This window comes from Paenibacillus jamilae, from assembly GCF_050482105.1.
Lineage (GTDB): Bacteria > Bacillota > Bacilli > Paenibacillales > Paenibacillaceae > Paenibacillus > Paenibacillus jamilae_B.
In genome coordinates, this window is record NZ_JBCNHI010000018.1 from 402678 (window position 1) to 518020 (window position 115343).

Annotated in this window: 105 protein-coding genes, 1 rRNA gene, 6 pseudogenes and 1 riboswitch (1 of these 113 only partly in view); of the genes and pseudogenes, 82 read left to right on the forward strand and 30 right to left on the reverse strand. The window is 43.9% G+C overall.

Annotation, left to right across the window (positions count from 1 at the left end; genetic code table 11):
• The first annotated feature begins 156 nt into the window (after positions 1-156).
• From ABEW32_RS17060 to ABEW32_RS17175, 24 genes are all read left to right on the forward strand, one after another.
• Positions 157-3006, forward strand: a complete 2850-nt coding sequence (locus tag ABEW32_RS17060) for an alpha-amylase family glycosyl hydrolase (protein ID WP_430189646.1) — start codon at positions 157-159, stop codon at positions 3004-3006.
• A 385-nt stretch (positions 3007-3391) separates the two neighbouring features.
• Positions 3392-4816: a 3-isopropylmalate dehydratase large subunit gene (gene leuC / locus ABEW32_RS17065; protein WP_430189649.1), complete on the forward strand. Its 1425-nt coding sequence runs from the start codon at positions 3392-3394 to the stop codon at positions 4814-4816.
• Between the two features lie 21 nt (positions 4817-4837).
• The gene (gene leuD / locus ABEW32_RS17070; protein ID WP_430189651.1) at positions 4838-5440 is read left to right on the forward strand and encodes a 3-isopropylmalate dehydratase small subunit; all 603 of its coding nucleotides are present in this window, start codon (positions 4838-4840) and stop codon (positions 5438-5440) included.
• 230 nt (positions 5441-5670) lie between these two features.
• Positions 5671-7245, forward strand: coding sequence for an N-acetylmuramoyl-L-alanine amidase family protein (locus tag ABEW32_RS17075; RefSeq protein ID WP_430189654.1), 1575 nt, complete (start codon positions 5671-5673; stop codon positions 7243-7245).
• Positions 7246-7541: 296 nt separating this feature from the next.
• A complete protein-coding gene (locus ABEW32_RS17080; protein WP_430189656.1) occupies positions 7542-9041 on the forward strand; it encodes an N-acetylmuramoyl-L-alanine amidase family protein in 1500 nt (499 codons plus the stop codon).
• A 49-nt stretch (positions 9042-9090) separates the two neighbouring features.
• A complete protein-coding gene (locus ABEW32_RS17085; protein WP_430189659.1) occupies positions 9091-9741 on the forward strand; it encodes a GerMN domain-containing protein in 651 nt (216 codons plus the stop codon).
• Between the two features lie 213 nt (positions 9742-9954).
• Entirely contained in the window at positions 9955-10629 is a 675-nt protein-coding gene (gene nth / locus ABEW32_RS17090) for an endonuclease III (RefSeq protein ID WP_025365090.1), read from the forward strand.
• Positions 10630-10695: 66 nt separating this feature from the next.
• Positions 10696-10968 (forward strand): NAD/NADP transhydrogenase alpha subunit, encoded by a 273-nt coding sequence (locus ABEW32_RS17095; protein WP_430189662.1) that lies wholly within the window; start codon positions 10696-10698, stop codon positions 10966-10968.
• Positions 10969-11144: 176 nt separating this feature from the next.
• Complete coding sequence (locus tag ABEW32_RS17100; RefSeq protein WP_430189664.1) at positions 11145-11690, forward strand: glutathione peroxidase; 546 nt, start codon at positions 11145-11147, stop codon at positions 11688-11690.
• Between the two features lie 185 nt (positions 11691-11875).
• On the forward strand, positions 11876-15544 hold the full coding sequence (locus tag ABEW32_RS17105; protein WP_430189666.1) for a dynamin family protein: 3669 nt from the start codon (positions 11876-11878) through the stop codon (positions 15542-15544).
• Between the two features lie 256 nt (positions 15545-15800).
• The gene (locus ABEW32_RS17110; protein ID WP_430189667.1) at positions 15801-17576 is read left to right on the forward strand and encodes an ABC transporter ATP-binding protein; all 1776 of its coding nucleotides are present in this window, start codon (positions 15801-15803) and stop codon (positions 17574-17576) included.
• Complete coding sequence (locus ABEW32_RS17115) at positions 17573-19411, forward strand: ABC transporter ATP-binding protein (protein WP_430189670.1); 1839 nt, start codon at positions 17573-17575, stop codon at positions 19409-19411. Before ABEW32_RS17110 ends, ABEW32_RS17115 begins: the two co-directional genes overlap by 4 nt.
• A 129-nt stretch (positions 19412-19540) precedes the next feature.
• On the forward strand, positions 19541-20725 hold the full coding sequence (purT, locus tag ABEW32_RS17120; RefSeq protein WP_430189672.1) for a formate-dependent phosphoribosylglycinamide formyltransferase: 1185 nt from the start codon (positions 19541-19543) through the stop codon (positions 20723-20725).
• Positions 20718-21179 (forward strand): GNAT family N-acetyltransferase, encoded by a 462-nt coding sequence (locus ABEW32_RS17125; RefSeq protein ID WP_430189674.1) that lies wholly within the window; start codon positions 20718-20720, stop codon positions 21177-21179. Before purT ends, ABEW32_RS17125 begins: the two co-directional genes overlap by 8 nt.
• Positions 21180-21381: 202 nt before the next feature.
• Complete coding sequence (locus ABEW32_RS17130) at positions 21382-22113, forward strand: CAP domain-containing protein (protein WP_430189677.1); 732 nt, start codon at positions 21382-21384, stop codon at positions 22111-22113.
• A gap of 238 nt (positions 22114-22351) precedes the next feature.
• Complete coding sequence (locus ABEW32_RS17135) at positions 22352-23032, forward strand: TIGR00266 family protein (RefSeq protein WP_016822128.1); 681 nt, start codon at positions 22352-22354, stop codon at positions 23030-23032.
• 174 nt (positions 23033-23206) lie between these two features.
• Positions 23207-24154 carry a GDSL-type esterase/lipase family protein gene (locus ABEW32_RS17140; protein ID WP_430189680.1) on the forward strand — a complete coding sequence of 316 codons (948 nt, stop codon included), beginning with the start codon at positions 23207-23209 and terminating at the stop codon, positions 24152-24154.
• A complete protein-coding gene (locus ABEW32_RS17145) occupies positions 24154-25233 on the forward strand; it encodes an ABC transporter ATP-binding protein (protein WP_430189683.1) in 1080 nt (359 codons plus the stop codon). Before ABEW32_RS17140 ends, ABEW32_RS17145 begins: the two co-directional genes overlap by 1 nt.
• Positions 25226-26215 carry an ABC transporter permease gene (locus ABEW32_RS17150; RefSeq protein ID WP_430189686.1) on the forward strand — a complete coding sequence of 330 codons (990 nt, stop codon included), beginning with the start codon at positions 25226-25228 and terminating at the stop codon, positions 26213-26215. The genes ABEW32_RS17145 and ABEW32_RS17150 overlap by 8 nt, the downstream gene beginning before the upstream one ends.
• A gap of 98 nt (positions 26216-26313) precedes the next feature.
• Entirely contained in the window at positions 26314-28293 is a 1980-nt protein-coding gene (gene parE, locus ABEW32_RS17155) for a DNA topoisomerase IV subunit B (protein WP_430189689.1), read from the forward strand.
• A 22-nt stretch (positions 28294-28315) separates the two neighbouring features.
• Positions 28316-30778, forward strand: a complete 2463-nt coding sequence (gene gyrA / locus ABEW32_RS17160; RefSeq protein ID WP_430189692.1) for a DNA gyrase subunit A — start codon at positions 28316-28318, stop codon at positions 30776-30778.
• Positions 30779-31052: 274 nt separating this feature from the next.
• Positions 31053-31523 (forward strand): MarR family winged helix-turn-helix transcriptional regulator, encoded by a 471-nt coding sequence (locus ABEW32_RS17165; protein WP_430189694.1) that lies wholly within the window; start codon positions 31053-31055, stop codon positions 31521-31523.
• A 258-nt stretch (positions 31524-31781) separates the two neighbouring features.
• Positions 31782-32267 (forward strand): MarR family winged helix-turn-helix transcriptional regulator, encoded by a 486-nt coding sequence (locus ABEW32_RS17170; protein ID WP_430189697.1) that lies wholly within the window; start codon positions 31782-31784, stop codon positions 32265-32267.
• Entirely contained in the window at positions 32251-33753 is a 1503-nt protein-coding gene (locus tag ABEW32_RS17175) for a DHA2 family efflux MFS transporter permease subunit (protein WP_430189700.1), read from the forward strand. Before ABEW32_RS17170 ends, ABEW32_RS17175 begins: the two co-directional genes overlap by 17 nt.
• A 94-nt stretch (positions 33754-33847) precedes the next feature.
• On the opposite strand, the gene ABEW32_RS17180 is transcribed toward ABEW32_RS17175, so the two are convergent.
• Positions 33848-34594 carry an RluA family pseudouridine synthase gene (locus ABEW32_RS17180; protein WP_430189702.1) on the reverse strand — a complete coding sequence of 249 codons (747 nt, stop codon included), beginning with the start codon at positions 34592-34594 and terminating at the stop codon, positions 33848-33850.
• An 8-nt stretch (positions 34595-34602) separates the two neighbouring features.
• Positions 34603-35466 carry a class I SAM-dependent methyltransferase gene (locus tag ABEW32_RS17185; RefSeq protein ID WP_430189704.1) on the reverse strand — a complete coding sequence of 288 codons (864 nt, stop codon included), beginning with the start codon at positions 35464-35466 and terminating at the stop codon, positions 34603-34605.
• Between the two features lie 461 nt (positions 35467-35927).
• Between ABEW32_RS17185 and ABEW32_RS17190 the strand changes: the two genes are divergently transcribed.
• The 10 genes from ABEW32_RS17190 to ABEW32_RS17235 all read left to right on the forward strand — a co-directional run bounded on the left by ABEW32_RS17190 (position 35928) and on the right by ABEW32_RS17235 (position 46897).
• Positions 35928-36386 carry a flavodoxin gene (locus tag ABEW32_RS17190; protein WP_016822119.1) on the forward strand — a complete coding sequence of 153 codons (459 nt, stop codon included), beginning with the start codon at positions 35928-35930 and terminating at the stop codon, positions 36384-36386.
• 20 nt (positions 36387-36406) lie between these two features.
• On the forward strand, positions 36407-37219 hold the full coding sequence (locus ABEW32_RS17195; RefSeq protein ID WP_430189706.1) for a hypothetical protein: 813 nt from the start codon (positions 36407-36409) through the stop codon (positions 37217-37219).
• Between the two features lie 358 nt (positions 37220-37577).
• Positions 37578-38231, forward strand: coding sequence for an HlyD family secretion protein (locus ABEW32_RS17200; RefSeq protein ID WP_013371571.1), 654 nt, complete (start codon positions 37578-37580; stop codon positions 38229-38231).
• 15 nt (positions 38232-38246) lie between these two features.
• Positions 38247-39764 (forward strand): DHA2 family efflux MFS transporter permease subunit, encoded by a 1518-nt coding sequence (locus ABEW32_RS17205; RefSeq protein WP_430189708.1) that lies wholly within the window; start codon positions 38247-38249, stop codon positions 39762-39764.
• Between the two features lie 70 nt (positions 39765-39834).
• Positions 39835-41301, forward strand: coding sequence for an efflux RND transporter periplasmic adaptor subunit (locus ABEW32_RS17210; protein ID WP_430189710.1), 1467 nt, complete (start codon positions 39835-39837; stop codon positions 41299-41301).
• Positions 41302-41524: 223 nt separating this feature from the next.
• Positions 41525-42367 (forward strand): STM4015 family protein, encoded by an 843-nt coding sequence (locus ABEW32_RS17215; RefSeq protein ID WP_430189712.1) that lies wholly within the window; start codon positions 41525-41527, stop codon positions 42365-42367.
• A 67-nt stretch (positions 42368-42434) separates the two neighbouring features.
• Entirely contained in the window at positions 42435-43769 is a 1335-nt protein-coding gene (locus ABEW32_RS17220) for an STM4014 family protein (protein WP_430189714.1), read from the forward strand.
• Positions 43769-44551: an STM4013/SEN3800 family hydrolase gene (locus ABEW32_RS17225; protein ID WP_430190423.1), complete on the forward strand. Its 783-nt coding sequence runs from the start codon at positions 43769-43771 to the stop codon at positions 44549-44551. The genes ABEW32_RS17220 and ABEW32_RS17225 overlap by 1 nt, the downstream gene beginning before the upstream one ends.
• A 67-nt stretch (positions 44552-44618) precedes the next feature.
• Complete coding sequence (locus ABEW32_RS17230; protein ID WP_430189717.1) at positions 44619-46046, forward strand: STM4012 family radical SAM protein; 1428 nt, start codon at positions 44619-44621, stop codon at positions 46044-46046.
• Positions 46043-46897, forward strand: coding sequence for an STM4011 family radical SAM protein (locus ABEW32_RS17235; RefSeq protein WP_430189719.1), 855 nt, complete (start codon positions 46043-46045; stop codon positions 46895-46897). Before ABEW32_RS17230 ends, ABEW32_RS17235 begins: the two co-directional genes overlap by 4 nt.
• A gap of 284 nt (positions 46898-47181) precedes the next feature.
• On the opposite strand, the gene ABEW32_RS17240 is transcribed toward ABEW32_RS17235, so the two are convergent.
• The 4 genes from ABEW32_RS17240 to ABEW32_RS17255 form a co-directional block, all read right to left on the reverse strand.
• A complete protein-coding gene (locus ABEW32_RS17240) occupies positions 47182-47460 on the reverse strand; it encodes a YxcD family protein (protein WP_430189722.1) in 279 nt (92 codons plus the stop codon).
• Between the two features lie 3 nt (positions 47461-47463).
• The gene (locus ABEW32_RS17245; protein ID WP_430189724.1) at positions 47464-47919 is read right to left on the reverse strand and encodes a hypothetical protein; all 456 of its coding nucleotides are present in this window, start codon (positions 47917-47919) and stop codon (positions 47464-47466) included.
• Between the two features lie 160 nt (positions 47920-48079).
• Positions 48080-48646, reverse strand: coding sequence for a PadR family transcriptional regulator (locus tag ABEW32_RS17250; protein WP_430189726.1), 567 nt, complete (start codon positions 48644-48646; stop codon positions 48080-48082).
• A 249-nt stretch (positions 48647-48895) separates the two neighbouring features.
• Complete coding sequence (locus ABEW32_RS17255; protein ID WP_430189729.1) at positions 48896-49459, reverse strand: beta-class carbonic anhydrase; 564 nt, start codon at positions 49457-49459, stop codon at positions 48896-48898.
• A gap of 176 nt (positions 49460-49635) precedes the next feature.
• Between ABEW32_RS17255 and ABEW32_RS17260 the strand changes: the two genes are divergently transcribed.
• The 5 genes from ABEW32_RS17260 (at position 49636) to ABEW32_RS17280 (ending at position 55107) form a co-directional block, all read left to right on the forward strand.
• Positions 49636-51153 carry a carboxypeptidase M32 gene (locus tag ABEW32_RS17260; RefSeq protein WP_430189732.1) on the forward strand — a complete coding sequence of 506 codons (1518 nt, stop codon included), beginning with the start codon at positions 49636-49638 and terminating at the stop codon, positions 51151-51153.
• A gap of 140 nt (positions 51154-51293) precedes the next feature.
• Positions 51294-52382, forward strand: coding sequence for an ABC transporter substrate-binding protein (locus tag ABEW32_RS17265; RefSeq protein ID WP_430189734.1), 1089 nt, complete (start codon positions 51294-51296; stop codon positions 52380-52382).
• Positions 52379-53191, forward strand: coding sequence for an ABC transporter ATP-binding protein (locus ABEW32_RS17270; RefSeq protein ID WP_430189737.1), 813 nt, complete (start codon positions 52379-52381; stop codon positions 53189-53191). The genes ABEW32_RS17265 and ABEW32_RS17270 overlap by 4 nt, the downstream gene beginning before the upstream one ends.
• Before the next feature lie 8 nt (positions 53192-53199).
• A complete protein-coding gene (locus ABEW32_RS17275) occupies positions 53200-54033 on the forward strand; it encodes an ABC transporter permease (protein ID WP_430189740.1) in 834 nt (277 codons plus the stop codon).
• 117 nt (positions 54034-54150) lie between these two features.
• Positions 54151-55107: an aromatic acid exporter family protein gene (locus ABEW32_RS17280; protein WP_430189743.1), complete on the forward strand. Its 957-nt coding sequence runs from the start codon at positions 54151-54153 to the stop codon at positions 55105-55107.
• A 21-nt stretch (positions 55108-55128) separates the two neighbouring features.
• Here the strand turns inward: ABEW32_RS17280 and ABEW32_RS17285 are convergent, their stop codons facing one another.
• Complete coding sequence (locus ABEW32_RS17285) at positions 55129-56445, reverse strand: amino acid permease (RefSeq protein ID WP_430189746.1); 1317 nt, start codon at positions 56443-56445, stop codon at positions 55129-55131.
• A 115-nt stretch (positions 56446-56560) separates the two neighbouring features.
• On the opposite strand from ABEW32_RS17285, the gene ABEW32_RS17290 reads away from it, so the two are divergent.
• The 18 genes from ABEW32_RS17290 (at position 56561) to ABEW32_RS17375 (ending at position 77801) form a co-directional block, all read left to right on the forward strand.
• Positions 56561-57457, forward strand: coding sequence for a LysR family transcriptional regulator (locus ABEW32_RS17290; RefSeq protein ID WP_430190426.1), 897 nt, complete (start codon positions 56561-56563; stop codon positions 57455-57457).
• Between the two features lie 126 nt (positions 57458-57583).
• Complete coding sequence (locus ABEW32_RS17295) at positions 57584-58141, forward strand: outer spore coat protein CotE (protein ID WP_430189749.1); 558 nt, start codon at positions 57584-57586, stop codon at positions 58139-58141.
• 129 nt (positions 58142-58270) lie between these two features.
• Positions 58271-59503, forward strand: a complete 1233-nt coding sequence (locus ABEW32_RS17300) for a putative amidoligase domain-containing protein (protein WP_430189752.1) — start codon at positions 58271-58273, stop codon at positions 59501-59503.
• A gap of 110 nt (positions 59504-59613) precedes the next feature.
• A complete protein-coding gene (mutS, locus tag ABEW32_RS17305; protein WP_430189755.1) occupies positions 59614-62433 on the forward strand; it encodes a DNA mismatch repair protein MutS in 2820 nt (939 codons plus the stop codon).
• Positions 62434-62497: 64 nt separating this feature from the next.
• A complete protein-coding gene (gene mutL / locus ABEW32_RS17310; protein WP_430189758.1) occupies positions 62498-64675 on the forward strand; it encodes a DNA mismatch repair endonuclease MutL in 2178 nt (725 codons plus the stop codon).
• A gap of 12 nt (positions 64676-64687) precedes the next feature.
• On the forward strand, positions 64688-65539 hold the full coding sequence (locus tag ABEW32_RS17315) for a class I SAM-dependent methyltransferase (protein ID WP_430189761.1): 852 nt from the start codon (positions 64688-64690) through the stop codon (positions 65537-65539).
• Positions 65523-66503 carry a tRNA (adenosine(37)-N6)-dimethylallyltransferase MiaA gene (miaA, locus tag ABEW32_RS17320; protein WP_430189763.1) on the forward strand — a complete coding sequence of 327 codons (981 nt, stop codon included), beginning with the start codon at positions 65523-65525 and terminating at the stop codon, positions 66501-66503. The genes ABEW32_RS17315 and miaA overlap by 17 nt, the downstream gene beginning before the upstream one ends.
• 20 nt (positions 66504-66523) lie before the next feature.
• Positions 66524-66766 carry an RNA chaperone Hfq gene (gene hfq / locus ABEW32_RS17325; RefSeq protein ID WP_013371546.1) on the forward strand — a complete coding sequence of 81 codons (243 nt, stop codon included), beginning with the start codon at positions 66524-66526 and terminating at the stop codon, positions 66764-66766.
• Between the two features lie 190 nt (positions 66767-66956).
• On the forward strand, positions 66957-69617 hold the full coding sequence (locus ABEW32_RS17330) for a PBP1A family penicillin-binding protein (RefSeq protein WP_430189766.1): 2661 nt from the start codon (positions 66957-66959) through the stop codon (positions 69615-69617).
• A gap of 165 nt (positions 69618-69782) precedes the next feature.
• Positions 69783-70340: a ribonuclease FAU-1 family protein gene (locus ABEW32_RS17335; RefSeq protein WP_013371544.1), complete on the forward strand. Its 558-nt coding sequence runs from the start codon at positions 69783-69785 to the stop codon at positions 70338-70340.
• Positions 70337-71032 carry a YdcF family protein gene (locus ABEW32_RS17340; RefSeq protein ID WP_430189769.1) on the forward strand — a complete coding sequence of 232 codons (696 nt, stop codon included), beginning with the start codon at positions 70337-70339 and terminating at the stop codon, positions 71030-71032. The genes ABEW32_RS17335 and ABEW32_RS17340 overlap by 4 nt, the downstream gene beginning before the upstream one ends.
• Positions 71033-71146: 114 nt before the next feature.
• Positions 71147-72130 carry an AAA family ATPase gene (locus ABEW32_RS17345; protein ID WP_430189771.1) on the forward strand — a complete coding sequence of 328 codons (984 nt, stop codon included), beginning with the start codon at positions 71147-71149 and terminating at the stop codon, positions 72128-72130.
• A gap of 112 nt (positions 72131-72242) precedes the next feature.
• On the forward strand, positions 72243-73529 hold the full coding sequence (gene hflX / locus ABEW32_RS17350) for a GTPase HflX (protein ID WP_430189772.1): 1287 nt from the start codon (positions 72243-72245) through the stop codon (positions 73527-73529).
• Between the two features lie 111 nt (positions 73530-73640).
• Positions 73641-74894, forward strand: coding sequence for a methionine gamma-lyase family protein (locus ABEW32_RS17355; protein WP_430189775.1), 1254 nt, complete (start codon positions 73641-73643; stop codon positions 74892-74894).
• An 83-nt stretch (positions 74895-74977) separates the two neighbouring features.
• Positions 74978-75391 carry a MerR family transcriptional regulator gene (locus ABEW32_RS17360; RefSeq protein ID WP_016822092.1) on the forward strand — a complete coding sequence of 138 codons (414 nt, stop codon included), beginning with the start codon at positions 74978-74980 and terminating at the stop codon, positions 75389-75391.
• Positions 75392-75508: 117 nt separating this feature from the next.
• On the forward strand, positions 75509-76837 hold the full coding sequence (gene glnA / locus ABEW32_RS17365) for a type I glutamate--ammonia ligase (RefSeq protein ID WP_430189778.1): 1329 nt from the start codon (positions 75509-75511) through the stop codon (positions 76835-76837).
• Positions 76838-76978: 141 nt separating this feature from the next.
• Positions 76979-77248, forward strand: a complete 270-nt coding sequence (locus tag ABEW32_RS17370; RefSeq protein WP_430190429.1) for a copper amine oxidase N-terminal domain-containing protein — start codon at positions 76979-76981, stop codon at positions 77246-77248.
• A gap of 109 nt (positions 77249-77357) precedes the next feature.
• The gene (locus ABEW32_RS17375) at positions 77358-77801 is read left to right on the forward strand and encodes a phage holin, LLH family (RefSeq protein ID WP_430189781.1); all 444 of its coding nucleotides are present in this window, start codon (positions 77358-77360) and stop codon (positions 77799-77801) included.
• 470 nt (positions 77802-78271) lie between these two features.
• Here ABEW32_RS17375 and ABEW32_RS17380 read toward each other — a convergent pair whose 3' ends face one another.
• Positions 78272-78736, reverse strand: coding sequence for a hypothetical protein (locus ABEW32_RS17380; protein WP_430189784.1), 465 nt, complete (start codon positions 78734-78736; stop codon positions 78272-78274).
• Between the two features lie 363 nt (positions 78737-79099).
• Between ABEW32_RS17380 and ABEW32_RS17385 the strand changes: the two are divergent.
• Positions 79100-79323, forward strand: a pseudogene (locus ABEW32_RS17385) (NucA/NucB deoxyribonuclease domain-containing protein); the annotation flags it as partial.
• Positions 79324-79443: 120 nt separating this feature from the next.
• Here ABEW32_RS17385 and ABEW32_RS17390 read toward each other — a convergent pair.
• Positions 79444-79896: a hypothetical protein gene (locus ABEW32_RS17390; RefSeq protein ID WP_430189787.1), complete on the reverse strand. Its 453-nt coding sequence runs from the start codon at positions 79894-79896 to the stop codon at positions 79444-79446.
• A gap of 242 nt (positions 79897-80138) precedes the next feature.
• Here ABEW32_RS17390 and ABEW32_RS17395 point away from each other — a divergent pair.
• Both ABEW32_RS17395 and ABEW32_RS17400 read left to right on the forward strand, forming a co-directional pair.
• Positions 80139-80291 (forward strand): annotated as a pseudogene (locus tag ABEW32_RS17395) (helix-turn-helix domain-containing protein); the annotation flags it as partial.
• A 200-nt stretch (positions 80292-80491) separates the two neighbouring features.
• Positions 80492-80722: a hypothetical protein gene (locus ABEW32_RS17400; RefSeq protein WP_430189789.1), complete on the forward strand. Its 231-nt coding sequence runs from the start codon at positions 80492-80494 to the stop codon at positions 80720-80722.
• Between the two features lie 115 nt (positions 80723-80837).
• On the opposite strand, the gene ABEW32_RS17405 is transcribed toward ABEW32_RS17400, so the two are convergent.
• Positions 80838-81272 carry a hypothetical protein gene (locus tag ABEW32_RS17405; protein WP_430189792.1) on the reverse strand — a complete coding sequence of 145 codons (435 nt, stop codon included), beginning with the start codon at positions 81270-81272 and terminating at the stop codon, positions 80838-80840.
• 662 nt (positions 81273-81934) lie between these two features.
• Between ABEW32_RS17405 and ABEW32_RS17410 the strand changes: the two genes are divergently transcribed.
• Positions 81935-83032, forward strand: coding sequence for a Ger(x)C family spore germination protein (locus ABEW32_RS17410; RefSeq protein WP_430189795.1), 1098 nt, complete (start codon positions 81935-81937; stop codon positions 83030-83032).
• Between the two features lie 230 nt (positions 83033-83262).
• On the opposite strand, the gene ABEW32_RS17415 is transcribed toward ABEW32_RS17410, so the two are convergent.
• Positions 83263-83433, reverse strand: a complete 171-nt coding sequence (locus ABEW32_RS17415) for a hypothetical protein (protein ID WP_430189798.1) — start codon at positions 83431-83433, stop codon at positions 83263-83265.
• Positions 83434-84055: 622 nt separating this feature from the next.
• Between ABEW32_RS17415 and rrf the strand changes: the two genes are divergently transcribed.
• Together rrf and ABEW32_RS17425 are read left to right on the forward strand one after the other, a co-directional pair.
• Positions 84056-84172: ribosomal RNA gene (rrf, locus tag ABEW32_RS17420) — 5S ribosomal RNA — on the forward strand.
• A gap of 190 nt (positions 84173-84362) precedes the next feature.
• Positions 84363-84573: pseudogene (locus tag ABEW32_RS17425) on the forward strand (NucA/NucB deoxyribonuclease domain-containing protein); the annotation flags it as partial.
• 54 nt (positions 84574-84627) lie between these two features.
• Here ABEW32_RS17425 and ABEW32_RS17430 read toward each other — a convergent pair.
• Positions 84628-84936 carry a hypothetical protein gene (locus ABEW32_RS17430; protein WP_430189801.1) on the reverse strand — a complete coding sequence of 103 codons (309 nt, stop codon included), beginning with the start codon at positions 84934-84936 and terminating at the stop codon, positions 84628-84630.
• An 87-nt stretch (positions 84937-85023) separates the two neighbouring features.
• On the opposite strand from ABEW32_RS17430, the gene ABEW32_RS17435 reads away from it, so the two are divergent.
• Positions 85024-85335 carry a hypothetical protein gene (locus tag ABEW32_RS17435; protein ID WP_430189804.1) on the forward strand — a complete coding sequence of 104 codons (312 nt, stop codon included), beginning with the start codon at positions 85024-85026 and terminating at the stop codon, positions 85333-85335.
• A pseudogene (locus ABEW32_RS17440) lies at positions 85323-85421 on the forward strand (hypothetical protein); the annotation flags it as partial. The gene ABEW32_RS17435 and the pseudogene ABEW32_RS17440, both read left to right, overlap by 13 nt.
• Before the next feature lie 158 nt (positions 85422-85579).
• On the opposite strand, the gene ABEW32_RS17445 reads toward ABEW32_RS17440, so the two are convergent.
• Both ABEW32_RS17445 and ABEW32_RS17450 read right to left on the reverse strand, forming a co-directional pair.
• Positions 85580-85801: a DUF6199 family natural product biosynthesis protein gene (locus ABEW32_RS17445; protein ID WP_430189807.1), complete on the reverse strand. Its 222-nt coding sequence runs from the start codon at positions 85799-85801 to the stop codon at positions 85580-85582.
• A 360-nt stretch (positions 85802-86161) separates the two neighbouring features.
• A complete protein-coding gene (locus ABEW32_RS17450; protein WP_430189810.1) occupies positions 86162-86485 on the reverse strand; it encodes a hypothetical protein in 324 nt (107 codons plus the stop codon).
• A 368-nt stretch (positions 86486-86853) separates the two neighbouring features.
• On the opposite strand from ABEW32_RS17450, the gene ABEW32_RS17455 reads away from it, so the two are divergent.
• Positions 86854-87672: an alpha/beta fold hydrolase gene (locus ABEW32_RS17455; RefSeq protein ID WP_430189813.1), complete on the forward strand. Its 819-nt coding sequence runs from the start codon at positions 86854-86856 to the stop codon at positions 87670-87672.
• A gap of 480 nt (positions 87673-88152) precedes the next feature.
• Here the strand turns inward: ABEW32_RS17455 and ABEW32_RS17460 are convergent, their stop codons facing one another.
• The gene (locus tag ABEW32_RS17460; protein WP_430189816.1) at positions 88153-88725 is read right to left on the reverse strand and encodes a TetR/AcrR family transcriptional regulator; all 573 of its coding nucleotides are present in this window, start codon (positions 88723-88725) and stop codon (positions 88153-88155) included.
• Between the two features lie 144 nt (positions 88726-88869).
• Between ABEW32_RS17460 and ABEW32_RS17465 the strand changes: the two genes are divergently transcribed.
• A complete protein-coding gene (locus tag ABEW32_RS17465; RefSeq protein ID WP_430189819.1) occupies positions 88870-89550 on the forward strand; it encodes an SDR family NAD(P)-dependent oxidoreductase in 681 nt (226 codons plus the stop codon).
• 177 nt (positions 89551-89727) lie between these two features.
• Here the strand turns inward: ABEW32_RS17465 and abc-f are convergent, their stop codons facing one another.
• Positions 89728-91215 carry a ribosomal protection-like ABC-F family protein gene (abc-f, locus tag ABEW32_RS17470; protein WP_430189822.1) on the reverse strand — a complete coding sequence of 496 codons (1488 nt, stop codon included), beginning with the start codon at positions 91213-91215 and terminating at the stop codon, positions 89728-89730.
• 724 nt (positions 91216-91939) lie between these two features.
• Here abc-f and ABEW32_RS17475 point away from each other — a divergent pair.
• Both ABEW32_RS17475 and ABEW32_RS17480 read left to right on the forward strand, forming a co-directional pair.
• The gene (locus tag ABEW32_RS17475) at positions 91940-92014 is read left to right on the forward strand and encodes a YjcZ family sporulation protein (protein WP_430190432.1); all 75 of its coding nucleotides are present in this window, start codon (positions 91940-91942) and stop codon (positions 92012-92014) included.
• Between the two features lie 368 nt (positions 92015-92382).
• Positions 92383-92623: pseudogene (locus ABEW32_RS17480) on the forward strand (hypothetical protein).
• Positions 92624-92647: 24 nt separating this feature from the next.
• On the opposite strand, the gene ABEW32_RS17485 reads toward ABEW32_RS17480, so the two are convergent.
• On the reverse strand, positions 92648-93460 hold the full coding sequence (locus ABEW32_RS17485) for a discoidin domain-containing protein (RefSeq protein WP_430189823.1): 813 nt from the start codon (positions 93458-93460) through the stop codon (positions 92648-92650).
• A gap of 460 nt (positions 93461-93920) precedes the next feature.
• On the opposite strand from ABEW32_RS17485, the gene ABEW32_RS17490 reads away from it, so the two are divergent.
• From ABEW32_RS17490 to ABEW32_RS17500, 3 genes and pseudogenes are all read left to right on the forward strand, one after another.
• Positions 93921-95150, forward strand: a complete 1230-nt coding sequence (locus tag ABEW32_RS17490; RefSeq protein WP_430189826.1) for a Kelch repeat-containing protein — start codon at positions 93921-93923, stop codon at positions 95148-95150.
• A gap of 496 nt (positions 95151-95646) precedes the next feature.
• Positions 95647-97062 (forward strand): annotated as a pseudogene (locus ABEW32_RS17495) (transcriptional regulator).
• 272 nt (positions 97063-97334) lie between these two features.
• Positions 97335-97766, forward strand: coding sequence for a hypothetical protein (locus ABEW32_RS17500; protein ID WP_430189829.1), 432 nt, complete (start codon positions 97335-97337; stop codon positions 97764-97766).
• A 194-nt stretch (positions 97767-97960) separates the two neighbouring features.
• On the opposite strand, the gene ABEW32_RS17505 is transcribed toward ABEW32_RS17500, so the two are convergent.
• From ABEW32_RS17505 to ABEW32_RS17535, 7 genes are all read right to left on the reverse strand, one after another.
• Positions 97961-98275 (reverse strand): DMT family transporter, encoded by a 315-nt coding sequence (locus ABEW32_RS17505; RefSeq protein ID WP_430189831.1) that lies wholly within the window; start codon positions 98273-98275, stop codon positions 97961-97963.
• A complete protein-coding gene (locus ABEW32_RS17510; RefSeq protein WP_430189834.1) occupies positions 98272-98610 on the reverse strand; it encodes a DMT family transporter in 339 nt (112 codons plus the stop codon). The genes ABEW32_RS17505 and ABEW32_RS17510 overlap by 4 nt, the downstream gene beginning before the upstream one ends.
• 87 nt (positions 98611-98697) lie before the next feature.
• Positions 98698-98798: riboswitch (guanidine-I (ykkC/yxkD leader) on the reverse strand.
• A gap of 65 nt (positions 98799-98863) precedes the next feature.
• Entirely contained in the window at positions 98864-100375 is a 1512-nt protein-coding gene (locus tag ABEW32_RS17515; RefSeq protein WP_430189837.1) for an oligosaccharide flippase family protein, read from the reverse strand.
• 56 nt (positions 100376-100431) lie between these two features.
• Positions 100432-101556 (reverse strand): amidase domain-containing protein, encoded by a 1125-nt coding sequence (locus ABEW32_RS17520; RefSeq protein ID WP_430190435.1) that lies wholly within the window; start codon positions 101554-101556, stop codon positions 100432-100434.
• 44 nt (positions 101557-101600) lie between these two features.
• Positions 101601-102257, reverse strand: a complete 657-nt coding sequence (locus tag ABEW32_RS17525) for a class F sortase (protein WP_430189840.1) — start codon at positions 102255-102257, stop codon at positions 101601-101603.
• A gap of 47 nt (positions 102258-102304) precedes the next feature.
• Complete coding sequence (locus ABEW32_RS17530) at positions 102305-102616, reverse strand: hypothetical protein (RefSeq protein WP_430189843.1); 312 nt, start codon at positions 102614-102616, stop codon at positions 102305-102307.
• Between the two features lie 119 nt (positions 102617-102735).
• Positions 102736-103527, reverse strand: a complete 792-nt coding sequence (locus ABEW32_RS17535; protein WP_430189845.1) for a polysaccharide deacetylase family protein — start codon at positions 103525-103527, stop codon at positions 102736-102738.
• A 206-nt stretch (positions 103528-103733) separates the two neighbouring features.
• Here ABEW32_RS17535 and ABEW32_RS17540 point away from each other — a divergent pair, with 206 nt between their 5' ends.
• Entirely contained in the window at positions 103734-103844 is a 111-nt protein-coding gene (locus ABEW32_RS17540) for a YjcZ family sporulation protein (protein WP_430189848.1), read from the forward strand.
• Between the two features lie 112 nt (positions 103845-103956).
• Positions 103957-104064 (forward strand): YjcZ family sporulation protein, encoded by a 108-nt coding sequence (locus tag ABEW32_RS17545; protein ID WP_430189850.1) that lies wholly within the window; start codon positions 103957-103959, stop codon positions 104062-104064.
• A gap of 129 nt (positions 104065-104193) precedes the next feature.
• Here the strand turns inward: ABEW32_RS17545 and ABEW32_RS17550 are convergent, their stop codons facing one another.
• Positions 104194-105660, reverse strand: a complete 1467-nt coding sequence (locus ABEW32_RS17550) for an FAD-binding protein (protein WP_430189853.1) — start codon at positions 105658-105660, stop codon at positions 104194-104196.
• 481 nt (positions 105661-106141) lie between these two features.
• On the opposite strand from ABEW32_RS17550, the gene ABEW32_RS17555 reads away from it, so the two are divergent.
• The gene (locus ABEW32_RS17555) at positions 106142-107023 is read left to right on the forward strand and encodes a glycosyltransferase family 2 protein (protein ID WP_430189856.1); all 882 of its coding nucleotides are present in this window, start codon (positions 106142-106144) and stop codon (positions 107021-107023) included.
• A 4-nt stretch (positions 107024-107027) separates the two neighbouring features.
• On the opposite strand, the gene ABEW32_RS17560 is transcribed toward ABEW32_RS17555, so the two are convergent.
• Positions 107028-107906 (reverse strand): SDR family NAD(P)-dependent oxidoreductase, encoded by an 879-nt coding sequence (locus ABEW32_RS17560; protein WP_430189858.1) that lies wholly within the window; start codon positions 107904-107906, stop codon positions 107028-107030.
• A gap of 151 nt (positions 107907-108057) precedes the next feature.
• On the opposite strand from ABEW32_RS17560, the gene ABEW32_RS17565 reads away from it, so the two are divergent.
• Together ABEW32_RS17565 and ABEW32_RS17570 are read left to right on the forward strand one after the other, a co-directional pair.
• On the forward strand, positions 108058-108513 hold the full coding sequence (locus ABEW32_RS17565; protein ID WP_430189861.1) for a MarR family winged helix-turn-helix transcriptional regulator: 456 nt from the start codon (positions 108058-108060) through the stop codon (positions 108511-108513).
• 465 nt (positions 108514-108978) lie between these two features.
• Positions 108979-109479 (forward strand): DUF2798 domain-containing protein, encoded by a 501-nt coding sequence (locus ABEW32_RS17570; protein ID WP_430189864.1) that lies wholly within the window; start codon positions 108979-108981, stop codon positions 109477-109479.
• A gap of 62 nt (positions 109480-109541) precedes the next feature.
• On the opposite strand, the gene ABEW32_RS17575 is transcribed toward ABEW32_RS17570, so the two are convergent.
• The 3 genes from ABEW32_RS17575 to lexA form a co-directional block, all read right to left on the reverse strand.
• Positions 109542-109682: a hypothetical protein gene (locus ABEW32_RS17575; protein ID WP_430189867.1), complete on the reverse strand. Its 141-nt coding sequence runs from the start codon at positions 109680-109682 to the stop codon at positions 109542-109544.
• Between the two features lie 40 nt (positions 109683-109722).
• Positions 109723-109887 (reverse strand): hypothetical protein, encoded by a 165-nt coding sequence (locus tag ABEW32_RS17580; protein ID WP_430189870.1) that lies wholly within the window; start codon positions 109885-109887, stop codon positions 109723-109725.
• Between the two features lie 428 nt (positions 109888-110315).
• A complete protein-coding gene (lexA, locus tag ABEW32_RS17585; RefSeq protein ID WP_013310545.1) occupies positions 110316-110942 on the reverse strand; it encodes a transcriptional repressor LexA in 627 nt (208 codons plus the stop codon).
• Positions 110943-111131: 189 nt separating this feature from the next.
• On the opposite strand from lexA, the gene ABEW32_RS17590 reads away from it, so the two are divergent.
• The 4 genes from ABEW32_RS17590 (at position 111132) to ABEW32_RS17605 (ending at position 113387) form a co-directional block, all read left to right on the forward strand.
• Positions 111132-111500, forward strand: coding sequence for a LysM peptidoglycan-binding domain-containing protein (locus tag ABEW32_RS17590; protein ID WP_430189873.1), 369 nt, complete (start codon positions 111132-111134; stop codon positions 111498-111500).
• A 106-nt stretch (positions 111501-111606) separates the two neighbouring features.
• Positions 111607-111813 (forward strand): DUF896 domain-containing protein, encoded by a 207-nt coding sequence (locus tag ABEW32_RS17595; RefSeq protein ID WP_016821948.1) that lies wholly within the window; start codon positions 111607-111609, stop codon positions 111811-111813.
• Between the two features lie 116 nt (positions 111814-111929).
• Positions 111930-112439 (forward strand): hypothetical protein, encoded by a 510-nt coding sequence (locus ABEW32_RS17600; protein WP_430189876.1) that lies wholly within the window; start codon positions 111930-111932, stop codon positions 112437-112439.
• A gap of 153 nt (positions 112440-112592) precedes the next feature.
• Positions 112593-113387, forward strand: coding sequence for an HAD family hydrolase (locus ABEW32_RS17605; protein WP_430189879.1), 795 nt, complete (start codon positions 112593-112595; stop codon positions 113385-113387).
• 97 nt (positions 113388-113484) lie between these two features.
• Here the strand turns inward: ABEW32_RS17605 and ABEW32_RS17610 are convergent, their stop codons facing one another.
• On the reverse strand, positions 113485-114027 hold the full coding sequence (locus ABEW32_RS17610) for a 1,2-dihydroxy-3-keto-5-methylthiopentene dioxygenase (protein WP_430189881.1): 543 nt from the start codon (positions 114025-114027) through the stop codon (positions 113485-113487).
• A gap of 282 nt (positions 114028-114309) precedes the next feature.
• Here ABEW32_RS17610 and metH point away from each other — a divergent pair, with 282 nt between their 5' ends.
• Positions 114310-115343, forward strand: the start of a protein-coding gene (gene metH / locus ABEW32_RS17615) for a methionine synthase (RefSeq protein ID WP_430189884.1). It continues 2407 nt past the right edge of the window; 1034 of the gene's 3441 nt are visible here — the first part of the coding sequence; its start codon is at positions 114310-114312; its stop codon lies beyond the right edge, outside the window.

Consider the following 115343-nt stretch of genomic DNA (forward strand, 5'->3'; position numbering starts at 1 on the left):
GTTTTGTAAGCGCGTACAATGATTATTTTCCGTACATATCACAGAGGGGGCGATCCATGGATTCATTTTATCAAAATAAATGTCTTTCTTTTTTTTTATTTTCAATGCAACCGGTTGCATGATCTACCCACTAAATTTTATCAGGAGGGTGTTAACTTGCTAAGAAAAAAAACAGGGAGTTTTATTTCTTGGTTGATTATATTGTCGCTTTGTTTAAACTTCTTCGGTTTACCTGGTGGTGCTTCGGCCAGTAACACCGATTATACAGCCGCCTATACGAATTCGACAGTGAATGCTCTTCCATCGCCAACCGCGTCGGCTACGTCTACCGTTACTGCAACGTATGCCCCTACCGCAACACCTGCATCAACTCAGATTGGATTAACGGTTCATTTCAAGAAGCCATCAAGCTGGAATTCAGCAATTCGAATCCATTACTGGAATTTGAATCCGGCCACCGTCCCGATTAGTGGGGCATGGCCAGGAATTCTGATGAAGTCGGACGGAAACGACTGGTATAGCTATACCATTGCTGATGCCACAGGCTCAAGTCTCATCTTTAATGACGGTCATGGCAAACAGACGGCTGACTTGTCGCGCAGTGTGAAAGAGGGCTGGTATTACACGGATAACACATGGTATGATGCCAACCCGGAAATGCCTAAAAATCCGGTGGTTTCCATCTCTCCCGTGCCGAAAACCTATGATTCGGCTCAAACGGTGACGCTCTCCAGCACCAACAAAGACGATAAGATTTATTATACGATAGACGGTTCGACACCTACGACCTCCTCGACCTTGTATACCGCTCCTTTCCAGGTTGCTTCCTCTTTGACTATCAAGGCTATCGCCGTTAATTCAATCGGTCAAACTGGAAATGCATCCTCTTTCGAGTATGTAATTGACCTGAATGCTGATCTGCAAGCTCCGACTATTACAGCGAATTTGCCTGCTGGACACTCCAATTCCTCAGTGACTGTATCCTTCAACCTGAAAGATAACAAGGCGGCAACGACCAAAGCATATTACACGGAGGATGGTACGGAACCGACCACAAACTCAAAAGTCTATATTATCGGTAACGCATTGGCCGGATTGACCGGACCGTCCATCCTTATCTCCAAGACCACGACACTAAAGTTTCTTGTTGTAGACGGCGCTGGCAATCAAACCAAACAGAGCTTTGTTTATAATATTGGAGATAAGAGTGATTTTCGGGAAGACACTATTTATTTCGTGATTACTTCCCGGTTCTATGACGGAGATTCAAGCAACAACGTGCACGCATGGGATGATGCCAAGGCGCGAAATCCAGATTCGGACCCGGCTTGGAGAGGAGACTTTAAGGGGCTGATTCAAAAGCTCGATTATATCAAAGCCCTCGGATTCAGTGCCATCTGGATTACACCTGTTGTGCAGAATGCGAGCGGCTATGATTATCATGGTTACCATGCCATAAATTTTGCCAAAGTAGACCCAAGATATGAATCTGCGGGGGCTTCTTATCAGGATTTAATCAATGCGGCCCATGCCAAAGGGCTGAAGGTTATTCAGGACATCGTTGTCAATCATACGGGTAATTTCGGGGAAGAAAATTTGTATCCCATGTTCAAGAAAGATCCGACTAAAGCGGATACTGCTAACAACTTGGTGAAGACAACGGATAAGCTACCGTCAAACTATGATTCCATGACCCCCGATCAGCAGTACCAGGCAAGACTCGCTTTAATGAAGAACACGGAAACGAATAATAACGTTTATCATACAGAGAAAAGTCTTTCCTGGGAGTCCTATACTGTTCAGACTGGACAGATAGCGGGAGATTGCGTGGATTTGAACACGGAAAATCCTGCAGTAAACCAATATTTAATTGATACCTACAATCACTATATTGACATGGGGGTTGACGCTTTTCGTGTCGATACTGTGAAGCATGTAAGCCGGTATATTTTTAATAAATACTATATCCCTGCCTGGAAGGCAAGAGGCGGCTCGGATTTCTATATTTTTGGAGAAGTAGCCACCCGGTACAGAGATGTTTGGAATAGCGGAATTCCAGCAATCTCAACGCCATTCTATACTTGGAAGGCTTCGAAGTCGTATCCGGGTGATGGGAAAAATGACTATGCCTCCAATAAAGTGTCGGTTGAACAAGAATGGGCGGATAACTCTACTACAGCAGGACAGCCAACCTCGAACAATGCTTTCTTAATCGGCAATACCTATCATACGCCTGACTATTCAAAGAAATCGGGCATGGATGTGATTGATTTTCCAATGCATTGGGCATTCAAGTCTGCGCATGAAGCATTCAATATGAGAAGTGGGGACCAATACTATAATGATGCTACCTGGAATGTAACCTATGTCGACTCACATGACTATGCACCCGACCAAGCTCCGGAAAATCAAAGATTTGCAGGCACACAAGACACTTGGGCCGAGAATCTCGATCTGATGTTTACATTCCGCGGAATACCCGCCATCTTCTATGGCTCCGAAATCGAATTTCAAAAGGGGGCAGTCATTGATCCGGGTCCCAACGCACCGCTGAGCAAAACGGGACGAGCTTATTACGGCGATCACATAGAGGGCAGTGTTGTGGTACAAGATTACGGTAAATATACCAATGCTACTGGGACGCTTGCGGAATCACTCAACCATCCTCTTGCAAAACATATCAGACAGCTAAATTTAATTAGAAGAGCTGTTCCTGCCTTGCAAAAAGGTCAGTATTCTACAGAGAATGTAACGGGCAATCTTGCGTTTAAGAGAAGATATACCGACAGCGCCAAAGGCATTGACAGCTTTGCCTTGGTCACGATATCTGGAAACGCCTCGTTCTCCGGAATTCCGAACGGAGTCTATGTGGATGCGGTGACCGGTGACTCCAAAACCGTTACTGATGGAAAAATCACCCTGACTTGCTCTGGCAAAGGAAATGCAAGAGTATATGTTCTGAATGGCAAAGGCGGAATTGGTGAAACGGGAACTTATCTGAAATAAAAATAGTGTAACACCAAAGGCCGAGCACAAAATAGTCTTCGGCCTTTGGTATTGTAATCTCTTGTTAAGGGCTATTATATAAACGTCCCGATCCTATTTTTGGATGACTCGGTGATTTTTATCTCCGGGTTATTCGTTTTGGGATTCATTTTTTTCGGCAATCACTAATAGCGTGTCATTATCAGTAAAGCGACATGTAATTCGAGAAGTTGTTTACTCCGATCCGCAAGGGGGTCTTCTTAACTATGCTTATAGGTCAAGACTATTACTTTTATAGATATCATATCTTAGACCAATCAGACACGCCGTGGTATATTGTTGACATCCAAGAGAGATCCGTACAGCTTCTCTCCACTAGGTTCGAAAAACACAGGGGTGAATATTGATGAGTAAAAAGACCATGTTCGAGAAAATTTGGGATAACCATGTCATCTATCAGGAAGTGGGCAAGCCGAGTATTTTGTACATTGATCTTCACCTTGTACATGAGGTAACTTCGCCGCAGGCGTTTGAGGGACTACGTCTTAGCGGGCGCAAGGTACGCCGTCCAGAGCTCACGTTTGCCACAATGGATCATAACGTACCGACAAAAGATCGTTACAACATTACGGACCCGATTTCCAAGCAGCAGATTGATACATTAACTCAAAATTGCCGCGATTTCGGTGTCACACTATATGATCTGGATACGGTGGATCAAGGTGTCGTTCACGTTATGGGGCCTGAACTGGGTCTAACTCATCCGGGAAAAACGATTGTTTGTGGTGATAGCCACACCTCCACACACGGGGCGTTCGGAGCACTCGCTTTTGGTATCGGAACCAGTGAGGTAGAGCACGTATTGGCAACGCAATGTCTCCAGCAAGCAAAAGCAAAAACGATGGAAGTTCGTTTTGTAGGGCGTCGCAAACCTGGTGTGACGGCCAAGGACATGATTTTGGGTGTCATCGCCAAATACGGTACAGATTTTGCTACAGGATATGTTATTGAGTACACGGGTGAGTCCATCCGCGAGTTGAGCATGGAAGAGCGCATGACAGTGTGTAACATGTCCATTGAAGGCGGAGCCAGAGCAGGTATGATTGCACCGGACGAAACGACTTTCAACTACTTGCGTGGACGTCAACATGTAGCCCAAGGTGATGCTTTCGAGCAAGCAGTTGCTGAATGGAAAGAGCTTGTCACCGATGAAGGCGCTGAGTTTGATGTTGTGCTGGAGTTTGACGTAGATGCTTTGATACCGCAAGTAACCTGGGGCACCAGTCCGGGGATGGGAACAGATATTTCCTCAACTGTACCGATTCCGGCAGAATTGCCGACAGAAAACGAACGTAAAGCAGCTGAAAAAGCGCTTGAATATATGGATTTGAAGCCAGGTACACCGATCACGGATATTGCGATTGACTATGTGTTTATCGGCTCCTGTACCAACGGTCGGATTGAAGATTTGCGCGCTGCGGCCGAAGTAGCCAAGGGCTACAAGGTCTCTGACAAAGTGACGGCAATCGTCGTACCAGGTTCGGGTCGTGTGAAAATTCAGGCTGAAGAAGAAGGACTGGACGTCATTTTTCAAGAAGCAGGATTTGAGTGGCGCGAAGCGGGTTGCAGTATGTGTCTTGCGATGAATCCAGATGTACTTCAACCGGGACAGCGTTGTGCGTCAACTTCTAATCGCAACTTTGAAGGTCGTCAGGGACGCGGAGGACGTACTCACCTTGTATCTCCGGCAATGGCAGCCGCTGCGGCGATTCATGGACATTTTGTTGACGTACGGGATTGGAAATTCAAGCAGGAAGAAGTAGTCCGCTAGGATACGGGGGAGGAATTTACGATGGAAGCTTTCACAACTTTAAAAGGAATTGTAGCGCCTGTAGATCGGGTGAACGTGGATACGGACGCTATTATTCCTAAGCAATTTTTGAAACGAATCGAGCGTACAGGCTTTGGACAGTTTTTGTTCTACGAGTGGCGGTTTGATGAGGCGGGTAATATTAATCCTGAGTTTGAACCGAACAAGCCTCGTTATGCAGGGGCGTCTGTGCTGATTTCTCGCGCTAACTTTGGCTGTGGCTCCTCCCGTGAGCATGCGCCGTGGGCAATTATGGACTACGGGTACCGTTGTGTAATTGCACCTTCTTTTGCGGATATCTTCTATAATAACTGTTTTAAGAACGGTATTTTGCCGATCAAGCTGTCTGAAGAGCAAGTAGAGGAATTGTTCCAGCGCACAGCGAAGTATGAGAATTACCAATTAAACGTAGACCTGAATGAAAAAACGATCACTGACGATTACGGTCTGCGTATTGAATTTGATCTGGATGAACATCGTCGTCAATTCCTGCTGCAAGGCTTGGATGATATTGGCTTGACACTCCAGCATGAGTCTGAAATTCTGGCTTATGAACAAAAACGTGCTGCGAAACAAGGCGCATAATGTTCATTTCCAGCCCAATTTTAATTTGATGAATGATATTGAATTTATTGGATAGACAGATAGCCCGTACTGGCAGCTCTTTTGCCTGCGGGCTTTTATATGTTTAGAAAATAAATTGGTAAATAAGGGGTTGACGGTTCGACTCAGCATGGTATTGTAAATGTAAAATGGTTGAAGCAATATGTCGGTGAGTAGCATAAAAAATACATATATAAGTTAGGGGAATGAGGATGAAGAAATATGGTTGGGTGATACTAGCGGCTATTATGATTTGGTTGTGGCCGTCCTCCCCCCATGCAAATGCGGCTGGAGCAGAATTGTTTTTGGATGGCAAAAGGGTGGAAGCGCCTGCAGATGCCAAGCCTGAAATGGTCAATGGTAAAGTTATGGTACCGCTCAGGGTGGTTGGCGAGCAGCTTGGATATCAGTTTAAGTGGGAACCACAAGCCTATAAAATTTCAATTCAAAAAAATAGTACCGATATGTCTATGTATGTAGGCCGTACATCGGCTGATGTGAACGGAAAAACCGTTAGTTTGGATGCACCACCGGTACTGCGGGGCAGTTCGACCATGGTTCCATTGCGTTTTGTCGGGGAGCAAATGGGGTTAAAAGTAGATTGGAATAATCAAAATAAATCTGTAAATCTAATTCAAAAGGCTACAACTCAACAAGCGGATAAACAGCCTCAGTCCCAACAATCGTCGCAAACGCCAACACAGAGTACAAAAAGCACACATAAAACGTCTACAGCCACAGCGGCGACAATAACTCCAGTTGAAGCAGACAAGCATACGGAAGCTGCATCCCCAACATCCAAGGAGCAGAATGCAGAACAAACTACGACAAATGCGTTGCTTGTACAAAACATTGCTTTTGAGGGTGAAACGCTAAAGATTTCTCTGAACAAAGACATAACTCCTAAAGTAACCAAAATGACGGGACCTGACCGGATAGTTGTTGATTTACCGGAGGCTACACTGTCAACTGATCTTCTTCTGTCCTTCCCAGTTCGCAAGGATGGCACACGAGCATTGACGAATAGCGACAGTGGGGATGTACAGGAAATCAGATTTGCTCCTGCGGATGGAACAAAGGGGGGCGCACGTATCGTTATTGCCTTGAATCAGGTGCGTGATTACGATCTTTCTACAAACGGGATAGGCGATATCACCCTTCAGTTGCGTGAACGGAGTGCGAATCCGGAGATGGTAGCACCAACGAATGTCGATGGCCGGCGAATCGTCGTAATTGATCCAGGACATGGTGGTAAGGACCCTGGAGCAGGCAGTGTGACTGGACGACATGAGAAGGAATTTACATTGGCGGTAGCGTTAAAGGTTCAGCAGCTTGCCCAAAATGATCCTGATATTCAAATTGTTTTGACTCGCAATGGAGATACGTATCCCACGCTAGATGAACGACCACAGCTCGCTAACAATCAGCAGGCTAGCGTGTTTGTTTCTATTCATGGTAACAGCATGCCTACTTCCAATAACGGAAAAGCAAATGGGTCGGAAACCTATTATGCACGTCAGGAAAGTTTGAGCCTGGCCACGATTATGCACAAGCATCTTGTAGCAGCAACCGAGTTTAAGGATAACGGTATTAAGGTGGCAAACCATGTGGTGACAAGAAAATCACAAATGCCCGCTGTATTACTGGAATGCGGCTACCTTAGTAATCCTTCCAACGAAGCAGCCATGTTCACAGAAGAAACACAGCAGAAGATTGCCGAAGGTATTGTCGATGGCCTGAAGGAGTACCTTGGAACAGGCACAGGAATAACTGAATCGCTCAACTAAAAATGCTTACAATAGAAAAGCTACTTTTTCACCTTTTGATGAAAATTCATGGGGGTGAAAAGTAGCTTTTTTTTAATTTTGGCAGTGACTTTTGACGGAAAGCGAATGGTCTATATTTTTAGTCAAAATTCGACAAAAATAGTTCTTAGGCACGTATATTTCTGTTATGATGGAATATATTCGCAACTTTTGGTGTGAGATAACGTCTATAAGGTTGTCTGATATTACATAAGCGCGTATATCAGGTCGCCGCACCGGAGCATGTGGCAAAAAAATTATGAATGGAAGGGTGACGAATGAAGAAATTTGGTTTTTTGTTGTTATTATTTGTCTTCATGTGGGCGGTTCCGGGTTATGGACATGCGGCTTCGAGTGGGACACCAATCTATCTCGACGATCAACAATTAAGTGTCCCTAGTGGGGCTAAGACACAAGTCATTGGCGGAAGCACTATGGTTCCGCTACGCGTAATTTCTGAAAATTTGGGATATGACGTGACATGGAAGCAGCAGGCGCGAACCATAACGATTGAGAAGGACAGTACCTCGATCCGAATGATAATCGGAAGTAAGACGGCGACTGTCAATGGAAGCGATATTAGTCTGGATGCTTCGCCTCTGCTGCGTTCTGATTATGCCCTTGTACCGCTTCGCTTTATCGGCGAGCAAATGGGACTGGACGTAAAATGGGACAGTAGCTCCAAGTCCGTAAAATTATATACCCGCAGTAGCGGGTCTGGAAACGGGGAATTTACACCTCCCAAGTCCGGAAATAGCAGTACAGGTACAGGCAGTGTAACTGCGCCAACCAATAATGCGAGTTCAGGTGTGACGGAGGTGCAGGGAGTTAGTTTCAGTCAAAACCGCTTAACCATCACAACAGCAAGTGCCGTCAAGCCGAAAGCGTTTACGATGACAGGCCCCGATCGGGTAGTGGTGGATTTGCCAGCGACTGCGTTTGCTGATAATTTTGGAGACCAGCAAAAGCTGGATAGCAACTTAAACGGCTCGTTGGACATTGAAAATGAAGCGGATGTGTCCGGGATCCGTTATGCTTTATTTCAAAAAGAACCATCAACGGTGCGTGTTGTTATTGATTTGAAACATGCCATGAATTTTACCGCGTATAATGATGGATCAAATCGTGTTATCGTCGATCTGGCTTCCAAGGATTCGGTGAATACAACGCCAGATGCAACGTTACCGGATGGTTCACAGCCGGATGATACGCAGACATCTCCAGTGAACAGCAATGGTAAAAAGATCGTTGTTATTGATGCTGGACATGGAGCAAAAGATTCCGGAGCAGTTGGTGCTTCGAGAAAAAATTATGAAAAGACTTTCAACTTGGCGATGGCTCTGAAAGTAGAAAGCATATTAAAGCAGAACCCGAATATTGAGGTTGTGTTGACACGTAGCGATGATACATTTTTAGAGCTTAAACAGCGTGTAAAAGTGGCTGAAAATCTCAAAGCTAACGTATTTGTATCCATTCATGCTAACAGCAGCGGCAGCTCAGCTTCCAACGGTACAGAGACGTATTACCAGCGTAGTGCAAGCAAAGCGTTCGCCGACGTTATGCATAAGTACTTTGCTCCTGCGACAGGTCTGACGGACCGAGGCATTCGTTATGGCAATTTCCATGTGATTCGGGAAACGACCATGCCGGCTGTTTTGCTTGAAGTAGGGTATCTGAGTAATGCCAAAGAGGAAGCAACACTGTTTGATGAAGATTTTCAAAACCGGGTAGCTCAAGGGATTGCAGATGGAATCACAGCGTATCTCGGGGTAAAATAAATCTTCAACAAATCGCTTGCCAACGTCAAGCAAGGAGGGGGACAGACATATGAACAAGAAAATTGTAATTGCAGGTCTGCTGGCGCTGTTTGCCATTGCAGGTGCAGGGTGTGCCTCTAAGCAAACATCGGCTCCTGCGACTCCATCTCAGGAAACACAAACTTCAGCTGCACAAAATAGTACACCTGACCAGACGACCCCTGATCCATCAGCTCAGTCTGCTGAAAATAACGGAGCGAGTCAAACACCTGCTTCTCCGTCGACGGAGCCTACAAAGACCAAGACGGAGACGGAAAAATCAGGAGATCAACAAACACAGCAGATCACAGTATACTACACGGATACACAAGAGAACGGCTTGAAAGAACAGAAAAGGGAAATTACTTACCCAAGCGAGCTGGAAAAATTCCAAAAAGCGTTTGAAGCTCTACAAAAAAGTGGTAATTCTGCTCTCATTCCATTGTGGTCCGAGAAAATTAATGTGCATAAGATCAAATTGGATAACGGTGCATTGACTTTTGATATTTCCCTGCCGGATGAGGCTCGATTGGGAGCTGGCGGCGAAGAATTGGCTATCGATGCCTTGAAGCAAACCATGTTCCAATTCAAGGAAGTCAAAACGTTGGATTTGCTTGTAGATGGTCAATCTCTGGAGTCCTTAATGGGCCATGTAGATTTGGAGCATCCAATGAGCCGCTAACCGATCAGGCTGTATGAAAATTTCTTGGGAATTTACACACTTTTCACGTGCAATCTGTGACAGATAATGATAATATAGGAGTGTATTTCTCGCCTATGCAGGCAGTCATGCACAAATAGTATTCGTTTCTTTCCGGATGATTATTTAGAGTGACCGTCTTGATGCGGGCTATCCCGTATCAAGACGTTTTTTTTGCTAGGAGGTAGGATTTCCGTGAATGCAGCAACCGCACGTCATATATTGGACACCATCGGTACGATGTTTCCGGATGCCCATTGCGAGCTGAACCATGACAATGCTTTTGAATTAACGATTGCCGTGTTATTGTCTGCTCAATGCTCCGATCAGATGGTCAATAAAGTAACGGCAGACCTGTTTCAAAAATACAAGTCACCTGAAGATTATCTGGCAGTTCCTCTTGAGGAACTAGAGCAGGATATTCGTAGAATCGGCTTGTATCGAAACAAGGCCAAGCATATCCATAATCTCTGCCGTATTTTAATAGACCAGTACGGGGGAGAGATACCTTCGGAGCATGATCAACTGGTCAAGCTACCCGGTGTTGGCCGCAAGACGGCTAATGTCGTAGTATCTACTGCTTTTGATGTACCAGCTATTGCGGTAGATACGCATGTAGAGCGCGTTTCCAAACGGCTCGGCTTTGCAGGTTGGGATGATTCAGTGCTTGAGGTGGAAAAAAAGCTGATGAAAAGGGTACCTAGGGATGAATGGTCTGTGACCCATCATAGGCTCATTTTTTTCGGGCGCTACCATTGCAAAGCTCAAAACCCTCAATGTCAGGTATGTCCATTGCTTGATGTGTGCAGGGAAGGCAAAAAACGTATGAAAACGTCTCTTATCAGAAAAGATAAGAAGCGTAGAGCTTAAAGACCCGATAGGCCTATACAGGTAATAGAGGGTTTAACCATTTATGTGTAGAAAAGGATGAAGAGTATGAAGTGCATTTCGGTATATACTGACAATTTTGAAGCATTCTCTGATATTTTTGAGCAAATTGTAACAACAGAGTTTGCTGAAAACGAAGAACGCGAGCTAGAGGGAATCACAGTTAGTCATTCTGGTGATGTACCTGAACATTACCTGGAGCGTATGTCACAGAAGCCAGAAGTGGTCGTAATGAAAGACAAATCCCGTGGAATTACGATTTTACAGCATGGTCAAGTATTTGAAATTTTGCTGCCAGTGCTTGAGGCTGCAACGAATTAAGTGCAATTAGCGGACGACATGCGGTGCATGTTCCGGTGTAGGCGGCTCGGCTGGTCTAACCAGCCCGAAGGCGCATATTTACACGAACTTGAAGACCATCATAAAACGCTGGATATGGACGATTTCGCATATTTAAATATGAAATCTTCATATACATTTTCAGAGGAGTTTCTTAAATGAGCATTTATGATTATTCAGCCATTGCGATGAACGGCAAGGAAATCGCCCTTAGTGATTATAAAGATAAAGTAGTGTTGATCGTAAACACAGCCAGCCAGTGCGGGTTTACATTTCAATATCAGGATTTGCAGCGTCTGTATGATCAATATAAGGATAGAGGTTTGATGATTCTCGGGTTTCCGTGCAATCAATTTGCCGATCAAGAGCCGGATTCCAATGAAAGTGTACATACATTTTGTACCCTGAATTATGGTGTCGCATTCCCCATGTTCCAAAAGGTGAATGTACGCGATGAGCAGGCTCATCCGTTGTTTACATATCTTGCTTCGTCGTTGCCCTTTGAGGGCTTTGATGAGACGCATTCAGTTGCCAAAATACTTATTCCTTTAATTCATGAGCGTCATCCTGAATACTTACCAGGAGATTCGATCAAATGGAATTTCACGAAATTTCTAATTGATCGGGGCGGGAAAGTGATCAAACGATTTGAAGCAACAACAGACCCTCTGGATATGGAAGAATATATTGAAGCATTACTGTAATGATTTGCTTGGACATTATAAAATAACTTAATGTTGTCATTTGCAAGAACAGCGTTCCCTAAAGCCAGGTACAGGCAGGGAGCGCTTTTTTAGTTTTTTTAATGTGATGATTCTCACAGTGGCTTAGGAGTGCTACAATATAGCTATTTGGTGCAGATAAGAAACAAGGAGTGAAACTGTAGCTTATGATGCAAACGATTACAGAAGATGAGGAAAAGTGGTTGAATACGATAGAACAGATACAGGATATCTTGCGTAAAGCGGGGGATGCAACAGGAGCAAGGGCGGTAGGAGATTTGCTGGAAAAAGCGCATGCTCAAGAGCTGACCATTGCCTTTTGTGGGCATTTTTCAGCAGGTAAATCAAGCTTGATTAACAGCCTGTGCGGTAAAACCGTGCTGCCGTCTGGACCGGTGCCTACAAGCGCTAATGTAGTGTCCATCCGTCATGGACGTTCGAGAGCGCTTATTCATCCGGCCAAATCGGCGGAAAACCCAGAGCCGGAAATCGTGAAAGCTTCCTTGTCCAAGCTTGCTGAGTATTGTAAAAATGGTGGAGCCTATGAATCAGTTGCAGTATGGGAGGATATTCCGATAATATCTGGCGGAGGAGTGCTGCTGGATACACCCGGTGTAGATTCCACAGACCACGGACATGCGATGGCAACACATTCAGCTTTACATTGGGCTGATGTTGTTTTTTATGTGATGGATTACAATCATGTTCAATCTGAAAACAATTTGTCCTTTGCCAAAAGTTTGTCGGATTGGGGCAAGCCTTTATATTTGATCATCAATCAAATCGATAAGCACCGTGAGCGGGAGCTATCATTTACACATTATCGCAATGAGGTGGAAAGCAGCTTTCATGCCTGGCAGGTACATTACACAGACATCCTGTTTACTTCCTTAAAGGAGCAGACTCACCCTTGGAACCAGTGGGAACAGTTGATGCACTTGATTCCAAAATTGCTGGAGCGTAAAACAGAGCTTTTGGCTTATAGTTTGGTATCCTCTATGCACCATTTGGTAGAACAGCATGTGGAGACGGTGCAGGCCGCTGAAGAAGAGGAATTGAATGCACTGCTAAAAGAAGCGGGTGGAGAAGAAGCTATTTTGCGCCTGGACATAGAGCAGAAAAACTTGCAGCAAGAAGATGACCACTGGAGGATGCTGCCGGAACAGGAGCACAAACGGCTGCGTCAAGAGCTGGATCATCTTTTAGAACACGCACACCTCACGCCTGCGGAGCTACGTGAAGCGGCAGGCGAATATTTAGAGAGCCGCAAGCCGGGCTTTAAAGCAGGACTATGGTTTGCCGGAGGAAAGACAGAGCGAGAGAAGGAGCGTCGTTTGGATCGGTTGGCAGGGATGTTGACTGACCAGGTGGAGGGTCAGCTGTTGCCTCATGTACGTGAGTTACTGAGGTCTTGGGGAGATAGCCAAGGTTTGTGGACCACTGCGATGGATCAGGAACTGGACGACATCCGCCCTGTGATGGATCGGCAACTGATAGAGCAGATTGTAAACGAAAACGCTTTGTCTCCAGAGTATACGCTGAATTATTGCAAGGACCTACGGTCTGCGGTGACCGCTGACTGCCGCCGCAAGGCGTTGGCCTTGGTAGACCGCCTGCTGGTCCAGCTTGCGGTGCGGACCGAAGCTCGCCGTGAGGCTCTCGCGGACGCACGCACTGCGTTGCTAGCGCAGGCGGACGCGGCAAGCCGCTACAGTACTCGCATGCAAGCCTTAGCGTCGCACGCCGACCTACTGCGTAGCCTGCTGCCACAGGCCTCCAAGCCTGACAGGTTGCCCCATGCGGACACGCCTGCTCCTGCGCCTGATATGATCGCAGCTACCTCGCTAGCTGCGACATCAACGGGTGCCGTCCGTTCAGACATCGCAAGCTTGCGCGACGCATCGGAGCAGCCACAAGCAGGCACGACGACAGCGCAGCCTGCCGCCGGGGGGCGCCGTACGCGGCTGGATGCAGCAGCGGCACGATTGAAGGCCGCCGCTGCATTGGTAAGCCCGTACCCTGCCATGCAGGCGGCTGTTCGGGATTTGCATGCGCGTGCCGCCGCACTGGAGGGAGGGCGGTTTACACTGGCGCTATTCGGAGCGTTTAGCGCTGGTAAATCCAGCTTTGCCAACGCTTTGCTAGGCGAAGCTGTGCTACCCGTATCGCCGCATCCGACGACAGCGGCGATTAACCGCATTATGGCGCCTACAAGTCATGAGCGCCATGCCACGGCTGACGTCCACATGAAATCAGTGGACGCATTGCGGGAAGACCTTAAATACTCATTTCGGTTATTAGGATTGGGAGAGCCAGCGGCTGTGGGTTGGCAAGAAGCCGTATATGCACTATCACCGGAAGGCATTCATCCTGCGGGAAGACCTCATTACAGTTTTTTGAAAGCTGCTGCCGCTGGATGGGAAGAAGCTGAAAGCTTGCTAGGGCAACAGCTTCAGGTAAATTTAGAGCAGTATCGGGATTTTGTCGCATCCGAGCGTAAATCATGCTTCGTAGAGCATATCGACCTTTACTATGATTGCGCTTTGACCCGTCAGGGCATCGTGCTAGTAGATACGCCAGGTGCCGATTCTGTGAATGCGCGGCACACGGGTGTAACTTTTAATTATATGAAGCATGCAGACGCCCTTGTATTTGTGACATATTATAACCATGCGTTTACACAAGGGGACCGGCAGTTCTTGAATCAATTGGGCCGAGTCAAGGAGACATTGGCGCTGGATCAGACATTTTTTATCGTCAACGCATCCGATTTGGCTTCTTCTGAAGAAGAACTACATTCTGTGACTCGGCATGTACAGGAACAACTTCAATCCAACGGAATCCGCAAGCCTCGTATTTATCCGCTTTCCAGCATGTTGGCGTTGGAAGCAGCCGAACAGGGAGAAGCCTCGCTGCGTTCAGCCTCACGGTTTGATGCGTTTGAGAATGATTTTTCGGCATTTGCAGCCGAAGAGCTGGCGGGTTTGTCTATTGCATCTGCTATGCAGGAGCTGGGACGGTTGCGGAGCCGAATAGAACAATATGCTGCTGATGCTCGGTATAGCGCTGAAGAGCGTGAGATCCGATTAGAGCAACTAACTCGCATCCGTGGGGAACTGGAGGATATGCTTCTTGGTTTGACTGACAATAATGGTGGATCTGTGTTGTCAGACGAAAATGATGAACTGCTGTATCATGTTCGTCAAAGACTATCCTATCGGACGGGTGAATTTATGGCAGAAGCGTTTCATCCATCTGTTCTGCGTGAAGGAGTGGGTGATCTTCGTTTGGCCTTTGCCTCTTGTGGTCGTGAGCTAATGCGATTGATCGAACTGGAATTGTCTCAGGAATTGTTGGCAACCACACTCAGACTGGAAAAAACGGGGCAAGCCTTGGTGCGCAAAGCTATACAACAGTGCGTAGAACACATGAATCATCAGTTGAATGGGCTAGATTGCACAGTTCCTGAATTTAGAGAATGGACTGTACCTGAGCTGAGCGATATTTCCTTGCAGGAGTCCGTTCAGTGGAAGGATTATTGGAACAGCTTTAAAAATCCAAAGCTATTTTTCGAAGGGACGGGTCGTGCGAATTTACAAATTAGATTGGAGCCCATATTACGCCAGCTAATCGGGGAAGCTGTGGATCAGCAACGAGACCGAATGTCTTCTTTTTACGTTGCTATGATGCAAGAGGAACAATCATGGCAAAAAGAACAGCTCCGAGAGCAAATGCTGGAGACGATTCGTGGCATGGAGCACGCACTTAAGGGCGGTGAGGAGCCACAGGTTTGGGAAAAGCTTGCTGGTCAGCTCGCTAGTTTGGAAGCAATCTAAATATGTTTACGATTGCTGTAAGGACAGAACACCGGGTTGTGGGACAATCCGGTGTTTTAAGCATTTTTCAAAAAGACAGGAAAACTGAGGAAATAGCCATATTCAATGATAAGAAAGCGATTTATTTTGTCTAATCACCTCCCAATTGCGAACCTGCCTGAAAACGGCCTGTTATCCTCTTTGCCGCCTTGGAATACGGATGGTAAACTTCACTAAGCCATATAACAACGTCGTGCAACTAATGGAGGGACTTGACATGGAAGTGCTCAGGCAATTGCAAGTTTTTTTTCGTGAGAGGAGACATTATCTATTTCTTTCCATTCTATGCCTTGCGATAGCGACGGCCCTTGGACTGGTGTATCCGAACCTGCTCCAACGGCTCATTGATAACGCTATCATTCCCGGTGACTTCGAGAAAGTTCCGGTTCTGGCTTTGACTGTACTGGGAGTCGTGATCATCAAAGGGTTTATGCAATTTTTACATGGTTTTTTTGGTGGACGGTTAGGTAACTATTTGGCATATCGACTTCGCAATGCCTGTTACGAAAAGCTGCAATTTCTATCCTTCAGATATTATGACACTGCCAAAACGGGGGATCTTATGTCCCGTCTGACTGGTGATTTGGAGGCGATCCGCAACTTTATCGGGTTCGGCTTTGCACAACTCCTCAATGTGCTACTGATGGTCGTATTCGGCTCTATCATGATGCTGTATATTAATTGGCAGCTCACCCTCTTTACGATGATCAGCATGCCATTATTACTTTTGGTCACATTCAAGTTTGAATCTCGGATTCATCCCACCTTTCAGGAAATGCGGATTGCTCTCAGTGCCCTGACAACAGCGGTACAGGAAAATATAACAGGTGTACGGACCGTTAAATCTTTTGCTCGCGAGTCCTATGAAGTTGAAAAATTCTCCGTACGTAATGAGCAGTACAAAAGCAACCAAATTCAGGCTGCCTCCTTATGGAGTCGATTTTTCCCTGCCATGGAACTGATTGCTTCGGTCAGTGTCGTCCTTCTCTTAGGTATGGGGGGATATCTTGTGATCCAGAAGTCAATGACTTTGGGGGAGCTTGTCGCCTTCTTTAGCTTAATTTGGTATATTATCGGCCCCATTTGGAGCATTGGCTTTCATATCAATAACTATACGCAGTCCAAGGCTTCCGGTGAAAGGGTTTTGGAACTGCTGAATCAGTCCATAGATGTATCCGATGAAGCGAATGCACTTACACTTAATGCCGATCAGGTAAAGGGACATGTAACGTTTGAACATGTTACCTTTGCCTACGGAAATAAGTTGCCTGCTGTTGTTGATATTAATTTAGATGCGCCACCGGGGTCGGTCATTGGGATTTTGGGAGGAACGGGTTCCGGAAAGTCGACCATTATTCAACTGCTTATGCGAGCCTATAATGTGAATGCAGGAAGCATCAAGCTGGATGGGACGGATATACGTCATTTGAAAATTCGCGATTTGCGTGCTCAAATTTCTTCCGTGTTTCAGGAGACATTTCTGTTCTCATCCTCTATACGCAACAATATTGCATATGGATTAAGTCATGTCAGTATGGATGACATCATACGCGTTTCCAAGCTGGCTCAGGCACATGAATTCATCACTGAATTACCGCTGGGCTACGATACTGTCGTTGGTGAACGTGGATTGGGACTGTCTGGAGGGCAAAAACAACGGATCGCCATTGCGCGTGCACTACTCAAAAATCCTAAAATTCTGGTACTGGATGATGCCACCAGTGCGGTAGATATGGAGACGGAGCATGAAATTCAGTCCGGTTTTCAAGAGGTTATGCGTGGACGCACAACGTTTATTATAGCTCACCGAATCTCCTCGCTTCGTCATGCCAATGAAATTGTGGTGCTTGAGGAAGGGCGCATTGTCCAGCGCGGAACGCATGAACAGCTCATTGCTACGCCAGGTCCATATCAAGATGTGTATCATATTCAATACGCCGATTACATAGAGGACACTCCAGACGGTGTATCCGAAGGGCAGGTGGGACCATGAATATCCCCGCAGAACAAGCTAAACCGTTAAAAAAGCCAACCAATGAGCGTTTCGTCTATCAAGATGATGAGGTTATTGACAAACCGTTTAACTGGGTAGAATTCAAACGTCTGCTAGCATACATGAAACCTTATGCCCGTCAGCTTCTGCCAATTCTTTTGGTCATGATGATTCTCGGCACCATTACTAAGCTGACGGTTCCATATTTGATCAGTCTGGCCATTGACAAGGCCATTGCTCCTGCATCGCCTGCACTACCTAGCGTAAAGTTATTGTTGCTCATCACGGGTGCCGTGCTCTTGTTATATTTAATCCAATGGGCAGCCAGCACGTACCGTATTAAATTCACCAATATTATTGGTCAGCGGGTTATTTACGATTTGCGTGAAGACTTGTTTAAGCATATCCAGAAGCTTTCCTTTAACTTTTTTGATAAAAGACCAGCAGGTTCTGTATTAGTACGCGTGACGAATGACATCAACTCTTTACAAGACCTATTTACGAATGGTGCAGTGAATGTTCTGATCGACTGCGTACAGCTTCTCGGCATTATTGTGATTTTGCTGCTTATTAACTGGAAGCTTGGTTTGGCGGTCATCGTGACCGTTCCGATCATGTTTATGATCTCGACCAAGCTGCGAGTACGCATCCGTCGCGCTTGGCAAGAAGTACGGATGAAGAACTCGCGGATCAACTCACATTTGAATGAATCCATTCAGGGAATTCGCGTGACACAAGCATATACGCAGGAGCAGGAAAACATGGCTTATTTCGACGATATGAACAGCTCTAGCAAAAAGTCGTGGGATAAGGCTTCTGCCATGAATCAGGTTTTTGGCCCACTTATTGATATTACCGGAGGATTAGGTACGCTGGTGCTATTCTGGTTTGGAGCACATTTAATTCAGACAGATCAGCTTACGGTAGGGCTTTTGGTTGCATTCGCCAATTATGTAGGGAACTTTTGGGAGCCGATTAATCGGCTGGGTCAAATGTATAATCAGCTACTGGTCGCGATGGCTTCGTCAGAAAGAATTTTTGAATTCATGGATGAACAACCGAATATTGCGAGCAAACCTGGAGCAAAAGCCTTGCCGCCTATTCGGGGGGATATCCAATTCGAGAAAGTCATTTTTGAATATGAAAAGGGACGCCAGGCGCTAAAAGGTATTAATTTATCTGTCGAGGCAGGTCAATCTATAGCGCTTGTGGGTCATACTGGATCAGGTAAAAGTACAATTATTAATTTGCTCAGCCGTTTTTATGACATTACGTCAGGGCGACTTACCATTGACGGTTATGATGTGCGTGATGTCACGGTCGAGAGTTTGCGCAGCCAGATTAGCATTGTGCTTCAGGACACATTTATTTTTTCGGGGACGATACGGGATAATATCCGTTTTGGCCGCTTGGATGCGACAGATGAGGAAATTGAAGCGGCTGCGAAGGCGGTCAATGCTCATGAATTCATTGTTCAGTTGCCAGATGGCTATGAGACAGAGGTAGAGGAGCGTGGGGGGATGCTGTCCATGGGCCAGCGCCAGCTCTTGTCCTTTGCTCGTGCCTTACTGGCTAATCCACGAATTCTGATCCTCGATGAGGCTACAGCCAGCATTGATACGGAAACGGAGTTGAAAATTCAGGAGGCTCTTCAGGTGCTATTGAAAGGCAGAACTTCTTTTATGGTCGCTCACCGCTTGTCCACCATCCGAAATGCTGATCATATCGTTGTACTGGACCATGGAGAAATCCAAGAAAGTGGTAATCATGAACAATTGATGAAAAAACATGGAATATATCGGGGGCTGGTGGAAGCACAGTTCAGATTTTTGTAAAAAAAAGATCAAAAAATCGCGTTTTTTGTAAATTTTAATGCCGAGCACTATTGCATTCTTGGAGCTAAACCCTGAAAATAAAGATGAAAAGAGATCAGAGCAATATCATCAGAGGGGGAAGAGTTCAAGATGTGGGGTGCTCCTTTTTCTGCCAACGCTAAGAAGATGTTACTGCTGGGTAGCGGGGAATTGGGAAAAGAAGTCATTGTTGAAGCTCAGCGGCTTGGCGTGGAATGTATTGCTGTAGATCGCTATGAGTTGGCTCCAGCAATGCAGGTGGCCCATCGCTCTCACTGTCTGGATATGCAGGATGCTGAGGCGCTGAAGTCACTAATTCGCAAGGAACAGCCCGACATAATTGTACCTGAAATCGAAGCTATTGCTACGGGTGCTTTGGAAGAATTAGAGCAAGAGGGATTTCACGTAGTACCAACGGCCCGGGCCGCCCGGCTTACGATGGACCGAGAGGGCATCCGCAGGCTGGCTGCCGAGAAATTACAGCTTCCGACTGCCGCCTACCGTTTTGCAGATCATTTTGAGCAGTTACGGTCAGCAGTTCAAGAATTGGGCACGCCATGCGTGATCAAGCCCTTGATGAGCTCATCGGGTAAAGGGCAGTCTATATGCCGGACACTCGAGGACGCAGAATCCTGCTGGAATACGGCGCTGGAAGGCGCACGTGCCAAAACGACACGTGTCATTGTAGAAGCTTTTGTTCCGTTTGAGAGCGAAATCACCTTATTAACCGTCAGATCGGAATCGGGCACGACTTTTTGCCCACCGATTGGCCACATTCAGAAAGATGGGGATTATGTCGAATCCTGGCAGCCCCATGGCATGACGGACAAGCAGCTTTCAGAGGCACAGGAAATTGCCCGTACGATTACGGATGAACTGGGTGGTTACGGATTGTTTGGCGTAGAGCTGTTTTTAACAGCTGATAGCGTCATTTTCAGTGAAGTATCCCCGCGTCCGCATGATACAGGTATGGTGACCATGATCACGCAGGATTTGTCTGAATTTGCGCTTCATGTACGGGCAATTCTCGGGTTCCCGGTGCCAACAGTCACGTTGCTTACACCTGGAGCTTCAGCTACCTTGAAGGCAGAAGTGGCTACGCGTGATTTTGCAATAAGCGGTCTGCATGATGCATTATTGCTACCCCGGACACAGGTGCGAGTGTTCGGGAAGCCTGAAACCAAGCCGGGACGCCGGATGGCTGTAGCGCTTAGCGCTGCAGAAGATGTGGAGACAGCACGGAAGACAGCCAAAGAAGCTGCCAATATGCTGAAAGTGGAGGGAAATCATGTCTAACAGTGTGATGGTTCCAGTACTGACAATTCGTTCCGTAGAGCTTGGCGATTGCGAAGCCGTAACTGGACTACTTAGAGAAGTCGGATACCCGATGACTTGTGGTGTTATGAAAGAAGTTATGGGGACAGCGCAGGAGGACAGTCAAGCGAATATGATGGTTGCAGAAATGGATGGTCGTGTAGTCGGAGTAATTGGCATGCATACGGCTCAAAGCTTGGCTTATCCTGATCCTGCCGTACAAATCACCATGCTGGTCGTGAACGGGGAGTATCGCGGCGAAGGTATTGGCAAACGATTGGTTGCTTGTGGTGAGGAGTGGGGACGTGCGCAAGGTTGCTATCATTTATTCATTACTGGAGCGAATAACCGCATCAAACAAGTAGAGGCCCGAGCTTTCTACAACCGAATCGGCTTTGAGAAGCAAGGCTACCGTTTCAGCAAAAAGCTTAGATAATCAGCCAGTCACAAATAATCTAATACTTAAAGCCTCACTATTTTACTTAGTCCCGCTGGTCTTTGCCGAGCGGGCTATTTTTTTTCCAATTTTTATACGCTTGCTGATGCTATAAAACATGATATACTGCTAGAGTAAAGATTACAAAGTTGTAACCTGAGACGTTCACACCAAGGCATTTATACAACAAGGAGATGACGAAATGAAGAATATGTTGAAAAAAACACTGGTGATGGGAAGCCTAAGCGCCGTTTTATCCGCAGGATTCATCGTTCCGGCATCAGCTTCACCAGCTGACGATTTGTCTGTTCAATTACAACAATGGTTACAAAATAACGGATACACAGTCAATATATCCAATGGGACAACGACAATAACGAAATCTGTCATTAAGGATTTTACGGATAAAGACAAGGCTACAACCAAAACAGCGAATCCTTCATCTGGCAAGCAAACGACGAATCAGGGCAGCCAACAGACTTCAAAGTCTAAGCAACAGACCCAAACACAGAACACGAACACAGGCGCAGGTCAGTCTTCCGATTCTAACGCGCAGCTCAGCAAGTCTCAGTTTGCAGCCGAGGTTGTAAAGCTTGTAAACAACGAGCGCAGCCAAAAGGGGCTTAAGCCTCTCACTTCTGATGCGAAGCTTACAGAAGTAGCTTTAGCGAAGGCGAAGGACATGAGCACGAATAATTACTTTTCCCACACCTCTCCGACGTACGGTTCACCATTTGATATGATGAAAAAATTTGGTGTAACTTATACGTATGCAGGTGAAAATATTGCAATGGGACAAAAGACACCACAAGAAGTAATGACGGCCTGGATGAATAGTCAGGGACATCGTGAAAATATTTTGAAAGCAGAATATACACAAATCGGTGTGGCTTACTACAATGGATATTGGGTGCAGGAGTTCACACGTAACTAAGCTGATTAACAAACATTTTAAACCTCATTTGGCTGTGTAGGAATAGCTAGTGACGTAACTTTAATTGCGAGGCCCGCTGACAACGTTCAGCGGGTCTTTTTATGTCGATCATGTCTCTTCAGGCATAAACCATTAAATCATTGTTTTATACCAGAAAAGACATAGGGAACGTGGTTATAGTATGATAAGCAGTAAGCTGGATGGATAGCAGACTACTTTTGGAAAGCTAGGTGAACAAATGAGCTACGAAATCGTGCATGAAGGTGCCTTTGCTATGCTCAAGGTACAGCTGAACCCTGGAGAAACCATTAAAGCGGAAATGGGAGCAATGGTTTCCATGTCTTCCAGTGTAGATATAAAGGGGACGGTAGACGGAGGATTGCTACGTGGTTTAGGCAGAATGCTGAGCGGTGAAAAATTCTTTTTTCAAGAACTGAGGGCAGCCCGGGGCCCGGCTGAAGTGCTGCTAGCCCCCGCAAGCATAGGTGATGTACAAGCAGTAGAACTGGACGGCACGTATAGGCTATTGGTGCAAAAGGATGGTTTTTTGGCCTGTACGGAGGGGATTGAGGTTAGCACCAAAATGCAAAACCTGATGAAAGGCTTATTCTCTGGTGAAGGTTTTTTTATTGTAGAAATCAGTGGTCGAGGCACAGTGTTCCTATCCTCTTATGGCGCCATTCATCCCATTTATATCGCGCCAGGAGAGGAGCGTATTATTGATAATGCTCATCTAGTGGCATGGCCGGATTATATGGATTATAGAATTGAAAAAGCATCTAAAGGCTGGTTGTCCAGCGTAACGAGTGGAGAAGCCCTTGTATGTCGTTTTCGTGGTGAAGGAACAGTACTGATTCAAAGCCGAAATCCAGGCAGTTTTGGACAATGGATCAGAAGTTTTATTCCTGATAGCAAATAGTTTCTTTCGTCTGACTGCTGATGAGAGGGAAGCTGTTTGTACTAAAAACTATAATAAAAGGGTGGCAATGAGCCATCCTTTTTTATTATGTTCATGGAAAATTATATGTGGTTCTAATTGTGATTTTTCGCTTGAATCCGAACGGTTTATTTGCAAAATGATATGAGAAGCTTTATGTTTATTTCACTAAGCTATCAGGAGGGAACACGAGTGAATTCATCAAAATGGATTTGGCGGTCTGTCGGTTCCGTTTCCATTGCCGCCACACTGCTATTAATGTACGGATTTATTTCTGCAGTCCGAAGTATCACGGCTCCAGAGCCATTGATAAGTAATCAGCCTGTACATTCCGGTTCATCGCAGACACAAACTGCACCACCGGCTACTGCCCAGACGGGAGAGTTTCGCGTAGCTGCCATTGGAGATTCGCTAGCCAAAGGAACGGGGGATGACTCCGGAAGTGGTTTTGTACGTCGGTCGGTGACTTTGTTAAATGATCAGGAAGGACATAAGGCACAGCTCATAAATAATTTGGGGATTAATGGACTGACGACCCAAGGGCTATTAACCAAGCTAGATGAGCCTGGTGTGACTTACGTACTGAAGAAGGCTAATGTTATTATAGTTTCGATTGGCGGAAATGATTTATTTCAGGGCGCGCAGGCTGCGCAAACCGGCAAAGAGCCACCTACCCTCAGTGGTCTGCGCAAAGCTTTGCCTGATGCAGCCAAACGTTTGCAAAAGGTACTGACAAAGGTAGGGAAAATTAATCCGAATGCTAAAATTATTTATGTTGGATTATATAATCCATTTAGTGACCTGAAGGAAATGAAAATTCCAGGTAATCTCGTGGTTACAGAATGGAATCTGGCTGCTATGGCAATTACCAACCAAAACAGTAACATGACACTGATCCCAACATTCGACTTATTTCAACAAAATTTGCCGGTTTATCTATCATCCGATCATTTTCATCCAAACGGACAGGGCTATCAGGCAATCGCTGAACGTATCGCACAAGGGTTTACTGTGGCCACGACGAAAGATTCCGCCCATGCAGACCAAAAGCAACAGTCTACAAGTAGCCAACCCGCAGAAGTGAACAAGGGAGGGAATAAGTAATGAGCATCCAATCTGCTGACAAGACCGATGCTGGGGTGACCAAAGATTCGGCATCCACCATGGATGCGATGTCCAGTCTTCATTCCTCCAGTCAGGTTGGTAGTGCAGACAGAAACAGCAGTAACAATGAAATCGTACTCTCTGTTCAACATGTTAAGAAACGCATTAAACGCAAAATGATCATTCATGATGTAACGTTCGACGTACGCGCAGGTGAAATTTTCGGATTTCTTGGCCCCAATGGGGCTGGAAAAACGACAACCATACGTATGCTGGTCGATTTAATTAAGCCTACAGAGGGGACAATTACCGTATGCGGTCATAATGTAAATCGTGACCCTGAGCAGGCTTTACGGCATATTGGTTCTATTGTGGAAAATCCAGAGGTATACAGCTATCTGACAGGTTGGGAAAATCTAGAGCATTTTGCCCGTATGCAGCCTGGAGTAGACGAACAACGTATCCGCGAAGTCGTTGAGTTGGTTCGGCTCGATCGCCGTATCCATGATAAGGTAAGTACGTATTCTCTCGGAATGCGACAGCGTCTTGGTATAGCCCAAGCCTTGCTCGGCAGACCGAAATTGCTCATTTTGGATGAACCAACGAACGGGCTAGACCCCAAGGGAATCAAGGAGATGAGAGCGTTTATCCGTTTGCTAGCGGCAGAAGGCATGGCTGTATTTGTTTCCAGTCATTTGCTTAGCGAAATCCAGTTATTATGCGATCGGGTGGCAATTATAAGTCGGGGCAAGGTGCTGGCTGTTGGTGGTGTGCAAGAGCTGGTTGAGACCCACTCACATATGGCTGTATGGCAGCTGGAACCTCGCAATCAGGGCCTTGCCCTATTGCAAAAATCTCCATATGTGCACATAATTACGAACGTCGATGAATTAATTGATGACAGCATTGTTGCAGGTAGTGGAGTCGATGCTATTTTTACAGAAATGGATGAAGAGCATATTGCGGAGCTGGTCGCCCACATGACAGCTACCGGTATTTCCGTTAAAGGTGTAACCAAAATCAATCCTACACTGGAGCAACTATTCCTGAAAATGACGGAAGGTGAGATACTTGAATAATATTTTACCGCTCGTACAAAATGAAACCCTTAAAATTATCAAGAAGAAACGATTTTATGTCATTTTACTTGTTTTGCTTGTGCTTGTACCGATTTTTACGTACGCTCAGATGAAAGTGGCAGAAAATAATCGCGAAAAATTCGGCAATGATTGGCGGCTTGAGCTGCGTCAGGCGATTACCGATAACCAAAACTCGCTGGGCAGCGATCGGGTGCCTGAAGAATGGAAGACTTACCGCCGGGTCTTTGTGCAGCAGATGGAATATTATTTGGAAAATGACGTGAATCCTAATGAACCGAGTGGCGTGACTTTTACCAGAGAGTTTATGGATAATTCCATAAATCTGTTCGTTCCCCTGCTAATTATGGCTATTGCCTCTGACTTAGTTTCAGGAGAACGGACGACAGGTACGATAAAAATGTTGCTGACTCGACCTGTGAGACGGTGGAAAATACTGCTGAGCAAGCTGCTGACGCTGTATATGTTCGTTTCACTCATCATTTTGGCCGTATTTGTCATTAGTTATCTCATATCAGGCTTGTTTTTTGGTTTTCGTGGTTTTAACGTTCCGGTATTTACCGGCTTTCAAATTGTTGGATCGACGGTGGATTTGTCTGCTGTACATGCAATTCCACAATGGCAATACCTAATGCTGCAAGCAGGATTGATCTGGTTTGTCAGTCTGGTGGTTGCTTCGTTAGCGTTTATGGTATCAGTTCTGTTACGTAGTACAGCCGCAAGCATCGTGGTCATGATGGCTGCGCTCATTTCGGGTACTATACTAACCAACATGGCCTCATCTTGGCAGAGTGCCAAATATTTATTTATGGTTAACCTCGGATTAACCGATTATTTATCTGGAAGCCCTGCTCCGATTGAAGGAATGACCCTGCCGTTTTCTTTAGCTGTACTGGGCATTTGGGGGGCTGCGGCGTTGATTGTTTCATTCGCCGTCTTTACGAAACGGGATATATTGAATTAAAATGGACAAGGTAAAAGAAAACATCTGTTTGCATTTTTGGTGAAAACCATCAAGAATAAGGCAAAACACGGTTACGATTAGACAAAGGGGGAGCATGAATGGTCGACAAAATCGACTTGTCTGCGGGAGCTTCCGGTACACAGAGCGGAGCTTCAGAATATGGCGCGGACGACATTCAAGTGCTCGAAGGGCTTGTGGCAGTTCGCAAACGGCCGGGCATGTACATTGGGAGCACCAGTTCTTCGGGACTGCATCATTTGGTATGGGAAATTGTAGACAACGCGGTGGATGAACATCTCGCCAAGTTTTGCTCTCGCATTGAGATTACAATGCATAAGGACGGATCTGTTACAGTATCAGACAACGGGCGCGGTATTCCTACGGGAATGCACAAAATGGGAATTCCTACGCCTCAGGTTGTATTCACCATTTTGCACGCCGGAGGTAAATTTGGCGGTTCGGGATATAAAAAGTCCGGAGGTCTGCATGGAGTAGGTGCGTCTGTAACGAACGCTCTTTCGGAATGGCTTGAGGTGGAAATCTACCGGGACGGCAAAATTCACCGTCAGCGGTTTGAATATTGGCAGGACAAGAAGGGCGTGGAACATGTCGGTGAGCCGACCACAGGCCTTGAAGTGCTGGGCAATACTAACAAGACGGGCTCGAAAATTACATTTAAACCGGATATTCGCGTTTTTCAGTCAGGTATTCATTTTAACTACGATACGTTGGCTGAGCGCCTTCAGGAAATTGCTTTTCTAAATTCCGGTCTTCGTATTCAGCTTAAAGACGAACGCAGCGGAAAGTCAGATGAATATTTTTATGAGGGTGGAGCAAGCCAGTTTGTTGCTTTTTTGAATGAGGGCAAGGATGTACTGCATGATGTTATTCACTTTAACGCCGAGAAAGAAGATATTGAAGTGGAGATTGCCATCCAATACAATGCTGGCTACACAGAGACGATTGCTTCGTTCGTTAACTCCATTCCAACACGTGGCGGGGGAACGCATGAAACAGGCTTCAAAACCGCTTACACTCGCGTTATGAACGATTATGCACGCAAAGCAGCGATGTTGAAGGAAAAGGATAAAAACCTGGAGGGCAACGATCTGCGTGAGGGTATGATGGCTGTAATCAGTGTCAAGATGGCCGAGGTTGAATTTGTCGGTCAGACAAAAGATCAGCTGGGCAGTGCTTCGGCACGGAGCACAGTGGATGCCATCGTATCTGAGCAAATGCAGCGCTTTTTGGAAGAAAATCCACAGATAGCGCAAACTTTAATCAGAAAGGCAGTTCAAGCGTCCAAAGCGCGTGAAGCTGCACGTAAGGCTCGGGACGAAATGCGTTCTGGCAAGAAGCGCAGTGAAAGTTCTAATTTGAATGGTAAACTGTCGCCTGCGCAGTCTAAAGATTTTACACGTAATGAGTTATTTATTGTGGAAGGTGATTCGGCTGGCGGATCGGCCAAACAGGGACGGGATTCCAAAATCCAGGCCATTTTGCCATTAAAGGGCAAGCCGATGAACCCGGAAAAATCAAAGCTGGCGGATATTATGAAAAATGATGAATACCGTGCTATTACGGCAGCGATTGGTGCGGGGGTAGGAACAGAGTTCACGCTGGAAGACAGCAATTATTCCAAAATCATCATTATGACTGATGCAGATACGGATGGCGCGCACATTCAAGTACTGTTATTAACGTTTTTTTATCGGTACATGAAAGAACTCATTGATGCAGGACGCATATTTATCGCTCAACCGCCATTGTATAAAATAACCCGCAAGTCGGGTAAGCTCGAAACAGTTCGTTATGCCTGGACTGACGAGCAGCTTGATAATTACTTAAAAGAATTTGGACGGAATTTTGAACTTCAGCGTTATAAAGGACTCGGGGAGATGAACCCGGATCAGTTATGGGAAACGACAATGAACCCCGAGTCACGCACCCTGTTGCGCGTTCAGATTGAGGATGCTGCCAAAGCTGAACGCCGTGTGTCCACATTGATGGGTGATAAGGTGGATCCACGTAAGCGTTGGATCGTGGAAAACGTGGATTTCACGGAATACGTAGAGTAGTGCTATTAAATGAGGTGTAGACATGAGCTTATCGGAGCAGTTTTTGCCAGCGTATCTGGAGGAAATGGTCGGTGACCGCTTTGGCCGATATTCCAAATATATAATTCAGGATCGGGCGATACCTGATGTACGGGACGGATTAAAGCCTGTACAACGCCGAATTCTGTATGCGATGTATGATTCAGGCAATACCCCGGAAAAAGCGTATCGTAAATCCGCCAAAACCGTTGGGGACGTTATGGGAAATTATCATCCGCACGGTGATTCATCTATTTACGATGGAATGGTACGGATGGCGCAACCATGGAAAATGAGCCACGTACTAGTGGATGGTCATGGTAACTGGGGCTCACAGGATGACGATCCTGCGGCAGCTATGCGTTACACGGAGGCGCGCTTGTCTCCGATCGCAATGGAAATGCTGCGTGATATCGAAAAACGGACGGTTTTGTTCAAGGATAACTTTGATAACTCAGCAAAGGAGCCTGTTGTACTGCCCTCCCGTTATCCTAATTTGTTGGTAAACGGCTCCAGCGGGATTTCAGCAGGATTTGCAACGGAAATTCCAACGCACAGTTTGCGTGAGGTGATTGACGCCACCATCGCAGTGATGGAAAAACCGCAAATTGAGCTTGAAGAAATTATGACCTTTATTAAAGGTCCGGATTTCCCGACTGGCGGACTCATTATGGGTGGCGAAGGCATAAAGGATGCATACAGAACAGGCAAAGGACGCATTTATATCCGTTCCAAAACGGAAATTCAGTCTTTGCGTGGAGGCAAGCAGCAACTGGTCATTACGGAAATCCCATACCAGGTTGTCAAATCTAGACTCGTAACTGCTATGGAAAATATCCGTCTGGAGAAAAAGGTAGAAGGGATTGCCGAGGTTCGTGACGAGAGCGGTCGGAATGGCCTGCGTATTGTTGTCGAGCTGAAGAAGGAAGCGGATGCGGAAGGAATTTTAGCGTATCTGCTGAAAAAAACCGATCTCCAGGTAGCTTATAACTTCAATATGGTAGCCATCGTAAACAAAGCGCCGCATCAGCTTGGATTAAAATCCATTTTGGAAGCGTATATTGCACACCAGCGCGAAGTTGTCACAAACCGTATCAAGTTTGAACTGGAAAAGGCGGAGGACCGCGCACACGTATTGGAAGGTTTAGTCAAGGCACTGAACATTCTAGATGAGGTCATCGCAGCTATTAAAGCTTCCAAAAATCGCCAGGATGCACAAAATAATTTGCAATGGATGTTTGGCTTTAGTGAACGGCAGGCGGATTCTATTTTGACTTTGCAATTGTATCGTCTTACGAATCTGGAAATTACCACCCTCGAAAAAGAGTTGGCTGACATTCAGAAGAAAATTACTCAATACCGTTCTATTCTCGAAAGTGACCGCAAGTTGATCAGTCTGATCCGCAAGGAGTTGCTTGAAATTCGTGAAAAGTACGGCATTGATCGTCGCTCGGAGATACAGGGTGAGGTAGAAGAGATCAAGGTAAATCTGGAGGTCATGGTTGCGGCAGAGGATGTATTGCTGACCCTCTCGAAAGATGGCTATGTAAAACGTACGAGTATGCTGTCATTTACTCGCTCTGGTGGGGAACGTTCAAGCTCCGGTGTTAAAGAGGGGGACTACATTACCCAATTCCTTGACGTGAATACACTTGATGTGTTGCTCGTCTTCACTCAGCGTGGACAATACTTTTTGCTGCCTGTGCATCAGGTACCAGAGTATAAGTGGAAAGAGCCAGGCACTCCAATCGTCAATGTCATTTCGCTATCGAAGGAAGATCGTATCGTAAGCGTTATTCCGATCAAAAATATAGAGGAAATCGGCAAAAGCCTGGTGTTTGTAACGAAGAAGGGGCAAGTCAAACGAACGGAACTTACAGAATATGCTACAAAACGCTCCAGTGCGGTAGCAGCCTGCAAGGTGGCTGGCGACGATGAGATATTATCAGTAACATTAAGCGACAATAGCAAGGATATTATGTTGATTACCCGTGCGGGGATGAGCATACGCTTTAAGGAGCAAGAGGTTAATGCCATGGGCCGCGTTTCAGCGGGGGTCAAAGGTATACAATTGGCGGAAGGCGATGAAATTATCGCAGCACTATGGGTAGAGGAGGACGAAGGAGAGGTGCTGGTACTGACCGAATCCGGTTACGGTAAGCGTACGCTTCTGCTGGATTATCCTTCTCAGGGAAGAGGCGGTAAAGGAATCAGCACCTTCGAATTCAAGGAAGGCAAGCGAGTACGTTCGAACGGAACTCGAATCGTGGCAGCCTTCTATTGCCGTGAAGCTGTTCAATTATTTGTCATCACATCAGAAGGGCAGACGATGTCCTTCCTTTCGGAAAAAGCTCCTTTAACCGATCGCAAGGATACGGGCAAGCTGCTGGCTCCGGTGGAGAAGAAGGACCAAATTATAAATGTGCTGCCGCGTAGTGAGCCGCAGAGTTCACAGACAGTAGAATAATTAAAAGTCAAGCGTTTTTTAGCTCGAAAAAGAGAGGTTCTCACGTGCCATTCCGGCACGAATGAGGACCTTTTTGCCGTCATGCTGTCGAACCTTGACCAGCCTCCAAATCCGAAGTGAGACTTCCTTCCCCTTTTCATTTGATACTCCAAAAACGGCAGGAAACTGAGGGGAAATGGCGAAAATTTAATGTGATGAAATACAATCCGGACGGTGGCCCATACGGTAACTTTGATGCTTTTACTGACCCTGTTATTCAAAGGAGTGAGGCAAAATGCAAACAACCGAATTTGCAAAAATCTGGTCCAGAATGGCTAAGGACTACAAGGTTCATATGGAGCAGCAACTAGCTCCATCACTAACGGAGGCTCAACTCACGGTGCTGGAGGTACTGAACGAATACGGCCGTATGAAGCCGTCTCAGCTAATTCCATATCTCGCCACCACACCTGCGGCAGTTACGATGCTACTGGATCGGATGGAGCGGAATCGACTGGTCACCCGGTTCAGAGATGTAAAGGACCGCAGAATTGTATGGATTGTTATTTCAGATCAAGGCAGAGAAGAAGTAGAGCGCGGATTGCAAATACGCGACGATTTTCTGGGTTCTGCACTAAACCGAATATCTCAGCACAATCAGAATTTGCTAGTTTATTTGTTGGGGAAAATTACAACGAAGACGAAAACGGCTGTATCGGCCAGTGAAAATGAGGGAATAAAGGAACAAATAGAGCAAGCAAAATAATTAGATAGTGGATACATGAAATGCAGTTGTACACAGCAGATTAGCTTTCTAAGGTGAATAGAAATGCGCGGATAAATACCGATCGTGGTATCATCCGCGTTTTTTTGTGTTCATTCATAAGTAGATTTGGGGGAATGTTGACATTTACATAAGAGATGATAAAATAATAGTTATAAATTAATAACAATCCGCATGCAAATAGTTAATGATTTATGTATATGGATAGCGAATTGGGTAATAGGAAGAAGGATGGTTCTAGTGAGTAACAGAGAGGAAGACAGACTTGAGGTGTACCGAATTATTCAATCCGTAAGGGAGGTTAACAAGACAATATTCTATGCGTTCTGGAATGAGGAGCAGCATATGGATCTGACGGCCATACAGCACATGGCTTTGTCAATTCTGAATAAACGCCCCCATATTGGATTATCCGAGCTGGCAGAGATGGCTCATGTGGGAAGCAGCTCAATGAGCGGGGTGGTTGACCGCTTGACCAAAGCGGGATATATCGCTCGTGGACGACATGAGCATGATCGCAGATCTCTAGTACTGACGCTTACGCCGGAAGGAAAGGATATTATGGAAAAGGTAGACGCCATGTGGATGGAGCGCGTCTTGCCTATTTTGGAGATCCCGAAGGAGCAGCTAGAGATGGTTCTGGATATCCATAAACAAATGATCATGAAATTAACACCGAAGGGAATGAATCAACTTGAGCAGTCCTCAAATGACACTACCAGGTAATGTCCGCAGAGCCCCCATTGTGGCCGCTCTGTTGATTGGAGCAATTGTTGCGATACTAAACCAAACGTTAATAAGTGTGGCTTTACCAAAAATGATGAGTGATCTGAATGTAGATGCCAACATAGCTCAGTGGCTTAGCACAGGCTTTATGCTCGTGAACGGGGTACTGATTCCGGTGACTGCATTCTTGATTGCCCGCTTCTCCACTCGTACATTGTTTATGAGTGCAATGACTATTTTTTCAGTTGGGACATTGTTATGTGCTATAGCGCCAAGTTTTAGCATATTGCTGATCGGTCGGCTTATTCAGGCTGCGGGTGCAGGGATTATGATGCCTTTAATGATGGTCGTTATCTTGAACATCTACCCAATAGAGCAACGTGGCCGTGCAATGGGAACGCTGGGGCTTGCGATGGGTTTTGCTCCAGCCATTGGACCAACCTTATCCGGTTATATAGTCCAGCATTATGACTGGCGAGTATTGTTCTGGATCATCCTGCCAATTTCAGTGATTTCGATTGTGATTGGATTTATTTTTCTGAAAAATGTAACCGAGCAATCGAAGCCTAAGCTGGACATTCTCGGCGTCATTTTATCTACACTTGGTTTCGGTGGGCTGTTATATGGCTTTAGTGATGCTGGAACATCGGGCTGGGGAAGTGTTCCGGTCCTGTCTACACTCATCGTTGGGACAATTGCGCTTATTTTATTTATTGTCCGCCAACTGACGGTAGATGAGCCTATGCTGGAGTTCCGCATCTTTAAATACGATGTGTACAGCTTGACGACAATCATTAATGTTATTGTGACGATGGCTTTGTATGCCGGTATGATATTGCTTCCGATTTACTTGCAAAATATTCGCGGTTTTACACCGCTCCAGTCTGGTATGCTAATGTTACCGGGAGCGATTCTAATGGGGATCATGTCTCCTGTGACGGGCGCTATTTTTGACCGAATTGGGGCACGCTGGTTGTCTGTAATTGGGTTGTTGATTATGACTGTAACGACATGGGAATTTACACGTTTGACCGAATCAACCACTTATATGACACTGTTAATCAATTATACGGTACGGATGTTCGGGATGTCATTGCTGATGATGCCGATCCAAACGGCCGGACTGAATCAGCTTCCGCAACGCTTGAATGCACATGGTACGGCGATGGGCAATACGCTGCGGATGATTTCCGGCTCGATTGGGACTGCAATTCTGGTGACGGTGATGTCTACTCAAACCAGTAACCGTTTGAGCACGATAGTTGCATCTGAGGGACTGAGCGTTACGGACAAAGCAGGAATGATGGCTGCCGGCAATCAAGCTACGATTTACGGGATTAACTCGGCTTTTATCATTGCAACACTATTGAGCGTGACCGCTTTGGTTTTGGCGTTTTTTATCAAAAATACGAATGCACAAAACGCTCGTCCCCGTCAGCAACTGGCCAACAGTAAAAAGGGGAAGACCGTGGTTTCCTCATCATAAGCATGGATACATTTTCATTTGCTCTTGTGCAAAAAAGAGAACCCGCACTGCATGTTTGTTTACATGCAGTGCGGGTTCTTTGTCGTAAGTCTGCTCAATTTTCCGACGTAATCATTTTCTCATAAAGCGACAAGGGCCACTCACTCCAAGGAAATTGGACAGGAGGCAGTGAGTGGAAGCACATCGCTTCCTTGCTGATCGGATGCGGTGCTCCAGCGAGCAAGGACCAAAGGGCCAGCTGTTGACCGGGACGGCTCAGACTACCGCCATATTTTTGGTCCCCGTAGAGAGGACAGCCGATTGCCTGCATCTGTACGCGAATCTGGTGTGAGCGACCAGTATGCAGCTTAATTTCAACAAGACTGAGCCCAGCAGCTTGTCCGACAACCTGGTATTCCAAGATGGCTTCCTTGGCACCAGCCGTGCCGGGGCGAACTGCTTTGACCGTGTTGGTACGGCTGTCCTTTAACAGGTAATGGGTTAGACGTCCTTGGAGAGCCTCAGGAACGCCATTCAGAACAGCTGTATACAGCTTGTGAAAATGGCGGCTTCGGACCGACTCCGACAGGCGAGAAGCCGCTTTGGACGTCTTAGCAAAAATCATGGCTCCGCCTACAGGCCGATCCAGCCTGTGAACTAAACCCAAAAAGACGTTACCAGGCTTATTGTGTCTAATTTTCAGATCTTCCTTGAGTAGAGACAACAGATCAGGATCACCGCTGGCGTCCTCCTGTGTCGGAACATTGACAGGCTTTACGACCGCCAGAACATGATTATCTTCATATAAAACAGGGATATGCGGCTGTGCATGTCCTTGCTGGGTAAGTTCATCTTGATTCATAAGAGGAATTAAGCCTCCCAGCGTCCGAGAATACCGCAAGGCAAATTCAATCCTGAGCGTGTGATCGGCAATCCGATTTCACCAGCGCTAATTTGGCCGCCATACTTTTGTTGCATTGTCATGCTGAGCATGTTGCGCAATACAGTAGGCGAGATACCTGTCGTGTAGGAGTTGATCAGCATGAACAATGGTTGATCCGAAATGATGCTCATGCAGGATTCGAGAAACGGATACAAGCTTTCTTCAAGCTTCCAGGTTTCTCCGTTAGGTCCGCGTCCGTAAGAAGGAGGGTCCATAATAATGGCATCATAACGGTTGCCCCGACGTTGTTCCCGTTGTACAAACTTGAACACGTCGTCCGTAATGAAGCGTACCGGACGGTCAGCCAGGCCGGACAATTGAACGTTTTCCTTTGCCCACTGTACCATACCTTTGGCGGCATCCACGTGAACTACACTGGCTCCGGCATACGCTGCGGCAGTAGTGGCTCCTCCCGTGTATGCAAACAGGTTCAGTACGGAAATGGGTCTGCCTGCGCCTTTAATTTTATCCATCATCCAGCTCCAGTTGGCGGCTTGTTCTGGGAAAAGACCAGTATGTTTGAAGCTGGTCGGTTTGATGTGGAATTTTAGCGGTCCATAGCTAATCGTCCAGCGCTCAGGGATAGGCTTTTTCATATCCCATTGACCGCCACCGGAAGAGCTGCGGTGATAATGCCCATGAACATTACGCCATTCCGCTGTTTCCTGAGCCAACGGCCATATGATTTGCGGATCGGGGCGACGCAGGACAATATTGCCCCAACGTTCCAGCTTTTCACCACCGCCTGTATCCATTACTTCATAGTCTTTCCACTCTTGTGCTACATACATGTACAATCCATCCTTCAGCAGTCAATTCAGGATTTAGGCAGCAAGCTGCGTAAAATCCCCACATGGAGTCTATTGTACAACAAACCTTAGCAACAATCGAATGATTCGATGAATAAGTAAATGAATAAGTAAGTAGTTAGAAGGTGTAAAAATATTTTTTTCGAATACACTTGTAATTAGAGCGCTTCCATATTAAAATGAAATCAATCCCACTTGTACGTACAACTATCTTATTTCCATTCTATTTAAGAAAAATGGATTATGTTGTACGTACATAATATTTTTATATCTATCCATAGCTTTTAATAGTGAACAGTCGCATATAATGCGGCTTTTTTGTGTATATGTTTACCTAAATACACTTCATGCTTGAAATTTGTATTTGACAATGAGAATCATTATCAAATATTATTTGATTAATAGGGAGTGAAAGCATCCCATATTTCAAATAAAGGTGAGGGATGAACTTGGGTAAAATCATGATTGCTTATGCAAGTATGACCGGTAATACAGAGGAAATCGCGGAATTGATCGCCGAGGGCGTTCGTCAGGCAGGACATGAGGCAGAGTTGAAGGCTTCGTATGATTGCAGCGCGCAAGAACTGCTCGCATATGATGGATTCCTCTTGGGTGTATATACATGGGGAGACGGTGAGCTTCCTGATGAATTTTTAGATTTTTACGAGGAATTAGACGAACTTGATCTGTCAGGTAAAAAGACTGCTGTATTTGGCAGTGGAGATACATCTTACACACAATTCTGTGGAGCAGTGGACCTGGTAGAGGAAAAAGTCAAAGAACGCGGCGCATCGGTCATTCAGGAGAGTCTCAAAATTGAATTCAATCCACTCGATGATGAGAAGGAGAATTGCCGGGCTTACGGAAGACAATTTGCGCAGGCTGGTATCGGAGTGTCCTGAGAAGAGAGTGAGGGATAGATATGCGCAATAGCGATAGCTTAAGTGGTTTTCCTCTTCTGCACGACTACCAGCTTGAGGAGATGTGGAGAACTCCGCAGCCAATCCGTCAATCACACAGAAAACGAGGGCGTGAGGGTTGGAATTGGCGGCAACGGGTTCAATATGCGATAGGGCATGCGCTGAATGAATACTTTGGAATGGAAGTAGAGATACGGCGAGAAGTCCCTGTCCAGTATGTGCTGGAGAAGTGGTGGCCTAAGCAATCGAACGGTTTTGAATCCTTATTCCATTACTGGGATGTCAAAAATAAAGTGTCAGGTGAGTTGTCAAAAATATGTGCATTAAACAATGACTTATTGGTGCCTGTGATGCTGTATGAACAATTTTGTACAGCAGTGCCTGAGTTAGAGGTCGATATTTCGCTGATTGTTCAGGCTGCCTGGCAACAATCAGAACAAGCGGATTCATTGCTGATTCAAAAGTATATGGTGGACTATAATCCCAACGTTATTAGTACATTTCAACATTTAACAAATGTATTTTGTTATTATGCATTTGGCGCTCTTCCTCAGCTTATTGAAGTATACTCTCTGTTAGAAGGCAAGAAGGTTCGTTTTCTTCCTGGGTCGACTTCTTTACAGCAATCTCTGGATTACGTGCGACTATTGAAAGACTCCAGAGAGGATATGCAGAGGACGGTAGAACATTGTTGTTGCAGAGGATGTATGGGACAGCAAAGTTCTGAGCAGAACAGAGGCCATAAGGACAAAAAGGAAGGGCGGGAGGCGAATAACAGTAAGGATCGGTCAGTTGGATCTACGCTTTTCTCTTAGGCTTATTGTGCCCCCCTTTACTTGTAAACGATCCCTTCTCGTGAAAGAGCCTTGGAAACAAGGTTCTTTTTTATGAAAAAAAATTCTGAAAAAACTGAAAATTTATATTGCCTGAATAGATAAATATATCTATAATATTTCAATGTACAATAGTTATATGAAAATATTTAAATATAATGAAGACGGTTTGTGGACTATGGATCAGCTTGTCCTACGTACATAAATAAGTCCTGTCTTTTGCATGGCTTACTGCTATGCGTTTATTTATGCTCTACAATTGGTTTAATGGCCTAATATTTCAATTTTAAAATATTAGCGTTGAATAATAAAAATTTTTTGGACAACAGGGGTGGAACAAGTGAGTAAGAAAACTGTATTGCCGATTCTCATCGTACTGCTCATTCTGAGCGGTGGAGCTATTGGCTACTATTATTGGTATCAGGCAACACACTTTGTTAAAAGTGACGATGCACGCATTCAAGCCGATCAGTATAAGGTGATGCCGCAAATCTCGGGCGAGATTAGTCACATTGATGTAGAAGAAGGCGATGTGCTTCAACGTAATGAACCCATTGCTGAGCAGGATGTTTCGGGACTGGATGCAAGCATGATTAGCAAGTCTGTATTGCGTGCGCCGATTAACGGAACTGTTATTAAGATTTATTCGAAGGAACATGAAATCGGAACACCGGGTAGTGCTGTAGCGACTATGGTTGATATGAACAACCTGTATGTATCCACGAATATTGAAGAAACCGATATTAACCGTATTAAACCAGGACAGCTTGTTGACATTACGCTTGATGCAGCAGGCGATCAGGTCATTCAGGGTAAGGTTCGTAAAGTGGGCGAAGCTTCCAATGCAGTGTTTTCGCTCGTTCCTGCTGTGAACACAAGTGGTAACTTTAATAAGGTGACTCAACGTGTACCTGTAGAAATTGCTGTGAACAAGCCGAAGGACATGAAGCTTATCCCTGGGACGAACGTGGAAGTGAAAATTCATACATCTTAAAAAGGAGGGGTCCATGTGGCTGCCAATGAAACTGCTGCTGCTCCTTCGACAGATTCTTCCAAAGAACGCTGGCTTGCCTTTTTTGCTATCGTTTTAGGCGCCTTTGTCGCCATTCTGAACAACAGTCTGATCAACGTCGCCATTCCACGATTGACGACGGATTTAGGGTCAACGACGACACGTATTCAGTGGGTTATTACAGGTTACACGCTTGCATCCGGCGTAATCGTCCCGATTACCGGATATATGGAGCAGCGTATCGGGTACAAAAAGTTTTTGATTCTTGCGCTTAGCGTGTTCTCGCTGGGAACAGGAATATGTATTTTTGCATGGAGTGATTCTTCCCTGATTGCAGCGCGTGTACTGGCTGGTCTGGGCGGCGGTGTCATTATGCCGCTGAGTATGACGATTATTTACAAAATCATGCCGCGTGAACAAATCGGGATGTCCCTTGGTATATGGGGGATCGCCGCAATGGCCGCACCAGCTGTAGGGCCTACGCTGAGTGGCTACTTAATTGAATGGTTTAACTGGCGTTTCTTGTTTATTGTCAGTCTGCCGGTTGCTTTATTTGCCATTTTAATGGTCATCCTTCTCATCAAGGAGCCACCTAAGGTTACGCCGAAACCGTTTGATCTGCCAGGATTTTTACTAGCGGCAACCTGTGCAGGAACACTCTTGTACGCACTGACAAACGGCCAGCGTGATGGCTGGACTTCTTTTGGGATTGTATCTCTGCTGTTTATTTCTTTCTGGGCTCTTGTCTTTCTCATCTATGTAGAAAGCGGCAAGGATAATGCTGTAATTGAAATTTCATTATTCAAAAATTCAAAATATACGATTAGTGTTATCGCCTCCAGTCTGGTCATGATGGGGATGTACGGAGGAACGTTCCTTACACCGTTGTTTTTGCAAAACATTCAGCGCGTGTCACCGATTGATACGGGTATTATTCTCATCCCGCAGGCCATTGCCATGGCGGCCATGATGCCTATTGCTGGTAAGCTGTTTGATAAGTTCGGTATTGTGCCTCTGGGGCTTGTGGGCCTGACATTAACCAGCTTTATGACCTATCATCTTCATCAGCTTACACCAGATACTTCGCATGCCTGGTTGGAAACCGTAATGGCATTACGGGGTCTGGGAATTGGTATTTGCATGATGCCATTGTCCACGGTCGGCATGAATGCTGTTCATCCGAGCAAGGTAGCCAATGCGTCTACAGCGTCCAATCTGGTACGTACCGTGGCTGCATCTATGGCGATTGCGGTGCTGACAGCCATTATGCAAAGCCGTTCGGCTGCTCATGCCCAGCAAATTTCGGAGTCCATTACACAAGACTCGGCTCATACGCTACAAGCGACAATGGGTAGCTCATGGATGTCATCCATAAGTAGTTTAATTACACTGGATGCTACATCGAGAGGAATTGGGGATACGTTCCTCATTTCATCTATACCGCTGTTTTGCACGATTCCACTCATCTTTTTGTTTATTCAGAGGAAGAAAGCAAAGACACAGCCGGAAGCTTAATAAAGGGAACTACAAAATATCGACTGGATGGCTTACATTATTTCCACGGACAGAAAGAAAGGGAATTATCATGAAAATATTGAGAGTAGAAAGTACATTAGCGGCTTTGGTGCTCGGCGGCGCAGTGCTGGCAGGCTGCTCCAGTAATAGCGGAGCGGCTCAGGATATGGTCGTTCCGGTTAAAATCAGCCAAGCACAGCAGGGGATCATCGGACAAGGAAATATTTATACAGGGACAGTGACACCTTCCGAGACAGTGAACATTGTGCCAAAAATGGGCGGTAAAGTGATTGAACTGCCTGTAGATATTGGTTCTGAGGTTAAAAAGGGTCAAGTCCTGTTCAAGCTTGATGACAAGGATATGCGGAATAATGTTGCTAAAGCTCGCGCCGCAGCAGCTGCGGCAGCAGCCGGCGTAAGTACTGCTCAAGCATCACACGAATCATCTATGGTTCAAGCAACTTCTGGCTTAGTGCAGTCCAAGAGTGGTGTGATTCAATCCCAAAGTGCGATCAATCAGGCACAGGGTGCGATCAATCAAGCTACTACAGCTGTAGAGCAAGCGACACATGGTGTCTCTTCGGCAGCCAACACGGTGAAACAAACGCAGCAAGCTTTGGCAGATGCACAGAAAAATGTAACACGTACACAAAGCCTGTTTGATGCAGGTGCGAGCACCCAAGCACAATTAGAACAAGCAAAGACTGCGGTTGTGAATGCGGAAGCGGCTTACAACAACGCACAAAATGCGCAGGCGAATGCAAAGGATCAATTGGAAGCTGCTCAAAAGGCTTTAACTACAGCCCGCAACAGCTATGATTCAGCAAAAAATAGCTACAGTAATGCCAATAGCGGCTACAGCAATGCGCAAAATCAACTCAAAGTATCTCAAAATACTGCCGGTGTTGAGTCTAGCCAACAATCTCTTAAGCAGGCACAACTGAATGTAAACATTGCTCAGGATGCTTTGGATGACACTGTTGTTACATCGCCGATCAACGGTATTGTGGGTACAAAAAATGCAGAAGTGGGCGAAATGGTATCCGCTCAATCTCCTGCGCTGGTCATTGCTAACCTGAGTACGGTCAATACATTGATCTATGTCCCTGCGGAACAGATTAACAATGTAAAAGCAGGTGACAAGGTACAGGTTCGTGTTGCAGCTTCCAACATTGTAACAACAGGTACAGTAAAAAATGTAAGCCCATTGGATGCAAGCGGAAAAGGTTATCCTGTAAAAATCTCAGTAGCCAATCCAGACATGAAACTGAAATCCGGCATGTTGGCTGATATCAGCTTTGTCGCTGCCAATGCGCAAGAAGGTATTGTTGTTCCTACTGCGGCAGTTCAAAAGGATCAAGGTAAAGAATATGTATATGTAGTAAACGGCGACCATGCGCAACGCAAGGAAGTGAAGACTGTTCAAACGACAGGTTCACAAACGCTCATTACCAGTGGCTTGAGCAAGGAAGAGAATGTGATCGTGAATAATCTGGCATTGCTGTCCGATAACTCACCAATTACAATTACCCAATAACTTGGTTCTAAATTTGCATTCCTTATAATAGTAGAAGTTTATTATGGATACGTTCCAAGACAGCTCGCTTGCGGGCTGTCTTGTTTTATTTCAGTGAGCACATTTTACATAGGCTTAATGTCGATCTGGGACTTTTTTTGACGAACATTGGTAGAATAGGATAGACTAAATTGGAAATAGATAGTTTGCGAGATCTCAGACAAGCGATCGGAGGAATTGTAAGATGGAAGTGAAATTGGTAGTGGACTATGAAGCTTATGAGGATGGCCAAACGATGGCTAAGTTTATTGAGGAACTGGCCTCCAAGCCGGAGAGTGCCCAAGTTACGGATCTAATCATTGGAGATTGGGGCGGCGCCTATGAAAATTCACCAGATGATTTTATACCGGTATTAGTGAAGCTAAAAGATCAATTCCCTGCGGTACGCAAGCTGTTTATTGGTGATATGGAATATGATGAGTGTGAGGTATCATGGATTAACCAAACGAATCTGTCACCGCTGTTAGAAGCGTTTCCAAAGCTTGAATCCTTACATATTAAAGGAAGCCAGGATCTGAGCTTGGAACCACTTCGCCATAATCATCTTCAAGAATTAGTTATTATTTGTGGCGGTCTGCCTGTGAGCGTTCTTCAGCAAATCCGTACTGCCGAGCTGCCTGAACTGCGCAAGTTGGAGTTGTATTTAGGTGTCGAGGATTATGGCTTTGACGGTAATCTAGAAGATATTTTACCGTTCTTGAACAGCAATCCTTTTCCCAAGCTTACATACTTGGGACTTAAAGACAGTGAGCTACAGGATGAAATTGCAATTGCTGCTGCGAATGCTCCTGTGATTGAACAACTGGAAGTGCTCGATCTCTCACAAGGTACTTTGTCTGATCAAGGTGCAGAAGCGCTGCTGGCGAGTGAAAGTATAAAAGGACTGAAGCATCTGGATTTAAGCTATCATTATATGTCTAGTGAAATGATGGAGCGCTGGAAAAGTTCAGGTTTATCTGTGAACATAGAGGATCAACAAGAAGCAGATGAAGAAGATGATTGGCGTTATCCATCACTGACTGAGTAATCTGTCTTAATGGATTTCCAGAACGGGTTGATTTTAATATTAAAATGAATTAAAGTGAGGCGGCTCTATGATGATGATGTGGGATAGTAAAGTCAACGAGCCGTTTATCTTGTTTGGTAATTCGGGGAATCGTCGAACTATGGGACTGCAGGAGGCGCGAAGCAGATTAAAGCTTCCGTCCGCTTTGGAGATTTCTTATACAGATGTATTGGGTGCCATTCGGGAGAAGCACAGTCTGGGCGAGCTGATGGTCAGGATAGCTGCACAAGCTACGCAAGAGAGCGTAAATGGCAGTATGCATGTACAAGAGAGCGTTAATCAATTACTGGCAGGGCGGGTGGACAGCGGCCCGTTGCTTCGTCTGGATGCACCGGGCGAAAACTTTGAAGTAGAGCGGGAGTTGATTGCTCTGGGCGCCCCGGATGCCGAGGGAGACGACTCGCTGTTGCCATGGCCAGAATGGGCACATGGCATAGGTATATTGGCGGCAGAGGCTCGCCTCTTACAGGAGCAGCATGGTCGCATTTGGCACCCGGCACAATGGTTCCGGGGCTATTGCCGTCTATTGGCTTGGCTGCGGTATGAAGCAGCTCAGCTTTGGCCCTCATCACGCTGGATGAACGACCCGGCGGAAGTAGCCGTAATGTTTGACAAACGACGTTGTAGCGCCGTATTAGACCAGGCAGACATCAGGGTCCCGCCTGTGCTTACAGCTTCAGGCGGTGCTTTTCGTGATGCTGTTGATCTGCATACAGCTATGAGAGAGAGTGGGTTTCACCGCGTATTTGTGAAAATATTTTGCGGATCAGGTGCTTCGGGTGTTATGGCTTATCAAGTACATCCCCAGACACATGCAGAACTGGCAGTAACCACGATTGGAACAGAGATCATACACGGACAGCGCGTGTTTTATAATGCCGGACGATTGCGTCGTTATACAGACAAGCAGGACATTCATACCATCCTTAATTGGCTATGCTTGGAAGGGGTGCATGTGGAGCGCTGGATCCCCAAAGCGGCCCTGAACGGACGTGTTTATGATGTGCGTCAACTTGTGTGTGGATCAGAAGCTTGTCATGCGGTTTTACGGCTGAGCCACAGCCCTATTACAAATCTACATTTGCGTAATGAGCGACTTTTGCTAATGGATGCCGGACTACCACAGAGTACGGTAGAATCGGTCCAGTACACTGCAAAAGCAGCCATGAGAGTTTTTCCGGCGTCCATGGTTGCTGGACTGGATGTATTGGTTCCAGCTCACGGGGGCCGTCCCTATATATTGGATGTTAATCCGTTCGGTGATTTACTGTACCGGGTTGAACATCAGGGTTGGAATCCATATGAATGGGAAATGCTGCACCTTGCTAATAGAGGCGTGATTTTGGAAAGGAAAGACAGATGATGTTTGACATGAATCAAATTGTCGGCTCTCATGACATTGTCATGATTACGCTTGATACCTTGCGTTATGATGTAGCAAAGCTGGAAGAAGAAAACTGTCCGAATTTGTGCGGCTCCGGGTCATGGGAAAAGCGTCATACACCGGGGAGCTTTACGTATGCTGCACACCATGCTTTTTTTGGCGGATTTTTGCCGACTCCGGCCAATACGGATAAGGCTTCACATATCAGGCTGTTTCACACAAAGGATACGGGATTGCGTACGCATCCACATACCTGGTTGTTTGATGCTCCGGATATTGTGTCCGGGCTAGAGAACGAGGGCTATCGGACCATCTGTATCGGCGGCGTTATTTTTTTCACAAAGAAAAACAAGCTGGCGAAGGTATTGCCCGGATATTTTCAAGAGAGCTACTGGCGCATGAACTTTGGCGTTACCAACCCTCGTTCAACCGAGCATCAGGTGAATCATGCCTTGAAGTTGCTGGAGAAGACAGACCCTGCTCAGCGCTTGTTTTTGTTTATGAATGTATCAGCAATTCATGGGCCTAATCATTATTTTGTAAAGGGCTCTACAAAAGATTCAGTGGAGTCTCAACGAGCAGCTTTACGGTATGTGGATGGTGAGCTTGGACGCTTGTTTGATGCTTTACGGAAGCGGGGCAAGACGTTTTGCATGGCTTTTTCCGATCATGGCACAGCTTATGGCGAAGACGGCTACGAAGGGCATCGCCTGGCACATGAGGTAGTATGGAATGTACCTTACCGCGAATTTATACTGTAGAACAAATGGAAAGTAGATTGCACTGGTAAAGAACCAAGAACTAATCCAGCGCGAGGAAGGAGCAGAAATGAAAGCTATGAATGTGAACCACCTGCATCCAACGGGCGCAGCAAACCCGACTTCTCCGGGCATGGATACAAATTTAGTGAATTCAAGATATCAGTGGCCGGATACTCCTGTTGAATGGGCACGCACGATCCGGGAAGCTCCTTATCGCTCCTATCTGTACTCTTATCCGCATAAAACGGCCTATCGTTCGTTTGATACACCGATCTCATTGCAGGAATTGTGGGAGAAAGAAGAGTTGGAAAGCTATTTTTTGTATATGCATATACCGTTTTGCGCAGCTCGCTGTGGGTTTTGTAACCTGTTCACTTTGCCGGACAAGCGACAGGATGTGCACAAAGAGTATGTAGATGCGCTAGAAAGACAGGCTCGGCAATGGGCGCCCATTATGGGCGGTCGCCCTTTTTCACGTTTTGCGATTGGCGGCGGTACACCGACCTTACTGGAGGCTCCTCTGGTGGAGCGTTTATTTGACATTGCAGAAAATATTATGGGATTGGACCCACAGCGAGCTTCTATTTCAGTCGAAACCTCTCCCGACACTGTAACCGAGGATAGGCTGGAAGTGCTCAAGCGCCGCGGTACAGATCGTGTCAGCATGGGAATCCAGAGCTTTGTAGAATCAGAAAGTGCCGCCATATACCGACCTCAGAAGCCCAAGCTTGTTAGAGAGGCGCTTGAAAGGCTGGTAGAATACAATTTTCCTTTGCTCAACGTGGATCTGATCTATGGTCTGCCTGGTCAAACGGTGGAAACCTGGTTGTATTCTCTTGAGGAAGCCCTGTCTTATTCGCCAGGAGAGATCTTTCTTTACCCGTTATACATTCGTGAAAATACAATTTTAAAGCCGGGTTATACCGGGCTGGATCTTGATATTCGGCTTAGTTTGTACGAAGTAGCGAGCGAGCGACTCAAGCAGGCAGGATATGTACAATATTCCATGCGCCGTTTTGCTAAAAATGAGGATTCATCTAGCAAGGAGCTTTTACCCTACAGTTGCCAGGAGGAGGGTATGGCTGGACTGGGGTGTGGGGCGCGCTCTTATACACGGGATGTGCACTATGCCAGCCGGTATGGTGTTAGTACAGCAGCTACACGCAGTATTATTGCAGATTATGTGGCGGCGGAGCGTCATGATCTGGCTGACTACGGCTTTATTTTAGATGAGGATGAGCGTAAGCGGCGCTTTATCCTGAAGGCGCTGCTTCATCGGGAGGGTTTGGAGCTTTGTGCCTATGCAGAGCGCTTCGGCGTATCTCTGACGGACGATTTTACAGGGATATCGTTGCTGCTGGAATCGGGTATGGCTGTGGTCGAGGAGGGTACACTTCGACTTACGGAGGAAGGGATGGCCTATTCCGATGCGATTGGAGATTGGATGATCTCTACGCCAGTACGCGAGCGTATGGAAGGATATGAAGGTGCATGAGAGCGACCCTATATTATCGTGGTTCGTTGACCTCGTGCAACTATGCCTGTCCTTACTGCCCATTCAGTAAAAACGTCGATAGTCGGGAAACGTTAAACCAGGATCGGAAACAACTGGAGCATTTTGCTGATTGGATACGGGAGCAGGGGGCTTTGGGGCATCAGCTATCCATTTTTTTTAATCCCTATGGAGAGGCCTTGATCCATTCCTGGTATCGTAAAACCATGATTGAGTTTTCTCATATGGCGCATGTGGAAAAAGTGGCGATACAGACAAATTTATCAGCTAAGCTGGATTGGACAAAGGAGCTAAATCCAGATACGGCTGCGCTGTGGGCAACATATCACCCTGGAGAAACGAAAGAGCAAGCTTTTATATCGCAGGCTATGAAGTTATATGAGCGTGGTATTTCCTATAGTGTTGGCACAGTCGGGTTAAGACAGGCATTTCCGGCTATTCGCTCCTTGCGGGCGCAGCTTCCAAAAGAAATTTATATGTGGGTTAACGCCTACAAGGACCGACCACATTATTATGAGGCTGCCGAGGTGGCTGAATTAACTGCGATAGATCCCTATTTTCAATGGAATTTAAAAGACTATAGCAGCCAGGGACGAGCATGTCGCGCGGGAGAGGATGTGTTTTATGTCCAAGGTGACGGACGAGTAAAACATTGCTATCAGGATCGACGTGTGATTGGGCACCTGTATAGAGACGGTCTGGAGGGACTGAGCGCCCAGCGTCCGTGCCGGATGAAAGCATGTGGCTGTTACATCGGTTATATCCATATGGAGGAGCAGCCGTTTCGGGAAATGTACGGTAGCGGCTTGCTGGAAAGGGTGCCGAACAAGTAGATGTATTCACACTTCTAATGGTTGTTAAAATACAGAAGTGTATTCTGATATATTGATTTGACTAATGCAAATGAGCCCATCACAGATGGTTTGGAAGTTGATATATTTCCTAACAAATCTGTGATGGGCTTTTCCTTAACGCTCCCAAAAGTTATGACTTATCCTAAGCAATCTTCGATGATGCTGTAACAAGAAATGTAAAAAAACCGACCTTTTCATCAAGCAAGGTCGGTTCTACTGTTATATAACGTACTTATCACGACAAATCAATGCGATATGCAGAGTTAGTTCTGGACAATAGCGGTAATTTCTTCATCTAGGTCCAATCTGACCTGCTCGCGATAGGCACGAATATTGTATTCGGAATAAAGATATCTCAGAATAGCTTCAATCATATTGGCTTCCACCAGGTATTGACTGCGGCCTTGGACATGAACTTCGGCTGTATAGCCTGTATCCTCATCCCAGCTTAGCTCCACAACCACATCGGTGGGCTGTACACCCTTGCGCTCAGCTATATGCAGGCAAATGGCATTTACAATCTCATCCATACTCAAAATCATAGCTTAGTTACGTCCTCCACGGGAGTCATCTGGTCTACGGCGATTTTTGATGGCTCGGTAAATACCTACACCCACCATAATCAGGACATAAATCGCTAGAACGTTAACAGCTAGGCCAAGCAAGCTACCCAATGCGCCCATGTTGCCAAACAATCCGCCGAAGAGCATACCTGCCAAGCCGCCCAGCATCATACCTTTGAGGAATCCGCCGCCACCGCCGAGGAATCCACCAGTTCTGCTGGTGCTGCCTGTAGCTGCGCTAGATTTAGTTCCACTATCAGACTTATTGATGCCGCTGCTGTCATTCGCCTTGCTTGGTGTAGATTGGTATGATTTAGGTCCGGATTTAAATCCGCCGCCCCGCCTTGCATCAGCTGTAGATGGTGCGATCATAGCAATGAGAAGGGTGAAAGCCATCATCAGCATCATCATATTTTTTAAAGTGAATGTCTTTTTCATGTAAATATAATCCCCCTTAGTAATTTGTGTTATAGGTCAAACAACCGCTTACCTGTAATACGTTATAGTATGGAAAAGGGTTTCAAAGAATTTTAAATTTTAAAAAATAACACGATGATGTACATAAATCCTATGCATAGACTGATAAAAGGATTTAGCTTTACGGTTTAAGTAAAAACGGATTAGTGTCCGCTCTAACATCACCAGCAAGCAGCATGCGCAGAACCATTTGGCACCATTCCAGGCCTGCTTTAGCATTCATCAGCCCTTTTTGCACCAGGATATAGTCACCGAAGTTTTTACTGCCAAAGTGTAAATCTTCTGCAGGGATATCGTTCAGTATATCCTCCAGATGCCGGATTTTCTGAATAAAATAACGTTTCCGTTCTTCCAGCATACGATTGGCGCTAGTTTTGTCCGTCAACCAGAGACAGAATAATCGAAGGCTTAATTCGTCCCGCGTAACCGGAGCAGCTAATGCTTCCTGAGACCATTGCTGAAGCATGTGGATTCCCTTGTCAGTTATGGTGTACATTTTTTTATCAGGCTTGTCGGACTGCTGAATCCAACGGGAGGCTAGTAATTCCTTGCTCTCCATACGGGCCAGTAGCGGATAGATCTGACTGTGCTTAGCCTGCCAAAAAGGCTGAATACGCAGCATCAGATCATAGCCGGAGGATTCCTCTCTGGCGAGAAGCCCCAACAGACCATACGATAGTAAATTCATTTATCTTATCTCCTTCATCCATAGTAACGGTTGAAACAGCTCTGCGGCAGGTAATCTGCTGCTTCATGAAAAGTGTACACTGAAACTGTATGGTTTGACAACTTTCACACTGGTCGTTCACAGGTTAGCCAAAATTAGTTGAGGTCATTCTGTATGTATATGTGCTTTTTTTCATAGAAAACAGGGTAGTCTAAGCACGTATGTACGAGCCTGAACTACCCTGTGTACTGTCTGCCAAAAGGCTACTGTTTACTGATTATGCCCATCAACGACCAGGGTTAGCGCCCCTGTATCTGGATGAATTACCATGCCATGAACGGGCGTATTAGGAGGGAGAAGGGGGTGGTTTTTAATAAGCTTCACTGTAGTCTGTACCCCTTCTTCAATGTTGTCAAAACCTTTCAACCATTTATTTAGCTTAATACCTGAATTCTCCAGTGTACTCAGCACTTCCTGCGAGATTCCGCGATCAAGCATTTCATTGACCATGTGGTCAGCGTTTAATGCAGCCATACCGCATTCATAATGACCTACAACGAGCACTTCGTCTGCTCCCAGCTCGTAAAGAGCGACTAGCACACTGCGCATTACGCTTCCAAAAGGCTGTGAAATAATTGCTCCTGCATTTTTAATGATTTTGACATCCCCGTTACGTAGATTCATGGCTTTGGGGAGCAGCTCCGTTAGCCGCGTATCCATGCAGGTAATGATGACCATTTTTTTGTTAGGGAACTTGCCTGTTCTATAGGCCTCGTATTCTTTGTTTTCCACGAAAACGCGATTGTACTCTAAAATTTCTTGGATGTGATCCACGATTGTTCCCTCCAGATTCTAATAAAGTTTAATATGATGTACAGCCCAACGTTTGATCCAGGTATTAGGAGCTGGTCGTACATGTTGTGTGTTGATTATACTTTTTAATATAATTATCATCAAGTATAGGTATCTAAAAATTTTAACCATTTTAAGTTAAAGAGGTGTCCCTAATTATGGAGCAACAAACGTTGGATCAATGGACGGCTTTAAAGGAAATTGCACACAAAATCAGTGGTTACGGCGAAGCAGTCGGCTTGCTGCACTGGGATTTACGGACAGGCGCTCCACGCAAGGGCGTTGACATCCGGTCGGAGACGTTGGGCATGCTGTCCACGGAAATGTTCAAGCTGATGATCTCGGATGAAATGGGGCAGTTGCTGCAATTTTTTGCCGCAGAAGATAGGCTGAAGCAACTGGAAGACAATGATCGCAGACTGGTAGAGGAATGTCGCAAAAATTATGACCTGAACCGTTCGGTTCCGGCAGACCGCTATCGGGAATACAGCATTTTAGCGGCCCAGGCGGAAAGCAAGTGGGAGGAAGCAAAGGAACATAGCGACTTTGCCGGATTCGAACCGTACTTGTCTAAAATCGTAGACATGAAGCGTGAATTTATCGGCTACTGGGGTGTTAAGGATACAGAGTACGACACGCTTTTGGATCAATATGAGCCAGGGATGACCGTTGAAAAGCTGGATGCGGTTTTTGATCGTCTCAAAAAGCGCCTTGTACCTCTACTGTCTAAAATTCAGGCCTCACCTAATCAGCCGGATAAAAGCTTTTTAGACGGTGTATTTGATGTGAAGCAGCAGGAAAAGTTCAGCCTATTTATTTTAGGACAGATGGGTTATGACTTTGACGCAGGTCGTTTGGATGAAAGTGTGCATCCCTTTGCGACAGGGTTAAATCCAGGTGATGTGCGTATAACAACACATTATTTGCAAGATGATGTAACCAGTGCTATTTTCAGTTCGCTGCATGAAGGAGGGCATGCACTGTACGAACAAAATATTGCCCCTGAACTGGCAGGATCACTACTATCCGGAGGCACCTCTATGGGTATTCATGAATCCCAGTCCCGCTTGTGGGAAAATAAAATCGGACGCAGTCGTGCTTTCTGGGAACGGTATTACGTTGATCTGCAGAAGCATTTTCCTGACCGTTTGGCGCAGGTCACGGCAGAGCAATTTTACCGGGCAGTCAACCGTGTGGAAAATTCATTGATTCGTATTGAAGCGGATGAGCTGACATATAATCTACACATCATTGTCCGTTATGAAATTGAAAAAATGTTGTTTAATGAAAAGCTGGATGTAAAGCGTCTTCCTGAGGTGTGGAACGCAAAATATAAAGAATACCTGGGGCTTCTTCCCCCGAACGACGGGCTGGGCGTACTTCAAGACGTTCACTGGTCCGGTGGTGATTTTGGTTATTTTGCTTCTTACTCGCTTGGCAATATGTATGCAGCTCAAATTTTGGCGACTCTGCGCAAGGAGCTGCCGAACCTGGACGAGCTAATTGCTGCTGGTGAGTTGGAGCCGATCAAGCAATGGCTGACTGAACGAATTTACCGTTACGGCAAGAGCCGCACGCCGTCTGAGTTGATTGTAGCCATTACGGGCGAGGATCTAAACCCCGATTATCTCGCCGACTATCTCGAACAGAAATATACATCCATATACAAGCTGTGATTTAGAAGACCCCGCATAATCGCACATAAAGCCCTGCGTTCTTAGGCGAATGCGGGGTTTTTATGTGCGATTAACCATTATATCGACAGCCGCATAACAATATATGAAGTCAATGATGTAAAGGTGGGGAGGGAACAAGGATGAAAAACGGCGCTCGTTTTAAAGCAGTGGTGGCTGCGGCACTACTCGGATTACTGTTGCTCAGTGGTTGTGCCCCTAAAGGGGATCAGACGATTGAGATCAGACTTGGCGAGGTAGCCCGTACAGTCTTTTATGCGCCGCAGTATGTAGCCTTGAGCCAGGGGATGTTTGCTCAGGAGGGACTGGATGTTCAGCTGGCTACGATCCCTGGTGGAGACAAGGCGATGACAGCGTTGTTGTCCAATCAGGCAGATATCGCGCTGATCGGCGCAGAAACATCTATTTATGTGTATCAGCAAGGAGCAGAGGACCCTATCATTAATTTCGCCCAGTTGACACAGAAGGACGGAACCTTTTTGTTTGCACGGCAGACGCAGGATAGCTTTGACTGGGAAAAGCTGAAGCAACAAAATTTTTTGGGACAACGCAAGGGCGGAATGCCACAAATGTCACTTGAATTTACGCTTCGCAAACACGGCATTGATCCTCATAAGGATCTGAAGCTGATTCAAAATATTGATTTTGCCAATGTCGCCTCTGCTTTTGGTTCGGGGACAGGGGATTACGTGCAGCTGTTTGAGCCACAGGCTTCTATTTTTGAAAAGGAAGGTCGGGGGCGGGTAGTTGCCTCGATTGGTGTAGAGAGTGGCGAGTTGCCGTATACGGTATATATGGCAAAGCAAAGCTATCTAAAGACGAATAGCGAAGCTGCTCAGAAGTTTACAAATGCCGTATACCGGGCTCAGCAGTGGATTGCTACGCATTCACCTGAGCAGATCGCTGAAGCGATTACTCCTTATTTTAAAGATACAGAATTAGCTGTTCTGACGAGTAGTATCAAGCGCTATAAGGAACAAGGTACCTATGCAACGAATCCGATCATTGAGGAAAAGGAATGGAAAAACTTACAGGATGTCATGGCTTCGGCAGGTGAGCTGAAAAGCCCGGTCGCACTAGATAAGCTAGTAAACCCAAGCTTTGCAAAACAGGCGATCTCCTCCAATTCTATCAGGAATACTAAGACAGATGTGAAAAAGAGCACAACGGAAGCTACAAATGCAGCTGTCGACGCTGGAGGTTCACCATGATGGAGGAACGGAATGGTCTTGATGCCAATGTGACGATCCCGATGGTGAGTATGGAGCAAGTGACACACGTGTATGTAACGGAGCGCGAAGCTTCACTGGCGGTTGAGAATATCGATTTTTCCGTTAATGCAGGGGAGTTTGTCAGTTTGGTCGGTCCAAGCGGTTGCGGCAAAACGACGATCCTGTCCATGATCGCCGGGCTGCTGCGCCCAGCGGCAGGTCAAGTCATGCTACAAGGTCAGCCGGTAAATGGCCCGAGCCCTGAGGTCGGTTATATGCTGCAGCAGGATTATCTCTTCCCGTGGCGGACGATCATGGACAACGCATTGTTAGGTCTGGAACTAAGCAATAGAGTAGATGAAGCTGCTCGTGAACGGACACGATTATTGCTGGAAAGCATGGGCCTGGGAGGAAAGGAGCATTTGCATCCATCCCAGTTGTCTGGAGGAATGCGCCAGCGTGTGGCGCTGGTACGGACGTTGGCGACTAACCCTGGACTGCTGCTGCTGGATGAGCCGTTTTCCGCGCTGGATTATCAAACCAAGCTCCAACTGGAAGACCTCGTTGTGCAGACCTTGCGCGAGCGAGAGAAAACGGCGATTTTAGTCACGCATGATTTGGCCGAGGCTATCGCAGTTAGTGACCGGGTTATAGTGATGGGGCGAAATCCTGGTCATATCCGGCGTACCTTCGAGATTTCGGATTCTATCCGGGAGGCTCAGCCTTTTTATGCACGCGAGCAGCCGGGCTTTAATGAACTTTTCCATGAGATATGGGGGGAACTGGAGGCTTCGGGAGCAAAGGAGTGAGTTAACGTATGAAGCACGAAGCTGATCAGCTTGAGCAACGCTGGATTCAAGGAATGCATCAGGCGTATTTACGTAACAGACGTGTGCAACAATGGTTAGTAACAGGTGTGCAGGCAGCTATTTTGTTGCTTTTATTTGTATTGTGGGAAATTGCCGGCCGTTTGAAGTGGATTGATGTATTGTTGTTTAGCTATCCTAGCAAAATTTTTACTCAGATCGGCAAGGACGCGGTCAGTGGTGAATTATGGGGGCATGTAGGCATCACTGTTGGAGAAACGATGGCAGGTTTTTTGCTCGGCACACTGCTCGGTACATTGCTGGCGGTGCTTATTTGGTGGTCGCCGTTTTTATCGAGGGTGCTTGACCCATATATGGTCGTGTTTAACAGCATGCCCAAGGTAGCGCTGGGTCCGATTTTTATCGTTATGTTTGGGGCGGGTTTTACCGCGATTCTGATGACGACCCTCTCCATTACAGTTATCATTACGACACTTGTGGTGTACAACAGCTTTCAGGAAGTCGATTCGAATTTGATCAAAGTGGTTCGCACGTTTGGAGGCTCACGGCGTGATACGTTTCAAAAGGTAATTTTGCCCGCATCCTTCCCCGCAATTGTCTCTACGCTGAAAGTAAATGTCGGCATGGCATGGGTTGGCGTGATTGTGGGTGAATTTTTGGTCGCTAAAAACGGTTTAGGTTATTTAATTATTTATGGTTTTCAGGTATTCAATTTCACGCTGGTCATGTCTAGTCTGTTGATCATTGCTGTCGTAGCTACATTGATGTATCAGGCAGTTGTGTATGTGGAGCGCCGCCTGCTTTCGGGCCGTCCTCATCGGTAATTATTAAATTTCTGAATATTTGTGCATAACGTGAAAATAAAGTACCATGAAAATGAAATACTTAATATTTATGAAAATGAGAAAACAGATTTCATCTAGAGGGGACAGAATTTTTTCATGGGCTTTCGTACGATTAAAACGGCTATTGCCGCATTAATGGCCGTACTTATTGCGGAGGGAGTAGGCATTCATGGAGCCACTTCGGCAGGGCTTTTAGCAATTTTGGGAGTGGATGTCACACGCAAGAGAAGTCTCCGTACCATTTCGGCGAGATTTTTTGCATCCGTCGTGGGACTTCTTTTTGCTTGTGTTTTGTTTGTCGTATTTGGATTTCATGATTGGGTACTTGCATTATATATTTTAACGGCGTTTCCGGTCATTGTACGGGTGGGTTTTAAGGAAGGCATCGTTACAGGTTCAGTCGTGGTTTTCCGAGTATTCAGCGGCGGTGTGATTGATATGGAAGTATTGCTGACTCAGCTGGCTCTACTGGTGATTGGACTGGGTTCTGCGATGGTTGTCAATTTAGCCTATATGCCGCGTTCTGATAATACCATGCAACAAATCCGGCAGGAGGTGGACCGTACCTTTTCAGTTATATTCAGAAATATGGCCAATACACTGCGTAATCCGGCATACATATGGGATGGCAAGGAAGTTATTGAAGCGGACAGCGTAATCTCCAAAGGGGTCACCGAGGCGGGGCGTTCATTAGAAAATCAGATGCTCCGTCCCCAAGAGAGCTGGAATGTGTATTTTTATATGCGCAAAGAACAGCTGGATTCAATTCAAAACATGATGCAATTGATTGCACAAATGTATCAGCACATGCCGCAGGCCAAGCTCCTGGCCGAGCTGTTCGATCAGCTTAGCAATGACGTTTTGGCTGGGCATTATACCGGGCAGACCGAGAAGCTACTGGAACAGGTTCGTGAAGAATTTAAAGCGATGGAGCTTCCTGCAACACGGGAGGAGTTCGAGATTCGTTCGGCATTGTTGCAGCTTACACATGAGCTTCACCTGTATTTGAAAATCGCTAAAAAGGACAAGGCTCCTACTCCAGTGAAAAATTAGAGTAAAGACCTTGAGCGGCTACTATCCATGACGGACAGTAGCCTTTTCTTGTTCAGTGACGGCAGAATCCGCATGCGCGAAAGTTCTTTTATGCCGGATTCGATCTGTAATCCATAAGACAGCAGTGATCAGGCAAGGGTAAAGCATAGCCCACCCAACAAAGGGAAAGACAATTGCCGTGGAGATGAAGGAAATCCAGCTAATGGAAACTCCCCATCGACTCCCGCGTAGGAGCTTGATTCCTGCTGCACACCCCCCCAGATAGGTCAGAATGAAGGTAGCATTCGGGAACTGGATTAGGTTGGTGAGTGAAACAGCACCGCTACCGTACAACACCATAATGATTATGAAGCAGGCGCTAAGAAAAGCAATGCCCCCGATGGGAGTATGAAAGCGTTGTGATAACATACCCATCCAGCCAAAGGCCTGTCCTTGCCGGGATAAAGCATAAGCGACACGTGAAGCGGCCCCCACATAAGCAATAATAGTAGCAGTACAAATAAAAATACCTGTCAGGCCTGCAATGATCGCGCCCCACGGCCCAATAGCCTGACTAATCACCCATATGAGCGAAGCATCCGAACCCCCTGCAAGGTAACTTTGCGTACCTACTGTAGCAAGCGCAGTAAGGAAATAAAGCAAACCGACAATGACGGCTGCAATGGTCACACCTCTAACGGCAGACCGCTGGGGATTGGTAAATTCCTCTGACATATGGGACACGGCTTCCCAGCCGATAAAGCACCAGAACAGGATCGCAGCGGCTTGGCCGACAGAAAGCCAGCCATGTGGAACAAACGGCGTGAAGTGAACAGTTTTCATTTGAGGGAGTGCTGCGGCAATAGTGAATATCAGGACGGCAACGATGGCTATAACGACAGCAATCTGAATACGTCCGGCGACCTTCATACCGATCCAGTTGATGATCAGGCCCACCGCCAACATAGCAGCGGCCAACATTATGCGGCTTTCTTCTCCCCAGCCCATAGCAGCGGTCATATAGCCGGCTCCGGTAAGTGCGGCAACAGGGGCCCCAATTGGAACCGACATGAGAAAAAACCACCCAATATAAGCACCGGCACGTGGAGAAAAGGCCAACGTCACAAAATGTGATACCCCGCCCGCATTCGGAAATTTGGCAGATAGAAGTCCCATGGAAAGCGCCATTGGTAGAATGAGCAGGGTCATGAAGCCCCATGCCAGCAGCGAGGCTGGACCCGCCATTTGGGCGGCAAGGCCAGGCACAATCAATATCCCCGAACCCAGTACAGCTCCGATATAGAGCGCAATGGCCTGTGGAAGACCAATAGTGGATTGAAGCTTATTTTCATTCGTCATGCAGAAAAGCCTTCTTTCGCTTGTTATTTCCTCCAGCTTATCAGATAATCAATCTATCGGAAAAACGGAATATAACGATGATTTGCATCGAAAAAAACGATTGAAGGAGCGAGTTATGGAATCGCGGCATTTGTTTACCTTTTTAAATGTGGTTGAGGCAGGCAGTTTCACGCGAGCAGCGCGTATACTGGATTATGCACAGTCGAGTATCACTGCCCAAATTCAAACACTGGAGACGGAATTGGGTACGCCGCTGTTTGATCGCATTGGTAAGAAAATTATGTTGACCGATGCCGGACGACGTCTGCTGCCATATGCGCAGGAAATTTCCAAAATGCATGCTATGGCTAAGGATGCGCTTCGCTCAGAAACAGAATTGGCGGGTACGCTAAAAATAGGGGCGCCAGAGTCACTGGCTGCTTTTCGTTTGCCGAGTCTGATTCGTGAGTACAGGGAGCGGTACCCAAAGGTCAAAATTGTACTTAAACCCGGCGAATGCTGGGAATTACGTGATTTGATCCGTTCCGGTGAACTGGATTTGGCTTTTTTGCTTCAGCCTGAGACGGAGGATAGGGAGCTGAATATCACCACGCTTATTCATGAGCCCATGGCGCTGGTTGCACCACTGAAGCATTCGCTGGTTGCCTATACACAGGTAGAACCTGCCGACTTGAAGGATGAAACCATATTGCATACAGAGGCTGGATGTACGTACCGTATCCTTTTTGAGCAGTATTTGAACAAACATGGTATCTTTGCAGACCCTAGTCTGGAATTTTGGAGCATAGAAGCCATCAAGCAATGTGTCATGGCTGGACTAGGTATTGCGCTGCTTCCGCTGGTTACAGTACAAAATGAACTGCGAGAAGGGAAAATGGCGCGTCTAGCCTGGGATGACAGTGAACAGCAGGTGGCTACTCAGGTTGCTTATCATACGAAAAAGTGGAAATCGCCAGCTCTCAGTGAATTTTTACAGATCGTTGAGCAGCATGTAACACATTGGCGTGCATGAGTTCAAGCCATTGCGGCATATGCTTATACAAATAATATTTTTTCCTTTTCGCCTATTCACTCAACATTCGCCCACAACCTGCATACATATGTATGGAATGATTGATTGTATGGAGGAGGTTCAAGAATGGCATTAAGTCATAAAAATCGTAGAGAGATTATTACCAAAGCGATCTGTGGTAAAGGTCGCAGATTCTCTACCGTAACCCATACCGTAACTCCGCCGAATAATCCGACCAGTATTTTGGGGGCATGGATTATTAACCACCAGTATGAAGCTATGGCGGCTGGGGACGGCATTGAGGTCGTCGGGACGTATGATATCAATATCTGGTATTCATACGATAAAAACTCGCAGACCGATGTGGCTAAGGAAACGGTATCGTACGTCGAAAATGTGCCGCTCTCGTATCTTGATCCGAAGCACCGGGCGTCTACAGTGGAAGTATCCGCCGAAGCTACACAGGAGCCAAGTTGCGTTGAGGCCAGTGTGTCTTCTGGAGGTGGCAGCGTAATGATCCGGGTCGAGCGGGAATTTGCGGTGGAGCTGGTGGCGGAAACGAAGATTGTTGTAGAAGTATTCCCGTATGGCAGCAGTGAAGATTTTGACAAGGACTTTGATTTTGGAGCGGAAGAGGGGGACTATGAGGAGCTCGACCCCGACCTCATTGACGACGAGCTCTGACAGGAGTGACCAAGAAGAGGGCCACTTTACTCTTTGCGCTGGCTGATATTGCGCAAGGGGGAAAGGCCCTCCTTTTTTGTCGTTTTGGATCATTTTAGTCCATACGTAGAATCGATAAGGAGGAGTAGGATGCTGCAACCGGGACAGGCGCTCAGACGTTTCAGACAGATGACGGACGATGAAAAAATGCGCAGACTGGAGCGTTCAGGTATATCGGTTCGTTGGCTGGATGATAGTACAGCAGATTTTGCGATAGGTTATGCGGTGCAAATTCATCAACTGCGGGTGCTAGAAATCCGTAGAAGCCCCCTCGAACGCTCTACTAAAGTCAGCGTATATGATCTGTCTGTACTAGATCACCAGTCACCGCTCTATGTCCGGATGGAGCGGCTGGCTGTACGGGCGCTGTATACACTTGGTTTGGACAGTGGTGAGGTAGTGCTCGTGCCGCTGGGAGAACGTAATTGTCAGGTTCGTCAAATTTTGGCACAACCATGGCTGAACGATAGACGTTTGGCTGCGCTATACGAAGTTGCTGCTCGTGAAGATGATGCTCCGGGAGAGGATTTTTCAGAGGAACGAGGGAAAACTCGACTACTAATCGGAATGGACCCTGAATTTGTGCTGGTTCGTATGCCAGAAGGACGGGTCGTTCCGGCCTCTAGATATTTGGGCCGACTAGGTGTAGCTGGCTGCGATGCCGTTACCCGCCGAGGACGAACGTTGTATCCCGTCGCTGAGCTTCGTCCTGCACCAAGTGAAGATCCGGTCCTTCTGTTGAGGCACCTGCGTCAAGCTTTTGCTACAGCAGCTCGGCGCATAGACGACCGCACACTCATCTGGCAGGCAGGCGGAATGCCGCAACCGGGTTTTCCCCTAGGCGGTCACCTGCATTTTAGCGGGGTTCCGCTAAATGGTGCCTTGCTACGGGTGCTAGATAACTATTTGGCGCTGCCTCTGGCCCTACTGGAAGACAAGCGCTCAGCTCGGCGCAGACCGCATTATGGAAATTTAGGCGATTTTCGCCGTCAATCGTATGGAGGCTTTGAATATCGTACCCTGCCCAGTTTTCTAATCTCGCCACAGCTGGCGAAAGGTGTGATCGGAATGGCGTTTCTGATCGCTTCTCAATACTCGCGTTTGCACCGTAGGCCGCTGGGGGAGGAAGAGGCTCACAGGGCCTTTTATGAGGGAAACCGAATTGTGCTTAGAGAGTATATGGAACCACTTATTTTAGATTTGGTTTCCCTAGAGATCTATTCTCAATATGAAGCTTATATCGCGCCGCTGCTGGACAGCCTCCGCAAGGGAAAGCAATGGGATGAGACACGGGATTTGCGTCCATACTGGAAACTTTCATAAAATCTAGTGTCAACACCTGAGATGGTTTCATGTTATCGACTGTCATTTTTGATATAATGAAAGGTAATTACAAGTTTAAACGGAACAAAGTGTGGGGGTTAGGTAACGGTATGTCTAAATATACACCGATGATTGAGCAATATTTATCTATAAAAGAGCAGGCTAAAGATGCATTTTTGTTTTTCCGCCTGGGAGATTTTTACGAGATGTTTTTTGATGATGCGATTCTTGCATCCAAGGAGCTGGAAATTACACTGACGGGTCGCGAGGGAGGCGTCGCGGAGAAAATTCCGATGTGCGGCGTGCCTTATCATTCAGCAGAAAATTACATACAACGCCTCATTGAGAAGGGGTATAAGGTAGCCATCTGCGAGCAAATGGAGGAAGCCTCAGCTACGAAGGGAATGGTGCGACGGGACATTGTCCGTGTTGTAACTCCGGGTACGGTCATGGAGGGCAAGGTGCTGGGTGACAAATCCAACAACTACATGGTATGTGTCACAGAGACGGACGGGATGCTGGCATTGGCGGCGTGTGACTTGTCGACAGGTGAACTTTATGTGACATCCGTACCTGACTCCAAAGAATGGCTATTAGATGAAATCAACATTTATGAGCCGTCCGAAATGTTAGGGGATGGTCATTTGCTCGATTTCGTGACCTCCCGCATGTCTCCCATCGGACGGCGTGTTGTGTATACGGCTTGGGACAAATCCAAGGATGATCTAGTGCGGGATCAATTCGGTGAAGCCACGTGGGCAAGGCTTACGGAGGAGCGCAGACGGTGTGTATCGCGCCTGATTTCCTATTTAAATGAAACGCAAAAAAGGTCGTTAGGCCAACTGACCCAAATTTCGGTTTATGAGCCCAATCATTTTATGATTTTGGATCCATTTACCCGCCGGAATCTGGAGCTGGTGGAGACAGTACGTGAACGCTCCAAGAAAGGCTCGCTGCTGTGGCTGCTGGATCAGACAGAGACATCCATGGGCGCACGTTTGTTGCGTCGTTGGATCGACAAGCCGCTGTTGAGCAGCAATTTAATAGAGGAACGGTTAGAAGCGGTAGACAAGCTGTATCACCAGTTTATTTTCCGCGAGGATGTACGTGCTCAGCTCAAAGAGATTTACGACCTGGAGCGTTTGGTAGGACGGATCGCTTTTGGTAGTGCTAATGCACGAGATTTGATCGCTCTCAAGCTGTCTCTGGCCCAAATTCCGTCTTTGCGCGAATTGTGCGCTGAATCCCCGTCGAATACGCTGCGACGAATTGCCCAAACATTGGACAGCTGTACAGACCTGTGTACGTTGATTGAGGAAGCAGTCGCTGATGAGCCTCCGATTTCCGTAAGAGATGGAGGGCTTATCAAAGAAGGCTACCATCAGCGTCTGGACGAGCTGCGCGAGGCGAGTGTGAACGGGAAGCGTTGGATCGCTGAACTGGAGGCTAAGGAACGTGTAGCAACCGGCATTCGGTCGCTCAAAATCGGATACAACAAAGTATTTGGTTATTACATCGAGGTGACCAAATCCAATTTGGCTTCATTGCCAGAAGGGCGATATGAACGCAAACAGACGTTAGCAAATGCCGAACGGTATATCACACCGGAATTGAAGGAGAAGGAATCGTTGATTCTGGAAGCTGAGGATAAGATGGTTGATCTGGAGTACACACTTTTCTCCGAGCTTCGTAGTAAACTGAACGCTGAAATTCCCCGTCTGCAAAAGCTGGCAGAGCAAGTTGCTGAAATTGACGTGTATCAGTCACTGGCAACGGTTAGCGCAGAACGAGGATTTGTAAAGCCTGAACTGACATCAGGATATGATTTTGTAGTGGAACAGGGGCGGCATCCCGTAGTGGAAGCCGTCATGAAAGATGGCGGCTTTATCGCCAACAGTACAGTGCTGGAAGAAGCCGATGCGCATATTCTACTCATTACCGGTCCCAATATGGCTGGGAAAAGTACGTATATGCGTCAAGTTGCACTCATCGCCATTATGGCTCAAATTGGCTGCTTTGTCCCGGCTGCACGTGCTAAAGTACCAATGCTGGACCGTATTTTCACACGGATTGGCGCAGCCGATGATCTCATCGGGGGGCAGAGTACGTTTATGGTTGAAATGGCAGATATTCAAGTTATGACAGACAAGGCAACTCCGCGAAGCTTGATTATTATAGATGAATTGGGACGTGGGACGTCCACCAGTGAAGGAATGGCCATTGCACAAGCGGTCATCGAATTTGTGCATGATACGATTGGCTGTAAGGCGCTGGTATCGACCCATTTCCATGAGCTGGCCCATTTGGAGCAAGGTCTGCTGTCGCTGCGAAATTACTCCATGGCCGTGCAGGAAAGCGGTGATAAGGTGAATTTCCTGCGTAAGCTCATACCAGGTGCGGCTAGTAGTAGCTATGGTATTTATTGTGCACGGCTTGCAGGCTTGCCTAATAACATTATTGAGCGGGCGAATGGTCTGTTATATGGTTTTGAGCAGGCGGCGGCTCAGGTAACGGCAGGCACCGAGATAGTAGGAGAAACGAAGGAAGCGACTGATCTTCGTTCAGTTTCAAAGACAGAAGAGATTTCTCCAATGACCGCAAAACATGCAGACACGACACTGCGAGCAAACGGAGAAAACGCACCGCAATTCCAGTCTGGGTCACAGCAAGCTACTCTGGTAAAAGAAGATACTCTGGAGATTGTGGAAGACTCAAGCAAGCTGGAGCAAGCAGCATCTGAAGTGATACAGCTGTCCATTTTCGGAGAGCAGGACCTCGCTCCCTCGAAGCCACACTCAGAGAGGGTAGAAGCTAATCCGATCGTAGACCAAATTTTGCGGAAGGTTAAAAATGCGGATGTCATGAACATGACACCCTTACAGGCGATGCAGCTGTTAAATGATCTAAAAAATAAGGCTAATGGTCTGTAATTAAAAATATTATACTTTTTTGCTTTTTTTCATCACACTTTGCAATCAGGAGGAGGTTAACAGGATGTCTAAAATTAAAGTGCTGGATGAGCATATTGCGAACCAGATTGCTGCCGGTGAGGTTGTGGAACGTCCAGCCTCCGTCGTGAAGGAACTGGTGGAAAATGCGATTGATGCTGGTGGTACACGGGTGGACGTATGGGTAGAAGAGGGTGGCCTACAAAGTATTCGGGTGACGGATAATGGGAGTGGGATTGAGCCTGAAGACGTAGAAACGGCATTTTATCGGCATGCGACAAGCAAAATCGGACATGGCCGTGACCTGTTCCAGATCACAAGTCTCGGCTTTCGAGGAGAGGCATTGCCAAGTATAGCGGCTGTATCGAAAGTAGAACTGCTCACAGCAGCCGGAGATGACGGCCGTGCCCGTAAATTGGTGATTGAGGGCGGCAAACTGGTGCTTCACGAAGATGCTGCTGGTAGGCAGGGGACGGATTTTACCGTACGCGATCTGTTTTATAATACGCCAGCACGGCTAAAATATATGAAAACGATCCAGACGGAGCTGGGACACATTTCGGACGTATTGTACCGGATGGCGCTTTCACACCCGGAAGTGGCCTTCACATTGCGGCATAATGGCAATACATTGCTGCAAACGCTGGGAAATGGCGATTTACTACAGGTAATAGCTGCTATTTATGGAACTTCTGCGGCGAAATCGATGTTGATGCTGGAAGGAGAAAGCCTTGATTACCGAATTAGTGGCTATGTCAGCCGTCCAGAGTGGACCAGATCGAATCGAAATGCAATCTCGACAGTAGTGAATGGGCGATTTGTGCGGAGCTTTGGGCTCAATCAGGCACTGCTCAAAGCGTATCATACTTTGTTGCCAATCAATCGTTATCCGCTGGCTGTGATCCAACTGGACATGCATCCTTCTTTGGTGGATGTTAACGTCCATCCAGCCAAGCTTGAGGTGAGGTTTAGCAAGGAAGCTGAGCTGTTTCAACTGGTTGAAGATTCGGTAAAAGCTGTTTTAGGGCAGCAAGTGCTCATTCCGAAGGCAGTTAAGCGCGAAATTGGTGGCAAGGATAGCGGCTCATTTGTGCAGGAGCAGTTTCATTTCTCGAAAGGAAACGGTGCAGAAGTAGATGCTTCTTCAACAGATGTTCACAATAGAACGCTACCTCTTTCTATGGCTTCGCTGCAGGTCCAAGAATCGCTGCAATCCGATCATATAGACAGCAATGAAAGTAATGAAAAGAGCAAGAGGATTCGCCAGGAACGTGAGCAACTTCCGAATAGGGGGAGCCATTCAGTCATTGGACAGGCCAACACACCCGCTCGTCAAAGTATAAGTGATGATGAACTGGATGCAGATTTCGTGGAAGAAAACAACGGGAGTGATGTTAGAGGAGACGTGTCACTTCCTGATCGGACGACTACACGGGCGTCTACAGGAGATCATGCAGAAAAAACAGACACTTCTTCCTTGTACATCGAAGGAATACATGAAACGGCCGCTTCTGCTGCTTACCGGTCTTCTGCTTCGACAGTCGCAGACAACGCTTCTAATTTCACAAATCCGAAGCCGCGTCAGGAACGTCTGAATACGGAGCAATTGGCAGCGTTGTCGGGGGCAGCTCCTGAGGTGCCTACTTTTCCTGAGCTGAATTTAATCGGTCAGCACCATGGAACCTATCTGATTGCGCAGAACGATCAGGGCTTATATTTAATTGATCAGCATGCTGCGCATGAGCGGGTTAACTACGAATTTTATTACGAAAAATTTGGCAATCCTGAATCAGTCTCACAGGAACTGCTATTGCCAATTACGTTGGATTTTACGCCTTCCGAGACGGAAAAATTGAAAACAAGACTACACTGGTTTGAACAGGCGGGGGTGTATTTGGAGCATTTTGGTGGGCAAACCTTCCGTGTCAGCTCTTATCCGTATTGGCTCCCCAAAGGGGAAGAAGCAGATGTCATTGAGGAAATGGCTGGATGGGTGCTGGAGGAAAAAGCCATTGATCTTGCTAAACTGCGGGAAGCTGCTTCAATCATGTGCTCGTGCCGGGCTTCGATTAAAGCAAATCAGAAGCTGACCGACCGGCAGGCTGTCGTGCTGCTAGAGCGTTTGGCAGCCTGCAAACAGCCATATACCTGTCCCCATGGGCGTCCCATCGTTGTTTCCTTTTCCACATATTATTTGGAAAAGTTGTTTAAAAGAGTAATGTAAGGGAGTATAAATATGTTGCAGGATTGGGAAAACCGTGAAGAAACAAAGCAGAGGATGCTTCGTGAGAAGCAAGCTGAACTACTGGTCACGACAGGAGATTCTCCCTCGGCCGAGGTTGTAGAGCGCGCGAAGTTGCTTGCAGTAGAGCTCGGGGTGCTGTACGCCCCACGTCGTGGCATATCCGTAGCTAAGCTAATCGCGGCTCATAAAGTCCGTCAGGCTCTGGTGCTGGTACAGGGCGAAGTGAGGCTGATTGGTCTGGAACAAGCACCGATGGCTTTTCATCCAAGCATGGGCTTCATTCGAGCCAAAAGGGTATTGAAGGGCGAGCCTGACCCCATGTTGACGGCTGCCCGACTTGTCCCGGGAGATACTGTACTGGATTGCACGGCAGGATTAGGTACGGATTCACTTTTATTTTCCATTGGAACAGGAAGTTCTGGACAAGTCACAGCTGTGGAGAGTTCATTCCCCGTCTATGCACTAATCAAGGATGGAATGAGACATTACCGCTCCGGTAACGCTGAAGTAGATAGAGCTTTTTCCGGCATTGACGTTCGTTTTGGTCATCATCTGGACTATTTGCGTAGCTTGCCAAACCGTAGTGTCGATATTATTTATTTTGACCCGATGTTCCGTGATCCGTTGCTCGATTCCAGTGCAATCGGTCCATTGAGAGGATTGGCCAATCCAGATGCATTAGATGAAGAAAGTATTGTTCAAGCAAAAAGGGTTGCACGAAAGACAATTGTATTGAAAGAAAAAAGGGGTAGCGGAGAGTTTTCCCGTCTCGGCTTCCGTGTAGAGCAACGAGGCACAACGAAAACAGTGTACGGAGTGATTGATATTGACAGTGGCATCTAAGCCTAAACTACTTGTTCTTGTGGGCCCGACTGCGGTTGGCAAGACGAAATTAAGCATCGAGATGGCTCAACAATTTGACGCGGAAATTATTTCCGGGGATTCCATGCAGGTATACCGTCATATGGACATTGGAACTGCCAAAATTTCCGAGCAGGAAATGAAAGGAATCAAGCACCATTTAATTGATATTCATGAGCCTGAATACCCATATTCAGTAGCCCAATTTCAGGAAGACTGTCGTCGTCTCATACCAGATATTCAATCTAGAGGAAAGCTGCCATTTATCGTAGGCGGAACGGGTTTATATGTAGAATCCGTTTGCTATGAATATAAGTTTTCCGAGGTCGGGGCAGATGAAGCTTTTCGTCAGGAACAGCTTGACTACGCTGAACAGTTTGGAGCCGATGCGCTTCATGCGCGACTTCAGGCAGTTGATCCCGAAAGTGCGCTTCGTCTGCATCCTAATGATCGTCGTCGAGTCGTGAGAGCGCTGGAAATTTACCATGTTAGCGGAACAACACTTAGCTCTCAGCTTGCCAGTCAAAAAAAGGAATCTCCCTACCAACTCTGCATCGTAGGTTTGACAATGGATAGGCAAATGCTATATAAACGTATTGAAGACCGAATTGACGGGATGCTCGATCAAGGGCTTGTTGCTGAGGTAACCTCCTTAATGGAACGGGGAGTGCGAAGCGATGCCATCTCCATGCAAGGTCTAGGCTATAAAGAGATATCCTCCTACCTGCGGGGAGAGGTGTCTTTGGAGGAGGCGGTGACTTGGCTAAAACGGGATACGCGTCATTTTGCGAAGCGACAGCTCTCGTGGTTTCGCCATATGAAGGATATCCAGTGGGTAGATGTCACTGATTTCGAAAATTTTTCTGCTCATGCAGCCCGAATACACGAAATTATAGCAGGAAAGTTCCGGACAGACCTTGAATATACTTCAAAACAATCCAAATGATTATTGGGGGTACGGCTAAAATGAACAAGTCTATTAATATCCAAGATACGTTTCTGAACCAATTGCGCAAGGATTCTATACCTGTAACGGTATACCTCATCAATGGATTCCAGGTGCGAGGAACGATTAAAGCGTTTGACAATTTTACAATTGTTATCGACTCGGATGGGAAGCAACAGTTGATCTACAAGCATGCCATCTCCACCTTTACACCGCAACGCAATGTATCGCTTGTACAACAAGATAACGCTAGCGATAACTGATTACGTCGTGACGGTCGCCCGGATTATGAAACTTTTCAGGCGTCCGTCTCGTCTAACCGTATAGGAATGTGACCGGGAGCAACCTGATCAGGGTTGTTCTTTTCATTCCGTTTACTTTCATGTTGCCAACAGCCAGCCTTGAGCTTAAGCTCGGCGACATTATGATTAATAGCGAAAGGGAGTCAGGGGAATGCCAAACGATTCATTGTCCAGATCCGGCAATCGCAATAGAAACACATCTAAAGAGAAGCCGAAGGGCAAGAAAAAGAAAATAACAGGTAAGCGAGTTGGGTGGACGCTGTTTATTACAGCAGCATTAGCCATATTTTGCGCACTTGGTGGCTATTTATTTGTCATGGTTAATGGCGAAAAAATCTACAAAGCCAACAAGGACAAAATTACCGTGAACGAGACATCAAAGGTTTATGACCGCAATGGTGTGCTTATGGGTGAGCTGTCTGTGCAAAAAAGTGATCCTGTGAAAAGTGAAGAAATTCCACCGTTGCTCAAAAAAGCTTTTATCGCAACTGAGGATAAACGATTTATGGAGCATCAGGGTGTAGATATTTGGTCTATCGGGCGAGCGGCCGTCAAGGATATCGTGGCTCGTTCTGCGGTGGAGGGCGGTAGTACGCTGACTCAGCAGTTGGCCAAAAACTTGTTTTTGACACGTGACAAAACCTTTTTCCGTAAAGCGACAGAGGTATCCATCGCAATGGCGCTGGAGCGGAATTTGACTAAAGATGAAATTATTACACTCTACCTGAACCGAATTTGGTTTGGGCGCTCATATTCGGGCATTAAAGCAGCGTCGGAAGGTTATTTTGGCGTGTCAGACTTAAACCAATTAAAATTGTGGCAAATTGCTACACTGGCAGCTATTCCGAAAGGGCCATCTAAGTATAATCCGATCAGTAACCCGGAAAACTCAAAGGTCCGGCGTGCTGTGGTTCTCCAGCTGATGTTTGAGCAGGGAATGATTGGCAAGCAAGAGATGGAAGAGGCCAAGGCGGTAAATTACGATTACAAACAACCGGAAAAAGTACAAAAATATCAAAATTTCATGGAATATGTTATGGATGAGGCAGAGGATGCGCTGCCAGGAGTCAGTGGCAATGACCTGATTATTGGCGGTTATAAAATTCATACGACCATGGATGCTCAGGCTCAAAATGCGCTGGATCAGGCGATGGCAGATGATGACATGTTCGAAAAAAGTCCAGATGATCAGCCTGTCCAAGCCTCTATGGTTATTATTAACAACCAAACAGGCGGGATTGCCGCGATGGCACCTGGACGGGATTACAAAAAGGGAACCTTCAATCGTGCGACACAGAGCCGCAGACAGCCAGGTTCGGCCTTTAAGCCGATTGTAGCCTATGCGCCAGCTCTTGAATCAGGTAAATTTACGATAGATACTCCTTTAAGTAACGAACGGCAGAGTTTTAACGGATACAGTCCGAAAAACTTGCACGGTTACTCTTCGACGATTAGCATGATCGAGGCCATTACGAAGTCTGAAAATATACCACCTGTATGGTTGTTGAACCAAATCGGCGTGGAAAAAGGGGTGCAATTCGCCGAGAGCGTAGGCATACCAATGGACAAAAATGATCACTCGCTTGCTATCGCATTGGGGGGATTAAGCAGAGGAACAAATACCCTTGAAATGGCACAGGCTTATAGCGCTTTTGCCAATAAAGGACAATTCCAAAAAGCCTACTCCATTAAGCAAATTAATAATAGTGATGATCAAGTGGTGTATACTCATGATGAGGAATCCAAATCGGTTATGAGTGAGAAAACCGCTTATGAAATGACGAAAATGATGCAAAATGTGGTCAATAGCGGCACAGGCCGCAAAGCACGTATTGACTGGCCTGTAGCTGGTAAAACGGGTACGACCCAAAGTGGAATCAGCGGCAACAGTGGTAACCGGGACATTTGGTTTGTCGGTTATACGCCGGAATATACCGGAGCGGTATGGATGGGGTATGACAAGCCGGACAGCAAGCATATGTTGAGAAACTATAGCGGACAGTCGGCAGCCTTTTTCGGAAGGGTCATGGGCGAAGCTCTCAAGGGGCACCCGGTAACACAATTTAGCGAGCCAAAGGGATATGCACCACCAGTAGAGGAGAAGCCGGAAGAGCCAGTTCAGGCCACCGCACCGAGCGGGCTGAGCGGATCTTATAGCCAGGATACCCAAATTGTATCGTTGTCTTGGAATGCGGCCGAGGGCGATAATGTACAATACCGTGTGTATCGTAAAGAGTCCTCCGAAGCAAGCTTCAGGACGATTATGGAGGCGATGAGGGGCACGAGTGGTGAAGATACATCTCCTGTAGCTGGAAAAACGTATCAATACTATGTCGTAGCTTATGGAGCGGACGGTAAAGAATCCGCAGCTTCCAATACGATTAGTGTAGAAATTCCGGCAGAGACCACTCCGGTAGATCCACAGCCAGGGACCGATCCTAATCAGAATGGAACAGTACCGGATAATGGCGAGACCATAGACGGTCAGAATGGCACAGACCAGGAGAATACGTCTCCTGGGGGTACTGATAACGGTACTGGTACTGACCAAGTTCCAACGTCTCCTGGAGTTAATAATGGGAATGGTACTGGAGGTACAGGTAACAGTAACGACAATTTTGGTACCGGAAACGATACAAACCGGGGGAATGGTCAGACAACTACACCGGATTCAGGTGTTACTGGTGAAGATACTATGACAAATTCAGTAAATACGGATACATCTACCACAGGAGCTGTAATGGATGGAAGTCAGGAAGGCAATTCCAACGGTCATTCTAACTCCAACCGTGGACGTCACAATCGAAATTAGAAAGTATGGTTTTATGTAAGTTGCATCAGCTTCAACGCAAAGGTATTTTCGGACTGTTTTGACAGTCTGAAAATACCTTTTTTGCTGTAATACAGGGCTTATTTTTGAGTGTACAGTTTAAATATGGTAAGCTGGTTTTACCAATGTTGGAGAGGAACATCATTTATGAAGCGCAAATTCGGAGACCGGGCCAACTGGCGCAGAATCACCAATCGCAAGTTTGCTTGCCGGTATGTAGAAAGTGATGCGTTTACAGGATATGTGACCCTGTATACTATTTTGAGTCTCAAGGAGCCATTATGGAAAAGTTATGGTGGTCATACGTTTTGCATAGCCGATAAAGGTTATTCCTGGTTGCAGTATTATCCAAAAGGTAAGCATTATGTGGTGACTGCTATGTTTGACAATCGAGAGCAAATCGTCGAATGGTACATTGATACCTGCCGAAATCAGGGAGTAACCGATCAAGGAGTTCCTTGGTTTGACGATTTGTATTTGGATGTTGTCGTGCTTAAAAACGGCGAAATCTTTCTGGTCGATGAGGATGAACTGGAGGAGGCGCTACAACGAGGGCATATTTCAACCCAAGAAGCAGAATTGGCTAACCGAACGGCGGCTGATCTGTTACATCAGATCGATGCTCACATGTTTCCCTATTTTAAAATGTCGCTGAAACACCGGGCAGAATGGTTTCACAACGGTGATTTCAAGAGAGAACGGTGAGAGTTTTGCAGCGGATTAAAAGCACTGGGTCCCAACCCCATAAGCCAAAAAGCAGGCAGATTCGCTCTGGGAAAATATTTATGCGATCGAAGCGTTTTACACTTGGTTTGATGATTCTCATTTTGGCTGGTTTGGTATGGGCGGGTGTCCGAGTATGGAATATGAATACAGCTGTCTCTACCACTCCGCTCCAGCATGCGCAAATAGGTATCGTACTAGGTGCCTCTATGTGGGGAGCTGAGCCGAGTCCTGGTTTAAGAGAAAGGCTAGATGAAGCCTTGCGGCTATATCGCAACGGGACGGTACAGCGTTTCATTGTTAGTGGTGGACTGGATCAACCTGATTTTCCGTATACAGAGGCCGAGGGCATGCAACGCTACTTGGTAGATAGAGGAGTCCCAATACAGCATATTGTGTTGGAAAACCAGGCGACCAGTACCTACGAAAATCTGCTCTATAGCCAGCATATCATGGAGGAGTATGGCTGGACGTCCACTGTAATCATCACACATAGCTATCATGGACCTCGGGCCATGGAGATCGCTCAATTTTTAAATTTTGATCACCCCCAGATGGCTCTGACCGAATCCAAAGTACTGAATATGCCAATTCATCAATCAAGAGAAGTATTGGCTTACGCCAAATGGACACTGCAACGGTGGTGGATCAGTGCTCAAGCTTGGATTGCCTGAATTGAGGGAGAGCTTTGTGTATGTTCTCATTGCTTTTATGCTAATAAGGACATGCCGGACCGAATACATTAATAGGGTAAGCTGTGCCTGAAGAAATGTTGAGGTGATGGATGCATGAACGGACGGGGAATCGCCGCGGGCAAGCGGTCGGAGGAGAGACCTTCCAGACAAATCAATGTCGTGCTGCGTAGCCCGGAGCCGATCGCTTCGGTGACTGTGGACGAGACGGAAGCCGTGGCTTCGACCAAGTCGCAGGCGCTACCGCAGTATCTCAGTCTTTATCAGGAAATTCAGAAAGAGCTCGATCATCTCGTCGGCTTGGATAACATCAAAGAGCTGGTATTTGAGGTATATGCCTTTTTGCAAATCGCTCATATGCGCACTGATGCGGGTCTGTTGAGCAACGCACACGTATATCACATGATTTTCAAAGGTAATCCAGGTACGGGGAAAACAACAGTAGCCCGCATTATCGCTAAAATGCTACAGAAAATGGGGGTGCTGAGCAAGGGTCATCTGATTGAGGTGGAGAGGGCTGATCTGGTAGGCGAGTATATTGGTCACACCGCACAAAAAACGCGGGACCTGGTAAAAAAATCTCTTGGCGGCGTGTTGTTCATTGATGAGGCTTACAGTCTGGCACGCGGAGGGGAAAAGGATTTTGGAAAAGAGGCGATTGATACTCTGGTAAAGTCCATGGAGGACCAAAAAAATCAGTTTATTTTGATCCTTGCCGGGTATTCGGGAGAAATGGACTTTTTTTTACGGACTAATCCTGGTCTTCCTTCCCGTTTTCCAATCCAGTTGGATTTTCCCGACTATACTGTGGATCAGCTCATCCAAATCTCGGAGATGATGGCAAAGGAACGGGATTATATCCTCATGCCTCAGTTTATACTTAAAATGAAGGAGCATTTGCTAAATGAGCGAAATGACAGTCTCCACGCATTTAGTAATGCACGTTATGTTCGTAATGTGATTGAAAAAGCGATTCGGCACCAAGCTGTTAGGTTGCTTAATCAGTACAGGAGCGGGCAACCTGGCAAGCAGGAATTGATGACCTTGCGACCAGAGGATTTGAAAATGGACAAAAGATAGGCGATAATAGGAATCTGAATCACATCGAATTGTATGACATCGAACTTGGGCCGGCCTGACATCAGGTCGGTTTCTGTTCGAGAGTTGACATGAAAATAAAGGAGCAAACAATATGGCGAACTCCACTCATGATACACAAACCGAAATGCAGGATAAGGCGATACTAGTCAGTCTAATTACGGATGAAGTCAAACGATCCGGCATCAATACGGAATATTCGTTGGAGGAACTGGTGAAGCTGGCTGAAACAGCGGGTGTTGAAGTGCTGAGTGTCCTCACACAGAATAGGGAATCCAAGGATTCAAAATGGTTCATTGGCAAAGGTAAAGTAGATGAATTGCGTGCCGTTGCTGAAGAATTGGGAGCAAATACAGCTATTTTTGATCAGGAACTCTCGGGAGCCCAGGTACGAAATTTGGAAGAAAGTCTGGATCTCAAAATCATTGACCGGACACAGTTGATTCTGGACATTTTTGCTCAGCGTGCAAAAACACGGGAAGGCATTATTCAGGTTGAACTGGCACAGTTGTCATATTTACTCCCTCGGCTGTCTGGACACGGTAAAAATCTCTCACGGCTCGGTGGCGGAATCGGAACACGTGGTCCTGGTGAAAGCAAGTTGGAGACGGACCGTCGTCACATTCGTGATCGGATCAGTGATCTGAAACGTCAGCTTGAGGAAGTGACGCGTCATCGATATTTACATAGGGAACGCAGACAAAAGGCTGGCATTGTGCAGGTGGCGCTCGTTGGCTACACTAATGCTGGCAAATCAACACTGTTGAAGCAACTGACAGCTGCCGATGTATATATTGAGAACCAATTGTTTGCGACGCTCGATCCTACCTCCAGAACCATGGAGCTGCCGAGTGGCAAAGAAGTTATTCTTACAGATACAGTAGGATTTATTCAAAATCTTCCTCATGATTTGGTAGCCTCTTTCCGGGCCACCTTAGAGGAGGTCAATGAGGCTCATCTCATTTTACATGTCGTAGATGCCTCATCGGACATGCGTGACGAACAAATGAAAGTTGTAGAGTCAATTCTGCAACAGCTGGGGGCTGCGGACAAGCCTCAGATCGTATTGTTTAACAAAAAAGATGCTTGCACTCCTGAGCAATTGGAAATGCTTCCTTCCGGGGAGGGCTATTTGAAAATCAGCGCTTTTGATGAAACGGATTTGTTACGCATTCGTGAACTGGTACAGGAGCACCTGAGCGGTGACACACTGAGATTTCGTATTCCTGCGGAACGCGGGGATTTAACATCGGTGCTTTATCGAATTGGAGATGTACTGCTGACAGAGTATGATGGCAATGATGTCATCTATGTGGTGGAAATTCAAAGAGGCGAATACGAAAAGTACGGTCATGCACTCAGTGAGTTCACAGAAAGTTAACATCTAATGACGTTGTTGGGTTAATAAAATGATAATGCTCGTCCTTCAAATGAACAACAATATAACATGATTTAGCCTAAGGCTGTGGAAGAGAGAGGGTTAAGAAGGTAAATGGTAGCTTTTAGTCCGGAAATTCAGCAAATTCAGGAAACAGTAGAACATAAAATACAAGAACGTATACAGCGCATAGATCATATCGTAGATGCAAATCAGTGGAAGGTCATTCAGGCCTTCCAGAGCAAGCAAGTGAGCGATTTTCATTTTGCGGGTTCAACGGGATATGCTTACAATGACCGGGGGCGTGAAGTGCTGGAAGAAGTCTATGCAGATGTGTTCGGTGCGGAGGCAGCATTGGTGCGTCCGCATTTTGCTTCGGGAACGCATACCATCGCTACGGCTTTATTTGGAGTATTGCGTCCAGGAGATGAGTTGTTATACATTACAGGGCGACCTTATGATACCTTACACAAAGTGATTGGTAAGCCCGGAGACGGAACAGGGTCATTACAGGATTTTGGTGTTACTTATGGAGAAACTGCGCTGACAGCAGACGGCAAAGTGGACTGGAAAGCGGTGGAGTCCGCAATCCATGCCAATACCAAGGTGATCGGTATCCAGCGTTCACGCGGCTATGATTGGAGAGCTTCCTTTAGTGTAGCAGATATTGAAGAAATGACAGCACGTGTGAAGAAGATAAAGCCTGACGTTATTGTCTTTGTGGACAATTGCTACGGTGAATTTACAGAGAAGCTAGAACCTACCCAGGTTGGTGTCGATTTGATGGCAGGTTCATTGATTAAAAATCCCGGTGGTGGCATTGCAGAAACGGGTGGATATATCTGTGGCAAACATCAATATGTAGAGCTGGCATCCTACCGATTAACAGCACCAGGAATTGGTGGAGAAGTAGGAGCTATGCTGGGGACTACACGCGGCATATACCAGGGACTATTCCTTGCTCCTACATTGGTGGGGCAAGCGGTTAAAGGAAGCATATTCGCAGCTGCTGTCTTTGAAGAAATGGGATTTGAGACCAAGCCTGCCTGGCATGAAGAGCGTACGGATTTAATTCAAGCCATTTCTTTTAGCGGCCCGGAACATCTAATTGCTTTTGTACAGGGGATTCAGCGCGCAGCCGCCGTGGATAGCCATGTCGTTCCAGAACCGTGGGATATGCCAGGCTATGAGCATCCAGTTATTATGGCTGCAGGTACGTTCATACAAGGTGGAAGTTTGGAATTATCTGCAGATGCTCCGATTCGAGAGCCTTATATTGGTTACATGCAAGGGGGCTTAACCTACTCTCATGTCAAATATGGAGTGCTTATGGCTTTGCAAACGATGAAAGAACGTAAATTATTGTGAGTTTTTCTAACATATCATTGACACTTTGCATCAGCTAAATGTACAATAAGGTGAATAATAGATCACTGGAAGGTTGATGACAAATGGGCGACGAAATTCGCAGAAATATGGCCTTATTTCCAATAGGTATTGTCATGAAGCTAACGGACTTGTCAGCGCGTCAGATTCGTTATTATGAGCAGCATAATTTGATAGTTCCTGCCCGTACATCGGGCAACCAGCGTCTTTTCTCATTTAATGACGTAGAGCGTCTGCTTGAAATTAAGGCGTTGATCGAGAAAGGTGTTAACATTGCTGGAATTAAACAAGTCATGAATCCGGTTACCAAGGAGTCGGAGGAAGCTACAGTTATTACTGCAGATACGGAAGTCAAACGCCGCGAAATGTCTGATACTCAGCTTCATCGTTTGCTGAAACAACAACTCGTTGCAGGAAAACGACCAGGACAGGTATCTTTGATCCAAGGCGAATTATCACGGTTTTTCAATAATAGATAATATTGAGTTTTTACTTTTTGGCATAAAGTTGCATTGCTTAAAAAACGTTCTCATTATTTAATTCATTTATGAAACAGCTGATTTGCATATAGTCGTTACAGAAAGGGAGAGGTTAGTGTGAGTTATACCAGAGAAGATATCCTTAGAATTGCGAAAGAAGAAAATGTTCGTTTTATTCGTTTGCAGTTCACAGATTTGCTGGGCACCATTAAGAACGTTGAAATCCCTGTTAGCCAGCTGGAAAAAGCGCTAGATAACAAAATGATGTTTGACGGTTCTTCGATAGAAGGCTACGTACGCATCGAAGAATCTGACATGTACTTATATCCGGATTTGGACACCTGGGTTGTTTTCCCTTGGGTAACTTCGGATCGTGTAGCTCGTTTGATCTGCGATATTTACAAGCCAGACGGCTCTCCATTTGCAGGTGACCCGCGGGGAATCTTGAAACGTGTACTTAAAGAAGCTGAAGAACTGGGCTACACTTCGATGAATGTCGGACCAGAACCTGAATTCTTCTTGTTTAAAACCGATGAAAAAGGCGACCCGACCACAGAACTGAATGACCAAGGTGGATATTTTGACCTGGCTCCAATGGATCTGGGTGAGAACTGCCGTCGTGAAATTGTTCTTAAGCTTGAAGAAATGGGCTTCGAAATTGAAGCATCCCACCATGAGGTTGCACCTGGTCAGCATGAGATTGACTTTAAGTATGCAGATGCAGTAAAAGCTGCCGATCAGATTCAAACGTTCAAGCTCGTTGTTAAGACGATTGCTCGTCAGCATGGTTTGCATGCTACCTTTATGCCAAAACCTTTATTCGGCGTGAATGGCTCCGGTATGCACTGTAACCAATCGTTGTTCAAGGACAATGAAAATGTATTCTATGATGAGACAGATGAACTCGGATTGAGCCAGACAGCTCGCCACTATATGGCTGGTATTCTTAAACACGCACGTGCAATGGCAGCGATCACGAATCCGACAGTAAACTCCTACAAGCGTCTTGTACCAGGTTATGAAGCACCTTGTTATGTTGCTTGGTCTGCAAGCAACCGGAGTCCGATGATTCGAATCCCTGCATCTCGTGGTCTGAGCACACGCGTTGAGGTTCGAAACCCTGACCCGGCAGCGAATCCTTATTTAGCCTTGGCTGTAATGCTGAGAGCAGGTTTGGATGGTATTAAACGTCAGATGGCTCTGTCTGCCCCAATCGATCGCAACATCTACGTGATGTCCGAGGAAGAGCGGATTGAAGAAGGCATTCCAAGTCTGCCTGCAGACCTGAAAGAAGCCTTGTCTGAGCTAATTCGCAGCGAAGTAATCTCTGATGCCCTTGGTGATCATGCTCTGGCTTACTTCTATGAGCTTAAGGAAATTGAATGGGATATGTATCGCACCCAAGTACATCAGTGGGAACGTGATCAATATCTGACGCTTTACTAAAATGAAAATCCCTTGGCGCTCTAAGCGTTGAGGGATTTTTAGTTTTGTGGGTAATCCATAGAAGAGCTTCGGACACGGTTTAGGAACAAGACATCCGTACCCAAAGAAGAGCCTGCGACTGTTGCGGATGGATCATTCCAGATCAACGGAGAGAATGTGGGTAAAGCTCTGCTGTCTGATGGAAAGACTCACGTTCCGTTGCGCGTGCTGGCGAATGCTCTCGGTATCCCTTTACGCTGGGATAATGCCAAAAAGGTCGCATATTTGAACAATCGCAAATTGCAATCTGTGCAACTTGTGGAGGGTGTCGCTTATGTACAACTTCGGCCAATTACAGAATCTTATGGAGCCGAAGTTTCATGGGATTCTAAAAATAGAATTGCTGGTCTGAAAACGAAAGGAGAAAAGTAATCATGCAAACAATTATCGAAACTGTACACCCTTACGTAAATACCATTTGTCACAGCCGCTGCGGGTGTGCTTACAGCATTTATTTTAAGAGGTCTGACATAAGGTTAACGTGTGGCTAGAAGCGCGTACAACGGCAGCACAACGCGAGGTAATCCATAAAGTAGCAGGGGAGGCATTTGCACTTGCTCAAACAGCATTTAAAGAAGCTGGAGGAGAACGTAAGCTTCAGGAGGCTTTGCAGTATGCTTCACTTACTCTTTCCAGTCAAGGCATTGTAGTATCCCAAGCAGAGTTAAGATCTGCGATTGAGAAGGCATATCTGGAGTATAAAGCTAAAACGAAGTCGGTACTGGCTACTGAAGCACAGCCAAACGAGGAGGCAGCACAGGCCGCAGCTAAGGAAGCTGTATCGGGTCTTGCTGCAAAGCTTAATGATTTCTTGGCACAGGCTACGGCGGAGGTATCCAATACCGTTCCTGTTAAGGCGCAATATGAAGCTGAGGTTATTCCAACATCGATAGGAGATGTTCAAGTGCACCCATCCACTGAATAGAGCAATGAACTGTTGCATAATCTGAAATGTGAAGAGCTACTGTGCACATTATTTTTGGAGTGGATAGCAATATGGTTATCTAAGTAACTGGTGTAATTGGTGTATTTGAGGCGGTGATTTCGTATATCTTGGTCGAGGCTTGTGTGGATGGGAAGTCGGCTGGAGTTACGGGGACTGACTAGCTTGAATAATCGTAACCATTAGTAGGGTCAGTTAATTTGCTGAATCAGCTGGCAGCTTTCCTTAAGAATATAGCGCCTCCTGATCATTTACAATGAATTCAAAGAGGCGCTTTATATTTACATTTTTTATAATTAACAGTACAACTACCTATTATGTTATTGTTACTTTTTTCATTGTTGTTGACTAGCCAACTCGGGCCTGTAACAAATCCTCTCAGCAACCGTTTTTCAGTAGTATACTTTGAAACACTAAACGCTCCTTTTCGTCATCAGACAATTAAACGCGTACTAGTAAGCAACCGATCTGTCCACTACTTCTAAGCGAATGTTTTTAATGGATACCAGCGTATGTTCAGTTTCTATCTTAACGTACCGGATATGGCTCACTTCTGGGTGTTTACTCTTGAATATTGTCCAAGGAATAGTGTAAACACCATCATATCTGTCATAATGCAACGGGGTCGAATCCTCTAAGTACCAGTTTACTCCATCCTGAGAATAATACAGATAAACCCATTCAGGACTAGCTCCACGATCTTCCGTTTTTGCATTGAAAACACTCTTTATGCTATACATATTTCTTGGAACTCCAGGATTTCCTAGGTCAAAGGTGTAAGACATACCTCCATCTTTAACTTCCCAAGTTTGGCCTACATGGTAGGTATCTGCTGAAACTGTTTCAGGATAACTAGGAAGAATGGTGACTAAAGTAATCATTGCCATTAATAAAATTGAAAACCATTTATTTCTCATTAAATTTCATCCTCTCAAGTTGTTCCCGCATTAGATATCTAGTTTTTTTATCCTATTTTTAAAAGGCAAGTCTATTTATCAACCGGGTTATTATTACTCTAAACCATCGCAACTGAACAGATAAGTGTAGTGAGCCATGTCACTGTCTGAAGCGTCAAAGCAGTGTCTCGACGGTTACTGACTTTGTTACTAAATCTAATTAATTCCTTATTAGAGAGGTCACCTCCTGTAATATATTAACTATATTTGTAATTATAAAGAATGAAAGGTGAATTTCATATAGTAGAAAAGGCCCTATTTAGCATTTTATTATGTACATTTTTAGAAAGAATCGGTATTATATAGAAGCATCAGTGACACCCTTGTACCATTGAACGTGATAGAGCTGATCATAAACGCGACCTGTCCCTAAAGTGTGTACCTACCAAGAGGGGCAAGGATCGTAATGAATGGCCTATGGTGATGTGTTCCGAAGGTGCAGGCATTAAGTACATAAGTCCAAGGATAATCGTGGAGCTGGATCGTGGGTAGGTCACAGATTGGATAAATATAAAGATGGAACGAAAGTTGAATTTATCGTTAAATAGTGAAAAGCCCAGCTAATCCATTAAGGTTAGCTGGGCTTTTGCTAGACACTAAGTATGGCAACATTGAATTCATAAAACGTCTCGGAAATAACTCCAAGATGCTCCCCTGCTTGAGGTTGGTTAGTTAATGTCTGATGGGTACTGACCGGTAGTATCCCAAGCTTCGCCTTCAACTTTGTTACCGCCGGCTCGGAACTGAATTACGTATTCCCCTGAAGGCATCCCATTAGGGAATGAACTAAGACTAGTCCATGTTAATGTGTCTCCTTTGCCGACAGTTTTATATATATATTCTTTCCCGTTCCCCTGCAAGCTCCAAGTGAGATTTGATGTTCCTTCATTCCGAACTTTAATCTTTACATGTCCATAACCTTTTTTAACAGTTAAGTCCATCGTCGGACTTGTCCCACCAAGAACCTCATGTACCTCTTGACCAGTTGATTGGATAACTATACCTCCATGCCCCTTTGGTACTTCAACCCCCATAGCTGGTGTGGCGGAAGCAGCCAGCGAAGCTACTGCCATGAGAGCCAATAGACCTGTAGGAATGATTGCTGTGTTTTTAAACTTCATCAAAAACCGTCCTCTCGAATGGTATAATTTGTACCACTGACCAATCATATCACATAAAAAGGAATAAAATGTACATTTATATTAACAAAATGGTAAAGATATTAATATTCGAAAATGCATATTTCATTTGAATATTGCATTACAAATATTTCAAAACTTATTGACAACTGTTAAATTATGAACAACAATAGAATGCAATAATATATAATTCTTGGAATTTTTGCGTGAAAGGTGGCTATGGCATGAAGCATACACCTACGATTCGAGCAGAATTGGAACAATATCTAAAACAAGAAGGCATGAGCTTATCGCAATTTGGACATATTACAGGAATGAATAGGGGAATAATAAGTAGTATTGTAACTGGCAATAAATCTATGTCTGTTAACCAGCTTGCTTCTAAATCATTGCAGCTAGCTTTTTGTTAATTGTTACTGTGCCAGATCAAGCCTTTAACCACCACCATAGTATTCAGCCTAACGTTACCATTGGAGGATTTTAAAGCTAAAGCTCTGCCAACCTTATAGTTGGTAGGGCTTTCTTTAGTGTAGGAATTACCACACATACAGCAGAATGACTATCTGAGGTGGTCAGCTTGAACCATACATATAAAGTGTTAAAGTCAGATATAGAACTATTTGCAGCTACATTAAGCCAGGTAAAGGCGTACGTTGTTCAGTCGTTGGGTGAGGATTGGGTATCGGTTGTAGATTATGGAGGTACCATAAAAAAGTTTTCGCCTGAATTAATTAAGATTGCCGGAGTGTATTATATGTTGAATCAATTTCAATTTAGCGTAAATCTGAAAGGGCCTATCAGAATGTAGATTGTATTCTCTCTCCCATTAATGATAAAAGCTAAGTGAATTTCTAGAGAAGTAATGAAAAGAAGACTCAAGCAGTATTGCTAGAGTCTTTATTTTGATTGGTTTCCGTAATATGTTAATCAGATACTGCTGTGAAATTAAAGCTTTCCGGTCCCACCCGAATGGTTCCCAATGCCGATGTTTGCACAAAAACAGTGTATACGACTCCTGATATATTAGGGGCATTGAAATCAGAACCGGCAAACGAAATGAGTTGTGGTCCCAAGAGGGAAAGCTCTAAGTTTTGTGCCGCAGAAAATACAGTTACACCGGAAGGAGTTGAGCCCCGGACAACTGTTACCGTTGCCGTTGTTGCCACTGGCAGTAACGGTAATTGAAGAGCAATAACTCCAGTAAATTCAACTCTAGTTAAATTTGTCGTACCTCCAGATAGATCCAAAGTTTGCTGAGCAACCAATTGCGGCGCATTTATTACTGTTATGGGAATTGATATTGAGTTGGCATAACTAGCATTTTGTGAAGTTTTAGAATCTACAAACCTAGCTGGCATGTTAAACATCTCCTTTCATAGATAAGATATGTACTACTTAATGAGTTGGACTAGATACACATCATGTATCAGAAAAATTGGCAATTGCCTATAACATACTTTATGCTGATGTAACTAAAGTGAAAGTGAGGTTTATTGTAAAATATTTTCTGAGATGTATAATTCTTAATCAAAGTTCATAAAAACAATTTGCTAGAAATGAAATAAATAAGTAGGGATAAGTATAGACTGCACTCAAAATAGAATAAACGGCAGGACGAGAAAATAAAATTCAAAACTGTCAATGTTCTATTGAACTATTGTTTCCCGTTAGCGTAATAAATGTTATCTTCCCCCCGCCATATTATTAATGAATTTTGGATAAAATACCTGAATGTAGTACACAGTACTCATATCACATTCAAAAAAACTACCTGATGGACCCAGGTTCCTAATCAGGCCCTTCGACACAAGTTATATATTTAAACTAAATAGTCATAGTTCCTTGTTTCATAATTACCTCGTGAATTATTACTTGTTAGCCGCAAGAGTAAGCGATGTTGAGATGATTAGTACGATTCCAAACAAATATGCTTATATCTTCATTATTTTTCTACCGCTAATGGTATTGCTTCTCACTTATATTTCTGAACAAAGGAGGAGATGATCTGAGAAAACAAGTTATGTTATTCGGAGTGTTAACTTTGTTCGTGTTTACAACGGCTTGCTGGGACCAAGACAGTTTAAAGGATGCAAGACTGGTTAATGCTACAGCAATTGATATAACCACAAAAGGTGAAATCAGGCAAACTCTTGAAATCGTTAATGATTATGAAAATCGCAGTGTTAATGAAATCCATTCAGGCATGGGTAGATCTATTCGTCAAAGCTCTGATCGAATTCGGGATAGAGTGACCGGAAATATTCGTTTTTTTAAGTATGGATTAGTTTTATTTAGTAACAAACTTGCTCAAAATGATATATATCCATATCTGGATGTCTTATATCGAAACCCAGATAATCCGACCTCGCATGTGAAAATAGCCATTGTTGATGGGGAGGCCGGAGATCTGTTATATCAAAGAAAAGTCGGCAGTATTCAGATTGGTGAATTCATAACGGAGAAAATAAAGAGTCTTGAGGAACTGTGTGTTTTTCCAGAAATGGCTTTGGAATCACTGCTTTCCCCCATGCTTGATCCAGGGCAAGATTTCACTCTCCCTTATCTTGTTAAAGATGGGGAAGAGATTTCTGCCCGAGGGATCGCACTATTTCACGAACAAAGGTTTACTGGGAGTCTGGATGCTGAACAAGGGCCGCTATACGTAATATTGAGTGGGAAATGGGGTAAGACGGCGCGCTTTGTCAAAAAGGTAAATGATGGGCCTCTCAATGATCCGAGAAATTATGTCACATACGAAGTGAATACAGATAAAATAAAAAGAAAACTTTCTGTGAGAGTCAGCGATGACAGTCAGATTGATGTCAACCTCAATGTCGTACTTCCTGTAACTATTGTTGAATATGCAATGAATCAACTCCAGGAAAAAGATACCATTGAGCAGCTAAACCGTAAACTATCTGAAGCTATGACTGTAGATGCTGAGAAAATTATCAGAACACTTCAGCAAAGTGGATGTGACTCACTTGGTATTGGTAGACATCTAATTGCTCATCACTCAGAGTTATGGAAAAAGCTAAACTGGAATACAGAATATTCTCAGGTTCATTTTCATCCAGAGGTTACAGTCAAAGTGATCGGTAGTGGAGTTTTGAATTAACAGCTTGGTTAACTACTTTCAAGAAATTAATTACTGTACTCTGCATTAAGAATGTTCATTAATGTCACCAATACTGACAACCTAGGCAGCCATCGAGCCCCAAGCAAATTGATAATGTATCTCTACCACATTAGGAATACTCCAAACCCCTTCTAACAATTTTCCTCTTCTGGCATTAGCCTATTCTGCCCGTTAGCTTAATGAGCTAGAGTGACTTATTAAATATATATCTAATCGGCAATCGGTATAAGTTCTTTTCCCTCGACAACTCGACTATTGATCAGAACAAATTCTACCTCTTCAATATGGTACGTTTGACTGTGTAAGAAGAACTTGTCCATTTGGTAGACCTTTTCCACCGTAAATAGTCCTGTATAAGTGCCTGAAGGAACAAGTGGCATACTTCTTCTTTAGATTTTAAATCAACATCATTTTTCAAGGCAATTGAAACGATAATAATAAGTAAAATAGCGAGCAGTTAAAAAAATGTTAATATCCAGAACTCGTGTTGTTTATAGCGATAATAGTAAGGATACTATTAATTAACGAGTAAATGTGAAAAACGTTGGTTCCCAGGTGAAAATAGAGGGTGTCAGCTCAATACAATTACTTTTAAACAAATAAAAGATATATGATTTTGATTTTGAATAGACAAATATCACACTTAAGAATTATATTGAAGGAACTTCGCAATTTCCCTTAGAAAGTTTAAAGGGCTTTTACTCCTATTTGAGAAAGATCTTTATGAGTTAAGCTGGGAAGAACTTGACTCCAGTACACTATATAAGCTGAATTTTTATGGTTCCCAACAAGACTTCTACCTTTTGCTGCTAAAGAGGCAATAAGACAGTTCGGTGGGATCAGGCTCCGTTTCATTAAACTTAAAATTAAGACTGGCTAGATAAGTGGCGAGTCTTATTTTGTCGTTAAAAGAATACTACATCAAGACTAAATGAGATGAGTGAACACACTGCATTTGGCGAAGCTATTCCTGAAAAAAGGTGTTTATGAATCAAATACATGTTTGGTGGCGATATCAGAGGGGTTCTACACGTATCCATCCCGAACATGACCGTTATACCCTCCAGCGCCGATGGAATTTGGATTGAAGGGTCCTAGGAGAGTAGGACGCCGCCAAGCACGATTAAAGAGAGCATATATTTAACGGATTATGCTCTCTTTAATCATTTTCGGAATCGAGTAGTGTTGAAAATGAAGTTTCAATTAGAGGATGAACAAAATGATTACATGTGTCAGCGTTAAAATATCAAATGTTAAGAGAGTAAAGAAAGAATTTTAAAAATAAAATTAATTAAATATTGAACTTAATCAGGAAAACAGGAAGGAGTCACTGAAGGGCCATCCAACTAAAAAAAGGATATGACCGCGATGAGTGGCCAATGGCAATGTGCGCCGAAGATGATGCAGGCGCTGAGCTTCGATACATAACCCCTAGTGATAACCGTGGAGCAGGATCATGGGTAAGTCACCAGTTAGATAAATATGCTGATGGCACAAAGGTGAGATTTATTATTAATTAGTAAAAGGCTCTGCTGACCTTAATTGGTCGGTAGAGCTTTAACTATTCACGCCTCTTATAGTGTATCAAGGTATTCTTTCTGGAATTTGATAAAATCTTGCACACTATCGTGATAGGTAAATCTACCGCCATTTTTATCAATAATCCAGTTGATCTTCTCGTCATTTATCAAGACTCCATACATGCAATGATGAAGCAGTTCAATTTGCGTTTCATCCCTAATTCTGATCAAGTGTTTTTCTTGTTCGTCAATGAGATACCATTTTGTTTCTGTTTCGTCTACATACAGTATTGATACCGACAAGGGGAATGGCCAGTTAAACCAATGTTCTCGCTTTTCTTCTCCATAACCTTCAAATGCCATGGTTATTTCCTCCTACTTGGATAATTTCCTGATTAGTCTGAATGTATCTAACGTGCTGAGATTGTACGCTTTATTGAAAGCTGTTTTTTGGATCTCGCAGCTATTCTCAGCCTTTGGCATCTTGGCACCAATACGGTGAATGACCTGCCGTTTGAGGCTGGTACGAACTGCGAGCTAAAGACGGATACGCTCTATATTGTAATCATGGAGGGCTGGGATGGTGACCAAAAGATCATTACATTTCTTTGTCTGAAAAAGCAGCCGATTATCATACCAGTACACAAGGAAGCATACTCAAAATCATTAAAACAGGGTAAGCTTTCCCTAGAGTTTGATCTTTCAGAACGAGTAAGTATGGTCGTCTACTTGGATATGTATGGGTTGGAGATAAGATGTTGAATGAAATGTTAATTGAGAAGGGTATGCTCAGGCGCTGTAGGAAACAGGCTATTACTTGTGATTGTAATACCCTGAATACTTTATAGTTATGAAGAGAAGAAACAAAATGATGTAGTCGTACATAAACCGCACCCAAGTACATCAATGGGAACGTGAACAATATCTGAAACTTTACTAAAATGGCGCTCATAGCTTTGAGGGATTTTTTTGTTTGAGGGGAATGGCTAATAACAGATAGTCAAGCTTACAGGAAGATAACTAAAAGTCCACATGCTAAGAAGAAGAAACCAAAGAGTATAGATACAGAGCCCCTAAATTTCACGTCATCAATGTAAGCGTCGCTTGGTTCTGAGTCACCCTTGATCTTCCAGGCTTCGTTGGCACGCCATCCCCAAGTGGGATGGCGTTTGCTTAAAATACCAAGCGAGAAAAAAGTAATGGCAATAAGAATAAGCATGAATCCCATTTGATCAGCTCCTTTAAGAAAATTATACCAAGAATCAACAGATAGAAGGCAGTAATAGAACAAGGATGCAGAGATAGCGAGGCTAAAAGCTCTCCTTAGGATGAAGAGGAGAATAGTTTCTTCAGCCCTGAAGAACAACAGAAGATAAGTTATTCTGTGGAGCGTGATCGCTGATGATAAGAGCCTATACCTCTATATTATACACTGTATCGTTATATGTGGATGTAGTCAGTATAGATAGGTACGCGCTTTTAGAACGGGAAGATCCAAGCGAGGTAGGATGAAGTTTGGCAGATAATAATGATGGAAAAAGTAAGCACCTATGGAAAAAAGGTGCTTACTTTAAAATTATTTTTATTATTAAGGTAGGTTTTTATAAATTAAACCTTGATATAATGGATACACACTATCCTTTCCCTTTTTAACCCATTTATACAATAAAATCTCTCCTGAATAGTCTCCTTGCCTGTAAAATATTGAGGTTGGAACTATCCATTTCATAGACTCTTTGACCGTTGCGCCTTTGATGCCCCGCACCATTTTTGCGCTAGCAGTGGAAGTGTGTGATTTCTCTGAAGAAATATTTGCTGAAGTTTGGGCTTGTTGTGCAAAACCTAAAGACGGTACAGACAGTGCCCCAAGAAGAATTGTGCCAGCAGCCAAAGCAATAATAGATTTTTTCAAAAGTAAAGCCTCCTTAGTTTGTTTATCTTCGTATGCAAACTATGGTGTAAGGTTATTATAGTGTTTTGATTTACACTTATCTACCAAAAATAACGATTTCACCAAATTATCACATTATATAAAGGAATGATAAACAATGAATGACGATCAAATGTGTAGAGATAATAGTCTTGGCGATGCTTCATTAACCTAGCGGGCAGGTTAGCTTAACTCTGAAAATAAGAATAGGAACAGGTGTTCTTTACATATATTTTATATAAGTATATAATCAAAACGAAACGAAAACGAAGATCTAGTGGGCATGATAAAGCATGTGGATGTTTGTTTAGTCCTAGCACGTTATAAATAACTCAGTTGGAGGAGTCTGTATGCCATATTGTAAAGTCAAGAATGCCAATATATATTACGAGGAAATGGGTAAAGGCAAACCGATTATAATGATCCATGGTTTTACACCAGACCATCGATTAATGAGTGGGTGTATGGAACCGATATTTAAAGATATCCCCGGTTGGCATCGTATCTATCTTGACCTGCCTGGAATGGGACAAACAAAGGATTACGATCAAATATGTAATTCAGATGATATGCTGGAAGCAGTAATAAATTTTATTGAAACTCTTGTCCCAAACCAAGATTATCTCATAGCAGGCGAATCATATGGTGGATATATTACAAGAGGAATTATTAATAGACACAAAGATCGTATTGGTGGAGCTGCACTGATTTGTCCATTAATTATTCCTGAACACAAAAGAAGAATACTTCCCGAGCATTTTGTTGTTCATTATGATCGCGATTTTATGGACACCTTAAGTGAAGAGCAAAGAAGTGATTTTAGCGCAAATCAAGTCGTTCTCAATGAATATAATTGGAAAAGGTATTCAGAAGAGATAGTGGCGGGTTGTAAAATCGCTGACTACGATTTTCTTAGCAAGATTCAAAGAAACTATGGATTTTCCACAAATATAGATGAATTAGTGTTCGATAAACCAACAGTATTTACTCTTGGGCGGCAAGATGCAGTTGTTGGTTACATAGATGCTTTTAGAATTTTAAACAATTATCCTAGAGCAACCTTTGCTATTTTAGATCGAGCAGGTCATAATCTTCAGATTGAGCAGGCTCTATTGTTTGAGGCACTTATGCGTGAGTGGCTTGAAAGAGTAACGGAGTTCGGATTTTAATTGTATATTAATCCATTAAACTAACGGGACACGCTAAAAATCTAAAGGCAGAGCCAGACGCAAATGGCACAAAACAGAAGACTGGCGTAATACAGGTTCGAATCCTGTTCACAGCAAAAAGGATATCTGTACAGAGAGGGTAATGGGTAACCGTTACTCTTTTTATTTTGAAAAGGAGATTATGCGATGGTTCGATTCTGCTATGCGTCTTAATAGATGTTTATGATTACTAGAAACGAGCTGCCCTTTCGAGAGTTTATCTGATATAAAAAAGTCATTCATCTAATTACGAGAGATCATTTTGATACGGTTTCTTCTTTCAACTCCACTCTTGACGAATGAGTTGAAATTGCAAAGAAAATTCAAGAGTGATCTGATAAAGGATGCATCAAAACACAAGCGCAAAGATTGTGTTTTTTTTGTTTTTTATCAGGTGGGAGAGAGGATGAACAAAATCAAGCAAGTGGGCAAAAGCCAGCATTAAAGAGAGTTCTGCCCACCTAATACGAATAACGAAATTTTCTTAGCTATTTCTTCTTTATTTAATTTTACTTTTCCGGAAGCCCATAAAAAACCGGCTTCATGGATTACGTTCGCATAAATAGATACAAATAAATCTTTTTCCATATCTGTACATAAGCTTTCTACGCTCTTAAGCAAATACAAATTCAACTCGCTCAATATTTTTTCTTTTAATTGGGGTATTACTAAACTTATATTACTTTGGCGACATTGTAATCTCGGTTGCTGGTAAAAGTCACACACAGCTAAAACAAGTTGGATTATACTTTCTTGGTCCAATTTTATTGATCCTCTTGTGCGTGTAGCAATCGCATTTGAAGCGGAATTTCCCATAATGTAATCCAATAAATCGTACTTATCGTTAAAATGTGCATAAAAGGTAGCTCTATTTACTTGCGCTTTCTCTGTTAAATCTGCCACTGTTATTTTTTCGAAATCTTTCTTATTTGCTAAACTAAAAAAAGCGTTAACTAAAGATTCCTTAGTATAAGTTGTTCGTAAATTTCTTACTTTTGTCCCCAATTGCTTCACTCCTAACCCAATAATTCTTTAATATTGTTGCTATAGCAACATTGGTAGCTATATTGTTGGTTGTTCGTTTTGTGTATTGAATTTAAGATATTAAAACAACACGTGTTGATATATGTATACCACAAAAAAAGGAGTTTGTATAAAATGAAGACTATTGCAATTATTGGTGCAGGACCTGGATTAGGATTGTCCCTTGCAAAAAAGTTCGGGGAAAAGGGATTTAGCGTTGCTGTCATTTCACGTAACCCTAAGAAATTGGCCATTATCGTGAGTGAACTAAACAAGCTAAAAATTGAAGCTAAATCTTATGTAGCGGATGTCAGGGATTTGACTGCTCTAAAACAAGCCTTAGATGCTGCTAAACAAGATTTTGGTCATATTGATGTTTTGGAATTCAGCCCCTATGCAGGACCAACGCATTTCAAGCATGTATTAGAAACAACACCAGACGATGTGTTAGAACAGGTAAAAGGTTACTTACTCCCCGCTGTTTTTTCTGTGAATGAAGTATTACCTGGTATGATAAATAATGCTTCGGGTGCAATTCTATTGACCACAGGAATATCCGCTATGGTTTCCTACCCGTCTGTTGGAAATGTTGGCATGGTAATGACTGGTGTTCGTAATTATGCTACAAATTTGCATTCTGAGTTGAAAGAAAAAGGCATATATGTCGGTCATCTTTCAATCGGCACTGTCATACAAGCAGGTACAGCTGGAGATCCAGATCTTATTGCTGAGGCTTGGTACAACTTGTATGAGAAAAAGGATTGCTTTGAAGATACGTTCCCACAAGAGATGAACCCGACCAAACCGTTAAACTAACTGCCTTCAATAAAAACATCGGCAGCCATGGACGAAAAAATAAAATCCTAGACTGCCGATGTTTGGTTAAACTATTATGTGCTTTTAGTTCAATCTCTTCCCTTTTCACAAAAGCTGTTGTGCCAAGCTTTCTACCATTGAAATATTATGACTTACTTCAAGTCATTTTATAAAATTCTAATCCCTACCGAGTTCAATCGTTTTCGTGGCGACATGGTCATGAAATTCCCGGTCATGCTCTACAAATACAATGGTCGGCGTATACTCAAGCAGCAGCTCCTCAATTTGCATCCGGGAAATGACATCGACAAAGTTAAGCGGTTCGTCCCAAATATGCAGATGAGCCTCCTCACATAGGCTTCTCGCGATCAGCACCTTCTTCTTTTGCCCGCCGCTAAACGCTGATATATCCTTCTCAAACTGAATGCGGGCAAAATCGAGCTTACGCAACACGGCCTTAAATAAGCTTTCGTCAATTCTGTGCTCTGCTGCATAATCGGAAAGCGTTCCGCGCAGATGAGAAGTATTCTGGGATACATAGGAAACGCGAAGCTGCGGATCCCTTTGAAACGTACCTGTATAATGCAGCGCCTCAGCGTTAAGCAGATGGAGCAAGCTAGATTTACCTGAACCATTCGGACCTGAAATGGCAATCCGATCTCCTGGTTCAATCGTCAGACTAATGTTCTTGCAAACTGCTCTTTCCCCGTAGTAAATCGTGACGTGATCCAGTATCGCCAGTTCTGATTTGGGATACACGAGCTGAGAGAACGCAAGGCTTTCTGACTGTTCGATATTTCGGAGCAATTTCGATTTTTCCTCTAAAGCGGCGTGTTGCCGCTGTTCGATGGATTTCGAGCGCTTCATCATTTTGGCTGCCTTATGCCCGACATACCCCTTGTCAAGTTTAGAACCTGAATTTCGTGTGCCGTTTTTCGATTTTTCGGTCTCGAAAGACCAGCTACTTGTACGTTTAGCAGAAGCTGATAAACGCTGTATGTCTTTGTAGAGCTTTTCGTTCTGTGCCATTTCGAATGTATCCTGGCGAGTTTTGTTCGTCCACCAACTGGAGAAGTTGCCTTTTTGGATTTCGATATTCGTTTTGTTGATCGATAGAATATGGTCCACACAGCGGTCGAGAAAAGCCCGATCGTGTGAAACAAGAATAAAACCGCGCTTTGTATTCAGATAATCGGCGACAAGCTTACGTGCATGCAAGTCGAGATGATTGGTCGGCTCGTCAATAAGCAGAAATCGATTGTCTTGAATGAAGAGCACAGCCAGCAATACCTTCGTCTGTTCTCCTTGGGACAGCGATTCGAATGGCCGATACAACACGTCTTCTGAAACCTTAAGCAGGTTCAATTCACGCATCAGTTTCCAACTCTCATAGCTTGGCACGATCTCTTCGACGACATCTAAGGTCAAATACTCCGGATGTTCGACCGGAAACGGAAAATAATCAAAAGCGACTGGGGTGGAGATTGTACCGCTATATTCGTACTTCCCCTGCAGCAGGTTTAAAAACGTCGTTTTACCCCGACCGTTTCGTCCTGTAAAGCCCAACTTCCAGTCTGTATCAATTTGAAAATGAACATTTTCGAATATAGGGTCATAGCTGCCTGGATAGGCAAAAGTGAGATTGGTTACCTGAATGGCGGGCATGGTAATCATCCTTTCGTTTGGAAATAAAAAAAAGAGTCGCAAGAAAGATGCTTTCTTGCGACTCTAATCCATACGAGGAAATAAGACCCCATTCTAAGGGGCCGTATGACTGTCCGGAGAGGGAGCGCAAACGAAACGCAGAGCTTTCTTGCAGAGGCGAAATAAAACGATCCTAGCCAATCGCTGAGTTCGTTCTTTTCGTGATCTCAAAGCAAGAAAGTCCTACATGTATCCGTTCAACTCCTGTCATCAAATTACATCCAGTTTATCACAATAGTAATTTAACTACAACCTATGTAGTTCCGTTTAGGCTGATGCCTCGCGCAGGTCGAATGCTCCTCAGGATGATAGCTCAGGAAAAGTTTCCTGAACGGAGAGATGGGGAAGCAAATTGGATAAGGGATGTTTTTCGTTACCTAGAAGTCCATTCCCTAATCAATGTCTCACATAACCTGTGGAATAAACAAGGGAGGCGTTATGTGTGAGGGGAGCTGAAAGAGGTGGCGGAAAGACTGACTGGAAAGATTGGACGTCGATTACTGTGATCCTGGCACTATTTATTTTGTTAGTAGTTATCTTGACATTAACCCTTTTATAAAAGTTTTTAGGCTCTGCCGGTTTATCTGGTGTGAGCCTTTGATACATATATTAAGGTGTTCAACAAGTAAAGGAGGTTTAAGCTATGTGCGGATGTGACAATACAACACCAGCTCCAGTTGGTGGTATGTGGACTTCTACAGGAGCGATTTTAGTACTCTTTATTCTATTGGTTATAATCACTAGAGCATTGTGGGTTTAATTTTGCGAAATAAAGCTGTTGGGCCACCACTTCTTTCACTTACTCAGTATAACTCCTAAAAACGTGTAAACACCCTACTAACTGTACTGGTGAGGTGTTTTTCTGTTTTGTAACATAGTAGTTTTTATGGAATTTTAAGGAGTGAATAATACATGCTCGAAGGATTTCTAATTGTACTGACAATGATCTGTTTATAAATTGCAGTTTTAGTGCCTGCTATTATATCTATAGAACGCGAAAACGCAAGAAATACAAGATCACAGAAGTTAGAGGACAGGAAAATGAATATGGCATTTTAAACATTGGGAATGAGGTTAAAGTAATAACGCAAGGTACTTCAGAAAAGGTGGAATGTTTTACAATATGAGGTGACCAGCACGAATCATACATATAAAGTGTTAAAGCAGGATATAGAACTGTTTACTACTGCATTAAACTAGGTAAGAGTATATGTGGTCCAGTCGTTGGGTGAGGATTTAATAGATATTGTGGATTACGGGGAGTAGTGAAGAAGACTACACGGAGTCGATTAAGATTAAAGGAAGCTACTTCATGAGGAGTCAGTTTGAATTTAGAGTAGATGTGAAAAAGGACTCCTCTGGTATGTAACCAGTATGGAGCCCTTTTTATTGTTTAATTAGTTGAATACTCACTTACTTCAAATGTGAGTATTTTATTGAAGATTACGTAGTCTTTACGACTGCTGAATGGCCCTTTGTTATTATTGTGCTTATCAATGGCATACTTGGATGGCCCAGTACCAGTATCCTTAGTATCATACCAGTTGATAAATGCTATTACTTCATCCATTGAGAGATCAAATTCTTTTTCAAGACCAGTAATCATGGTCACTGTAAGTATTGCACGATTCCCCATTTCGGGTATATAAGGAGTTACTAGTTCTTTATAACCGAATAACTGCAGTTCACCAATACAAGTATATCCAGCAGTTCTGCCATTATCCGCTGTTATATATAAACGATATTTTGAATAGCCTTTGTTATTTATGATAGCGAACTCTCTAATTTCTCCTCTTTTCCAGTTTATTTGATCTTGCTGTTTATCTAAATCTATCCATTGAGTTCCATCCCAACCTTGAAAAGTCCAAGTTTTAGGTATGCCGTTTACATATGTATCTGAATCAGTGGGATTTAAAGTATATTTTGTAACTACTGCGTTCTCCTTAAAGTCATATCCTACATAGGCTGGAAGTTGATCTGAGGTTGCCCAATCATAATCAAAACTAGTATTAACTCGATCAAAAAGCATATATGCTTGTCTACCTATACTTGAACTTGCAAAAGCCTCACCACTTGGTGCTGTGTTACTTGTCATTTTTGGCACAAGATTTTTTGATTCTAAATCTGCGGCGTGAGCATTTGAAGTTGATAGTGCTGTAAGACCTATGCTTAGTGAAAGATAAATTTTGAACAATACCTTTTTCATATTTAGCACTCCTTATTGGTTATAAATTCAACAATAAAAATACACAAAAAATAATCCTGTATCTAAACAATTATGTATATATATTCAAATTAAGATTTAAATTTAGATGTAGTTTTTAATTTCTGAAGTAATGTGCTCTGTCAGAAAACTGGTATGAGTCTTTTTTATTATGTGACAACATGTGCGATACTTTGTAGCCCTTAGTAATAATCGGGGAGCAGCATCATAGGGAAGTCATCAATTTGATAAGTGTGTGGATGACACAAAGGTAAGATTCATAGTTAAATAAAGATAAGGACTCAAGCAGTATAGAACTGCTATGAGTCATTTCGTATACCCAATAAAAAATAAATATGCAAATATTTAGATTATATTTATAGATTAGCAAGTTTATGTTTAGACTCTTTAGACGGAATCAAGTAATCTTATGCATACAAAAACACGAAGGGAAGAAATTGTTTTGAAAAAAATATTTCTATTGTTAATTATTTGCATAGCTTTATTTTCAACAGAAACACAAATATTTGCTGAACAGAATGTATGGACAAGCGAGACCAATCTGACAAATAAAATCGACAGGGTGAGTCTGGTAACCATTAATGGAAAGATATATTCAATTGGTGGACATGATCCAAATAAATTTTATGACACAATTGATGTTTATGATCCCGAAACTAAAACATGGACGCAAAAAGGAAAACTCCCGACAGCAAGAGGAACGGTAAGTGCAGCTGTATATGATGGGAAGATATACATTACAGGCGGCGAGCCTATTAATGACAAACTGGATATCTACGACCCCGTGACAAATGAGTGGAAGAAGGGTAAATCACTTCCCAAGGTTGTAGCTGGCTATGCCTCTCAGTTTGTAAATGGAAAGCTTCTTGTCATAGGTGGATTCAATTTGTATAACAATGCTTCTGCAGATGTTTACGAATATGATCCAAGTACCGACAGCTGGACCACAAGGGCTAGCTTATCCACTCCACGTAGATATATCACATCTGCTTTAGTTAATGGAAAAGTATATGCAATAGGTGGTTACGATGAATCGAAAGGCTTGCTTTCTTCTATCGAAGAATATGATCCAAAAGCTAATACCTGGACAACAAAATCCCCTATGTCCACCAAACGTATGGGGCTGACAGCTGCAGTGTTAAACGATGAAATATATGTTATTGGAGGTAATACTGCCACTGCAACTTTAAGCGGGCCAGCAACGGCTGAAGTTGAAAAATACAATCCTAAGACAGATACTTGGTCCACCGTAACTAGTATGCCAACTGCAAGAGGGCTTTTGTCCGCAGTTAGCTTAAATAATGCAATATATGTTGCAGGTGGATCTAATAGCTCCAATTACTATTCAGTCTTTGAGAAATATACGCCTGGCGATAATGGGACCTCTCCAAGCAAACCGGGAGATCCGGGCACCTCTCAACCCGAAAACCCGGTGGGAGACCGTGCAATTTTTGTAGTCACCATGACAAATGGTTTGGAAAAGGAATTTGACCTAAGTATGAAAGAGGTAAATGATTTTATCTCTTGGTACGAAAGCAAGCAGGCTGGTTCTGGAGCGGCTTCATACGCCGTCAATAAGCACGAGAACAACAAAGGCCCATTTAGTAGCCGTAAGGATTACATGCTATATGATCGTATCCTAACTTTTGAAGTAAGTGAATATTCAAAATAATTAGAATGCTCTGCTAATCTTAATGGTCGGCAGAGCTTTTTAATGTTTTTACTCCATAGCTGGGTACTTTTTAAAAATTTCTACAAGCTTCAAGACTTCTTTCATCGGTCAGATTAATACTTGTCAGTTCAAAGTGGTTCAGCATTTGAACTTATTGATCGGGGCATTCGCAGGACCTTAGACAAAAAGGAGTAGCTTTGGATTTGAAGCAGTGGACACTATGCTTGTTCAACTTAAAGGAGAAATTGGTGATTCATCAAGGGATATACAGGCTAGATTTACTTATTTATGGGGCGATAAAACAAAAATATAGCGAAGAGAATCATACTCTCCGTTGGCAGCAAAGATTAGCGGTATGTGTTTTTTGTTTCATCTTATGCGAAAAATTAAATGATTACATTAGTTGCATAATATATTGACAGATGGTTAATTAAGGTGAAAAATGAAGTGTGTTTTTAAAAAATTATGGAATATTTATTCGAAGGGTGGATATGGGATGAAGCATACACCTACGATTCGAGCTGAATTAGATAGATATCTACACCAAGAGGGGTTGAGCATAGCACAATTTGGGCAAATTGCAGGCATGAATAGGGGAATCGTAAGTTCTATTGTGTCAGGGAATAAGTCTATGTCTGTTAGCTAGCTTGACCTCATTACTGAAGCTATGGGTTTACCAGAGGGCTATTTTTACGAGTTATTTATAGAGAATTATATCATCATACCCCTCCGAATATGAGGCGATCGAGCCATTTTTATATCGCTGTGCAAAGCTGAACAAGCTGGGTGCGATCCGTCGAGTAGTGGGAGCCATCATGGACAATCTACTGTATTCACCCAAGCTATTTGACATTGCAGAGGAATTATTGGCACAGGGACGACCTGAAGCCGCGTTGATACTCTATGACTTAGGTTTCGACTTTGATCGTCCCCAATCTGAATTGTGAACATACGATACTGACAAATCGCCAAACGTTCGGAGTGCTGATATCTCTCCACTTCTGCCACGTTGGTAGCAATACTGTTTGAGCCCTATGTCGAGCGTCTAGGTGAGCTAGAACAACTTGATGCTTTAAAGGATTTAGCAAACGTATACAGGTCTTTGCGTAAATGGGACAAGGTTGATGAAATAGCAAGGGTAATGAAAGCTAAAGCGGAAATCCAATATACTTGGAAACATCAACAGAAGGATATAGAACACAATGATACTGTTATGAAGTTAAGTCGTCCGATGTTTGTTTATATGTCCTATGCTGACCTGTTGTGTGCCAGTGTCTGTGATGCTCAAGGCGATTACCAGCAAGCTCTACAATATACATATGCCTACGCAGACTTAGATTGGGTCAAAGAGACTGATGAAAATACTTTATATTGGGTTAAAATGTATCAAGATTGGGCGCGATGCAATATTTACGTTAATAAACTCTTGTCTGGTGATATAAGTGCGCTTCCAGATTATGTTGAATACATAGCCGACACAGCAAATACTATGGAAAGTGAGAAACTTTCGAAGCTGTTAAACGTTATGATAGCTGCTAACCAATATAATTTGGACGTTGATGATATACTTTCAAGGTTTAAACTAGACATTGATGCCATGACTCAGCTTTCTACATCTACTGATATGTACAGCCAACAAGTAGTTCCCGACAACAATGCATGGTTTGGTTATGAAATGGCCTACTATTATTTAAATAGAGATAATTACAGTGATGGTTTTAAACAATTGTTATTTGCAATGGTAAAGTCACATATAATAAATAATGAGACTTATTTTATAAATTGTATTGGTCTGTTTATGCGTTTCCAAGTCCATGCGACTCCTGAAATCAAAACAGAGTTCTCTAATCTAATTGAAAAGGTGTGGATAGGTAATGTTGAAAAAAACGGGACTGTTAATTGTAGCGAGTAGCTTTTTAGTTTTCATGACTGTAGCTGGTATCCAGATTCTTGTACAAGTTGGAGGTTCCTAAACGTCAGTACAGTAAATCCCCGCTAACCTTGGCTGGTCGATGGGGATTTATTACTTTGAAGAAATTTTATTAAGTAATAAATCGAATGGCTAAATTTGAGGTGATCAGCCTGAATCATACATATAAAGCCATGACTCTGATAGCAAACTAATTGAATCTGAATTAAGCCAAGTAAGAGTATACATTGTTTAGTCATTGGGAGGGTAAAATTATGAAGAAAAAAATATTTCTTTGCTCAATATTATCTTTAGCCCTGACAACTACAGTAGGGATTGCTTCGGCTACACCAAGTAGCAAAAACGTCATTAAAAGCGAAAACATCATAATTTCTCAAAGATCGGGCGGAAGCTCAACTGTAAAAGAAGCCTTTAGTGTCCCGAAAGGATGGGGTCATGTTAAACTTCGTTTGAAGAATCATTCTGATCATCCAGTTAGGGTAAGCTTAACTCACAGCGGTTCAAACAAACTATATATTGAAGCACTAGTAATCGCGCCTCATGACACAGCGACTTGGAAATCCACTGACCAAGGTTTCAGTGACGGTTTGCGTTCAGGAGACTACATACTTCAGTGGAGAGGTAGCGATTATAAAGTGAACGGAGAAACATGGGGAGTAGCTGGTTCACAGCCTGAAAACCTCTAGATGATCGTAGCCTTACAACTTGTCTTTCCAGCCATTGGGCATGGATTTACGTTGTTCAAAGGTCAGCAATCGAGTGAATCAATTTATTTGGTTGGATAGCTTTTTTAAAGACATGCTTTATTAAGATAGTTAAGCCTCAAAAAACTCTGCTAACCTTAATGTGGTAGGCAGAGTTTTTTTCATCGATTGTATTTTTAACTGGCTAGTTTCAGTCCTACAGCAGAGCTAAGGACCAACGCTATACATAAAATACGCATTAAACTGCGCGGCTCACCATAAAAGATCATACCGAGGATAGCACCTCCAGAAGCGCCAATTCCAGTCCATACAGCGTAAGCCGTTCCCATCGGGAGTGTTTTCATGGCCAATGATAAAAATATAAAACTAAGACCAAAACCTGTAATCAAAAGAGTCAGCGATTTCCAACTGCGGGTTTGATTGAACTTGTTTATAAGCAGCACCCCGATCATTTCAAAAATACCCGCCAAAATCAAATACACCCAATTCATATTCCGCTTACCTCCTCTTTCTTCTTACTAAGCATTTTCAGGCCAATCACTCCAACAAGCAGCAACACGATCCAAACAACTTTTGAAACACTTATGTCTGCGCCAAACCAAAGGATCTCAGTTACTACAGTTCCAGCTGTTCCCAGACCGACAAATACAGCGTATACAGTTCCAACCGCTAATGAACGCGCCGCCTTTATCATCAAATAAAAGCTGATGTAAATAGCGATTACTGTACCAGCCCATTCCCAAAAGCTATCCGCATGCTTCAAGCCACTAACCCAAGCAACCTCGAAAATAGCCGCGACAATGACAGAAATCCACGTTTTGTTCATACCACGTTCCCCCTTAATCTTCTTAATAAAAATTTGGCCATAAAAGAAAAAGATAAAAGCCTGGGAAATAAACCGCACAATGCGTTTATCTCCCAGGCTTTTATCCCTCCGTGTCACAGCCACTTGGCTGTGCGTTTTCTCTCGGACCAGACCAAACTTGCGATTGCGGAACCCTAGAAAACATTCTTATTCAGTTATTGGCTAAAGTCATACTAACACGCGATATATCGTGAGTCAATTGTAATTCCACAGTCTATACATGGGCCTTTAATTTTACCTTTAAGTATAGAATGCACCAACAGCAATAATGAATAATCTCCACAACAATAATGATCGATTCTGGCCAGTTAAGCATGGTGGATAAGACTTTGGAACAAAGTGTGCAAACCATAAGAATAGCTTCAAAAATCAAAATATCCAATAATAAAAAAATAATTGTACGTGATCTGGGCTTTTGAAGAAGTTGCAGAGCTTGGAAATTCCAAGCTGTGGAAATTATCTCCAACATAATGACTCCCAAGCACATGCCGATATAGCCTAATTGGGGAATAGCCACTAAAATGTAGAGAATAATGAGATTGGAAAGGACGCCTGCACAGAGGCCAATAAAGGGAGTCTTCTTCCGATTTTGTGCCCATAAAATACTTGTAGTGATTTCCCTCAATCCGACAAGTAATGGCAACATGGCCAACGTTTTAATCGGAAACTCAGCATTTTGTATGCCAAAAATATATAAGGAAATTTCTGAGGCATATTTAAAAATGAAAAATCCTGAGGCTAATCCCCAGACCCATGCTATTTGAATGGCAGTATAGCTCTTTTTGTAAAATAAATTATATAGTCTATTTTGCCAATCTGCAGTTATCTTCATCGTGAGCGTATGTGTCAGAGAGCCTGTTATTAAGGTAGGCATATAAGCGACGACAAGTGCAATGCCAGTAACAATGCCGAACATCTCGGCTGATTCTTTGGGCGAAACCCCAGCAACCTGTAATCGCTGAGGGATGATAATGGCATCAATAAAGTCGGAAGCAGGAATGAGTAAGCGTGTAAGTGCGATAGCAATTGAAGCTTGTACTAACAAGGGCAAATCTGTTCGAATGGATGGAAGGGGAGAGGAGGATAAACCTAACACGGGACGATTATATATAAAAAAGGCAGAAAGAATAGCAAATGATACTATCGCGCCTGTAAAAGTCCCAAGTACTGCTCCACCTACAGCAAACTCAATGCCGGATTGAATAAATAGCGGTACCACACACATTAGTGTACCAATTCTGACCGTTTGCTCTATAATTTCTGAAAGGGCAATCGCGGTGTATCTTTCAAGTCCTTGTAAATAACCGCGCAGTAAACTTAACAAGGGAACGGCCAGTATAGCAGGAGAGAGGCAACGAATCACAAAGTTAAGCTGCGGATAACCAAGCAAATTAGCTATCGGGGTTGAAAGGCGGAAGATTAAGACACTACATGCTAACCCCGCCAGAATCATGAATATTGAAAAAACTTTAAACAGCCGCCAGCCTCTGGCTGTATACTTGGCTGTAAACATGCCTAGAGCTGTCGGCAATCCTCCAGAAATAATCATTAGTATTAAGCTATAGAAAGAATAGGCAAGCTGGTAAAGCCCCATTCCTTCAGCTCCAACAAGCCGTGTCATAAATATCTTTCCTACCAAACCTATAGCTTTCACAATAATCATGGCATTAGCTCTTACCAGGGTTTGTTTTAAGATAAGAGGTAATTTCAAATTTTTTTCCCCCATTAGAAGTTGTCCATTATCATTTTATGACAGCAACCATGGGGGTATGAGCATGATTCTTAATCTTGGATGTGAATCAACAAATACTTTGTGTTTTTATCCCATCCCAAATCAAAAGGTACTTTAAAACGGTCCGCAGTATGAGAATTGACTAATGGATAGCCATTCTGATCAAATCCTACTACAACAGAGAAATGATCTACATCTCCTTTTAATACATAAGCAATCAAGTCACCTGGAAGTAACTGAGGTTTTTCAGGTTGCTGCTGTAAATTATTGACTGATTGCACGATATCCGAAAAGCTTCCTTGTCCAATCATTCTGCCATAGCCGGAACGTATCAAAAAATTTTTAAATGCGTCCGTCTGAACCCATGTTTGGCTTCCTCCGCTGCCATAAGAATAACGCCACCCAGATCTCATAGGAAGTCCTCCACCTTCTTCCATGTCTCCGATGACTTGAGAAGAAAAGTTGGTGCAGTCTCCTCCCTTGGAGTTGTAATCCAGGTATTTTTGGTTGTATCGCTGACCATTTCCTGCCCCCCAAGTTATTCCTGCATACTTGTTTGCATAGTCAACGGCTCGTGCTCGGTTGTATTTATGAACAATCTTTACTGGCTTTAATAGACCTTTATGGGGAGTAAAAAGCAAATCGCTTTTTTCGATTTTTTTTGGATTTTCTTCCAAGGGATCTGAATACCATTCTTTTTCTACGTACCAACGATTATCCTTTTTTCTTAATGTGATACCATGACGTGTTCCAATTCCAAAATCATGCCGACCGGAATGGTTATTTACATACTCGTAACTCAATTTCAAAGACTGAACAAGCGACACTCTTGCCATGTTGCCAGATACCTCTAAACGAGCTATTCTAATTGAACTTTTCACATCCACAAATTTTATTTTACGATGCTTGGCCCATTCTTGAATGTATTCGGCCCTATTAATTTCATGAAGATATGCGTAGTTACTTCGTTTGTCTGTTAATAAGTAATGATCCTCGATATGCTTTTTATCCAGATCCATCAACAATTTGGTCCGATCTTCAAACAATTCTTGGAGAAAAGGGACAACGTTATCCTGTTGAACTGGCTTGGCTTGTGCATGAGAAAAAAAGAGGGTACAAGCGGGAAATACAAGCAAGATCATGCGCAACAATTGTAATTTTTTGATTCTAAGCACCTGCATTCATTCTCCTTGAAAAGGTAATTGTTTTTGAAACTGTCCTATTTTTGTATCGTAAGTTTCTCACAGGCTGAATTCATGTGTGCTAATTTGGTAAAGACGACGAGTCGTCCTTCATGCTCCTTTTTGCTTCGGCTGTAGCGTCCAGCACAGGTAATCAGGTTTAAACGGCGTTCTTTTGTAGGGCCGAAAATCGTTTGGATCGGTGCATCGGGGGTTAGGTAAAATTTTACGGATTCCACTACAAATTGAAGCTTGCAACCATCAGTGCCAGTCACATACACATAATCGCCTTTGTTTAGTTTCTTAAGAGGATAAAAAACTGCCGGGCCCGTGTATGTATCGACATGCCCGTCCATAATCGCATTGCCTGCTGCGCCGGGTAATACATTGCTAGATAAATATCCTACTCGATCAGTCTTACCTGGAACACCCATCTGGCCATTTTCTAGATAGGTTACCGGTTCTATAATGGAATGAATACGAACCGCTGGAATATCGATTTTATGTGGAATGATCCCAGGAAAAGATTTGTTTGGATCAGGTAGCGAATTTGTTGTTATTTTATTTTTTTGAATTTCAAGCTTAACTGGCTTATTAGCAGAGCTTCCTCTTTGATCCTTAGCTTTAGGCGAACAGGATGTGGTTCCCAACAAAATCAATAGCACCAAAAAATAAATGATCCACTTTTTGTTCATATGAAGAAAGAGAGAGGGCTTTAGTTAACCTCTCTCTTTTGTCCCTCCTAATTCATTTGCTCGCTTGCGCCACCAAATCCTGTTTTTGGTAATTTAGTTGCCTTTGCTTTAATGCTTTTCGTATGGATAGTTTTCCCACCAATAATTTTGGCAGGTGCAGCTTCACGTGCATGTAGCTTGTGAGCTTTCTCATGCTTGCTCTTAGCGTGCATTTTGTGCTCATGTTTCGCATGAGTCTTAACCTCTTGTTGATGCAATTTGTGTTCATGTTTTTCGGTTGCAGGTGCAGATGCAGACACCATCGATCCTACAGACATAAATACAGCCAGGGACGTAACAGCCAATATTGCTTTTTTCATGATATTGCCTCCTTGAATAGTTGTTAATTTTAAATCCTCAATATAATTTCCGTACTAAGAACATTTCATGTAGCCAAGTATTTCCTAAAAAAATATATTGGCATTTTACATAAAAAAGGTCATTTGTTCACTTCAATAAGTCCTTCAGGAGTCTTGCGAGCAGCAAGCAGTTCGGAAACAGTAACAAAGGTAAAACCTCTTTTTTTCAGCTCAGGCAAAATGATTTTCAAGGCTTCAATAGTTTGTTTGCTTTTATATACATAATCGTGCATAAGAACAATATCGCCGTTGCGAGCATTACGAAGTACTTTGTTGACGATGCGGTGTACACCAGGTTTTCGCCAATCCAAGGTATCCTGATGCCAAGACCATAAAATCATTTTTAGTCCCTTTTCTTTTGATATTTTGACGAGTGAATCGGTGTAGGAACCACCAGGTGGACGGAAAAGATGGGCTTCTATACCTGTTGCCAGAACAATACTGGCTTGGCCCTGGTCAATTTCAGACAGAGCTTTATTGGGGGAAATACGATGGAAAGATGGATGATGGAAGGTATGGTTGCCAACATCATGCCCTTCTTCAAGTTCTCTTTTTACAATACCAGGGAATTTTTCTACGCGAGTACCCACCACGAAGAAGGTCGCTTTAGCATCATATTGCTTAAGTAAATCCAGAATAACAGGCGTTTTGCCTTCATCCGGTCCATCATCGAATGTCAAAGCAATTACCTTACGATGCTGAGTAGGAACTTCCCATACAATATCGCCACGTTCTTCATAATAGGATCTGCCCTTTGTATGTGCAGGGGAGACGTATGATGTGGACTGTGCAGTCACATATGGAGTAGGGAAGGAGCTGGCGCACAGCAAAAAAGCAGCGATAGCAGAAGACACCAGTCGAATGTTTTTCATCGGGCCTAATCTCCGTTCTAACGATTTTTAGGTTAGTCTGCCATGAAGAAGTGTACTCTATTCCACGATCTTGAGTATCTATACATTCATTTTGAAAGGGGATACTAAAAATTATATGTAGGATAGCTTAACTTACCTAAATGCCCTGTCACTCAAGGTATTTTTACATATATTGAATGTACAACGTGGCAAAGGGGGTTTGAACTATGGGTGGATGTGATAATACACCTCCAGTTGCAGGTTTGGGGACTTCTACAGCTGCAATATTGGTACTCTTTATTCTGCTGGTAATCATCACTAAATCATTTTGGGTTTAATGTTATGAAAAAAGGAAAATACCCTACTGGCTATGCTGGTGGGGTGTTTTTTTAGTGCTATTGTGATAGGGAATAAGAGTGGATATATACAAAATAAAGGAGGTTAAAAGGCATGGGAGCATATGAAGGTAATGGTGGCGGCAGTGCATGGACTTCTACAGCAGCAATTCTAGTGCTCTTTATTCTCTTAGTTATCATCACTAAATCCTTTTGGGTTTAAATTTGTAAAAAAATGACGGATAATATCATGTAACTTATAGACTCCAAAAAAATGACCCCAACAAGCGCATAAACTGCCATATCGTTTTGCGCTTATTGGCTTTTTAAAATTGTCTCATTAAAAGATTGATTAACCTTTGCGGAATGCTTTTTCTTCAAGATCTTCTATCATTTCTAATGCAACAAAATATCCAAAAAATAACGTTAAAATATCCTCATACCGTTTTCCTGACCCTCTTGCTTTATTTAGTATTGTCTTTTGGCTTTCTTGTATGTTTTTTTTTTGGAGAGATAGAGAAACCACAGATGAATTGGGAGCGAGTAGAGCCATCATTAGAGTGGACAACTTTTTCTGATATTCAGCAATTGGAAAGTTATTATTTTCTTTGGAGTACATCTGCATAGATTCAGGTGGTGCTTTAAATGAAATTGGGTATTGAGTATTGAAGACACCTTCATTAGCTATTTTATCAGCAATTAATTTACCGAAAACGATTCCCGATGCGAATGCTTGCCCAGGGATTCTTCCCGTACCAAGATCACCATTAAATTGGGCTTCACCAGTAGCAAAAACACGATTCAAGTTTAACACTTCAGCATGGGCATTAATTTCGATTCCTCCTGAAGAATAATGCATCGTTGGTGTAATTTTGATTTTTTTATTTTTAACCACATTAGTGCTAAAGCCATATTTTTTAAATCTTTCATTCAATACATTTTCATCAGCATGTCTCATATCTAAGTACATATCCTTTTTTTGGCTGACGCAATCTAGTTGAAAATGTAGAATTTCGTCAATCATTTCGTGATAATCATCTCGAGCAATGGCATCACAGAGATCCTCATCCTTTAATAGTTGAACTCCTTTCTCATCAACTATTTTTCCTTGACTTAAAGATACTACTCCGCCCAGTAAAATTTGTCTTCCATTGTATATTGACCAAGGATGACACATTACTGTAGACATTCCCTTTAATCGTGCACCTATTTTTTTAGCTAAGATAAGTGTTTCTCCAGTCGAACCTGGCGAATTATCGTTGTAGTTAAATTGTCCCGCATATCCGCCGGTAGCTAATACCAAATAATTGGTATACATTCGAATAAATTGGTCTAATTGTATGTCATAAAATAATGCGATAATTCCTTGATCAGACTTTTCCAAATGAATCAAAATTTTATTACACAGCGGTTGTTCAATATGTTGAAGCAAACAATTAATTAATTTCTTTCCCCCTTGTGATTTAATCAAACATTCGGGCATGACACCAATGCTTGTCTTCTCATAAGAGATTCCTAATTCCTCAAAAAAATTTATAATTGTGTCTGAGTTTCTATATAAGGCTTCAATAACTGATCGATCTGCTCCACATTTATCGATAGTAAGATTAATAATATGATTAATATCATTTTCCGCTGGAATACGGGTATTAGCAGCTGCAAGAAAAGAATTGCTTTGTTTGGGCGCATTCTTTTTTGTTGTAATCGTGTACTTGATATTATTTTTTGATAAATAATAAGCAACAGTGAGCCCCGCGATGCCCGTACCAACAATCAAAATTGGAGTGTAGTGGTCAACAGAAGTTACATTTCGTTCCATCATTCTATCTCCCTTTTTAAGATACAGATATTATCTTTTGTTGAATCTCACAGTCCGTTTTCCACTAGATATAACAGTAGTACATACAGCTGTAATGTGACAGATGCCTTACGATAAATGGAATGCGAGGGTATTTGAAAAAAGGAGAGACAAAAATGAGATAAGATATCATTACTATGATATCTTACCGCTAGTCCCAATATATTTATTACGGTGGAGAAGGGAACCCAGAGAATAGTTTTCCTAATTGTACAAATTTATTACTTATTTTGTCAATCTTTTCTGGATTAACTTGACTTTGTGCATGATTATCCCCTTCTCAAAAGGGCATAGTATATTACCGAGAAGCCGCTTCGAAATGTATTTCAGATCATATCTTAGTATATGAACAAATAGAAGGGGTAGCTTTTAAAAAATAAGAAAATTGTTTTTTGATTACCATTACTGTTTCATTTTTAAAGATGAAAGGGAGGAGAATAATGTGCCACGTGCTTCGGTTATACTGCCAGTTTATAATAATGCAGCTTTTGTTTTGGAAGCAATACAGAGTATTTTGACTCAAACTTATTCAGATTTTGAATTAATTGTTATTGATGATGGTTCGACAGATGGATCTACTTTTCTGATTTCACAAATAGCAGATCCTAGAGTGGTAAAAATCTTTCATAACACCAATCGAGGCTTGATTGCTTCTTTAAATGAAGGATTAAAAAAGGCCAGTGGTGAATATATCGTTCGTATGGATAGCGATGATATTTCTACGCCAGATCGACTAGCTATACAAATAGCATATATGGATCAAAATCCGTTGGTTGATGTGTGCGGTGCTGCTTTTACTACGTCTGATGGGGGAACAATGAAAATAAACCCGGCCAGTCATGAAGAAATTAAAACATGGTTGCTATTTCACTGCTGTATCTGCCATCCAGCTATAATAATGCGCAATAATATGATTCACCGGCTTGGCGTTCAATATGATAGTAATTATCCTCATGCCGAAGACTATGAGCTTTGGAACCGACTAGCTTTCCAGGTACAAATGGTGAACTTGCCCATAAACGTATTGTATTATCGTCAGCATAATGGACAAGTGTCAAATCAGCATAGAGCTATACAAGATGCTACTGCTCGGAGAATTCGTCAAAGACAGTTTAGTCAGTTAGGCTTAGAATTATCAGATGAAGAAAACCAGATTATGCTGGACATTCTTGGATTTAAAATTAATCCCTACGATCACAATAGCTACAATAGGGCCTTAGGTTTTGCTAACTGGGTGCTAGCCCAAAACAGTAAGTATTTGGTTTATAACCAGGAGCTACTAAACATGGCGTTTTCACGATGCATATCCCATCTTCCTTATTAATAGATTATGATAGGAATCCCTTCTGTTCCAGCAAATTCTCTGTGGCCTTCCATAGTTTTTGCTGCATCTTGGGATCTCCTCCAGGTGAGACTGGTTCAATAGATTTCCCGTTTCCGACGTTAAAATATCCACCTGTTTTTATATGATACTCCGGCTCCACAATTAATCGGGTGATGATATCTGCTCCTCTTCGCGGATCTCCAAGACGTAGGATTTTCAACAATCGTTCTAATAGAGGGGCAAACCAAAGTTCTCGTCCCAGTCCCGTAACATTGAATCCAGGATTTAGTGCATTTACACTGATTCCTGGATTCGACCACTGTCTTGCCAGTTCAACAGTGAACATAATATTCAATAATTTGGTTTTTCCATAGATGGGCGATGAGCCACGAGCGGTAAAGGAAGTTGTATCCGTTAAATCCTCGGGGAGTCTCAAAACTCCGTGGCGGCGTGAAGCTTCGGAGGCAACATTGACAACTCTGGCCTTGTCTACGTTCTGCAGGCAAGGCTTTAATGTATGTGTTAACAGCCACGGCGATAAATAATTTATGGCAATCATTTCAGGCAATCCCTCGGGAGTGATACGTTGCTCAAAAGCATGGATTCCCGCATTGTTTAACAGCACATCAATTTTAGGGTATGCGGCGGCTATTTCACCTCCGATCCGTTTAACTTCCTGCAGTATCGATAAATCTCCATAAAAAAAGTCAACCTTCGCTGATGGACTAACCGCCTCAATCTGTTTTCTTGTAGCTTCAGCACGTTCCTTACTTCTAGCAGTCAATACAAGGTCAAAACAGCCGCGTCTTCCCAATTCAACTGCGACTAGCTGTCCAAGACCGCTGGTGGCACCTGTTATGACAACAGTTGTATTTTTAGGCATCGTCATTTCTCCTTCATGTGTTACAATTTCATTGGAGTAGTAATTCAGTGATTAATGCATATGATTGATATATGTCCACTATAATTATTTAATTGATATATGTCAACTAAATTTGAGTTGTGTTTTTTGATCGAGAGAAAGGTGATTGAGGATGAAATATAATGAAGCCAAAGGTGAACCAAGGAAGAAATTGGAGATTGAGTTGGGAGAGCAGCTTAATGCACTCATCAGTGCTTCACATGCCCTGAATGTCAGAGCAGCAGCGGAATTTGATTCCTCTATACAACCTGCTGCCTTTCATATTGTTCGTTGGCTATATTCTTATGGTCCAGCTAACGCCGCCACTTTAGCGGAGTCAACTGCGATGGATCGAAGTTCGGTGAGTCGTCTTGTCAAACAGCTTGAGTCTTTGGGGTATTTGAACAGAGAGACATCTCAAAGTGATGGAAGGGGAATTATATTGTCTCTTACCGAGCAGGGACAGCAAAAATTAATTGATGCGCTTAAGGAGAAAGAGTCTGTTTTCTATGAACGAATTTCAGACTGGAAAGATGCGGAGCTTCATGATTTCATCCAAATGCTCAGACAATTTAATGGGCTTAATTAGAATCCAAAGATTGGGATAAAACGGGATCAGTTATAATTAAACATTAGAAAAGTCTTAATGTATAGCTTATGTGAATACTCTAAATAAACGAAATCCCCATCGACCTGCTAAGGTAGTGGGGATTTTTCATATTAAAGTAAGACTTCACTGGTCTATTAGAGCAATTGTTGAAAGCGACGATTTTAAGAAGGGAAGAGTGTTTCGGAGTCTACAGAACCGCCATCGCCGAGCCAACGGTTAGGACCTGCAAATGAAAAAAGTTCTAGATCCATCAGTTCTAATCGTAAGTTTTCTGATGTCACCAAGGTTGCTGGTGCTAATTCTTGTTGTATCAGAACCTCCTTGCTCAAAATCTTCATTGAGTGTGGCAGTTACATAAATGACATATGTTCATACAAAGTTCACTTACATGAAAAATTTATTACAGCTAAAATGATCACATCCATAAATGAAAGGTTGAATTGAATGCCAACAACTAAAAAAGAAAGTTTTTACTTTGGAATTATGATGTGTTTCGGAATGGTCATTATTATGACCTTCTATAATCTTTTGATTAACGGATTAATCGGAAAAATTAGCTTGCTTACCGTTGCTGTTGAATTTTTAGTTGGGTTTAGTATAGCGCTCGTATTAGATTTATACATCGTGGGACCTATAGCAAAAAAGGTTGCCTTAAGTCTACCTTTTGATAAATCCAAAAAAATAATATTAGTAATCACGATTTCAACATGTATGGTGCTGGGAATGGCCTTTTCTATGTCCTTCTATGGTTTATTCACCTCAATTCTAAATCATGATATTGGAGATTATTCTTTATTTAAAGCATATTTAGAAATTTTCATGAAGAACTTTGTTATGGCTTATCCGTTACAATTATTGGTTATGGGACCGGCTGTTCGAGCCATATTTATAAAATTTATAAAGAAAAATGAGCAAGTAGGGCCTTATAAAAAAGTTTTAAATTAAATAAAATAGAAGTCAAAAAAAGCAGGAATAATTATTCCTGCTTTTTGCTTGTAAATAAATTATTAACGTCTGCGTTGTCTATCATTCACGCTAAACAGATTAACAGCCAGTGCGTTACCTCTAGCACGTGCATTAGCTCTTTGGTTGGAACGAATGTTTAATCTTCTTCTTCTCAATTCGCGGTTGCAGTGTCTTCTGCTCATATTATCACCTCCCTTCAAAGAATGAAGGTGCGGTTGAATGTTAGTGATGTCTATGCTTACGCTTGGAAATTTTGATATTCAATGCATTAGTTGCGAGTGCATTTCCGCTTCCTGCTTTAGCAGCTGCGGCTTGAAAGACTTTAACGATCAGATATCTGTTTTTCCCGATGCGATGCTTATACGTTTTAACTCTATTCTTGATCATCTGCATATCTCCTTTGCTTTTAAGTCTGCTATATACATATGTCAATTGTGCTAGTAATGCGTCAGCATAAATCTATTAAAGGCAAAAAGAAGCTAGTACCTATGTTCCTAAATGAAGGACTAAAAAAGTTCATGCTAGCCTACACTTAATTTCCTAACTTTACGTTATAGAGGAAGGTACAGTTCGTACACATGAGTCGAGTTTCTATGTATTGGCTAATAAAAGGATAGCAACTTAAGAATAAGGCGGGATTATGGAATAGTGGGCGGATTTCATGGTAGAAGCAATGTAGGTTGCTAGGTTGCTGAAGAGGGAAGAGTGATTGTGGGATACTTATATAGAGTAACATAAAACCAATATAAAACCGGCTCACCTAAGCAGCCGGTTTTATATTGGTGGTAGTATAACGGGGAAGAATGCGCAATAAATCAGTGGAAGTCCCGGAAGAGTCCAACAACCTTGCCTAAAATGCTGACGTGTGTTAGGCGAAGCGGTTCAAAGGCTGGATTTTCAGGTTGAAGTCGAATATGATCTTTTTCTTTGTAAAAGGTCTTAACTGTAGCCTCATCTTCATCTGTCATGGCTACAACAATGTCTCCGTTATCAGCGGTTTGCTGCTGACGTACGATTACATAGTCTCCGTTAGCAATACCAGCTTCAATCATGCTTTCGCCTACAACAGATAACATGAATATTTTATCCTCACCAACAAAGTGTTGGGGAAGAGGAAAGTAATCTTCAATATTTTCTGTCGCCGTAATAGGAAGACCAGCGGTTACTTTGCCGACGACGGGAACACGGCTAATGGAATAATTAATCAAGTTGCTGTTATCCGATTCGTCTTGGCCGAGTAATTCAATAGCCCGTGGTTTCGTAGGATCGCGGCGAATGAGTCCTTTTTTCTCCAAACGATCCAAATGACCGTGAACCGTAGAGCTGGAGGCCAATCCGACTGCCTCGCCTATCTCGCGTACAGAAGGGGGATAGCCCTTTAGACGCACTTCATTGCGGATAAATTCAAGAATGGCCTGCTGGCGGCTCGAAATCTTAGACATACCGTATCAACCCCATTTAGTAACGTTTGGGAAAATTATAGCATAGAACCTCCGTTCGTACAAACATAAGTTCTAAGTAATTCACAAAAATATTTGCGAACTTTTGTTCTCTTTTCTATTGAACAAAACAAATGTTCGTGTTATATTGTGAGAAACATAAGAACAAACGTTTGGAGGACGCAGCCAATTATGAAATATAGCACTTATCAAAGTATTTTACCGATGAATTTAGAGAGTTTACAGGAGACCCGAAAAGAGGGTAAGGCGCGTATGCTACAGATGATTACCAATACTCTTTTGCTTAAGCTTCTTATTGTAGTAATTGTCGTTTGGGTTGCAGGGGCAGGGGTACTTACGGTTTTCGCAGCTCCTTCAGTTTCCAAGGAAGAAGTGACTAAGCTGACCGTACAACCTGGAGATACGTTATGGGAGATTGCCGTGAATCATAAACCGGAGCGAATGGATACACGGGTATATATTGAAGGAATTGAGCGAATTAACGGTTTGGAGGATCGGGGAGTGCAGGCAGGTCAGGTGCTTAAGCTTCCACATTTCTAATCTATATACTATAGAGCTTGTTAGAGGCGCAATGCGAGTGCCTTGACAAGCTCTTTTCTACATGTCAAAGTGTATTATATCTTTGCTTTTATGGAGGGGACACAATTTGGATATAGACAGCTTGGTACAGCGCATTAATGAATTAGCGCGCAAAGCAAAAGCCGAAGGGTTAACGGAAGAGGAAACCACAGAGCGCGCCAACCTTCGGGAAATTTATTTAGGCAACATTCGCCGTAATTTTCGGCAGCAGCTTGAAACCATTGAATTTGTGGACGATGATACGTCGAAGGGAAATGGCGGGCTGAAGCATTAACGTCGTCAAAGCCTGTATCATTTGCCTTTTGTTTTTAGGTATCTTTTCTGGTATCTATATAGATCAGCTTTAAGGCAATTGTTTTAATGTAATATTTATGGGAAGGGAATTGAGAGATGGCCCGATCATTTGAAAGAAAAGTACGTAAAAACACAGCGCATTTAAATAAAACGCGCAAGAAACAAGGCATTCAAACTATTAATGGCGCAGGTTCTGCAATGGACATTTTCCGTGGCCGTAATATTACTGTGCCAATTATGCTGGCTGGTCTTGCTGTACTGTACATGCTTATGAGTTACTTTTTGACTAAGACTGGCATGCGGGGAATGGACTGGCTTGTATTTGGCTTGTATTTGATGCTGGCTGTGATCTTCTTTATTCGCCGTCCTTATTTAAAAGTGGGAAAAGATACCCTCTATATGTTAAAAGGTGGCAGAGAACGGCCAATGACGGCAGGAGACATGAAAGCCATCAAAATTGAAAAGGGTTACGTTACCGTTGAAAGAAAAGGGAAGGGCGGTAATTTCATTCTCACAAAATCACTGGGACGCTATGACACGGATGCCATTGCCGAGCGCCTTGAGAAGTTTGCACATTCCAATCAGATACAGGTAAATAAGAAATAACGGATTTAGCCTGTAGCTCTGTAAGTAAGGCCGTATGATGTTATTTCCTATAACATGGTGCGGCCACTTGCTTAATATGAGCACACATAACGATCTGATACGCGGCCTAACGGACAGACTTACATATATAGTGGAAAGAGAGTGGATATTCAGATGACAATTCAGGCGATAATGTTTGATCTTGATGACACCCTTCTGTGGGATGAACGTAGTGTAGAAGAGGCATTTGATGCAGCTTGTCAAACAGGCTCCCGAGAAACAGGCGCTGATCCAAAAACGCTCGAAGAAGCCGTACGCAAGGAAGCGCGCGCTTTATATGAATCCTATGAAACCTTTAGTTTTACTCAAATGATTGGCATCAATCCATTTGAAGGACTGTGGGCCAATTTTACAGCAGGTGAGCAGCCTGAATTCCGCCAATTGGAACAGTTGGCTCCTGTTTATCGCAAGGAATCATGGCGCAGAGGGCTTCAGCAACTGGGGATAGAGAATGAGGAGTTGGCGGAAAAGCTAGCTGCCCAATTTGCTTCGGAAAGACGTGCACGTCCACATGTATATGAAGAAACGTTTGAGATTCTGGAACAATTGAAGGGGCAATACAAGCTGTTATTGCTAACAAATGGTTCCCCTGATTTACAGCAGGAGAAATTAGATGGGGTTCCTCAATTAGCTCCTTTCTTTGATCATATTGTCATTTCGGGTTCATTTGGTCGGGGTAAGCCTGACCCTTCAATATTTGAGCATGCTTTGGGACTTCTCGGGATTGAACCTGATCAAGCTTTAATGGTAGGAGATAAGCTGACGACTGATATCCAAGGGGCTTTGGCAGCCGGGGTACATTCGGTGTGGTTGAATCGGAACGCTAAAACCAATGCTACAGAAATCAATCCGAAGTTTCAAATCAAGCATTTGTCTGAGTTGCATGGAATTATTCAATCTTTAAAGTAAGAAATCTACAGTCTTCTAAACAAGTATCAAGAAAACTCCCTTCGCTCGATATACTACAGAGCAGAGGGAGTTTTCTTATGGACACAATACATCGTAATTATGCTGTAGTGAATGTTGGATCTTCGAACGGTTCGGCAATCCAGCCGTTTTCTTCGATGAACAAACGGACTGCTACGATCTTTTGATTGTCCATTAAAGTGAAGAAGTGCGGTGTATTTTCAGGTACGGAAATAACGTCACCTGGTGAAAGCTCTACATTGAAATAGCCGGTCTCTTCAGAGCCTTTAATGATGAAAATGCCTTTACCAGCAACAATGGCACGGATTTCATCCTCTGTATGGGTGTGAATTTGCTCGAACTTGGCCAGCAGCTCGTCCAGATTCGGTGTTGCTTCAGATAAAGTGATAACGTCCCAGATTTTATAACCGCGACGTGCGGCTAAATCTTTGATTTCAGGTTCAAATGTGTTAAGAACAGCGGCTTTTTGATCATCTGTCAGAGTAAAGTTTTCTTTCAACTCTCCTGACAGCTTGGAAGCATCCCAGTGTTCATACAATACCTGATGACTCTCTAAAAATTCACGTACTTGTTCCTCACCGCTAATTCGTTCATTTGTATTGCGGATTAAAATTTCTGCCATATAGAATCCCCTCTTTTCCACTTGGATTAATATTGTATAAAGAATACCATGTCTTGAACTGTTGTACAATACAGGTTGAAACATTTTATCTGGGAGCGACTATAGCTAAAAGATTCAGGTTAAAGACGTTCGTCTATAGCGATGCACACTACAAAAATAGATCAGCTAAGTCGTATGAGACGAAGAACAGCCTGCATAAAACGTATGTTTTTACTTCAATCTATCTAAATGGTACGGTTTCTGCTAAACTAGGATTTAACGTTTTGCGGGGGTGAAGATATTTTGGATAAAGTTAGCTTGCATGATGTGTTACAACGAAGAATACTCCTTCTTGATGGGGCTATGGGCACTATGATTCAGCAGGAGGACCTTTCCCCCGTTGATTTTGGTGGGGAAGAGTTGGAAGGCTGCAACGAGATGTTGGTCTTAACAAGACCTGATGTCATTCAAGGGATTCATGAAGCGTACTTGGAGGCTGGAGCAGACCTGATTGAAACGAATACATTTGGAGCGACATCCGTCGTTTTGGCGGATTACGATATACCGGAACGTGCCCGTGAAATTAATCTGGTGGCTGCCAAACTGGCGCGTAACGCGGTGGATAAATACAGCACTGCGGACAAGCCTCGTTTTGTTGTAGGAGCTATGGGTCCAACCACGAAAACCTTGTCTGTCACAGGCGGTGTTACATTTGCAGAGCTGATTGAAAGCTATCAGGAGCAGGCTTTGGCGCTTATTGAAGGTGGGGTGGATGTTCTTTTATTGGAGACCTCACAGGATACTCTTAACGTTAAAGCAGGAAGCATTGGAATTCGGCAGGCTTTTGAGCAGACAGGCATTGAGCTTCCGTTAATGATTTCTGGTACGATTGAGCCGATGGGAACAACGTTGGCCGGACAAAATATCGAATCCTTTTGCATATCACTGGAACACTTAAAGCCAATCTCGATTGGACTGAATTGTGCTACGGGTCCAGAGTTTATGCGTGATCATATTCGTTCATTGTCTGAAATGTCCTCTGCAGCTATTAGCTGTTATCCAAATGCAGGCTTGCCTGATGAAAATGGTCAATATCATGAATCGCCGGATTCATTAGCTCGTAAAATGGCTGCTTTCGCTGAAAAAGGCTGGTTGAATATTGCAGGAGGCTGTTGCGGTACTACACCAGAGCATATAAGGGTTATGAGTGAAAGTATGGCAAAGTTTGAGCCTCGTCAGCTCGTAGGTCATCATCCTCCTGCCGTATCGGGTATTGAGCCTGTGTATATTGAACAGGACAATCGTCCGTATATGGTTGGTGAGCGAACAAATGTTCT

Excerpts from the sequence above, each read along its gene's own strand:
- leuC (WP_430189649.1), top strand. The coding sequence starts at position 3,392 with ATGAGTAAAAAGACCATGTTCGAGAAAATTTGGGATAACCATGTCATC.
- leuD (WP_430189651.1), top strand. The coding sequence starts at position 4,838 with ATGGAAGCTTTCACAACTTTAAAAGGAATTGTAGCGCCTGTAGATCGG.
- ABEW32_RS17075 (WP_430189654.1), top strand. The coding sequence starts at position 5,671 with ATGAAGAAATATGGTTGGGTGATACTAGCGGCTATTATGATTTGGTTG.
- ABEW32_RS17080 (WP_430189656.1), top strand. The coding sequence starts at position 7,542 with ATGAAGAAATTTGGTTTTTTGTTGTTATTATTTGTCTTCATGTGGGCG.
- ABEW32_RS17085 (WP_430189659.1), top strand. The coding sequence starts at position 9,091 with ATGAACAAGAAAATTGTAATTGCAGGTCTGCTGGCGCTGTTTGCCATT.
- ABEW32_RS17095 (WP_430189662.1), top strand. The coding sequence starts at position 10,696 with ATGAAGTGCATTTCGGTATATACTGACAATTTTGAAGCATTCTCTGAT.
- ABEW32_RS17100 (WP_430189664.1), top strand. The coding sequence starts at position 11,145 with ATGAGCATTTATGATTATTCAGCCATTGCGATGAACGGCAAGGAAATC.
- ABEW32_RS17105 (WP_430189666.1), top strand. The coding sequence starts at position 11,876 with ATGATGCAAACGATTACAGAAGATGAGGAAAAGTGGTTGAATACGATA.
- ABEW32_RS17110 (WP_430189667.1), top strand. The coding sequence starts at position 15,801 with ATGGAAGTGCTCAGGCAATTGCAAGTTTTTTTTCGTGAGAGGAGACAT.
- ABEW32_RS17115 (WP_430189670.1), top strand. The coding sequence starts at position 17,573 with ATGAATATCCCCGCAGAACAAGCTAAACCGTTAAAAAAGCCAACCAAT.
- purT (WP_430189672.1), top strand. The coding sequence starts at position 19,541 with ATGTGGGGTGCTCCTTTTTCTGCCAACGCTAAGAAGATGTTACTGCTG.
- ABEW32_RS17125 (WP_430189674.1), top strand. The coding sequence starts at position 20,718 with ATGTCTAACAGTGTGATGGTTCCAGTACTGACAATTCGTTCCGTAGAG.
- ABEW32_RS17130 (WP_430189677.1), top strand. The coding sequence starts at position 21,382 with ATGAAGAATATGTTGAAAAAAACACTGGTGATGGGAAGCCTAAGCGCC.
- ABEW32_RS17135 (WP_016822128.1), top strand. The coding sequence starts at position 22,352 with ATGAGCTACGAAATCGTGCATGAAGGTGCCTTTGCTATGCTCAAGGTA.
- ABEW32_RS17140 (WP_430189680.1), top strand. The coding sequence starts at position 23,207 with ATGTTTATTTCACTAAGCTATCAGGAGGGAACACGAGTGAATTCATCA.
- ABEW32_RS17145 (WP_430189683.1), top strand. The coding sequence starts at position 24,154 with ATGAGCATCCAATCTGCTGACAAGACCGATGCTGGGGTGACCAAAGAT.
- parE (WP_430189689.1), top strand. The coding sequence starts at position 26,314 with ATGGTCGACAAAATCGACTTGTCTGCGGGAGCTTCCGGTACACAGAGC.
- gyrA (WP_430189692.1), top strand. The coding sequence starts at position 28,316 with ATGAGCTTATCGGAGCAGTTTTTGCCAGCGTATCTGGAGGAAATGGTC.
- ABEW32_RS17165 (WP_430189694.1), top strand. The coding sequence starts at position 31,053 with ATGCAAACAACCGAATTTGCAAAAATCTGGTCCAGAATGGCTAAGGAC.
- ABEW32_RS17175 (WP_430189700.1), top strand. The coding sequence starts at position 32,251 with ATGACACTACCAGGTAATGTCCGCAGAGCCCCCATTGTGGCCGCTCTG.
- ABEW32_RS17180 (WP_430189702.1), bottom strand. The coding sequence starts at position 34,594 with ATGAATCAAGATGAACTTACCCAGCAAGGACATGCACAGCCGCATATC.
- ABEW32_RS17185 (WP_430189704.1), bottom strand. The coding sequence starts at position 35,466 with ATGTATGTAGCACAAGAGTGGAAAGACTATGAAGTAATGGATACAGGC.
- ABEW32_RS17190 (WP_016822119.1), top strand. The coding sequence starts at position 35,928 with ATGAACTTGGGTAAAATCATGATTGCTTATGCAAGTATGACCGGTAAT.
- ABEW32_RS17195 (WP_430189706.1), top strand. The coding sequence starts at position 36,407 with ATGCGCAATAGCGATAGCTTAAGTGGTTTTCCTCTTCTGCACGACTAC.
- ABEW32_RS17210 (WP_430189710.1), top strand. The coding sequence starts at position 39,835 with ATGAAAATATTGAGAGTAGAAAGTACATTAGCGGCTTTGGTGCTCGGC.
- ABEW32_RS17215 (WP_430189712.1), top strand. The coding sequence starts at position 41,525 with ATGGAAGTGAAATTGGTAGTGGACTATGAAGCTTATGAGGATGGCCAA.
- ABEW32_RS17220 (WP_430189714.1), top strand. The coding sequence starts at position 42,435 with ATGATGATGATGTGGGATAGTAAAGTCAACGAGCCGTTTATCTTGTTT.
- ABEW32_RS17225 (WP_430190423.1), top strand. The coding sequence starts at position 43,769 with ATGTTTGACATGAATCAAATTGTCGGCTCTCATGACATTGTCATGATT.
- ABEW32_RS17230 (WP_430189717.1), top strand. The coding sequence starts at position 44,619 with ATGAAAGCTATGAATGTGAACCACCTGCATCCAACGGGCGCAGCAAAC.
- ABEW32_RS17235 (WP_430189719.1), top strand. The coding sequence starts at position 46,043 with ATGAGAGCGACCCTATATTATCGTGGTTCGTTGACCTCGTGCAACTAT.
- ABEW32_RS17240 (WP_430189722.1), bottom strand. The coding sequence starts at position 47,460 with ATGATTTTGAGTATGGATGAGATTGTAAATGCCATTTGCCTGCATATA.
- ABEW32_RS17245 (WP_430189724.1), bottom strand. The coding sequence starts at position 47,919 with ATGAAAAAGACATTCACTTTAAAAAATATGATGATGCTGATGATGGCT.
- ABEW32_RS17250 (WP_430189726.1), bottom strand. The coding sequence starts at position 48,646 with ATGAATTTACTATCGTATGGTCTGTTGGGGCTTCTCGCCAGAGAGGAA.
- ABEW32_RS17260 (WP_430189732.1), top strand. The coding sequence starts at position 49,636 with ATGGAGCAACAAACGTTGGATCAATGGACGGCTTTAAAGGAAATTGCA.
- ABEW32_RS17265 (WP_430189734.1), top strand. The coding sequence starts at position 51,294 with ATGAAAAACGGCGCTCGTTTTAAAGCAGTGGTGGCTGCGGCACTACTC.
- ABEW32_RS17270 (WP_430189737.1), top strand. The coding sequence starts at position 52,379 with ATGATGGAGGAACGGAATGGTCTTGATGCCAATGTGACGATCCCGATG.
- ABEW32_RS17275 (WP_430189740.1), top strand. The coding sequence starts at position 53,200 with ATGAAGCACGAAGCTGATCAGCTTGAGCAACGCTGGATTCAAGGAATG.
- ABEW32_RS17280 (WP_430189743.1), top strand. The coding sequence starts at position 54,151 with ATGGGCTTTCGTACGATTAAAACGGCTATTGCCGCATTAATGGCCGTA.
- ABEW32_RS17285 (WP_430189746.1), bottom strand. The coding sequence starts at position 56,445 with ATGACGAATGAAAATAAGCTTCAATCCACTATTGGTCTTCCACAGGCC.
- ABEW32_RS17290 (WP_430190426.1), top strand. The coding sequence starts at position 56,561 with ATGGAATCGCGGCATTTGTTTACCTTTTTAAATGTGGTTGAGGCAGGC.
- ABEW32_RS17295 (WP_430189749.1), top strand. The coding sequence starts at position 57,584 with ATGGCATTAAGTCATAAAAATCGTAGAGAGATTATTACCAAAGCGATC.
- ABEW32_RS17300 (WP_430189752.1), top strand. The coding sequence starts at position 58,271 with ATGCTGCAACCGGGACAGGCGCTCAGACGTTTCAGACAGATGACGGAC.
- mutS (WP_430189755.1), top strand. The coding sequence starts at position 59,614 with ATGTCTAAATATACACCGATGATTGAGCAATATTTATCTATAAAAGAG.
- mutL (WP_430189758.1), top strand. The coding sequence starts at position 62,498 with ATGTCTAAAATTAAAGTGCTGGATGAGCATATTGCGAACCAGATTGCT.
- ABEW32_RS17315 (WP_430189761.1), top strand. The coding sequence starts at position 64,688 with ATGTTGCAGGATTGGGAAAACCGTGAAGAAACAAAGCAGAGGATGCTT.
- hfq (WP_013371546.1), top strand. The coding sequence starts at position 66,524 with ATGAACAAGTCTATTAATATCCAAGATACGTTTCTGAACCAATTGCGC.
- ABEW32_RS17330 (WP_430189766.1), top strand. The coding sequence starts at position 66,957 with ATGCCAAACGATTCATTGTCCAGATCCGGCAATCGCAATAGAAACACA.
- ABEW32_RS17335 (WP_013371544.1), top strand. The coding sequence starts at position 69,783 with ATGAAGCGCAAATTCGGAGACCGGGCCAACTGGCGCAGAATCACCAAT.
- ABEW32_RS17345 (WP_430189771.1), top strand. The coding sequence starts at position 71,147 with ATGAACGGACGGGGAATCGCCGCGGGCAAGCGGTCGGAGGAGAGACCT.
- hflX (WP_430189772.1), top strand. The coding sequence starts at position 72,243 with ATGGCGAACTCCACTCATGATACACAAACCGAAATGCAGGATAAGGCG.
- ABEW32_RS17355 (WP_430189775.1), top strand. The coding sequence starts at position 73,641 with ATGGTAGCTTTTAGTCCGGAAATTCAGCAAATTCAGGAAACAGTAGAA.
- ABEW32_RS17360 (WP_016822092.1), top strand. The coding sequence starts at position 74,978 with ATGGGCGACGAAATTCGCAGAAATATGGCCTTATTTCCAATAGGTATT.
- ABEW32_RS17380 (WP_430189784.1), bottom strand. The coding sequence starts at position 78,736 with ATGAGAAATAAATGGTTTTCAATTTTATTAATGGCAATGATTACTTTA.
- ABEW32_RS17390 (WP_430189787.1), bottom strand. The coding sequence starts at position 79,896 with ATGAAGTTTAAAAACACAGCAATCATTCCTACAGGTCTATTGGCTCTC.
- ABEW32_RS17405 (WP_430189792.1), bottom strand. The coding sequence starts at position 81,272 with ATGCCAGCTAGGTTTGTAGATTCTAAAACTTCACAAAATGCTAGTTAT.
- ABEW32_RS17410 (WP_430189795.1), top strand. The coding sequence starts at position 81,935 with ATGTTATTCGGAGTGTTAACTTTGTTCGTGTTTACAACGGCTTGCTGG.
- ABEW32_RS17415 (WP_430189798.1), bottom strand. The coding sequence starts at position 83,433 with ATGCCACTTGTTCCTTCAGGCACTTATACAGGACTATTTACGGTGGAA.
- ABEW32_RS17430 (WP_430189801.1), bottom strand. The coding sequence starts at position 84,936 with ATGGCATTTGAAGGTTATGGAGAAGAAAAGCGAGAACATTGGTTTAAC.
- ABEW32_RS17445 (WP_430189807.1), bottom strand. The coding sequence starts at position 85,801 with ATGGGATTCATGCTTATTCTTATTGCCATTACTTTTTTCTCGCTTGGT.
- ABEW32_RS17455 (WP_430189813.1), top strand. The coding sequence starts at position 86,854 with ATGCCATATTGTAAAGTCAAGAATGCCAATATATATTACGAGGAAATG.
- ABEW32_RS17465 (WP_430189819.1), top strand. The coding sequence starts at position 88,870 with ATGAAGACTATTGCAATTATTGGTGCAGGACCTGGATTAGGATTGTCC.
- abc-f (WP_430189822.1), bottom strand. The coding sequence starts at position 91,215 with ATGCCCGCCATTCAGGTAACCAATCTCACTTTTGCCTATCCAGGCAGC.
- ABEW32_RS17485 (WP_430189823.1), bottom strand. The coding sequence starts at position 93,460 with ATGAAAAAGGTATTGTTCAAAATTTATCTTTCACTAAGCATAGGTCTT.
- ABEW32_RS17500 (WP_430189829.1), top strand. The coding sequence starts at position 97,335 with ATGAAGAAAAAAATATTTCTTTGCTCAATATTATCTTTAGCCCTGACA.
- ABEW32_RS17505 (WP_430189831.1), bottom strand. The coding sequence starts at position 98,275 with ATGAATTGGGTGTATTTGATTTTGGCGGGTATTTTTGAAATGATCGGG.
- ABEW32_RS17510 (WP_430189834.1), bottom strand. The coding sequence starts at position 98,610 with ATGAACAAAACGTGGATTTCTGTCATTGTCGCGGCTATTTTCGAGGTT.
- ABEW32_RS17515 (WP_430189837.1), bottom strand. The coding sequence starts at position 100,375 with ATGGGGGAAAAAAATTTGAAATTACCTCTTATCTTAAAACAAACCCTG.
- ABEW32_RS17525 (WP_430189840.1), bottom strand. The coding sequence starts at position 102,257 with ATGAACAAAAAGTGGATCATTTATTTTTTGGTGCTATTGATTTTGTTG.
- ABEW32_RS17530 (WP_430189843.1), bottom strand. The coding sequence starts at position 102,616 with ATGAAAAAAGCAATATTGGCTGTTACGTCCCTGGCTGTATTTATGTCT.
- ABEW32_RS17535 (WP_430189845.1), bottom strand. The coding sequence starts at position 103,527 with ATGAAAAACATTCGACTGGTGTCTTCTGCTATCGCTGCTTTTTTGCTG.
- ABEW32_RS17540 (WP_430189848.1), top strand. The coding sequence starts at position 103,734 with ATGGGTGGATGTGATAATACACCTCCAGTTGCAGGTTTGGGGACTTCT.
- ABEW32_RS17545 (WP_430189850.1), top strand. The coding sequence starts at position 103,957 with ATGGGAGCATATGAAGGTAATGGTGGCGGCAGTGCATGGACTTCTACA.
- ABEW32_RS17550 (WP_430189853.1), bottom strand. The coding sequence starts at position 105,660 with ATGGAACGAAATGTAACTTCTGTTGACCACTACACTCCAATTTTGATT.
- ABEW32_RS17560 (WP_430189858.1), bottom strand. The coding sequence starts at position 107,906 with ATGCCTAAAAATACAACTGTTGTCATAACAGGTGCCACCAGCGGTCTT.
- ABEW32_RS17565 (WP_430189861.1), top strand. The coding sequence starts at position 108,058 with ATGAAATATAATGAAGCCAAAGGTGAACCAAGGAAGAAATTGGAGATT.
- ABEW32_RS17570 (WP_430189864.1), top strand. The coding sequence starts at position 108,979 with ATGCCAACAACTAAAAAAGAAAGTTTTTACTTTGGAATTATGATGTGT.
- ABEW32_RS17575 (WP_430189867.1), bottom strand. The coding sequence starts at position 109,682 with ATGAGCAGAAGACACTGCAACCGCGAATTGAGAAGAAGAAGATTAAAC.
- ABEW32_RS17580 (WP_430189870.1), bottom strand. The coding sequence starts at position 109,887 with ATGATCAAGAATAGAGTTAAAACGTATAAGCATCGCATCGGGAAAAAC.
- lexA (WP_013310545.1), bottom strand. The coding sequence starts at position 110,942 with ATGTCTAAGATTTCGAGCCGCCAGCAGGCCATTCTTGAATTTATCCGC.
- ABEW32_RS17590 (WP_430189873.1), top strand. The coding sequence starts at position 111,132 with ATGAAATATAGCACTTATCAAAGTATTTTACCGATGAATTTAGAGAGT.
- ABEW32_RS17600 (WP_430189876.1), top strand. The coding sequence starts at position 111,930 with ATGGCCCGATCATTTGAAAGAAAAGTACGTAAAAACACAGCGCATTTA.
- ABEW32_RS17605 (WP_430189879.1), top strand. The coding sequence starts at position 112,593 with ATGACAATTCAGGCGATAATGTTTGATCTTGATGACACCCTTCTGTGG.
- ABEW32_RS17610 (WP_430189881.1), bottom strand. The coding sequence starts at position 114,027 with ATGGCAGAAATTTTAATCCGCAATACAAATGAACGAATTAGCGGTGAG.